General features: G+C 44.2%; 120 protein-coding genes, 4 tRNA genes and 3 pseudogenes (1 of these 127 running past the window's edge). 46 read left to right on the top strand and 81 right to left on the bottom strand.

The genetic code is table 11. The features are described from left to right. Window positions 1-348: 348 nt before the first annotated feature. The 3 genes from VXP95_RS02870 to VXP95_RS02880 are packed head-to-tail and all read right to left on the bottom strand — an operon-like array spanning window position 349 to window position 3,168. The gene (locus VXP95_RS02870) at window positions 349-1,428 is read right to left on the bottom strand and encodes a DUF6670 family protein (RefSeq protein WP_416706375.1); all 1,080 of its coding nucleotides are present in this window, start codon (window positions 1,426-1,428) and stop codon (window positions 349-351) included. 23 nt (window positions 1,429-1,451) lie between these two features. After that, a complete protein-coding gene (gene pssA, locus VXP95_RS02875) occupies window positions 1,452-2,273 on the bottom strand; it encodes a CDP-diacylglycerol--serine O-phosphatidyltransferase (RefSeq protein WP_416711367.1) in 822 nt (273 codons plus the stop codon). Window positions 2,274-2,310: 37 nt separating this feature from the next. Further along, window positions 2,311-3,168 (bottom strand): 23S rRNA (adenine(2030)-N(6))-methyltransferase RlmJ, encoded by an 858-nt coding sequence (locus VXP95_RS02880; protein WP_416680863.1) that lies wholly within the window; start codon window positions 3,166-3,168, stop codon window positions 2,311-2,313. 116 nt (window positions 3,169-3,284) lie between these two features. Between VXP95_RS02880 and VXP95_RS02885 the strand changes: the two genes are divergently transcribed. Continuing rightward, complete coding sequence (locus tag VXP95_RS02885) at window positions 3,285-3,887, top strand: 2OG-Fe(II) oxygenase (protein WP_416706374.1); 603 nt, start codon at window positions 3,285-3,287, stop codon at window positions 3,885-3,887. A gap of 70 nt (window positions 3,888-3,957) precedes the next feature. Next, a complete protein-coding gene (locus VXP95_RS02890; RefSeq protein ID WP_416680866.1) occupies window positions 3,958-4,485 on the top strand; it encodes a hypothetical protein in 528 nt (175 codons plus the stop codon). Window positions 4,486-4,576: 91 nt separating this feature from the next. On the opposite strand, the gene VXP95_RS02895 is transcribed toward VXP95_RS02890, so the two are convergent. The 6 genes from VXP95_RS02895 to VXP95_RS02920 form a co-directional block, all read right to left on the bottom strand. Beyond that, window positions 4,577-4,834 carry a DUF2789 family protein gene (locus tag VXP95_RS02895; protein ID WP_416680868.1) on the bottom strand — a complete coding sequence of 86 codons (258 nt, stop codon included), beginning with the start codon at window positions 4,832-4,834 and terminating at the stop codon, window positions 4,577-4,579. A 115-nt stretch (window positions 4,835-4,949) separates the two neighbouring features. Beyond that, window positions 4,950-5,204: a DUF2789 family protein gene (locus VXP95_RS02900; protein ID WP_064094487.1), complete on the bottom strand. Its 255-nt coding sequence runs from the start codon at window positions 5,202-5,204 to the stop codon at window positions 4,950-4,952. A 48-nt stretch (window positions 5,205-5,252) separates the two neighbouring features. Beyond that, complete coding sequence (locus VXP95_RS02905; protein WP_416680869.1) at window positions 5,253-5,531, bottom strand: DUF2789 family protein; 279 nt, start codon at window positions 5,529-5,531, stop codon at window positions 5,253-5,255. A 173-nt stretch (window positions 5,532-5,704) separates the two neighbouring features. Then, the gene (locus VXP95_RS02910; RefSeq protein WP_416711369.1) at window positions 5,705-6,691 is read right to left on the bottom strand and encodes a malate dehydrogenase; all 987 of its coding nucleotides are present in this window, start codon (window positions 6,689-6,691) and stop codon (window positions 5,705-5,707) included. A gap of 173 nt (window positions 6,692-6,864) precedes the next feature. Further along, entirely contained in the window at window positions 6,865-7,503 is a 639-nt protein-coding gene (locus VXP95_RS02915) for a ribonuclease I (RefSeq protein ID WP_416680870.1), read from the bottom strand. 32 nt (window positions 7,504-7,535) lie between these two features. Then, window positions 7,536-9,470 (bottom strand): transglycosylase SLT domain-containing protein, encoded by a 1,935-nt coding sequence (locus tag VXP95_RS02920; RefSeq protein WP_416711435.1) that lies wholly within the window; start codon window positions 9,468-9,470, stop codon window positions 7,536-7,538. A gap of 338 nt (window positions 9,471-9,808) precedes the next feature. Here VXP95_RS02920 and miaB point away from each other — a divergent pair, with 338 nt between their 5' ends. From miaB to ybeY, 3 genes are read left to right on the top strand one after another with little or no spacing between them, the layout of a single operon-like run. Continuing rightward, on the top strand, window positions 9,809-11,266 hold the full coding sequence (gene miaB, locus VXP95_RS02925; protein WP_416711371.1) for a tRNA (N6-isopentenyl adenosine(37)-C2)-methylthiotransferase MiaB: 1,458 nt from the start codon (window positions 9,809-9,811) through the stop codon (window positions 11,264-11,266). Between the two features lie 37 nt (window positions 11,267-11,303). Continuing rightward, the gene (locus VXP95_RS02930; RefSeq protein WP_064094493.1) at window positions 11,304-12,380 is read left to right on the top strand and encodes a PhoH family protein; all 1,077 of its coding nucleotides are present in this window, start codon (window positions 11,304-11,306) and stop codon (window positions 12,378-12,380) included. A gap of 22 nt (window positions 12,381-12,402) precedes the next feature. Further along, window positions 12,403-12,885, top strand: coding sequence for an rRNA maturation RNase YbeY (gene ybeY, locus VXP95_RS02935; protein WP_005108631.1), 483 nt, complete (start codon window positions 12,403-12,405; stop codon window positions 12,883-12,885). A 183-nt stretch (window positions 12,886-13,068) separates the two neighbouring features. Here ybeY and VXP95_RS02940 read toward each other — a convergent pair whose 3' ends face one another. After that, the gene (locus VXP95_RS02940; protein ID WP_416711373.1) at window positions 13,069-13,926 is read right to left on the bottom strand and encodes an energy transducer TonB; all 858 of its coding nucleotides are present in this window, start codon (window positions 13,924-13,926) and stop codon (window positions 13,069-13,071) included. A gap of 264 nt (window positions 13,927-14,190) precedes the next feature. Here VXP95_RS02940 and VXP95_RS02945 point away from each other — a divergent pair, with 264 nt between their 5' ends. The 3 genes from VXP95_RS02945 (at window position 14,191) to VXP95_RS02955 (ending at window position 16,415) form a co-directional block, all read left to right on the top strand. Further along, window positions 14,191-14,877 (top strand): hypothetical protein, encoded by a 687-nt coding sequence (locus VXP95_RS02945; protein ID WP_416680878.1) that lies wholly within the window; start codon window positions 14,191-14,193, stop codon window positions 14,875-14,877. Between the two features lie 158 nt (window positions 14,878-15,035). Beyond that, entirely contained in the window at window positions 15,036-15,749 is a 714-nt protein-coding gene (locus tag VXP95_RS02950; protein WP_064094496.1) for a DUF3108 domain-containing protein, read from the top strand. Between the two features lie 90 nt (window positions 15,750-15,839). After that, window positions 15,840-16,415, top strand: coding sequence for a xanthine phosphoribosyltransferase (locus VXP95_RS02955; RefSeq protein WP_064094497.1), 576 nt, complete (start codon window positions 15,840-15,842; stop codon window positions 16,413-16,415). Window positions 16,416-16,727: 312 nt separating this feature from the next. On the opposite strand, the gene VXP95_RS02960 is transcribed toward VXP95_RS02955, so the two are convergent. The 3 genes from VXP95_RS02960 to VXP95_RS02970 all read right to left on the bottom strand — a co-directional run bounded on the left by VXP95_RS02960 (window position 16,728) and on the right by VXP95_RS02970 (window position 19,074). Continuing rightward, window positions 16,728-17,396 carry a hypothetical protein gene (locus tag VXP95_RS02960; RefSeq protein WP_416711374.1) on the bottom strand — a complete coding sequence of 223 codons (669 nt, stop codon included), beginning with the start codon at window positions 17,394-17,396 and terminating at the stop codon, window positions 16,728-16,730. A gap of 86 nt (window positions 17,397-17,482) precedes the next feature. Further along, on the bottom strand, window positions 17,483-18,661 hold the full coding sequence (locus tag VXP95_RS02965) for a CsgG/HfaB family protein (protein ID WP_416680950.1): 1,179 nt from the start codon (window positions 18,659-18,661) through the stop codon (window positions 17,483-17,485). Between the two features lie 20 nt (window positions 18,662-18,681). Further along, a complete protein-coding gene (locus VXP95_RS02970; RefSeq protein WP_416680951.1) occupies window positions 18,682-19,074 on the bottom strand; it encodes a hypothetical protein in 393 nt (130 codons plus the stop codon). A gap of 899 nt (window positions 19,075-19,973) precedes the next feature. Here VXP95_RS02970 and VXP95_RS02975 point away from each other — a divergent pair. After that, window positions 19,974-20,396: a hypothetical protein gene (locus VXP95_RS02975; protein WP_416711376.1), complete on the top strand. Its 423-nt coding sequence runs from the start codon at window positions 19,974-19,976 to the stop codon at window positions 20,394-20,396. A gap of 48 nt (window positions 20,397-20,444) precedes the next feature. Here the strand turns inward: VXP95_RS02975 and wrbA are convergent, their stop codons facing one another. Then, window positions 20,445-21,044 carry an NAD(P)H:quinone oxidoreductase gene (wrbA, locus tag VXP95_RS02980; protein WP_416711377.1) on the bottom strand — a complete coding sequence of 200 codons (600 nt, stop codon included), beginning with the start codon at window positions 21,042-21,044 and terminating at the stop codon, window positions 20,445-20,447. 110 nt (window positions 21,045-21,154) lie between these two features. Here wrbA and VXP95_RS02985 point away from each other — a divergent pair, with 110 nt between their 5' ends. Then, window positions 21,155-22,402: a YihY family inner membrane protein gene (locus VXP95_RS02985; RefSeq protein ID WP_064095160.1), complete on the top strand. Its 1,248-nt coding sequence runs from the start codon at window positions 21,155-21,157 to the stop codon at window positions 22,400-22,402. Between the two features lie 163 nt (window positions 22,403-22,565). Here VXP95_RS02985 and VXP95_RS02990 read toward each other — a convergent pair whose 3' ends face one another. Continuing rightward, complete coding sequence (locus tag VXP95_RS02990) at window positions 22,566-23,207, bottom strand: fumarylacetoacetate hydrolase family protein (RefSeq protein ID WP_064094501.1); 642 nt, start codon at window positions 23,205-23,207, stop codon at window positions 22,566-22,568. A 31-nt stretch (window positions 23,208-23,238) separates the two neighbouring features. Next, complete coding sequence (locus VXP95_RS02995; protein ID WP_064094502.1) at window positions 23,239-23,736, bottom strand: YcxB family protein; 498 nt, start codon at window positions 23,734-23,736, stop codon at window positions 23,239-23,241. 159 nt (window positions 23,737-23,895) lie between these two features. On the opposite strand from VXP95_RS02995, the gene VXP95_RS03000 reads away from it, so the two are divergent. Further along, the gene (locus VXP95_RS03000; protein ID WP_064094503.1) at window positions 23,896-25,194 is read left to right on the top strand and encodes a hypothetical protein; all 1,299 of its coding nucleotides are present in this window, start codon (window positions 23,896-23,898) and stop codon (window positions 25,192-25,194) included. 104 nt (window positions 25,195-25,298) lie between these two features. On the opposite strand, the gene VXP95_RS03005 is transcribed toward VXP95_RS03000, so the two are convergent. From VXP95_RS03005 to VXP95_RS03025, 5 genes are all read right to left on the bottom strand, one after another. After that, window positions 25,299-25,375: transfer RNA gene (locus VXP95_RS03005), tRNA-Arg, on the bottom strand. Window positions 25,376-25,662: 287 nt separating this feature from the next. After that, a complete protein-coding gene (locus VXP95_RS03010) occupies window positions 25,663-26,268 on the bottom strand; it encodes a dihydrofolate reductase family protein (protein WP_416711379.1) in 606 nt (201 codons plus the stop codon). Window positions 26,269-26,386: 118 nt separating this feature from the next. Further along, window positions 26,387-26,463: transfer RNA gene (locus tag VXP95_RS03015), tRNA-Arg, on the bottom strand. 48 nt (window positions 26,464-26,511) lie between these two features. Further along, window positions 26,512-26,588: transfer RNA gene (locus VXP95_RS03020), tRNA-Arg, on the bottom strand. A gap of 16 nt (window positions 26,589-26,604) precedes the next feature. Next, window positions 26,605-26,694, bottom strand: a tRNA-Ser gene (locus VXP95_RS03025). 263 nt (window positions 26,695-26,957) lie between these two features. On the opposite strand from VXP95_RS03025, the gene rnr reads away from it, so the two are divergent. From rnr to VXP95_RS03050, 5 genes are all read left to right on the top strand, one after another. Then, a complete protein-coding gene (rnr, locus tag VXP95_RS03030) occupies window positions 26,958-29,405 on the top strand; it encodes a ribonuclease R (protein WP_064094505.1) in 2,448 nt (815 codons plus the stop codon). 410 nt (window positions 29,406-29,815) lie between these two features. Further along, a complete protein-coding gene (locus VXP95_RS03035) occupies window positions 29,816-31,855 on the top strand; it encodes a M3 family metallopeptidase (RefSeq protein WP_416711381.1) in 2,040 nt (679 codons plus the stop codon). A 40-nt stretch (window positions 31,856-31,895) separates the two neighbouring features. Continuing rightward, window positions 31,896-32,105: a YheV family putative zinc ribbon protein gene (locus tag VXP95_RS03040; protein WP_171054337.1), complete on the top strand. Its 210-nt coding sequence runs from the start codon at window positions 31,896-31,898 to the stop codon at window positions 32,103-32,105. A gap of 17 nt (window positions 32,106-32,122) precedes the next feature. Then, complete coding sequence (locus VXP95_RS03045) at window positions 32,123-32,557, top strand: hypothetical protein (RefSeq protein ID WP_416711382.1); 435 nt, start codon at window positions 32,123-32,125, stop codon at window positions 32,555-32,557. Between the two features lie 55 nt (window positions 32,558-32,612). Next, a complete protein-coding gene (locus VXP95_RS03050) occupies window positions 32,613-33,494 on the top strand; it encodes a DMT family transporter (RefSeq protein ID WP_416711383.1) in 882 nt (293 codons plus the stop codon). A gap of 62 nt (window positions 33,495-33,556) precedes the next feature. Here the strand turns inward: VXP95_RS03050 and VXP95_RS03055 are convergent, their stop codons facing one another. From VXP95_RS03055 to VXP95_RS03075, 5 genes are all read right to left on the bottom strand, one after another. Then, window positions 33,557-35,839 carry a TRAP transporter large permease subunit gene (locus VXP95_RS03055; protein WP_416711384.1) on the bottom strand — a complete coding sequence of 761 codons (2,283 nt, stop codon included), beginning with the start codon at window positions 35,837-35,839 and terminating at the stop codon, window positions 33,557-33,559. A 197-nt stretch (window positions 35,840-36,036) separates the two neighbouring features. Next, window positions 36,037-36,609 (bottom strand): rhombosortase, encoded by a 573-nt coding sequence (gene rrtA / locus VXP95_RS03060; RefSeq protein ID WP_064094511.1) that lies wholly within the window; start codon window positions 36,607-36,609, stop codon window positions 36,037-36,039. Window positions 36,610-36,672: 63 nt separating this feature from the next. Further along, window positions 36,673-37,713 (bottom strand): hypothetical protein, encoded by a 1,041-nt coding sequence (locus VXP95_RS03065; RefSeq protein ID WP_416680887.1) that lies wholly within the window; start codon window positions 37,711-37,713, stop codon window positions 36,673-36,675. A 536-nt stretch (window positions 37,714-38,249) separates the two neighbouring features. Next, window positions 38,250-38,636, bottom strand: a complete 387-nt coding sequence (locus tag VXP95_RS03070) for a hypothetical protein (RefSeq protein WP_416680888.1) — start codon at window positions 38,634-38,636, stop codon at window positions 38,250-38,252. Continuing rightward, window positions 38,629-38,886 carry a succinate dehydrogenase assembly factor 2 gene (locus VXP95_RS03075; protein WP_004645065.1) on the bottom strand — a complete coding sequence of 86 codons (258 nt, stop codon included), beginning with the start codon at window positions 38,884-38,886 and terminating at the stop codon, window positions 38,629-38,631. The genes VXP95_RS03070 and VXP95_RS03075 overlap by 8 nt, the downstream gene beginning before the upstream one ends. Before the next feature lie 183 nt (window positions 38,887-39,069). Here VXP95_RS03075 and VXP95_RS03080 point away from each other — a divergent pair, with 183 nt between their 5' ends. Continuing rightward, a complete protein-coding gene (locus VXP95_RS03080; protein WP_416680889.1) occupies window positions 39,070-40,242 on the top strand; it encodes an acyl-CoA dehydrogenase family protein in 1,173 nt (390 codons plus the stop codon). A 61-nt stretch (window positions 40,243-40,303) separates the two neighbouring features. On the opposite strand, the gene VXP95_RS03085 is transcribed toward VXP95_RS03080, so the two are convergent. From VXP95_RS03085 to VXP95_RS03230, 30 genes and pseudogenes are all read right to left on the bottom strand, one after another. After that, window positions 40,304-41,794: a flavin-containing monooxygenase gene (locus tag VXP95_RS03085; RefSeq protein WP_416680890.1), complete on the bottom strand. Its 1,491-nt coding sequence runs from the start codon at window positions 41,792-41,794 to the stop codon at window positions 40,304-40,306. A gap of 234 nt (window positions 41,795-42,028) precedes the next feature. After that, window positions 42,029-42,394, bottom strand: a complete 366-nt coding sequence (gene rplQ, locus VXP95_RS03090; RefSeq protein WP_004281488.1) for a 50S ribosomal protein L17 — start codon at window positions 42,392-42,394, stop codon at window positions 42,029-42,031. 18 nt (window positions 42,395-42,412) lie between these two features. Next, window positions 42,413-43,420, bottom strand: coding sequence for a DNA-directed RNA polymerase subunit alpha (locus tag VXP95_RS03095; protein WP_004281489.1), 1,008 nt, complete (start codon window positions 43,418-43,420; stop codon window positions 42,413-42,415). 16 nt (window positions 43,421-43,436) lie between these two features. Further along, a complete protein-coding gene (gene rpsD / locus VXP95_RS03100; protein WP_064094516.1) occupies window positions 43,437-44,063 on the bottom strand; it encodes a 30S ribosomal protein S4 in 627 nt (208 codons plus the stop codon). A gap of 12 nt (window positions 44,064-44,075) precedes the next feature. Beyond that, window positions 44,076-44,462, bottom strand: coding sequence for a 30S ribosomal protein S11 (gene rpsK / locus VXP95_RS03105; protein WP_004281491.1), 387 nt, complete (start codon window positions 44,460-44,462; stop codon window positions 44,076-44,078). A 19-nt stretch (window positions 44,463-44,481) separates the two neighbouring features. Further along, on the bottom strand, window positions 44,482-44,838 hold the full coding sequence (gene rpsM / locus VXP95_RS03110; RefSeq protein WP_004281492.1) for a 30S ribosomal protein S13: 357 nt from the start codon (window positions 44,836-44,838) through the stop codon (window positions 44,482-44,484). Window positions 44,839-44,943: 105 nt separating this feature from the next. Next, window positions 44,944-45,060, bottom strand: a complete 117-nt coding sequence (gene rpmJ / locus VXP95_RS03115; RefSeq protein ID WP_000867907.1) for a 50S ribosomal protein L36 — start codon at window positions 45,058-45,060, stop codon at window positions 44,944-44,946. A gap of 19 nt (window positions 45,061-45,079) precedes the next feature. Continuing rightward, window positions 45,080-46,399 carry a preprotein translocase subunit SecY gene (gene secY, locus VXP95_RS03120; RefSeq protein ID WP_416680952.1) on the bottom strand — a complete coding sequence of 440 codons (1,320 nt, stop codon included), beginning with the start codon at window positions 46,397-46,399 and terminating at the stop codon, window positions 45,080-45,082. A 45-nt stretch (window positions 46,400-46,444) separates the two neighbouring features. After that, the gene (gene rplO, locus VXP95_RS03125) at window positions 46,445-46,885 is read right to left on the bottom strand and encodes a 50S ribosomal protein L15 (RefSeq protein WP_064094518.1); all 441 of its coding nucleotides are present in this window, start codon (window positions 46,883-46,885) and stop codon (window positions 46,445-46,447) included. A 3-nt stretch (window positions 46,886-46,888) separates the two neighbouring features. Further along, window positions 46,889-47,065 (bottom strand): 50S ribosomal protein L30, encoded by a 177-nt coding sequence (gene rpmD, locus VXP95_RS03130; protein WP_004281495.1) that lies wholly within the window; start codon window positions 47,063-47,065, stop codon window positions 46,889-46,891. A 6-nt stretch (window positions 47,066-47,071) separates the two neighbouring features. Continuing rightward, entirely contained in the window at window positions 47,072-47,569 is a 498-nt protein-coding gene (gene rpsE, locus VXP95_RS03135) for a 30S ribosomal protein S5 (RefSeq protein ID WP_004281496.1), read from the bottom strand. A gap of 2 nt (window positions 47,570-47,571) precedes the next feature. Further along, window positions 47,572-47,922: a 50S ribosomal protein L18 gene (gene rplR, locus VXP95_RS03140; RefSeq protein ID WP_004281497.1), complete on the bottom strand. Its 351-nt coding sequence runs from the start codon at window positions 47,920-47,922 to the stop codon at window positions 47,572-47,574. A gap of 14 nt (window positions 47,923-47,936) precedes the next feature. Next, a complete protein-coding gene (gene rplF / locus VXP95_RS03145; protein ID WP_064094519.1) occupies window positions 47,937-48,470 on the bottom strand; it encodes a 50S ribosomal protein L6 in 534 nt (177 codons plus the stop codon). 13 nt (window positions 48,471-48,483) lie between these two features. After that, on the bottom strand, window positions 48,484-48,879 hold the full coding sequence (gene rpsH, locus VXP95_RS03150) for a 30S ribosomal protein S8 (RefSeq protein ID WP_064094520.1): 396 nt from the start codon (window positions 48,877-48,879) through the stop codon (window positions 48,484-48,486). A gap of 12 nt (window positions 48,880-48,891) precedes the next feature. Next, window positions 48,892-49,197 carry a 30S ribosomal protein S14 gene (rpsN, locus tag VXP95_RS03155; RefSeq protein WP_004732275.1) on the bottom strand — a complete coding sequence of 102 codons (306 nt, stop codon included), beginning with the start codon at window positions 49,195-49,197 and terminating at the stop codon, window positions 48,892-48,894. Between the two features lie 9 nt (window positions 49,198-49,206). Then, entirely contained in the window at window positions 49,207-49,743 is a 537-nt protein-coding gene (gene rplE, locus VXP95_RS03160; protein ID WP_004645057.1) for a 50S ribosomal protein L5, read from the bottom strand. A gap of 16 nt (window positions 49,744-49,759) precedes the next feature. Beyond that, on the bottom strand, window positions 49,760-50,077 hold the full coding sequence (gene rplX / locus VXP95_RS03165; protein WP_004281502.1) for a 50S ribosomal protein L24: 318 nt from the start codon (window positions 50,075-50,077) through the stop codon (window positions 49,760-49,762). Between the two features lie 9 nt (window positions 50,078-50,086). Beyond that, window positions 50,087-50,455, bottom strand: coding sequence for a 50S ribosomal protein L14 (gene rplN / locus VXP95_RS03170; protein WP_004281503.1), 369 nt, complete (start codon window positions 50,453-50,455; stop codon window positions 50,087-50,089). A gap of 91 nt (window positions 50,456-50,546) precedes the next feature. Further along, the gene (rpsQ, locus tag VXP95_RS03175; RefSeq protein WP_004281504.1) at window positions 50,547-50,804 is read right to left on the bottom strand and encodes a 30S ribosomal protein S17; all 258 of its coding nucleotides are present in this window, start codon (window positions 50,802-50,804) and stop codon (window positions 50,547-50,549) included. Further along, a complete protein-coding gene (rpmC, locus tag VXP95_RS03180) occupies window positions 50,801-50,998 on the bottom strand; it encodes a 50S ribosomal protein L29 (protein WP_004281505.1) in 198 nt (65 codons plus the stop codon). The genes rpsQ and rpmC overlap by 4 nt, the downstream gene beginning before the upstream one ends. Continuing rightward, a complete protein-coding gene (gene rplP, locus VXP95_RS03185) occupies window positions 50,998-51,411 on the bottom strand; it encodes a 50S ribosomal protein L16 (protein WP_004281506.1) in 414 nt (137 codons plus the stop codon). Before rplP ends, rpmC begins: the two co-directional genes overlap by 1 nt. After that, a pseudogene (gene rpsC, locus VXP95_RS03190) lies at window positions 51,351-52,167 on the bottom strand (30S ribosomal protein S3). The gene rplP and the pseudogene rpsC overlap by 61 nt, the downstream one beginning before the upstream one ends. Window position 52,168: 1 nt before the next feature. Further along, entirely contained in the window at window positions 52,169-52,498 is a 330-nt protein-coding gene (gene rplV, locus VXP95_RS03195; protein WP_001982638.1) for a 50S ribosomal protein L22, read from the bottom strand. An 11-nt stretch (window positions 52,499-52,509) separates the two neighbouring features. Continuing rightward, window positions 52,510-52,785 carry a 30S ribosomal protein S19 gene (gene rpsS, locus VXP95_RS03200; protein WP_004673001.1) on the bottom strand — a complete coding sequence of 92 codons (276 nt, stop codon included), beginning with the start codon at window positions 52,783-52,785 and terminating at the stop codon, window positions 52,510-52,512. A gap of 19 nt (window positions 52,786-52,804) precedes the next feature. Then, entirely contained in the window at window positions 52,805-53,629 is an 825-nt protein-coding gene (gene rplB, locus VXP95_RS03205; RefSeq protein ID WP_064094522.1) for a 50S ribosomal protein L2, read from the bottom strand. 11 nt (window positions 53,630-53,640) lie between these two features. After that, window positions 53,641-53,961, bottom strand: coding sequence for a 50S ribosomal protein L23 (gene rplW / locus VXP95_RS03210; RefSeq protein ID WP_004281510.1), 321 nt, complete (start codon window positions 53,959-53,961; stop codon window positions 53,641-53,643). Then, the gene (gene rplD, locus VXP95_RS03215; protein WP_035265093.1) at window positions 53,958-54,560 is read right to left on the bottom strand and encodes a 50S ribosomal protein L4; all 603 of its coding nucleotides are present in this window, start codon (window positions 54,558-54,560) and stop codon (window positions 53,958-53,960) included. The genes rplW and rplD overlap by 4 nt, the downstream gene beginning before the upstream one ends. 11 nt (window positions 54,561-54,571) lie before the next feature. After that, the gene (gene rplC / locus VXP95_RS03220; protein WP_064094523.1) at window positions 54,572-55,210 is read right to left on the bottom strand and encodes a 50S ribosomal protein L3; all 639 of its coding nucleotides are present in this window, start codon (window positions 55,208-55,210) and stop codon (window positions 54,572-54,574) included. A 60-nt stretch (window positions 55,211-55,270) separates the two neighbouring features. Beyond that, the gene (gene rpsJ, locus VXP95_RS03225; RefSeq protein WP_000070912.1) at window positions 55,271-55,582 is read right to left on the bottom strand and encodes a 30S ribosomal protein S10; all 312 of its coding nucleotides are present in this window, start codon (window positions 55,580-55,582) and stop codon (window positions 55,271-55,273) included. Between the two features lie 272 nt (window positions 55,583-55,854). Continuing rightward, window positions 55,855-56,589 (bottom strand): type 1 glutamine amidotransferase, encoded by a 735-nt coding sequence (locus VXP95_RS03230; protein ID WP_416680892.1) that lies wholly within the window; start codon window positions 56,587-56,589, stop codon window positions 55,855-55,857. A 163-nt stretch (window positions 56,590-56,752) separates the two neighbouring features. Here VXP95_RS03230 and VXP95_RS03235 point away from each other — a divergent pair, with 163 nt between their 5' ends. From VXP95_RS03235 to yihA, 5 genes and pseudogenes are all read left to right on the top strand, one after another. Next, on the top strand, window positions 56,753-57,955 hold the full coding sequence (locus VXP95_RS03235) for a PLP-dependent transferase (protein ID WP_416680893.1): 1,203 nt from the start codon (window positions 56,753-56,755) through the stop codon (window positions 57,953-57,955). Between the two features lie 18 nt (window positions 57,956-57,973). Beyond that, a complete protein-coding gene (locus VXP95_RS03240; protein ID WP_416711385.1) occupies window positions 57,974-59,524 on the top strand; it encodes a helicase HerA-like domain-containing protein in 1,551 nt (516 codons plus the stop codon). Window positions 59,525-59,676: 152 nt separating this feature from the next. Continuing rightward, on the top strand, window positions 59,677-60,438 hold the full coding sequence (locus VXP95_RS03245; protein ID WP_416705927.1) for a globin domain-containing protein: 762 nt from the start codon (window positions 59,677-59,679) through the stop codon (window positions 60,436-60,438). 97 nt (window positions 60,439-60,535) lie between these two features. Beyond that, window positions 60,536-60,976 carry an RrF2 family transcriptional regulator gene (locus VXP95_RS03250; RefSeq protein ID WP_416711386.1) on the top strand — a complete coding sequence of 147 codons (441 nt, stop codon included), beginning with the start codon at window positions 60,536-60,538 and terminating at the stop codon, window positions 60,974-60,976. Between the two features lie 105 nt (window positions 60,977-61,081). Continuing rightward, window positions 61,082-61,858: pseudogene (gene yihA / locus VXP95_RS03255) on the top strand (ribosome biogenesis GTP-binding protein YihA/YsxC); the annotation flags it as partial. A gap of 277 nt (window positions 61,859-62,135) precedes the next feature. On the opposite strand, the gene VXP95_RS03260 reads toward yihA, so the two are convergent. Both VXP95_RS03260 and VXP95_RS03265 read right to left on the bottom strand, forming a co-directional pair. Continuing rightward, entirely contained in the window at window positions 62,136-63,383 is a 1,248-nt protein-coding gene (locus tag VXP95_RS03260; RefSeq protein ID WP_416711387.1) for a dicarboxylate/amino acid:cation symporter, read from the bottom strand. A gap of 177 nt (window positions 63,384-63,560) precedes the next feature. Continuing rightward, window positions 63,561-64,433 carry an acyl-CoA thioesterase gene (locus VXP95_RS03265; protein ID WP_416705924.1) on the bottom strand — a complete coding sequence of 291 codons (873 nt, stop codon included), beginning with the start codon at window positions 64,431-64,433 and terminating at the stop codon, window positions 63,561-63,563. A gap of 282 nt (window positions 64,434-64,715) precedes the next feature. Here VXP95_RS03265 and plsB point away from each other — a divergent pair, with 282 nt between their 5' ends. Further along, window positions 64,716-67,283, top strand: coding sequence for a glycerol-3-phosphate 1-O-acyltransferase PlsB (gene plsB, locus VXP95_RS03270; RefSeq protein WP_416711388.1), 2,568 nt, complete (start codon window positions 64,716-64,718; stop codon window positions 67,281-67,283). 236 nt (window positions 67,284-67,519) lie between these two features. On the opposite strand, the gene VXP95_RS03275 is transcribed toward plsB, so the two are convergent. Next, window positions 67,520-68,335 carry an NAD(P)H-binding protein gene (locus tag VXP95_RS03275; protein WP_416711390.1) on the bottom strand — a complete coding sequence of 272 codons (816 nt, stop codon included), beginning with the start codon at window positions 68,333-68,335 and terminating at the stop codon, window positions 67,520-67,522. 33 nt (window positions 68,336-68,368) lie between these two features. Here VXP95_RS03275 and recG point away from each other — a divergent pair, with 33 nt between their 5' ends. After that, complete coding sequence (gene recG, locus VXP95_RS03280) at window positions 68,369-70,414, top strand: ATP-dependent DNA helicase RecG (protein ID WP_416711391.1); 2,046 nt, start codon at window positions 68,369-68,371, stop codon at window positions 70,412-70,414. Next, window positions 70,401-71,036, top strand: a pseudogene (locus tag VXP95_RS03285) (ComF family protein). The gene recG and the pseudogene VXP95_RS03285 overlap by 14 nt, the downstream one beginning before the upstream one ends. A 4-nt stretch (window positions 71,037-71,040) precedes the next feature. On the opposite strand, the gene VXP95_RS03290 reads toward VXP95_RS03285, so the two are convergent. Further along, complete coding sequence (locus VXP95_RS03290; protein WP_064094535.1) at window positions 71,041-71,442, bottom strand: NUDIX hydrolase; 402 nt, start codon at window positions 71,440-71,442, stop codon at window positions 71,041-71,043. A gap of 32 nt (window positions 71,443-71,474) precedes the next feature. Then, window positions 71,475-72,065, bottom strand: a complete 591-nt coding sequence (locus VXP95_RS03295) for a TIGR00730 family Rossman fold protein (protein WP_416711437.1) — start codon at window positions 72,063-72,065, stop codon at window positions 71,475-71,477. A gap of 152 nt (window positions 72,066-72,217) precedes the next feature. Here VXP95_RS03295 and VXP95_RS03300 point away from each other — a divergent pair, with 152 nt between their 5' ends. After that, window positions 72,218-73,231, top strand: coding sequence for a magnesium and cobalt transport protein CorA (locus VXP95_RS03300; RefSeq protein WP_064094537.1), 1,014 nt, complete (start codon window positions 72,218-72,220; stop codon window positions 73,229-73,231). 111 nt (window positions 73,232-73,342) lie between these two features. Here the strand turns inward: VXP95_RS03300 and VXP95_RS03305 are convergent, their stop codons facing one another. From VXP95_RS03305 to dxs, 8 genes are all read right to left on the bottom strand, one after another. Next, window positions 73,343-73,633: an STAS domain-containing protein gene (locus tag VXP95_RS03305; RefSeq protein WP_416680899.1), complete on the bottom strand. Its 291-nt coding sequence runs from the start codon at window positions 73,631-73,633 to the stop codon at window positions 73,343-73,345. Between the two features lie 15 nt (window positions 73,634-73,648). Continuing rightward, window positions 73,649-74,275 carry an MlaC/ttg2D family ABC transporter substrate-binding protein gene (locus VXP95_RS03310; RefSeq protein ID WP_416680900.1) on the bottom strand — a complete coding sequence of 209 codons (627 nt, stop codon included), beginning with the start codon at window positions 74,273-74,275 and terminating at the stop codon, window positions 73,649-73,651. 18 nt (window positions 74,276-74,293) lie between these two features. Beyond that, window positions 74,294-74,971, bottom strand: a complete 678-nt coding sequence (locus VXP95_RS03315) for an outer membrane lipid asymmetry maintenance protein MlaD (RefSeq protein ID WP_064094540.1) — start codon at window positions 74,969-74,971, stop codon at window positions 74,294-74,296. Next, window positions 74,971-75,750: a lipid asymmetry maintenance ABC transporter permease subunit MlaE gene (mlaE, locus tag VXP95_RS03320; RefSeq protein ID WP_005248230.1), complete on the bottom strand. Its 780-nt coding sequence runs from the start codon at window positions 75,748-75,750 to the stop codon at window positions 74,971-74,973. Before mlaE ends, VXP95_RS03315 begins: the two co-directional genes overlap by 1 nt. After that, on the bottom strand, window positions 75,747-76,565 hold the full coding sequence (locus VXP95_RS03325; RefSeq protein WP_416680901.1) for an ABC transporter ATP-binding protein: 819 nt from the start codon (window positions 76,563-76,565) through the stop codon (window positions 75,747-75,749). Before VXP95_RS03325 ends, mlaE begins: the two co-directional genes overlap by 4 nt. A 406-nt stretch (window positions 76,566-76,971) precedes the next feature. Further along, on the bottom strand, window positions 76,972-78,849 hold the full coding sequence (locus tag VXP95_RS03330) for a DEAD/DEAH box helicase (protein ID WP_416705919.1): 1,878 nt from the start codon (window positions 78,847-78,849) through the stop codon (window positions 76,972-76,974). Window positions 78,850-79,399: 550 nt separating this feature from the next. Beyond that, window positions 79,400-80,230, bottom strand: coding sequence for an inositol monophosphatase family protein (locus tag VXP95_RS03335; RefSeq protein ID WP_034608351.1), 831 nt, complete (start codon window positions 80,228-80,230; stop codon window positions 79,400-79,402). Between the two features lie 114 nt (window positions 80,231-80,344). Continuing rightward, a complete protein-coding gene (gene dxs / locus VXP95_RS03340) occupies window positions 80,345-82,255 on the bottom strand; it encodes a 1-deoxy-D-xylulose-5-phosphate synthase (protein WP_416680903.1) in 1,911 nt (636 codons plus the stop codon). Between the two features lie 309 nt (window positions 82,256-82,564). On the opposite strand from dxs, the gene ribA reads away from it, so the two are divergent. Continuing rightward, window positions 82,565-83,167 (top strand): GTP cyclohydrolase II, encoded by a 603-nt coding sequence (gene ribA / locus VXP95_RS03345; RefSeq protein ID WP_064094544.1) that lies wholly within the window; start codon window positions 82,565-82,567, stop codon window positions 83,165-83,167. Window positions 83,168-83,306: 139 nt separating this feature from the next. Here the strand turns inward: ribA and hemN are convergent, their stop codons facing one another. Next, window positions 83,307-84,680 carry an oxygen-independent coproporphyrinogen III oxidase gene (gene hemN, locus VXP95_RS03350; RefSeq protein WP_064095162.1) on the bottom strand — a complete coding sequence of 458 codons (1,374 nt, stop codon included), beginning with the start codon at window positions 84,678-84,680 and terminating at the stop codon, window positions 83,307-83,309. 236 nt (window positions 84,681-84,916) lie between these two features. Between hemN and hemF the strand changes: the two genes are divergently transcribed. The 5 genes from hemF (at window position 84,917) to VXP95_RS03375 (ending at window position 89,883) form a co-directional block, all read left to right on the top strand. After that, window positions 84,917-85,873: an oxygen-dependent coproporphyrinogen oxidase gene (gene hemF, locus VXP95_RS03355; protein ID WP_416711392.1), complete on the top strand. Its 957-nt coding sequence runs from the start codon at window positions 84,917-84,919 to the stop codon at window positions 85,871-85,873. Window positions 85,874-86,008: 135 nt separating this feature from the next. Continuing rightward, a complete protein-coding gene (locus VXP95_RS03360; protein WP_064094546.1) occupies window positions 86,009-86,215 on the top strand; it encodes a hypothetical protein in 207 nt (68 codons plus the stop codon). Between the two features lie 99 nt (window positions 86,216-86,314). Further along, entirely contained in the window at window positions 86,315-87,103 is a 789-nt protein-coding gene (aroE, locus tag VXP95_RS03365; RefSeq protein ID WP_064095163.1) for a shikimate dehydrogenase, read from the top strand. Window positions 87,104-87,501: 398 nt separating this feature from the next. Beyond that, window positions 87,502-89,325, top strand: a complete 1,824-nt coding sequence (locus tag VXP95_RS03370) for an acyl-CoA dehydrogenase C-terminal domain-containing protein (RefSeq protein ID WP_064094547.1) — start codon at window positions 87,502-87,504, stop codon at window positions 89,323-89,325. 348 nt (window positions 89,326-89,673) lie between these two features. After that, window positions 89,674-89,883 (top strand): cold-shock protein, encoded by a 210-nt coding sequence (locus VXP95_RS03375; protein ID WP_004281542.1) that lies wholly within the window; start codon window positions 89,674-89,676, stop codon window positions 89,881-89,883. Window positions 89,884-89,944: 61 nt separating this feature from the next. Here the strand turns inward: VXP95_RS03375 and VXP95_RS03380 are convergent, their stop codons facing one another. Then, entirely contained in the window at window positions 89,945-90,889 is a 945-nt protein-coding gene (locus tag VXP95_RS03380) for an HNH endonuclease (RefSeq protein ID WP_416705917.1), read from the bottom strand. A gap of 171 nt (window positions 90,890-91,060) precedes the next feature. After that, window positions 91,061-92,215, bottom strand: a complete 1,155-nt coding sequence (gene hemW / locus VXP95_RS03385) for a radical SAM family heme chaperone HemW (RefSeq protein WP_416711394.1) — start codon at window positions 92,213-92,215, stop codon at window positions 91,061-91,063. A gap of 126 nt (window positions 92,216-92,341) precedes the next feature. Between hemW and VXP95_RS03390 the strand changes: the two genes are divergently transcribed. Together VXP95_RS03390 and VXP95_RS03395 are read left to right on the top strand one after the other, a co-directional pair. After that, on the top strand, window positions 92,342-92,800 hold the full coding sequence (locus VXP95_RS03390; protein ID WP_416711396.1) for a DMT family transporter: 459 nt from the start codon (window positions 92,342-92,344) through the stop codon (window positions 92,798-92,800). A gap of 39 nt (window positions 92,801-92,839) precedes the next feature. Beyond that, complete coding sequence (locus VXP95_RS03395; protein WP_416711397.1) at window positions 92,840-94,198, top strand: MATE family efflux transporter; 1,359 nt, start codon at window positions 92,840-92,842, stop codon at window positions 94,196-94,198. 204 nt (window positions 94,199-94,402) lie between these two features. On the opposite strand, the gene VXP95_RS03400 is transcribed toward VXP95_RS03395, so the two are convergent. Next, the gene (locus VXP95_RS03400) at window positions 94,403-94,615 is read right to left on the bottom strand and encodes a DUF1737 domain-containing protein (protein ID WP_005101250.1); all 213 of its coding nucleotides are present in this window, start codon (window positions 94,613-94,615) and stop codon (window positions 94,403-94,405) included. A gap of 285 nt (window positions 94,616-94,900) precedes the next feature. On the opposite strand from VXP95_RS03400, the gene VXP95_RS03405 reads away from it, so the two are divergent. Continuing rightward, window positions 94,901-96,199: an ABC1 kinase family protein gene (locus VXP95_RS03405; RefSeq protein WP_416711398.1), complete on the top strand. Its 1,299-nt coding sequence runs from the start codon at window positions 94,901-94,903 to the stop codon at window positions 96,197-96,199. A gap of 96 nt (window positions 96,200-96,295) precedes the next feature. Next, the gene (locus VXP95_RS03410; protein ID WP_004732342.1) at window positions 96,296-96,547 is read left to right on the top strand and encodes a type B 50S ribosomal protein L31; all 252 of its coding nucleotides are present in this window, start codon (window positions 96,296-96,298) and stop codon (window positions 96,545-96,547) included. An 87-nt stretch (window positions 96,548-96,634) separates the two neighbouring features. On the opposite strand, the gene crcB is transcribed toward VXP95_RS03410, so the two are convergent. After that, window positions 96,635-97,015 carry a fluoride efflux transporter CrcB gene (gene crcB / locus VXP95_RS03415; protein ID WP_416680909.1) on the bottom strand — a complete coding sequence of 127 codons (381 nt, stop codon included), beginning with the start codon at window positions 97,013-97,015 and terminating at the stop codon, window positions 96,635-96,637. A 173-nt stretch (window positions 97,016-97,188) separates the two neighbouring features. Here crcB and VXP95_RS03420 point away from each other — a divergent pair, with 173 nt between their 5' ends. After that, the gene (locus VXP95_RS03420; RefSeq protein ID WP_064094553.1) at window positions 97,189-97,521 is read left to right on the top strand and encodes a HopJ type III effector protein; all 333 of its coding nucleotides are present in this window, start codon (window positions 97,189-97,191) and stop codon (window positions 97,519-97,521) included. A 73-nt stretch (window positions 97,522-97,594) separates the two neighbouring features. On the opposite strand, the gene VXP95_RS03425 is transcribed toward VXP95_RS03420, so the two are convergent. Further along, window positions 97,595-98,158 carry a hypothetical protein gene (locus VXP95_RS03425; RefSeq protein ID WP_191730970.1) on the bottom strand — a complete coding sequence of 188 codons (564 nt, stop codon included), beginning with the start codon at window positions 98,156-98,158 and terminating at the stop codon, window positions 97,595-97,597. Between the two features lie 190 nt (window positions 98,159-98,348). Here VXP95_RS03425 and VXP95_RS03430 point away from each other — a divergent pair, with 190 nt between their 5' ends. Beyond that, the gene (locus VXP95_RS03430; protein ID WP_416711400.1) at window positions 98,349-98,978 is read left to right on the top strand and encodes a class I SAM-dependent methyltransferase; all 630 of its coding nucleotides are present in this window, start codon (window positions 98,349-98,351) and stop codon (window positions 98,976-98,978) included. 15 nt (window positions 98,979-98,993) lie between these two features. Here the strand turns inward: VXP95_RS03430 and VXP95_RS03435 are convergent, their stop codons facing one another. Continuing rightward, window positions 98,994-99,572 (bottom strand): hypothetical protein, encoded by a 579-nt coding sequence (locus tag VXP95_RS03435; RefSeq protein WP_416711401.1) that lies wholly within the window; start codon window positions 99,570-99,572, stop codon window positions 98,994-98,996. 27 nt (window positions 99,573-99,599) lie between these two features. Continuing rightward, the gene (locus VXP95_RS03440) at window positions 99,600-100,067 is read right to left on the bottom strand and encodes a Holliday junction resolvase-like protein (RefSeq protein WP_416680912.1); all 468 of its coding nucleotides are present in this window, start codon (window positions 100,065-100,067) and stop codon (window positions 99,600-99,602) included. A gap of 124 nt (window positions 100,068-100,191) precedes the next feature. Between VXP95_RS03440 and VXP95_RS03445 the strand changes: the two genes are divergently transcribed. The 5 genes from VXP95_RS03445 to VXP95_RS03465 all read left to right on the top strand — a co-directional run bounded on the left by VXP95_RS03445 (window position 100,192) and on the right by VXP95_RS03465 (window position 105,494). Next, window positions 100,192-100,836, top strand: a complete 645-nt coding sequence (locus tag VXP95_RS03445; RefSeq protein ID WP_064094557.1) for a ParA family protein — start codon at window positions 100,192-100,194, stop codon at window positions 100,834-100,836. Window positions 100,837-100,963: 127 nt separating this feature from the next. After that, window positions 100,964-102,094, top strand: coding sequence for an AI-2E family transporter (locus VXP95_RS03450; protein ID WP_064094558.1), 1,131 nt, complete (start codon window positions 100,964-100,966; stop codon window positions 102,092-102,094). A 122-nt stretch (window positions 102,095-102,216) separates the two neighbouring features. Then, on the top strand, window positions 102,217-102,759 hold the full coding sequence (gene sodC / locus VXP95_RS03455; RefSeq protein WP_064094559.1) for a superoxide dismutase family protein: 543 nt from the start codon (window positions 102,217-102,219) through the stop codon (window positions 102,757-102,759). Between the two features lie 167 nt (window positions 102,760-102,926). Then, complete coding sequence (yccS, locus tag VXP95_RS03460) at window positions 102,927-105,071, top strand: YccS family putative transporter (protein ID WP_064095165.1); 2,145 nt, start codon at window positions 102,927-102,929, stop codon at window positions 105,069-105,071. Between the two features lie 120 nt (window positions 105,072-105,191). Further along, window positions 105,192-105,494, top strand: coding sequence for a DUF3817 domain-containing protein (locus VXP95_RS03465; RefSeq protein ID WP_064094560.1), 303 nt, complete (start codon window positions 105,192-105,194; stop codon window positions 105,492-105,494). A 215-nt stretch (window positions 105,495-105,709) separates the two neighbouring features. Here the strand turns inward: VXP95_RS03465 and VXP95_RS03470 are convergent, their stop codons facing one another. The 3 genes from VXP95_RS03470 to VXP95_RS03480 all read right to left on the bottom strand — a co-directional run bounded on the left by VXP95_RS03470 (window position 105,710) and on the right by VXP95_RS03480 (window position 109,061). Beyond that, window positions 105,710-106,939, bottom strand: coding sequence for an MFS transporter (locus VXP95_RS03470; RefSeq protein ID WP_064094561.1), 1,230 nt, complete (start codon window positions 106,937-106,939; stop codon window positions 105,710-105,712). 193 nt (window positions 106,940-107,132) lie between these two features. Next, window positions 107,133-107,510: a hypothetical protein gene (locus VXP95_RS03475; protein ID WP_064094562.1), complete on the bottom strand. Its 378-nt coding sequence runs from the start codon at window positions 107,508-107,510 to the stop codon at window positions 107,133-107,135. Between the two features lie 141 nt (window positions 107,511-107,651). Then, window positions 107,652-109,061 carry an FAD-binding oxidoreductase gene (locus VXP95_RS03480; RefSeq protein ID WP_064102426.1) on the bottom strand — a complete coding sequence of 470 codons (1,410 nt, stop codon included), beginning with the start codon at window positions 109,059-109,061 and terminating at the stop codon, window positions 107,652-107,654. A 354-nt stretch (window positions 109,062-109,415) separates the two neighbouring features. On the opposite strand from VXP95_RS03480, the gene serA reads away from it, so the two are divergent. Together serA and VXP95_RS03490 are read left to right on the top strand one after the other, a co-directional pair. Then, complete coding sequence (serA, locus tag VXP95_RS03485; RefSeq protein ID WP_064094563.1) at window positions 109,416-110,648, top strand: phosphoglycerate dehydrogenase; 1,233 nt, start codon at window positions 109,416-109,418, stop codon at window positions 110,646-110,648. A gap of 127 nt (window positions 110,649-110,775) precedes the next feature. After that, window positions 110,776-111,642: an EamA family transporter gene (locus VXP95_RS03490; protein ID WP_416711402.1), complete on the top strand. Its 867-nt coding sequence runs from the start codon at window positions 110,776-110,778 to the stop codon at window positions 111,640-111,642. Between the two features lie 55 nt (window positions 111,643-111,697). Here the strand turns inward: VXP95_RS03490 and VXP95_RS03495 are convergent, their stop codons facing one another. Beyond that, on the bottom strand, window positions 111,698-112,855 hold the full coding sequence (locus tag VXP95_RS03495) for a hypothetical protein (protein WP_416680915.1): 1,158 nt from the start codon (window positions 112,853-112,855) through the stop codon (window positions 111,698-111,700). A gap of 311 nt (window positions 112,856-113,166) precedes the next feature. Here VXP95_RS03495 and VXP95_RS03500 point away from each other — a divergent pair, with 311 nt between their 5' ends. Continuing rightward, window positions 113,167-114,026: the 5' portion of an EamA family transporter gene (locus VXP95_RS03500; protein WP_416711404.1), read on the top strand. 19 nt of this gene lie beyond the right edge of the window; 860 of the gene's 879 nt are visible here — the first part of the coding sequence; its start codon is at window positions 113,167-113,169; its stop codon lies beyond the right edge, outside the window.

The raw sequence follows: 114,026 nt of genomic DNA on the forward strand, positions 1-114,026 counted from the left end.
AATCAATGAAAATAATTTCGATCAATCAACCAGTAAAAATCCACACAAGTTGTTCTTCATAATCTCTTAATGATCTTCTTGCTGATTCGTCACCAGCAAGCTAGGTCGGCTATATTACTCTCTATCTCTAGAAAGTCAACCAGTCATGAACATTATTTTTAAACTTTCTTTCTAAAACCCAACTCAATCATTCTTAACTAAGTCACTGTTTTATCAGAAGTTTTAATCTTCATCACCGCCGATGGATGTGCATTCTACAGTATTTCAGGAGGCTTGCAACCCCATTTTTTAAATAATTCAGAAAAAACCTAACGACTGTTTATTATTTCCGCAAAAACCACGCTTTTTTCATTTTTTTAGCATTATGGGGACAGAATTGGACAAATTACCTAGCAGTTTTTCAGTTTTATTCTGTTCTTGAAAACGTAAAGACCGGCAATCTATATATTCACAGTAGCCCCCTTCCCCATGCTCAGTTTCTCCATTAATGCTGACTTGGTAATTAAAGCTTCCTACATAACCAGCAGCGAGACCAAACTTAAAGTCTCCCCGACTTTGTCCTTGTAGCCAAATTTTCATGCCCTTATCATCTTCGTAACACCATTCAAATTCACGTGGCAGATACATTTTCTGCCCATTTGGTGTCATGACACTTGGATAAACCCGATGCACCTTAAAGTAGACTTTCTGGTCGAACATTTGGTTGGTCATTTTTTTCAGGTCACGCAGATATATCCTGGATTGAACAATACTGTTCAGACTATCCCGAATTTGGACCAGCAATAATTGCCGCCCCTCTTTGAGATTAATAATTTGATAAGTTAAAAAAGCTAAAGGTAGATAGGGAAAATTGAAACTACGCGCAAACTCAAAGCTCCCCAAACTTTCGATGAGATATTTCTGATCTTTATAATGTAAAGTGCCCTGACAATAACAAAGCAAAGACCAATGATCAGCCAAAGCAAAGCGCATTTGGGTAAAGTGCGAAATCAGATTGGTCGTATGAATACTGAGATCAAAGCTCAATTCCGAGTCAAAACGCTGTAAGCGAAAATGCGGAAAATCACCAGTCAGTTTTTCACGGTCTAAAAACTGAAAAAGACTATATTGAAATTTGCAATCCTTTTTGACTGAATAACGGTTCAAGTGCCCCGCCATATGCGGACTGGTACTACAGATTACCGTCACTGTGTCTAGTGCATTGGTTTGAATAGCACTCGGATTCGCCAGCATTGGTGCATTAGGTTGTCCGATAATACTCAGAAAATTCAGATAATGGAGCGGTGCCGGCAGATCCGGAAGTATCAAACCCTGATGAATAATTTTATATTTCTGGTTTGGCCCATGATAGGCAAGATTGTGCTGTGAAACAGCAGGAGTCTGATTTAGCTGTTTCGAACGATCTAAAAAATCTTGAAGAAACCGCATCTCAAACTCCTTATTTTATATTTTTATAAGGCGCTCTGTCTTTTTGCCATAAAGGTGGTGATAAACCCAGACAGGGCATAGATGATGGAAATCACTAAAATCCCCACAGGAATATTATAAGTGATCGCTGCAAAGATAAACACCGCAAGCGGTAACACAAAAAATGGTACCCGTTTACGCTCTACAGTTTTAAATGAATAGTATTTGATATTGGAAATCATCAACAGCCCCACCGCAATAATGACCACGGCATTGATAACCTGAAGAGAGGGTTCACGAATATCAAAAATTTCTGGAAAATCCAGACCAACCCAGACCAGTGACACAATCATGAGGGCAGCCAGAGGACTTGCGACACCAATAAAATAACGTTTATCAACCACACCAATCTGCACATTAAAACGTGCCAGACGGAACGCAGCACAGGCAGTATAAACAAAACAGGCTGCCAGACCGATCCGGCCCAAATCGCTTAAGCCCCAGCTGTACATCAAGATGGCAGGCGCTACACCAAAAGCCAACATATCTGAAAGCGAGTCAAACTGCTCACCGAATGGACTTTGTGCACCAATAGCACGTGCTACGCGTCCATCTAGACCATCCAGTAATGCTGCAATAAAGATTGCATAAATAGCTTGCTGAAAATTACCATTCATACTGGCAATAATCGAGTAAAAACCTGCCAACAACGCGGCGGTTGTAATCAGGTTCGGCCATAGATAGATGCCTCGACGCTTAATTTTTTGCCCTTCCTGAGTATGTTCCTCTTCTTCCACCTCAAAGGTAATGCCATCAAAAGGCGCTTCAGTTGAAGAATCACGTTCCGGTTTGCTTATATTTGTCATTCTTGTCGATCCTAGCTATGACCTGATCTTTAAAAAATTATTCGCCTACTAACCAGCGAACTGCAGCATGACCGCCATTTTCACTCATGCGCAGATGCGGGAATAACCATTGTAGTGCTTCATCAGCATCTTCAGAAAATTTCCAAGGTGGGTTAATCACCAGTAAACCACAACCATTCAAGCCTACAGGCGTATCATCCGGCCATACACAGACTTCACAAATCAATTGACGACGGATACCGGTCTTGAACATCTTTTTCTCGAAACGTTCAATCATGGCACGGTCTTTAATTGGATACCAAACCGCGAATACACCTGTCGGCCATTTCTTATAAGCAGCAACCAGCAATTCCACCAACTGCGGAAAATCTTTACGCTCCAGCTCATACGGTGGATCGATCATCACTAGGCCACGTTTTTCTTTCGGTGGAATGACCGCTAACAGGCCTTCGTATGCATCACGTTCATGTAAACCTGCGCGCTTGTCAAAAATATTATGACGAAGCTGCTGAAACACATCACGCTGCATTTCGAAAATCGTTGCCTTATCTATCTCACGCATGCCTTCCAAGGCAAACCACGGCGAACCAGGATAAGCACCCTTACCAAAGTTTTCACGCATGTTTTCAACAATCTTCAAGTATTGTTGTACACCTTCAGGCGCATTACGCTTGATCGAATCATCGAGTTTAACCAGACGATGAATACCGTTCAAAAACTCACCTGATTTTTGCGCTTCGGCAGTCGATAAATCATATTTACCTGCACCACCATGTGTATCTACATAGCGATAAGGTTTGTCTTTTGCATTCAGTCGAGTCAACAACTGAAGCAATAAAACGTGCTTCATGACATCGGCAAAGTTGCCTGCGTGGTAAGAGTGACGGTAATTCATGTTTCATTAATTCCTAATATCAACATCTATTTTAACATGAAAAATAGTTTCGTTCAGGCACGATTCTTACCCTAAAATAACGAACCTTTTTTACCCTATTGTCGAGAATTGAAAAGATGGAAGCTGTTATCATCCCAGGGGATTGGAATGTTGATCAAATCTTAGACGATTTAGATCAACATGGCTTTAGTATTGTTGACGATGCTTACTCTAGCGCATATCAACATGCAGTGAGTCAAGAATGCTTAAGCCACTTAAACGAATTTCGTAATGCAGCCATTCAAAATGGCGTCGTTAACAATATCCGTAGTGATCATATTCTTTGGTTACAACCTGAATTTCAAATTTCCCACCTGCACATCCAGACTCTTCAACAATTTTCTCAAGTTTTAAACCGCGCGTTTTATTTAGGCATCAAAGATGTCGAAGCACATTTCGCTTGCTATAACGCGGGTGAGTTCTATGCCCTGCACCGTGACAATCCGCAAGGAAAAAATGGCCGGATGATTTCCAGTGTGTATTATCTGCATGAACATTGGCAGGCCGACTGGGGAGGTGAACTGCGCCTGCAGGATAAAAACAGCCAGTGGCATGTTATCCAGCCCCAGCCGAACCGGATGGCGTTGTTCCAGAGCGACCTATTACATGAAGTCTTGATCTCTAAACAGCAACGTCTGTCAATTACCGCCTGGCTCAGAAGTGATATGGCATTGCTCTAATACGGCCTGACGCTTTAAATTTTAATTTTGAGCCTCATATAGCCATTATTGAGAAATGAGGATTGCGTTGATGGGATTAACGACCAAACAGATTATTCAACGTCTGGGTGAAACTGACCAATTGTATTTAAAAGGCAATACGCCAGAATTAACGCTTGAACGTGCTGATCTTCGTTTACAACTGGTGACTTTGAGTGAATTGCGTCAGGAACAGCGACATTTCCTGCAAGAAGCCGTAGTGTTGCTGGAACAGGGCCGGATCGAATTTGAAGAAATGCCGCTGAGCATGTATATCAATCTATCTTTACATCTGGCCAAGGCTTATATGATGTTCTTTGAATTGACCAAAGAGCCGCATTTTGCCCTGATTACCCAGCAAATTCTAAAACCGATGGCCCGTTATGAACATGGCGATATTTATTTCTTTCTGGCCTATGCCAGCGCCAGTAAAAATGAGCCGGCCCTGACCCGCCACTGGTTAGGTAAGTACACCACCACTGCCGAGTTTGAACTGGAATTATTACAGCAGCATCCTGCTTTTAACGATTATCGTCAGCATGAATGGTTTAGCAAAATATTAAAAAGCAAAATGCATTAAGTAGTATTGCAAAAAACGCCTCTCATGAGGCGTTTTTTTATGGAAACAATATGATCTGATTGTAAAAAACAAGAAATCAAGAGAATAGTCATCATGCAGGCTGACGTCTATAAGCGTCCATGTGTAATTGCTGATTCAGCTCATCTACCCAGATTGCCCAGTCATCATCTTGTATCAGATGGCTAATCAATAAGGAGCGTTGGGCTTTGTTCCAAAACGGCGCATCGTGTAAAGAGAGACTCGCCGGCAGTTGATGAGTGCGTATATACAATTCAATAGCAGCAGGACTATTGGCAAGACCAAGCTGAGAAAACAGAAGTTCTAAGGATGGTGGGTTCTTTGTGAGCATCGCGCCCTCCTTATATCAGATAAATTGTAATTATTTATAGATCTAACTTATAAGATAGGGCAAAAAAAACCTAGTCATTTGACTAGGTTTGTTGTGTCTTTTTGTATAACAATGCTCAAGCACTCTGCTTGTCACTTTCCACGTGTAATAACTGATTTAGTTTATCAATAACAACAATCCACTCATCATCTTGATGCCAATGTTCACGCAGGAAGGCACTTTGCCCTTCACTCCAAAACTCTGCATCTGGTAATGCGACCTCAGAAGGCAATTGGTGAGTTTGGGTAAATTCGGTAATTGAGGCATCATCAGAAGGCAGGCCCAACTGTTCAAATAGCAATTCCAAAGTTAATTGTTGTTCCATAAGCATGAGTTGACTCCACTGTGGTGTTAAATTATGATCGCGTTCAAATTAAAATCAGGTTGATTTATGAGCAGGAATATCACAGGATCCTGAACCTTCTGCTTCAACGTGTAATTGTTCATTCAACACATCCACAAAAATGGCCCAGTCATCATCTTTCTTCCAGTGACCGATCAAGAAGTCATGCTGTGATTTACTCCAGAAAGGAGCTTTATGCAGTGGTACATCCATGCCAATTTGATGCGTACGAATGAATTCATCCATAGCCTCCGGGCTTGAATCCAGTCCTAGCTGCTCAAAAAAAAGTTCGAAGGTGGGGCGTTGCTCTAACATCGGACTAACCTCCGTTTTCTCTTTAATTTTGAATCTTGTTTCTACATTAGATTGCCTATGGCGAAAACTCAGTTGTCTCTCTTTCACAGCTTGTTATTTTTTGTTCATTAACGTAAGAGCAAAAAAAAGCACCCCGGATGGAGTGCTTTTTTCTAACTTAGTTAAAAACTAAATTATTTAACCATGTCAGCAATTGCTGCACGTTCTTCTTCAAGCTCATTTAGCGTGAAGTTGATACGCTCACGGCTGAACTCGTCGATTTCAAGACCCTGAACGATCTTGTACTCGCCATTTTCACAAGTTACAGGGAAACCGAACATTACGCCTTCAGGGATACCATAAGAACCGTCAGAAGGAATACCCATAGTTACCCATTCGCCGTTTGTGCCAAGAGCCCAATCGCGCATATGATCGATTGCAGCGTTTGCAGCAGAAGCAGCAGAAGACAGACCACGTGCTTCGATGATCGCAGCACCACGTTTACCAACGGTTGGAAGGAATACATCTTTGTTCCATTCCGCATCGTTGATTTTGTCTTTCAAGCTTTCGCCGTTTACGTTAGCAAAACGGTAGTCAGCATACATAGTTGGAGAATGGTTACCCCAAACAGTCATGTTTTGGATGTCAGAAACTGCAACACCAGCTTTCTGAGCAAGTTGAGTCAACGCACGGTTGTGGTCAAGACGTAACATTGCTGTAAAGTTTTTCGCTGGAAGATCTGGAGCAGATTTCATTGCGATGTAAGCATTCGTGTTTGCAGGGTTACCTACAACAAGAACCTTAACGTCACGGCTAGCAACTTCATTCAGTGCCTGGCCTTGACCGATGAAGATTTCACCGTTTACTTTAAGAAGATCAGCACGTTCCATGCCTGGACCACGTGGACGTGAACCCACTAGAAGCGCGTAATCAGCATATTTGAATGCAACTTTAGGATCATCAGTACCGATCATGCCTGCCAATAGCGGGAAAGCACAGTCGTCAAGTTCCATCATTACGCCTTTAAGCGCTTGTTGAGCTTTCTCAACAGGAATTTCTAATAATTGAAGAATAACTGGTTGGTCTTTACCAAGCATTTCACCGCTAGCGATACGGAATAATAGGCTGTAACCAATTTGACCAGCAGCGCCAGTAACGGCAACGCGAACAGGTTGCTTCATGTAATTATCTCCAATTGAGAGGATCGTCATAATAGATTAAATAGCTGTTCTATCTAATCTTAATAATCATAAACGGCAAAGATTGTACTCCAATCCTTTAGCAGATGCATATAAAAGAGGGAGGATTTCATCTAAAGTCTGATAGGAAATATAAATCAAATCGGCAAAAAAGCTCAGTATGTTCCTTTTATTGTGACAATTTTTGGACATGTATTAATAATGTTCGCTGGACAGGACTTGTAATTGCTGTTGGAACGGTAACAGACCTTGAGCGAAGTGAGTACGCTGGCTGACTGTACCTGCTGGCAGTTAAATCTCAAAGCATTGCTTGGTAATTGCGGGTTAATTTTCAGGAATTTAGCACGCAACGTATCCACAGAAATCGTAATATTTTCCTGTTCAGTCAGTTCCTCTGGCACTTTTAGCCGGTCTGCATAATTAATGATTGTCCGGAAATACTGACTGGCATTCATCGGCACACAGCCACCGACATTGCGCCATAAAATGGCACGGGTATTGTCATCCGGCATAATTCTGGCTACCACTTTGGCCTGAAGTGGTGAAAGTTTCGCAGAACTGTGGGTTGTGCAGTTTTGCGAGGTGGTCTGAGGATACAAGCCGGAGATACTCAGCGAATAACCTTCCAGACATTTTCGTTTCTTAGCATATTCCGGATACAGACCACAGAAAGCCGGAACCATTTGTACATCCATGACATATTCTGTCGGTGCAGCAAATGCTGCCGAGCTGCCAGCCAAAACCACAAGCGCAGCCGATCCCGTCCAGACTTGACGATCCTTCATTATTTTCATGAATAAATCACTATCCCCCAATAATTTTAATCTTATTGTGTGTTGCGCAATGGAATCAGCTGCATGCGCTTGCTCACCGACTGCGCTCCTTGTCCTAACAAAATACCGTAATGCGTGGCATTGGTCATAACATGTTTCACATAATCTCGGGTTTCGAGTAAAGGAATACTTTCCGTATATTGATCTGCGGGCATTCCCTGAAACTCGGGCTGCCAACGGCGAGCACGGTTTGGACCGGCATTATAGCCTGCAGTTGCCAGAACCGGATTGTCACTGAGCTGACGCTGGATCGTAGATAAATAGAAAGTACCGTAACGAACATTGGTATTCATATCGGTAAGTGCTGCCGGATTATAGGCTTCACCCATTTGACGCGCTACGAGCTTGGCCGTATCTGGCATAATCTGCATCAGACCACCCGCGCCCACATGCGAACGTGCTGTCGTATTAAAACGGCTTTCCTGACGCATCAAGCCATAGGCCCAAGCTGGATCTATACCGGCATTGCGGCTATGACTGACCACGTAGTTCTGGTGCGGCATGGGATAACGATAATTGTAGTTATGTTTGCTCAGGGTGCGGTCGGCAGCATAAATGGCCCGATCATACCAGCCCATATCCATGGCAGTTTTTGCCGCGGCCAGCAACAGATCATCGTCTTTTTTCAGATAAGCCTGGCGCACTGCCCAGTTCCATTCACGGTTAATGTAGTTATCCGGTGCACTGATATTACGTAAGGTGAAAGCACGGCGGAAATGAATATCCTGATTCAAGCGCTGCATAGCCTGATTGGAAGGCTGTACCGGATTTGGTGTACTTGCAGTCACCTGCCCCAGCCTGTCGCGTGCCAGAAGGTTATGATAGTCATCCCCCGTTGCCAGTTTGCGATAAATACTTTCTGCTGCCTGTTTTGATGCACGATCCGAGCGCTGTTCGCTGGCTCGTGCCAACCAGTATTGCCAGCGGTCCTCCTGCTTCTGGTTGACGCTCATACTGTCTATGGCACGAATCAGGCTTTCCCAGGCACCAAAACGAATTGCCTGACGTGCATAAATTTCGGCCTCCTCCGGACTAAATGGCAGACCATAGCTGGCATCAAAGGCATTCAACACTTCACGATTGAAGTTGTTTTTCATGACTGTGGTGCCACCGATGTAACCTACAGTTCGGTATAAGGCACGTTGTACCTGTATGGGGGTACCTTCCGCAGTCCGCTTTACAATCGACAAGGCCGAGTCCAAATCACTGTCTGCCAGACGTCCCAGCGCATAAATCAGATAGGCATGCTCTGCTGCAGTACTTTTAGGCGCAGACCATAAATAATTGGTGGGATTGGCCTGAATCGAATTCAGTTGAGCCAGTGACAGATTCAAACCAATGCCTTGTGCAGTTGCAATCGCCTGCCCTGACTGTCCGGCACGCAGTTGAACCCATAGTCGCTGCTGGCGGTCCTCTGTGGTCATCAGTGGGCTGAAAAGCATCATCCGGCCCAAACCGGTACAAGACTCTGGCTGACTGTTGGTGGTTAGCCAGACATCTTTAAACTCGGCATAAACCAGCTGATCGCCACTTTTGGCACGTACTTGTGCCACTGCACAGGCTTCGGCAGGGTCCGCATTGGTCACATAAGGCAATACCGGCTGAGCATTGCCAAAGTCTGCCATTTTTACTTTTTCTTCGACATAATCCGCTGCCAGCTTTTCGGCCATGGCAGATTGAGGATAACGTTGTACAAAACTGATGATCTGGCTAACAGGCTGCATGGCAAGATTCTGGTTTAAAATCCAGTATTCCGGATAATAGCCCAAGACGTCATTCTGCATGGATAGACGGTATTGCTGTAACAGTTCAGTATTGCCTGCATTGGCTGCACGCAAAGCATCATTAAATTGTTCTTCTGCTGCCTGTGTACTTGCTGAACAGATACACGCCACACTTAAAGTAATTAATTTATAGTATTTATTCATAGTTTTAGTGTGTTTCAACATCCCTTTGCCTTCTATCTATCATCGATTTTGTGCCTAGCCTGTGTTGCATATCATAAGAGGTAGTTGGAATATTATAACCAACTCTATTGTTCAGTTATGTAACCTTATGATTCAGCAATATTAATGTACAGACAATTTTTGTCCATAAATCAATATTTTTCCCCAGTTAATTTAGTCTATAAGTTTAAGCGACTTTCCTGCTAAAATATGCGCCTTTCCAAGATTTTAGTCCGTGAATTGAATTTTTATTCACCTGTTTGATGCTTCACTCAGGCTGTTCGTTCACTCTTTCAACGTATTACCTTGTAGGAGCCTACATGACGGTTCAAACCTTCATTCCGAATGGTGCCCAAGCTGCCTCAGAAAACACTGTTACCCAGCCAGCGCACACCCCAGCCAATGATGCTTCAGTCAAGAAACTGTACATCGAAACGCAAGGGTGTCAGATGAATGAGTACGACAGTCACCGTATGGCAGACCTGTTAGGCGATTCTCATGGCTATGTGCTGACCACTGATCCTAAAGAAGCAGATATTCTGCTGATGAATACCTGTTCGATCCGTGAAAAGGCACAGGAAAAAGTCTTCTCCGAGCTGGGCCGCTGGCGCAAACTAAAGGATAAAAATCCTGACCTGATTATTGGTGTCGGTGGCTGTGTGGCATCTCAGGAAGGCGACAACATCCAGAAACGTGCCAATTATGTAGATATGATTTTTGGTCCACAAACGCTGCACCGTTTACCACAAATGCTGGACCAGCATTTTGAGCAGATTGAAAAGCCTAAAAAAGAAAAAATCAAACTGGTGGATATTTCCTTCCCCGATATCGAGAAATTCGACTTTCTGCCAGAACCGCGTGTTGAAGGCTATAAAGCTTTTGTCTCGATCATGGAAGGCTGTTCCAAATACTGTTCTTTCTGCGTGGTGCCGTATACGCGTGGTGAAGAAGTTTCTCGTCCACTGGATGATGTCCTGGCTGAAATTGCAGGTCTGGCAGAAAAAGGCGTGCGTGAAATTTCGCTTTTGGGTCAGAACGTAAATGGCTACCGGGGTGAAACCTTCGAAGGCAATATCTGTACTTTTGCCGATTTGCTGCGTTTGGTTGCAGACATTCCGGGTATTGGCCGGATCCGTTATACCACCTCGCATCCCCTCGAATTTAATGACGACCTGATCCAGTGCTATCGTGACCTGCCACAAATGGTTTCACACCTGCATCTGCCGGTACAAAGCGGTTCCAATGATGTCCTTCAGGCGATGAAGCGCAACCATACGATTGATGTCTATATCGAGAAGATTAAAAAGTTACGTGCAGTTCGCCCAGATATGCATTTATCTTCAGACTTTATCATTGGTTTTCCGGGTGAAACTGATGAAAACTTTGAAGAGACTTATCAGTTTATTCAGGATCTGGATTTCGACCATTCTTATAGTTTTATCTATTCAAAACGTCCAGGCACACCGGCTGCAGAACTGGAAGATACAATACCTGAAAATGTCAAAAAAGAACGTCTGGCCAAGGTTCAGCAATGGATTAAGCGTTCAAGCATTGACAAGACGGATGCCATGCTCGGGACCATTCAGCGGGTCCTCATCGAAAAAGTTTCTGATAAAGATCCGAATATTCTGGTCGGTACGGCAGACAATACCCGTTATGTTAACTTTATTGGTGATGCTACGTGGGTCGGCCGCTTTGCCGAGATCGAAATTACCGAAATTAAAACTTTGAATTTAGTTTATGGTGAACTCTTGAATCTTGAGCCTGACGTGGCGTAATGTAGAGCATATAACGCACACTTCATAAGGAACACTCTTGACTGCAGCGATCCGACGTACAGTAGCTTTTCCGGGTATTTCAATGGACCGTATACAAGCCATGTTAGGCGCCTATAACGGTCACTTGAAGCAAATTGAACAACGTTTAGACGTTAAAATCTCCCATCGTGGAGAGAGTTTTATTGTTGATGGTGAAATCGATGCCGTTGAGAGAGCCGAAATGCTCTTGCAGCGTCTTCATGAGGAATCTGAACATATTCAGCCAATTAGTGCAGATACTTTACATTTGATGATTCAGGGCAGTCAGACTGATCGCGAGCTTCAGCAAGATCTGGATGACCAGGAACATACGGGACTGGACAATGTCTGGCTGCAAACCCGTAAAGGCCGGATTAATCCGCGTGGTGCCAACCAGAAACGTTATGTACAACGCATTCTGCAAAGTGATATTTCTTTTGGTATTGGTCCTGCCGGTACAGGTAAAACCTATCTCGCCGTTGCGGCTGCCGTGGACATGCTGGAGCGCAATGAAATCCAGCGTATCTTGCTGGTTCGTCCTGCAGTTGAAGCTGGTGAAAAACTTGGTTTCTTGCCGGGAGATTTAACCCAGAAAATCGATCCTTATTTACGTCCATTGTATGACGCGCTGTATGAAATGCTCGGCTTTGAAAAAGTGGCCAAGCTGATCGAACGTCAGGTGATTGAAGTCGCTCCGCTTGCTTATATGCGTGGCCGTACCCTGAATCATTCTTTCGTGATTCTGGATGAAGCGCAGAACACCACCCCAGAACAGATGAAGATGTTCCTGACCCGTTTAGGTTTTGGCTCACGTGCCGTGATTACCGGCGACGTAACTCAGGTGGATTTACCACGTGGTCAGCAATCGGGACTTTCACATGCCTTGCGTGTGATTGATAAAATTCCTGAAATTCATATCACCCGCTTCCATTCGCGTGATGTGGTACGTCATCAGCTGGTACAGAAAATTGTCGAAGCCTACGAAGGCTGGGACAGTGAACAGCAGCGCTTAAGTGCTGAAGCACGTGCCGAACGAAAAGCACGTCAGGATGCCTTGATCGCTGAAAATGATGCTGCGGCAGACGCACAGCATTAAGCTTTAAAATTAAGGATTTGTGTTGAAACTTAGTCTTTCCTTGCAACAGGACTTTCAGTCGCCTGAACTGGTACTGAAGCGGGCCTATATTAAAAAAGTTGTAGAAACCACTTTACGTCATATCGGCACTCAGAGTAATTGCGAAATCGGAATTGCCTGTGTTGATAATGACGAAAGTCATAAACTAAATCTGGAATATCGAGGCAAGGACAAACCGACCAATGTCCTGTCTTTCCCGAGTGAACTTCCAGATGAAATGGCGCAGTTTCTGGATGCATTTCCAATCGGCGATCTGGTGATCTGTATTCCTGTAGTACTGGCGGAAGCGCTGGAACAGCAAAAAGTACCCTTGACGCATTTCACCCATATGCTGGTTCATGGCACCTTGCATTTAATGGGATATGACCATGAAACCTCGGATGAAGATGCCGAAGAAATGGAAGGCATTGAAATCGAGATTTTGGCCAAGCTGGGTTTTGAAAATCCTTATCTGGAACAAAACTAAAATTTCTTCATAAAAAAAGCGGGCCAAGGCTCGCTTTTTTTTATTTAAAGTTGCCCTCCCTCTAACTCCCTCCCACATGGAGGGAGAATATTCATCAGAATCCTATGATTGTTGAACATTATAGATATAGCTCCCTCTCCTTATTAGGAGTGGGTTAGGGAGAGGTCTTGGTAAATATCAACTTTAACGCACTTCAAACTCCGCTTCTGCCGGGTCAAAACGCCAGGTACGAATCACCCGCAGTTCGGAAATTTCTTTCATTTTACTGTCGAAAGTACCAAATGGTGCTGCCTTACGCACGGAAGCTTTGGCTGCTTCATCCAGCATGGCATGTCCTGAACTGTCAATCAGCCGAATAGCACGAATTCCGCCATTCTGGTTCAAGATCACCATCAGCCGCACTTCCCCTGCCAGATTCTGTTGTTTGGCGGCTTCCGGATAATAACGGTTCCCATAGAACTCCACTTTCTCGCGGAACTTTTCCAGATAAGCGGCCGAAACATCCTGCTTGGCCTGAATCCCATCTACAGTTTTAATTTTTTGCTGACGACTGAAATTTTGTTGACGCTGTAAATATTGCGCTTCCAGACTGGCGACCATGGCCGCTTTGGCCTGAAACTGGCTTTGTAATTGCTCCTGCATTTTTTTACGCTGATTTTCCTCCGCCTGCTTTTGCCAGCTCAAAGTAGTCATCAGGACTTTTTCTTCAAAACTGAGCTGTTGTTGCTGTTGCAGCATATCCAGACTTTTTTGCAGCTCTTCCCCGGCCTGCTGTTCCATTAATGGCGATGGCATATCACTCGACATGCGATGCGCCTCTCTAAACTGACCGGAACCCTGCTGATCTGTCTGGGCCAGAAAATCGGCATGTTCAATTTTTTGATCAGTCTGGCGCAAGCTGACCGCGATTTCCTTGGTGCTGGTATCCAGATCTTGTGGCATACCAAATTCCAGTGTCAGCACGATCAAATGCAGAATGGCTGCGGCAAGCACCGCACTGCTGAACACTCGATCTTTCCACCAAGTTCTGACCAGAGGCATGAGTATCATCGTTTTTTCACATTTATCCAAACTCAGTGCTGAGTTCAGTTCCCCAAAAAAAGTATTTTAAAGACCAAAAAGAAACAGATTGGACATTTATCTTTTTAAAATGCCAAATCCATCAAATCTTCAACGTTACATAACTAAAACTATAAAAATGGTGCTATTTATTTTGCTAAACTTCAAGCATGAATACTTGTATTTTTCATACAATTCGACAAGATACATTCCGTGTTAAAAATAAAGTTGCCAGGACGCTTCAATATGCAAACGCTAATTGCGAATATTTCCAACCGAATCCGCCAAGTGTACCAGAGGGCGGAAGGATTTATTGAAGATGAGCGTGAATTTCCCTTATCTCAAGTCTTCCTGAATGCAACTTTTCAGCGTTTTGTGACAGATAATGTCGATGCCTTGAAAGACTTACATGCGGATTTGCATGATGACTGGCTACGTTTGTATGCAACACTGGATTATAAAGGCCTGATTGTTACTTTATCGGTTGATTTGAAACTGGTACAGATGGAGCTGAATAAAACCACGCAGTTAATCGTGTTCGAGCAGATTAGTGATACCCAGCTGATCGAAGCTAAATATCCAAATGTACTGTATAAACTGGGCGTGCGTTTTGGCCTGTTCTTTTATCAACGTGTCCTAAATAAAGACCCCTTAGGCATGATCCTAGAAAAACTGGGCGTGATCAAAGTTATCGATGACCTGCTTTATCTAGATTTGAATCGCTGGTTAGGCAAAAGCCGCTCTGTCATTGATACCTTGGGCAAAGTCCACGTCAATCACGCTGTGCTTCGCGAAGCTGAACTGGTGGTGATTGGCAATGTCAATCTTGCAGCCCTGTTTAGAAAACTCTCTCAAGACCAGCAAGAGCAATGGGATGAAAATGAAATGGACGACAACCGGATCACCCCCATCAAACAGAAAGATTCCTCTTAAATCGTGCCATCTCTAGTTTTTGAACAAAAGTTCCATAAAACTACATGAAATATACATTTTTGGCAGATACATCCATCCAATTTCCATCTTTTAGCGAAATAATAAGGATGCAAGAAGTAATATGTTTTGCCCGTTGAACCAATATAGGAAAATAACTGATGGCGAAGACTGTATTCAAAACTTTAGTGATGACCACGGGTCTGGGCAGTGCAATACTGTTCACTGGTATTTCTAGCCAGGCTTTTGCCATGACTCCTTTCCAGGCCAGTTATCAATTCAGCTATAACGGCAAGAATATGGGTTCTGCAACACGGACTTTAAGTAAATCTGGCAATAACTGGACTTATGTTTTTGCAGCAAAAGCAGGTGGTGTAGCCTCGGCAACCGAAACCAGCCGTTTTACCTTCAATAATGGCAAGATCGGTTCTAGCAGTTTCAGTCGCAGCAGTAAGATTCTGGTGCATAACAACACCATGAGTATTAATTTTAATCCTTCCAGCAAAACTATCAGTACCAGAAAAGATGACGAAAAGCGCTCTTTTGCCTGGAGACCAGATGTTCTGGATGAACTGAATGCAGAACTGCAGATTCGTGAAGATCTGAAAAACTCAGGCCTGAAAGCCAATTACTATATTGCCGATGCCAAAGAAGTTGAAGGCCGTAAGTTCGTAAAACAGGGTTCAGAGACGGTGAATACCAAATATGGTTCTTTCAATACCATTAAAGTGGTGATGAAACATAGCAAACCAGGTCGTGAAACCATTTTCTGGCTGGCACCAAAACTTGATTATCTTCCAGTCAAAGTTTCGCATGTAGACAAGAAAACCTCTTATGGTTTGCTGTTAACTGATTATAAAGGTGCAAGCAACTAAGATTTTTTGGTGAATTTCGCTTGATTTTTTCCGGGTGCTTTTTACAATACGCTTTTGCTTTAAAAAGCACCTGCTCTTGAGGATTCTCCCGTGCATGCACTAGAACAGAAAATCTTGGCCGAAGGCATCGTTCTTTCTGAAGAAGTTTTGAAAGTAGATTCTTTCTTAAACCATCAGATCGACCCAGTCATGATGCAGCAGATTGGTCAGGAATTTGCCCGTCTGTTTAAGGATGCTGGTATCACCAAAATTATTACGATTGAAGCATCAGGTATTGCACCTGCAGTAATGGCAGGTTTAGAACTTGGTGTACCTGTAATCTTTGCACGTAAATACCAGTCTCTTACCCTGAAAGATGATTTATACCGCTCGAAAGTCTTTTCATTTACCAAACAGACTGAAAGTACCATTGCGATTTCAAATAAACACATCAGCTCTACTGATAAAGTTTTAGTAATCGATGACTTCTTGGCCAATGGCCAGGCAGCACTTGGGTTGGCTGATCTGATTCATCAGGCAAATGCAGAAGTGGTCGGTATTGGTATCGTGATTGAAAAATCATTCCAGCCAGGTCGTGAGCTGCTGCTTGAAAAAGGCTACCGTGTCGAATCACTCGCACGCGTGAAATCTTTAGCCAATGGTACAGTTGAATTTGTTCGTGACTAAGTTTTGCCAGTAAATTTCTGAAAGGGCGCTGAGGCGCTCTTTTTTTATATACGGTCTTTGCACGTGTTTGCTACTTTATAAATTTGGGTCATCATTTTCACTATATCCAGCTTGAACAAGCCAGCTCCAGTTTTCTGATCCAAGAACCGGATCATGCTTAACTTAGCCTAGTGATTAAGCTGTCCTGGAACAGATTAATTTTCCCATCCGACGAATAAACAACAATTTATTTTAGTGTTATTATAGAATAAGAATAAAGAGGCCTAACTATCTGCCAATAGTTAGACCCCCGTGTTCTAGGTGAAATTAGAATTATTTCACGGTCACAGTGATACTGCCGGTGTTCACAGCACCCATAGCAGTCGTTTTGATGCTATTGTTGATAGAAGATTCTGTCCCGCCTGTAAGCACATCTACAGAGGCGTTAACAGCGCCTGCATTATAGGCAATGTTCGCTACACTATAATTGCTTAAAGTCTGGTTAATTTCTTCACTATAGTTAGTGCTTAGTGAAGAACTTACAGTTTCTGAGACGTCTGAACTATCCGCAACTTCAGTTAGCTCCTCTAGAGTTTCAGAATTATTCATTGCACTGGTTGCTTCGCTAAAGTCATAGTTAGACGTTTCGTCTGATACGTTTGATACAACCTTGTTGAAGTTACCCTGTTCGATACTGATACTACCAGTATTGGCAGCACCCATCGCAGTAGTTTCAATACTACCCTCAATTGAACCAACCGCGTCTGCAACCTCTCTTGTAGCAGTCGCTGTTGCATCTAAAGTGACACTGGCATCAACATCAGCAGTATTCACTGCCAGGTTCAGCGCAGAGCCATTTTCTACTTGTTGGGAAATAGAGTCCAAAGTAGCCTGTAAACCACTATTTACCTCTACATTTGTATCACCGTCAGCTGCATAGGCCATACCTGCGCCAGATAGTAACGTGACGGATAAAGCTAGTGTTTTGATCGTGTTATTCATCGTTATTCTTCCTACTTTTGTTTTAAAGTACCTCTCGCCCGGTACTTTTTTTTAATCAAGGGAGCGAGCCCGTCGTTACTGACCAGTTAATCCCGTTGAGAGCTGGACCAGTAATTTTCTACAACTTCTGGATTGACATCCCATAAGCTGGATGACTTCTCCTCGTCTTTTTCTTTGTCAGCTTTTTCTTGACTATCTTTTTTGTCATTCACTTTGCCTGTTGAAGATGACCGCTTGCTCTTGCCGATATATTTAATCAGCTCCTCTTTGCTCATTTCCGGCTCCGCTTCAGGATTCTGAATCACTTCAGACTCTTTGTTTTTGGGTGCCTTGGTATCTTTACTCGGTGTATTGGTGGATTTATTTTTTTGATTTGAGGATTCCGTTTGAGACGGAACTGATGTTTGAGCCGTACTATTCAAATCCGGATTTTTTTGTTGCTGGTTTTTCTTGTATTTATGCAAAGCGACAGAACTGCGGGTTAAGTTCAACTGGCCGAATTCAGGCGGTATCTGTGCACGACAGCTTTCAAATACTGCTGGTGGTACCACCTGGCTAAGCAGCTCAAAAGTTGCCAGATTCAGCATTTGGCGCAAGGCAAAATTGGTAGCCTCCCGCTCTCCCTTTCCGATCTGAATATTTAATAGCGTACGTCCGGCAAATCTACCTGCACCGATTCCATAATCCTGTGCAGCAATCTGTTTCTGTAGCGAGACATTGCCCACGACCCTACTGCTGCGTGTATCGGTAAGAGATAAATCCAGACCAACCATAATCCGGGTTTGACTATAGTTCGGGCCAACGCCTGCGATCTGCATGTCAAAACCACCTCCTGGAATAAAATCCAGACTGTTAATACTGCCGGTAACATAATAATCAGATGCCTGAATCTGCTTGGGGTCACGAATCCCCCATTTGGCCTCACTTTCAATAATCCGGGGATCTCGCCGGTTCATCAAACTGACGCCCGCCTGAAACAGAGCGGACTGCACCATGTCTCCCGCGCCCTGGGTCACCATTTTTCCGCTACCGCCATTGGTAACTACATCTTTACCGGTCTGGTCGAGAATTGCACCCACAGAAAAACTGACATCACTACGTAATTGCCCTTTCAGGCAGGACAAGGCCATATCAAAAGGGGTGAAAATATCGGTGATCGGTGGACCTTGTACCAGTTTGACAGGCTTTTTATTGGAAGGCGCCAAGCCCGTACAGCCTGTAAGCAAAGAGCTGAAAAGAACTGTAACACTCACCCCGCATATCATTTTCCTGCTTAAGGGAGAACTTAGCATGATGACTCCCCCTTCTGATTACTTAAATTAGGACATTTCGGCTGATTTTGACTGGGCTGATTTTGACTGGTATTTGAACTGACCGGGGCTTCATTCAACAGTTCACTTTTGATGTCTACGGTGTTGCCGGAACCATCGACATTAATGTTGTTGGTTGGGGTATTGACCGTACCGATAGAACTTGTAGAGGTGCTGTAGATCGTGGTTTTGCCTAATCCGGAATAATAATCTGACTCCTTAAGCTCAATCAGGTTTGCTTGGACCAGGTTTTCAGCGGAACGGTTACTTGAGGGTTTCCAACGCTGACTCCACTCATCAGAGGTTGCATATGCATTGTTTATAAAACATAAACAAATTAAACCCATATTGATCAATAGTATTCGCACCATATTAATATCCTCTGACCCAAGATGCTTATTCATTTTTTAATTTAGTAATATCTAATTTATCTGACAAAATATTAAATCACATAAAAATTTAAAATATACCCTTTATCTATCTCTATCTTTTTTTTACTTATTATTACGATTTATCTTTTTGTTTTTATTTAATAAATTACGATTTATCTTTTTGTTTTTATTTAATAAATATAGTTTTGTATCCAGTTTGTGATTTGTAAGAAAACATTATAAAAACAATTTTCACATATCGAATTTATTTAAAAAACTTTATTTAAATAATATTTTTTTAATCTTAAAAATAATAAAAAAATCCTCTTATAAATTCCGAAATTAATATTTTAAAATTACTTTAAATACCATAAATTTTGATTTTATTAGAGATTCTAAACAATTGTGACATATTTCATCTATTATTTAATATACGATTAATAGATCACACTTTGGATTATTTATAAGGAAAGCTCTCAATAACTGCACCTTTTAGAGGCAATCCCTTAAACCGAAGATCTCTGCTTTCTTCTCTCGAATTTCCTTCCCCTCAACAGGCTTCAAAGCCACCCGTCTTTGGCAATAACTCAGCTAATCTTGTCTATAGAATAGAAAGTAATAAAGAGCAGCTGATCCGACCATCTGGTAGTTTTTATAGCTTCAAATAAACATAGCGTGTGTGTCCAAAAAGGATTAGAGCGAAATTATTTACAGCTGAAATACAATGTTTTAGCTTTAATTCAACTAGAATCAGTCAGGTAGAAGCTTTTCCCATAATAGATGTCAAAAAACCATACTAAACATCGTATGACCCGAATAACTGTTTGGGAGAAGACAATCTCAGATCATCTATGAGCTTAAGCAAAGCAAATATCAATTGTTGATGGAACAAACCTATGCAATGTCCTAAATGTGGCTCAACAAACATTGAACAACGCAATCATGAACAGAATTTAAAGAAAATTGGCGGCATTCTCATGAGTTCAGCCGGCGCAACTGCGGGAACAGTAGGTGGCGCTGCTTCGGGTGCTTCCATTGGTGCTGCAATTGGTACTGTAGCCGGACCTTTAGGCGTGATTGTGGGTGGAACAGTGGGTACTTTCGTAGGTGCGATCAGTGTGGGCATTACCGGAGGAGTGGTGGGTAATTTTCTGGGGAAAAAAGCCGGGATTTCCGTTGACCGCAATGTGTTTCAGGATTATCAATGTCTGAAATGCAAATACAGATTTAGCCAAAAAGATCAAAAAGATCAAAAAGATCAAAAAGATCAAAAAGATCAAAAAGATCAAAAAGATCAAAAAGATCAAAAAGAAGCTTAATATAATTGAGGAAATGAAGTGAGTACTTCATTTCCTGCGAGAGCTTGATCAGCCTTGATTGAGCTTCAGTACAACCTCACCCAGACGCTTGCCCTGTACTTCACACAGAATTTTTTCATCCTGACTTAAGCCCTGATCATGCCTGGGGCCGCTGACATGACTGGCACCATAAGGTGTACCGCCAGTTTTGGTATTCGATAGTGCCGATGTTGCATTGCTAAGCCCCATGATCATCATGCCATGATGAAACAACGGCGGCAGCATGCTTAGCAAAGTACTTTCCTGTCCGCCATGCATGGAACCTGACGCCGTAAACACGCAAGCAGGCTTACCATGCAAAGCGCCATTCAGCCATAGACTTGTGGTCTGATCCCAAAAATACTTCATTTCAGAAGCCATGTTGCCAAAACGAGTCGGTGAACCCAGTGCCAGACCGGCACATTGCGCAAGATCATCCAGAGTGCAGTAAATATCTCCTTCTTCCGGAATGCTTGGTTCCGCGACTTTTACCATGCTGGATATATTGGGAACCGTCCTGATTTTTACTTCCACGCCTGCCGCTTCAATTCCATTGGCAATCAAATGCGCCATTTCTTTGGTTGAGCCATATTTGCTGTAATATAAAACAAGGACATAAGGTTGCATCATGGTTCTTATTCATTACTAAAAAAAATAAAACTATACGATACTTTGCAAGTTTTTTGGTTAAGCTGATGATGAAAATTCATGATGATTAAAAAAATTGAGATTGGATGCAGATGATTGATAAGTATTTAAAGAAATTACCTTTCTATGAAAAACACTGGTTTCAATTTGTTTTATTTGTATTACGACGTTTTGAAGCAGACCGCTGTCGCGAACAGGCAGGTTCATTGACTTATACCACCCTGTTTGCGGTGGTGCCGATGCTGACAGTTTTTCTGGTAATTATTTCTTCAATTAAAGCACTAGAACCTGCGCGGCAGCAATTGCAACAGCTGATTTACAGTAACTTTTTACCTAAAACCACCATTGCATTTGATAAAGCCCTAAATGCCTTTACCGACAAATCCAGCAATCTCACCATCATTGGTATTCTGTTCCTGTTTGTGACGACAGTATTGATGCTGAGCAGTATCGAAACGGCATTTAACCGGATTTGGCGTGTGACTGAAACGCGAGGCGGGATTATAGGATTTATGCGTTACTGGACCATCATTTCGCTGGGACCAATTTTACTGGGCAGTGCATTTGTGATTTCCTCGACTGTAGCGTCCCTGAGCATTCTCAGCAACAATTTTTCCGGTTATGAACTAGATGGCGCTTTTGTTCTCTGGGCAATTTCCTTTTCGTTGACAGTACTCGGTTTTTTCATTCTGAACTGGACCATTCCGAATCGCAGCGTACCGATTAAATCTGCCTTTATTGCAGGCCTGTTTAGTGCAGTAGTATTTGAACTGCTGAAAAACCTGTTTGGCTGGATCATGACAAACTTTACCAGTTATGAAATTGTCTATGGTGCCTTCGCCGCTGTGCCAATTTTCCTGCTCTGGATTTATCTGTCATGGATTATTGTATTATTGGGAGTTGAGATCAGTTATGCCCTGACCGCTTTTGAATCTGGTCAGGACAACAAACGCCATCCGATCGTCATGCTGCTGGATTTATTAGAGCTCTTTTATAAAAAGCAAAAAACGGGTGAAAGCATCAGTGAAGCGCAAGCGCTGGAAGTGCTGGGCCGAGATGAAATTGGTCGCTGGCCGAGCTATGTCGAAATGTTCGAAAAGCAGAATCTGATCAAACGTACCGATGAGAATGAATATGTGCTGGTCCGCGACCTGGATCAGGTGAGCTTCTGGAATTTTTATTCGCAACTGCCCTATCCACTGCCACGCAAAAACCATCTTATCAATACCCAGCCTGATGATATCTGGATGCAAAATTTCTCACCCAAGTTACAGGAAGCAGATCAGTATCTGGAAGAAAAACTCAGTTTCCCGCTATCCGAATTGTTCCGACGTAAATAGAAAAAATCCTCTCGCTCGAGAGGATTTTTTCTATTTACGTCGATGGATTTATAAGCAGGCTTCCCCACCAACCACCACAATTCTCAGCCACCGCCTGAATGACGAGGCGATAAAAAGGACTGCATTTGCAGCCCTACAGCTTGAACAATATAAAATACCAGGATTATTTAACAAAAGTCGTCCAGATATAATCCTGAGACTTACCTTTAAGAGTCATTTTGAGCTGGTCACCGGAATGTAATGCCGCAACGCCTGCCGGTGTACCGGTCATTACCACATCGCCCTCTTCTAAAGTAAAGACCTGACTAATCTCAGCCAGCAGAGTCGCAATATCAAAAATCAGTAAAGCGGTATCGCCTTTTTGACGCAGCTCATTATTAATTTCAAGTGTGTAGTGCACATCTTTCCAGTCAGTAACCACATCCGCTACAGGTACCCAGTCCGACAACAGGCAGGAACCATCAAAGGCTTTGGCACGTTCCCAAGGCTGACCTTTTTTCTTATGATCATCTTGTAAATCACGCAACGTTAAGTCCAGACCTAAAGTCACAGCACCTACTGCCTGCAGGGCTTTTTCAGGATCATTTTCCTTGCTCAAGGTCCGGTCAATACGCAAACTCAACTCGCATTCATAATGGCAGTTACCCCATTCAGGATTCCATTCAATGCCTGCTTCAAGCGAAGTTAAGGCACTCGGTGGTTTGATGAATAATACCGGCCGATCAGGGATCGCATTACCGAGTTCCTTGGCATGATCGGCATAACTGCGACCCACACAAACAATTTTGGACGGACGTGTGCTCATGATCAAAACTTCCCTTTGGTAGATATCTGAATTATTTTTTAAATGTATGCTCAAACATGCTCTGTTCAGTGCCATCCTTAAATGCACGCTTCGGCACAATAACCACGGTACGGTTTTTTAATTCCAGCATATAAGTGAGTTTACCGACAGCAAAATTCTGCACTTCGCTATATGGCACCAGCTTGCTACGATCATTGGTAAAAATTTCCGCATAGTCCTGATACAGATCAATACCCTGTTCGCTTTTACCAAACTGATATTTAATAAACTGGCGCTTAAACATCATCGGCAGGAACCAGTAACGCATGATGCCTTGCAGGATCAGGAAGAATGCTCCCAAAGCCACGTAATAACGTCCGACGCCATCAAAGCCCATCGAAAAACCCCAGATGATAATCCCGATACTGACCAGAGGTGTCAGAAAACGTGAAATCTGTTTTTTACCAAACGTTGCCAGGGCAAAACCATCCTGAGATTCTTCTAAAGTCAGAAAATAACGGGTCGATAAAGTCGGTGCTGACTCAGTCATAGCATCACATCAAAAAATAAAATCTTGCCCAATACTATACCAAAATATACACAGCGCTTATGGCCTGTCACATCAATTACATAACTTTGCTTTGGAATTTCGTGCTTTTGGTTTTAAATAAATAGCAATTAAAACAAAAAATATGTAACAGGTTGCTGAATGAACGGATTAAAGCAATGCATAGTCATCAGTGTTCTTTTAGGAACCTCTACCACAGCACTGGCCAAGATTATTCCCTGGAATGCCGAACTGCCGAGCAGTCTGAGTGCCTATCAGGGAAATGCTCACCAGCTGGCAGAGTTAACCGGCGAGCGGATTCTGATTTATGCGCATCCCTCATCTAAAACCCAGCTTCCGACCTTAAACAGCAATGCACCCAGCAAGGCACAGTTTTATAGTGCGGCTGTGGTATTGCCGGTAGCTGAAGCTCAGGTCGAAAAATTGCTGCAACATTATCCAAATTATGTGGGTCTGTTTCCGACATTAAAGTCAGCCAAAGTGCTGGAGCAGCAGGGTTCGATTCAGCAGGTTAAATATCAGGTTCATATCCCAACCCCGATTCCGGTGTTAAACTTTAAAGAAACCGTAGTGATGCAGCATCATCTGGGTGATAACAGCATCAGCACCTTAATTATCGATGCGCCAATTCCCTATGGTGCAGGAAAACTGGAATGGTTTGCACTGGGTTCGCATAGAACGCTGGTGACTGTCACCCAATGGGGCGACCTGAACCAGCCCAAAGGCTTTTTATTCAGTAAAATCCTGAATGCGCTACCTGAAGCCAAACTCGGCATTCCGCCGAGTACCAATGCATTTCTGCTGGAAGCACTACAACAACGCTTTAAAACCGAGCATACAGCAGCACTAGCAACTCCGATTCCGCAACTGAGATTCAACCCTCAACAGCTACAAAAAATTGCCCAGATCAGCCAGAAGTCTGGGCAACCGGTCAGTTTCATTTTGCCGAACTATCTGGTCAAAGAAGGAAAAGTCTCAGAAAATTTAAGATTTAGTAGCACCTATCAATATTTTGCGCATCCGGTCGAAAAATTGCGGCCGTGGTTAGCAGCTGAAGCAACCCAGCAGCTTTTTCCCCGGCAGATCAAGAAGGTCGAACTTAAGCCGGTCAATCCTCAGAATATAGATGCCAACTATAAGGTGTCGGTCGGTTTAGGAGTGATTCAGATTCCATTTAACTTCAAGATGCGTTTTTACCAGCCTGATTCCCTGCAAAACCAGTTCAATGCCAATGGCGGCGACTTGAAGTTTGTGAAAGGTGGCATGCGCTTATTACCGCAGTCACAAGGTACCTTATTTCAAATTACCAGCAGTATGAAGATTCACGATCAGGCACCGTTCTTATTAAGAGCCATGCGCAGTATGCCCTATCATGATGTTTTACCTGCAGTGGGTGGCAATACCGTTTATGCACTGAAAGTGCAGCAGAAATTAAGATAAGAAGGAGGCAGAGAGTTATTGGTTTTTTATATGAAAAATTAAAAAACTACAGATGTAAAAAAACCGCATCACTGTGCGGTTTTTTCATAATTCTTTATCAAGATTGGTGCGCTCAGAGAGATTCGAACTCCCGACCCCTTAGTTCGTAGCCAAGTGCTCTATCCAGCTGAGCTATGAGCGCGACGTCTTGATGGGGTGCATTATACGAGTTTTTTCAGTCTTGTTAAGTGTTTTTTAATAAAATCTCAACCGAACGTACAGTAATTAAACGATGCAGCAATATTCACAACTTTCTGCCGAAAACTTCTGCAAATTTAGAGCTAAAAGCACTTAATTAATTCGACCAAGAAGCCGGATTTTCCAAAAAATTCCAGCACTACGCAATGGGTCAACCTTAAGTATTCTCAACCAGGTATCCAACCAGAATAGAATTCAAATATCAGATAACCATCATCCTTGTACGCTTTATCACTCGCCTATTGTTCCGGTCTTTACTGCGCCTGCCCTTTGATAATACGCAAACACAACACCATTTGAGCTAGCCAAGTGGTCTATCAACTGAAAAGCGGCGGGTATTGATTCATGATTAAACAGGCGTTTGCCAACACCCAGTATAATTGGAAAAGTCAGCAGACGAAGTTCGTCCACAAGCTCATATTTGAAAAGCGCCTGTACCACTGCAGCACTACCATATACACGAATATTCCCCTCCCCTGAAGCCTTCAGGTTAATGATCTCATCCATACTTTTTAGAAAGATCGTATTTTGCCAGTCCGAGTGCTCCAGACTGGTAGAAAGAACATATTTATTGACATCATTAATTCCCGGCCAGTCTTCAGCATGTGTGGGCCAGTAAGATTCAAAAATCTGAAAAGTATTTTTTCCTAAAAGAATATCGGAGGGCTGCATCCAGTTTTGCATGATGGCATCAAATGCCGGATCAGGTTCCGCATTAAAATACGGCGCCACCCAGCCACCATATTGAAAACCACCAGATAGATCTTCTTTCGGGCCTCCGGGCCCCTGCATCACGCCATCTAGGGTCAAAAATTCCTGGACAATGATTTTTCTCATCACGACTGCCTTTATTTTTATTAAATCGCCTGAGACTTATTTTTAGCACGTGATGTCTGGTGTTTCTGTAAATTTTAGGCACAAAAAAACCGCAACATGTGCGGTTGATTGTTCAAGTTGGTGCGCTCAGAGAGATTCGAACTCCCGACCCCTTAGTTCGTAGCCAAGTGCTCTATCCAGCTGAGCTATGAGCGCGTAACTTGTGTGCCTAGGTTGGCGATACATTTTTCTGCTTAACTTACTTGGTGCGCTCAGAGAGATTCGAACTCCCGACCCCTTAGTTCGTAGCCAAGTGCTCTATCCAGCTGAGCTATGAGCGCGCGATGTAAGTAAGCGTGGCGGTGAGAGAGGGATTCGAACCCTCGATACAGTTACCCGTATGCGTCCTTAGCAGGGACGTGGTTTCAGCCACTCACCCATCTCACCGTAACGTGCGGCCATAATACAAATTTCGGCATGGCACTGCAAGCGCAGCATCAAAAAAAAGTGCATATTTTTGCTCGTTTAAATACTTTTTAAGCAATTCCTCGATTTTTCGTGCATTTTGATAGCGAAAAAACTGCATAAATTTCCAGTTATCGAAAATTAACAGAAAATTGAAAACTTAAATGGATTATTGCAATCATTTACGTGCAGTCTGCGCATACATGTTTTATGCTAAACCAATCTCCTAAGATAAATTTAAAGACATGATGAAAAACTGGGTCGATCCTGAAGCAAAAGCTGAAGCCGAACGTTATGACAACCCTATCCCTAGCCGCACGCTGATTTTAGAAACTATCGAAAAGAACAATGCCCAGTCCCATGCAGACCTGGTCGAACATTTTGAAATTGCTGATCAAAAAAGTATTGATGCCCTGAGCCATCGTCTGATTGCGATGGTACGTGACGGCCAACTGATGAAAGACGGTTATAAGTTCCAGATTGCGGCAGAACAGCCTGAGCATGAAGCAACGGTCTATATCAACTCAAAGGGAAGCGGTACCGCCAATATTTCAGGTGAAGATGATTTGCTGCTCCCTGAGCGTGAACTGCGTCAGGTCTTTAATGGTGACCGGGTTAAAGTACGTCAGACTTCAGTGGATCGTAAAGGTAAGTCTTGGGGCTTTATTACCGAAGTTTTGCAGCATCGTGTCAAAGAGATCATTGGTAAAGTATCAGAGTATGAAGGTGAATACTTTGTTCAGCCGGCTGCTCCAAATGCACATCAGCCGATTACCCTGGAAAAAGAGCTGATTGAACATGCCAAGGTCAAAGTCGGTGATTCTATTCGCGTTGCGATTGATCGCTACCCGACCAAAGAAGAATTTGCAACCGGCCATATTGTGCAGTCCATGGCAGACAAGGCCGATACCGAGATCATCATTCCACAAACCATTCTGGAATATGGCCTGCCTTATGAATTTCCGGAAGAAGTCGTTAAAGAAGCTGAAAGCTTCAAGGAACCGACAGAGAAAGATCGCGAAGGCCGTGTGGATCTTCGAGATTTGGCACTAGTGACCATTGATGGTGAAGATGCGCGTGACTTTGATGATGCCGTTTATGCCGAAAAACGTCCAGGTGGTGGTTATCGTGTAGTCGTGGCGATTGCCGATGTCAGCCATTATGTACGTCCTGGCAAGCCGCTGGATGATGAAGCCCAGGAACGCGGTACATCTGTCTACTTCCCGCACTTCGTTTTACCGATGTTACCTGAAGCTCTATCCAATGGCTTGTGTTCTTTAAATCCGAACGTTGACCGTTTATGTATGGTCTGTGATTTAAAACTGTCACGTGCTGGCCGTGTGACCGGTTTTGAGTTCTATCCGTCTGTCATGCATTCCAAGGCACGTTTGACCTATGATCAAGTCGCACAGTATCTGGAAGGCGACAGCCAGGCCATTACCGAAGACCGTGAAGTTCGCAAGTCGATCAATACCCTGTTCCAGCTTTATCAGGTTCTCAAAGGCTTACGTTCTGAACGGCATGCCATGGAATTTGAAACTGTAGAAACTTACATGACCTTCGACGAAATGGGTGGAATTAAAGAAATTCTTCCACGCACCCGTAATGATGCACATAAGCTGATTGAAGAATGTATGTTGCTGGCCAACGTGGCAGCCGCAGAATATGCATTAAAAAATGAAATGCCAATGTTGTACCGCGTGCATGAGCCACCTGAGTTTTCGCGTATCCAGAAAGTCCGTGATTTCGTCAAGCTGTTGGGTCTGCAATTCCCGGAACAGCCAACGCAAGCCGATTATCAGGCCGTGATTGAGGCGACTAAAGACCGGATCGATGCACCAAGTATTCATTCCGTGTTACTGCGTTCCATGATGCAGGCTTATTATGGTGCCAACAATGCCGGCCATTACGGTCTGGCATATGAAGCCTATACACATTTCACCTCGCCAATCCGCCGTTATCCGGATCTGTTATTGCATCGTGCCATCAAAGCACATTTAAATCACAAGCCATCTCCACTTTCAGGCGGGGCTTTAGAGGCTGCCGGTGAACATTTCTCTGCAACAGAACGCCGTGCTGATGAAGCTTCCCGCTCTGTAACCACCTGGCTTAAATGTCACTATATGCAGCAGCATCTGGGTGAAGAGTTTGTGGGCATTGTCAGTGCGACGGCAGAATTCGGCCTGTTTGTCACGCTAAAAGACCTTTATGTCGATGGTATGGTACATGTCAGCCAGTTGGGCGATGACTTCTTTGTCTATGACCAAAGCAGCCAGAATCTGGTCGGCCAGAACCGCGGTCAGATTTTTGGTTTAGGGGATGAAGTCAAGATCAAGGTTGCCGGTGTAAATCTGGAAGAGCGCAAGATTGATTTTGAACTGATCCAACAGCTCAGTCATGCCGGCCGTGCAGTCCGTGCCCGTGCACCGCGAGTAAGCGAGAAAAAACCGCTACCACGTCCTACTGCGACAGAAGAAGTGTTTGGCAGCAATGAGCGTGAGTCTAAATCCAACCTGAACGCTGATGGAGAACAACCCAGACGACGCAAAAAAGGCAAAGGAAAACCCAGCTCTTACAGCAACAAGCCTGCTAAATCATCTGCAGGAAAGTCTGAAGCAAAGGATAAAGGTAAAGTAAAGAAAAAGGCCAAGGTTAAAAAGAAAAAGTCCAATGCAAAAGCCAAGACTGAATAATCTGTGACAGTTTAAAAAGAGCGCTACGGCGCTCTTTTTTATTTATAATCAAAATATTACGAAATGAAAATTATAAAAATGGATACCATCACTACTTTTACTCTGAACATTTCTTTAATGGCTTTGCTTATGACTGAGGCCTTAAAGAGGCTTTAAATAATAATCCTATCACCATGAGAGTCACCTACTGGTATCAACACCCTTTAAACCTATGGAAAACTAAAATCACCAATATTTCCATCATCGATATAAATGAACTAGAAGGCTTACCCTCATCTGATAGTGAATTTATTGAATAACTTCAAAATATTAAATACAAAGCTAGAGAAAAAACTTTAACTGCCTTGATTTCTCTCACTAGAAGCCCTACATCTAAATTTAATACTGAAAATTAATTTGGCAGAAACGACATGATTTTAGAAAAGGCAACTTTGCCTATTCCGCAATTTGATCAGATTACCCTAGAAGAACTTAAACAAAAGATTGAAAGCTGTATTGCTGAAGGTCAAAAATTCCTGAATGAACTTACCGAAACACCTGAATCAGCTCAGGAACAGCTTGCCATTTTGGAACATGTCGACACACTCGAAAATAATATGAGTGAGGCTTGGGGCATTCTTTCACATCTCAACGCCGTGAAAAACAATGCGGAAACACGTGATGTCTATCAGGCCTTATTACCCGGTCTAAGCGAATACTATACGCAACTCGGTCAACATACAGCGCTGTATCAGACTTATCAGCATATTCATGATGCACCCATCTTTAATGAACTCCCGGCCGCACAGCAAAGTGCCATCAAACTGGCCTTACGTGATTTCAAACTGTCTGGTGTGGCATTGGAAGGAGAAGCGAAAAAGCGCTTTGCGGAAATTTCTGCGCGCCTGTCCCAATTGTCTTCAGATTTTTCGAATCATGTATTGGATGCCACTCAAGCCTACTTCAGACCATTAAATGAAGATGAACTAGCGGGCTTATCGGCAAACAATATTGAACTGCTCAAACAGTATGGCAAGCAGCATGAACTGGATCAACCGGTGGCTACCCTGGATTTTCCATCCTATCTGGCAATCATGACCCATGCAGAAAATCGTCCTCTGCGTGAAGAGCTCTATAAGGCGTATGTGACGCGAGCATCAGATCAGTCTGGGCAGACCGAGTTTGACAATACTGCCTTGATCGAAGAAATTCTCAGTTTACGTCTGGAAATGGCGAAGCTGCTTGGTTTTAATAATTATGCGAAATTGTCCTTAGCCAGCAAAATGGCACCGAGTGTAGAGGCGGTAGATGAATTCCTGCGTGATCTGGCAGAACATGCCCGTGTACCGGCAGAGAAAGAAGTTAGTGAACTGAAAGCAATTGCTGCTGAAGATGGCATTAGTGACCTGCAACCCTGGGACAGCAGCTATTATTCTGAAAAGCTGAAAATGCAGCAATTTAACCTGTCACAGGAAGCACTTAAACCTTATTTCCCTGCGCCAAAAATCCTGCAAGGCCTGTTCAGTATTGTCAATCGCCTGTATGGGATACAGGTAATTGAACGTGATGCACCGGTTTGGCATCCGGATGCACATTATTTTGAACTGGAAGATCAAGGTCAGGTGATTGGCGGCTTCTATCTCGATCTGTATGCACGCCAGGGCAAACGTGGCGGTGCCTGGATGAGTGGCTTCCGTTCCCGTATGCAGACCAGTGACGGCCTGCAAAAGCCGATTTGCTATATGGTCGGTAACTTCACTCCTCCTGTCGGTAGTCGTCCTGCACTACTGAGCCATGATGAAGTGATTACCCTGTTCCATGAATTTGGTCATGGCCTGCATCATATGCTGACAGAGGTAGACAATATTGCTGTAGCTGGTACCCATGGCGTGGCCTGGGATGCGGTTGAGCTGCCAAGCCAGTTTATGGAGTTCTGGGCCTGGGATCAGGAAAGTCTGGATGTGCTCAGCGAGCATATAGAAACCCAGGAATCCCTACCGGCTGAATTGCTCAAAGCCCTACTCGATGCACGTTTTTTCCAGTCTGGCATGCAAACCCTGCGTCAGCTTGAATTTGCCCTGTTTGACCTGAGTATCCACCGTGCCAATCCAGCCTTAAATGCAGCGCAGGTTCAGGATACTTTGAATGAAATTCGCGAAAAGTATGCAGTTTTGCCGACCACTGACTATAACCGTTTCCAAAACAGCTTCAGTCATATTTTCGCCGGCGGTTATGCAGCGGGATATTATTCCTATAAATGGGCTGAAGTTTTGGCCAGTGATGCCTTCGACCGCTTTGAAGAAGAAGGGATTTTTAATACTGAAACTGGAAAGCAGTTTAGACAAAAAATTCTAGCAGTTGGCGGAAAAGATACAGCACTTGACGCATTTATCAATTTCCGCGGACGCGAGCCAAAAATAGATGCGTTGCTGCGTCATCAAGGTTGGACGAACCCCTCTAAAAACGCTTAAACTAGCTTTTTAAGTTGATCACAAGGTGAGTATGATGACCATTAAACGTCGTTTCATTGCAGGCGCAAAATGTCCAAAATGTCAGGCGTTAGATCGCGTCGTCATGCTGACCTCTGGTGAAGATGAATGGATCGAATGTATTGAATGTGGTTATGAAGAAAATCGTCCCACACATGTTGATCAACCAGAAACACCAGCTGTTCCAGATGAAGTTGGCGTGATTCAGTTTAAACCTCGTTCAGTAAAATAAAAATCAAGGTTCAAGCTATGTCAGTAGAACAAAGAAATAACCCCAAACTTTTAATGGGGATTATGGGGGCTTTAGTTACTGTCGTTGCATTGGTATTGCTATATCAGTGGTTGAATGCCTCTTCCGGTGAAGCGGAACGCATACATCAGGAAGATATCGCGGCTGTTCCGGCAGCAAAACCTGCGGCGAAAACTGAAGAAGATACGGCGGCAGCGAAAGCACCTGAGACGATCGAAGCTAAAGCACTGGTATCAGATGAGCTGTTAGATGCACCAGTGCCGGAGAATGCCAGTTTGGCCAAAGAAGAAGTGGCTAAATTAGATGACATCCAAGTTCAGCTCAATGAACAAAAAGCCACACTGGATGCGCAGCATAGCGATGCCGACCAGTTAATCCAACTGAAAGAGGAACAGATTAAGTTACTTGAAGCACAACTTGCTCAAAGCCAGTAAATCTCGACAGCATTTCAGCTAGAATATCGTCAGATCTTCTAGCTCAGTTGTTTCCATGTCTGCCCCAGCCGCTCCGCATCTGCTTAAAGCCATTCTGTTACTGACCTGCTCTGCTTTTCTCTTTTCAGTTATGGGCGTGTGTATCCGTTATGCCTCGGCAACGGTTGATAATGCCACAGTGGTCTTCTTTCGCAATTTTGTTGGGCTGTTTATTTTCTTGCCTTTCATTTTTAACAAGGGAATTGATTTTTTTAAGACTGAAAAACTGTGGATGCACACCTGGCGTGCAGTGGTCGGTCTGACTGCCATGTACGGCTTTTTTTATGCCATCGCGCACTTAAAACTCTCCAATGCCATGGTCTTCACCTACTCTTCCCCGATTTTTATTCCACTGATTGCCTGGCTATTTCTCAAGGAAAAAATTACCTTAAGCATGTTAGCCGCAGCTCTGATTGGTTTTATCGGGGTACTCTGTGTCGCCAAACCGGATTCTGGTTTATTCAACCTGATGTCAGCCATTGGTTTGGGTGCCAGCTTTCTGGCCGCGATGGCGTTTGTCACGGTTCGGGCACTGACCAAAACCGAGTCACCAGAAAAAATCGTGTTTTATTTCTGTTTTATTGGCACATTGATTTCCGTGATTCCGATGTTCTGGCTGTGGCGACCTTATACCCTGACAGAACTCAGCTTTCTTGTCGCTGCCGGCCTTTTGGCCAATTTCAGTCAGCTCTTCATGTCCAATGCTTATAAACTGGCTCCGGCAGGACAGATTGGACCAGTCAACTATGTGGCAATTTTCTTTGCTGGCATGTGGGGCTTTCTGTTCTGGCATGAAGTTCCGGACCTATATAGTCTGATCGGGCTAGGTCTGATTTTCTGTGCCATTTTGCTGTGTAGTTCGATCCTGCAAAAGCGCCTGAATTCATCCAAAGTTTGATTAAAGAATTTAAATCAAATAAATAAAAAAGCACCCGTAGGTGCTTTTTTATTGCTTTTCTTTTATTGATACCAGCCGAACAACTTAAAGATATAAGGTACATAAGCAATGATCAGCATCGCAGGCAGCAACACAATCACCGGCAAAATCCAGCGTTCATAACGGTAATAGAAAGACAGGTGTCGTACTTCTGCATCGGCTTCAGCCACTTCGGCATCGCCAATCGACTGCCTGGCCAGTAAATGATTCAGTGCCACTGGCGGCGTCACATAACCCAGCTCGAAACCAATCAGAGTAATCATCCAGAAATGAACCGGGTGAATGCCGTATTGATAAGCCACTGGAGCAACCGTTGCAGAGATCAGAATGACCGCTCCGAATGGATCCATGATCATCCCAACAAAAATCATCAAGCCGACAATCAGTGAAATCACCAGAATGGTACTGCTGATATCGGTCGGGAAGGCTTCCATAATTTCCATACGTTCCAGCAAGCCACCGACACTCACTGAAAGTGCCATCAGGATCACTAGCGCACCAATATGTCCTACAGTTTCACTGGTAGAAATATGCATAGATTTCCAGAAACCGACATGACGTAAAATTTCAGTCGCTTTTGAACGCTGCACACCATGATCAACCACCAGTTCTTTGCCTGCTTGTTCGCTATGTTCAGCTTCACGATATTCTGCATTGGTCACCGCACCGGCTGTTGCAAGCTCAGGAGCCGATCTGGAATTTAAAGTTGCGGTCAAGGTGTCATCCCAGTGCCCCACTGCCGGTAGTGGCGCAGGTTCGTGGCGCAGCTTGTCAAACAGGACAATCATCAGCAGAATCACAGGCATCATCACAGGCGCAGTAAATTCATTCAGATCAGTCGACAAGGCATATTTATAGAATAACCAGATCAGAATGAAAATCACGATATAAGGAATAACTGCAACGAAGGCACGCCCGGATTGAGGTGCAGCTACAGTAGGTGCAGCAATCCGGAATTTATTTTCTGCAACAAACAAGGAAATGACCAGAAACAAAGTCGAGCTGAGCAGGAAGACATAAATCCCATAGTGATACAGCAAATCGGTGGTGACTTCTTTATTCAGTGAGGCCACGACGACGATCAGCAAACACGGACGTAAGACTACGCCCAGTGAACCGGACATGGCAGTGGCCGCCAGTGCAAACTGACGGCGTCCACCCGCATTCCAGACTTCCTTGTAAATAATCGCACCTGCGGCAATGACGAAAATCCCCGATGCTCCGGTATAGGCGGTTGGTAATGCAGCGGCCAGCAAGATTAACCAGGTCAGGGTTTCAGGGGCCAGATTCCATGGACGCAGAATATTCAGGAACATGTCTACAACACGGGTCTGTTTCAGCAACATACCGGCCCAGATAAACAAGGCCAGATTCAGGAAGATACTGGAAAACTCCACCAATTGACCCAGATAAATCCCCTGTCCCATTGGATAGTCCATCAAGAATGTGAAGTTTATTCCGGTGATAATAGCCATATAGGCATACAGCGGTACACTTAGAAAGGCCAGACCAAAACTGCCGCCCTCACGCGTCGGTTTCGGTGGTTTGATGACCTGATAAAGGCTAATTAGAGTGAGTGTGCTAAACAGAATCATCCACAGCCAGTAGATGTATTTCATTTCGCCCATCGGCACACCCGAATTCAACACAGACTGGTATTGGCTATAAGATGAGAATGCCAGAAAAGCATTAGCAACCAGCATGGCCACCGAATAGACTTTAAAGTCCATTCGGGTACTTGGACTGCGTAGGCCAATATGATGGGTTTTTAGGGTGGCACTGATTGCAGCGAAAACCACCATGATGACCAGAAGCAAAGCCCGGTTTTCAGTACCAAACTTGAATATGCCAAAGAAAGAGGTTTCAAATGTCCGATAAGCCCGAATACTTGGATGCGCTTCTACATGCTGAATGGCTTTGTCATAAAACAGGTAAGATTCTTCACAGACCTGCTGTGCCTGTAATACCGCAGCACGGACATCCGCTTCCGAGCGCACGCCAAAGAAATCGGCATATTCATCGGCCGCATCGGCTTTCATCTGTTGCTGAACACGCTGATCGACATTGATATTACGTTCACATTGTGGGCGTGTCGGTTCAGCACGTAAAAATGAATATTGCATTCCGGTTGCCGGATCGCCGTAAATACGCTCGCCCATACGCAGCAACTGGCCGTGAATCATTTCCCCGGTGCCGATAATCAAAGTGAGCAAAAGTAAAACCAGCACGACAAAGGTCGAGATCCACTCTGTCCATATATAACGCAACAGACCTAGTCCTGATCTGTTTTGATCATCATTTTGCATATGTTTTCCTATTATTGTTTTAGCGGCCTGTCGCTTGATCCAGATCGCTGATCTTGCCTTCTGCTCCCGAAAATTCCTTTTCAAAAGTCAGGATATTTATTCTATGTTTTGAATCTGCATGAAAACCGGCATAATAAAAATGACAATTTATATTTTCTTTTAGTTTTTTCTGCCAAGTAGCTGTCTATTCCTACACTTTAGCTATCCCTAAAATAATTGGTCACAATATAAATGACTGCCAGAATCACCCCCCAGATCACCCCCAGTAAATGTGCTTCTACCAGCACTGGACTACCAATGAGTTGGGCTGTTCCGGAATTACCAATGGTATTTTCCCAGACCAGTTTGGCCAAGATGAGAAACAGCACCAGCGCCGCAAATCCACGTTCCCGCTTATACTGCAAATGCACACAGGCTACTGCTACATAAGCCCCGTGTAATACTCCTGACAACCCTGCATATGCTTCAATATTCGGCAAGAAAAAATAAAAACTCAGACTGATCAAAGGTGACAAGATCAGTAAAATGGCGGAAAAATGCCAGATATTAACGCGTGGAAAAATAAAAGGAAGACAGATAAACGCAAGAATATTAAGGAAATAATGGGTCCAACCTACATGAACCCAGTGTGCCGTCCAGAGTCGCCAGAATTCACCAAGCAGACTCTCTCGCCAATAAATGAAATCGTCCTTGAAAATTTGCAGACAAGCACAAAGAGAGACAAAAGCCGCTAGAAAAATAATTTTTTGTCGAAAATGTTGCTCTAGCATCGGCCTATTGCCCTCCTTGCTTCTCTAGTTTTGACTTCACTCCTGAAGCTTATATGGTACTGCTTACAAATCCGCGCTGAACAGCTCATCGAGTTCGGAAGAGCTGTCTGACTCATCCCAGAAACGTTGCATGCCATCATCGCCACTGCGTACACCGGTATGTTCTGTCCAATAGCGATCAGATATACCGCTGACCATAATTGCAGCCATACTGTCAATCAGCTTGAATTGTGGATTGACCGGCTTGTCTTCAGTACGGGCCTGAGCAAAAGTTTTAAGGGCATCGCGGACTTTGGCATCATCACCACTGGCCTGTGCGGCTACGGCATATAAGGCATGAGATAAACGTACACCTTTTTGCTCACCAATTTGTGTAGATTGTTTTAAGGTTTGGTAAGGGTCAGGTTTACCGTCCCCGGCGCCTGGCAACAAGGTCCAGATCACAGCGCGAGTGGCATTCGGTGCACCCCAGAATTTCGCGTTATCCAAACAAACCATGCCTCGCTCGACCACGGCAGCAATATCTTTCGGTACATGCACTGCACCACCCGAGTTAATATCATTGGTCATGGCCTGCAAGCCACTGAGCATGCCCAGCAGATAAACAGTTTGCTCGATGTCACTGTTCATGCGCGGGCATTCTTCGCCCAAGGCTTTTTGATATTTCTTTTCATAACGGCTTTGAAACAGCTGATAACCGGTATACTGACGCTGTGCTGCCAGTGCCGCCCAGCGCTTCTGCTCGATCCGGGCATCCTGGGCTTCTGCTACCTGATTGGTTTTTGAAGCACGTAAATAGCGCAACTCGGCTTCAAGTGCTTTTTGTTCAGCACAAATACCGGCAGCTGAATACATCAGTACAGCCACCCGGGTTGGATCTGCTCCCATTTCTTTGGTTGCCATAATGGCCGGCGTTAAAGAATTTCCTGAATTGCACACCATTTCAGCATCATCCATCGCTAAAATCGGTGGGACGATATGATTTTCGGTGAAACCCAGTGCCACATTGGCACCAGTTTTAATAACCTGAGAACATCCCGTCAAAACTGTTGTTGTTATTGCAATAGTCGCCATACCTTGGCATATTTTACGGACGCCTGACATTTTCCTGTCCTCTATAATTGTGATTATGTCCATCTTTCTGCTAAAGATATCAGAAGCATTTTGTGAATAAAAGAGTATTTACTCTAATTTAGACCAGACACTTTGCCATTAAATGACCACACTGCAATTGACTGTATTTAGGAGAATCCCAAATTTTGGGCAAAAAAAAGTAGCATTGCGACGGTTCAGCACATGCTACTTATTAACTGTACAAACAGAGAAGTGGTTTAAACCCTGCTTGATTAAGATGAAAATTTATCCTTCAGCACTGTCCCGATTCGTCCAATTACCAGGGCCAAAACAATCGCTACAATCAGAAACATCCACACTGGAAATTCCATCAGGGTCTCCCGTATTTGCTGTTGGTAGGCTCAATGTACAGGCTAAAAATAAAACACAGGGGATAAATTGTCAGACAATTCATCTAAGTCATGAATTAACCTTGATTTTTGTCTGACAACAAAAAGACCATAACAATCTAAGTATTTGTTTATTTTAAATTTTAATAAAATAATTAAAAAACATTTGTCTTACAATTAAATTAATTTAGTCAATACTTTTAAAGCTTTCCATTGCTTGAGTGGCAATTGATCACACCAGATCAGTAAAGGCCGAGCCTTGGCATGCTGGAAATACACCACAATATATGCCTGATGATCAATGACATGACTAATAGATACCCGATGGGTTGGCATTGCTTTAGCGGTCAATGACCATTCACGGCCATCCAGATATTCAAACTGCTCAATTTGTGGCGTCTTCCGGTAAAACAGATGGTACACCAGCAGTCCTGTGAGTGCAGACAGCAACCAGAGTGCAAATGGTAGTAACTGATAGAGCAAATACATTAACAGTGCAAAAATAAAAAGCTGAAACGCCAATGCACACAGACTGCGTTTCAGCTTGAAGCAGCGATTATCCATGAACGTAAAATTTAAGCTTCTTGATAAAATCTTTCAGTTCAGGACGCGGCGGCTCGGATACTTCCATAAACCAGTCCAGCAAATCTGGGTCTTCCTGCTCCACCAGCTCTGCAAACATCTGCTTTTCAAAAGGTTCAGCATTCAGATAGTAATTTTTGACGTAGGGATCAAAATAGACATCCAGTTCTTTTAAACCACGACGCGCACGGTAAATCACTTTGCGCTCTTCCAAGCTAATGTCATCAGTCATCGAATTTCCCCAATTCGTTATAAACCCGAATAGTTTACCTGAAGCATCAACTGAATTTCGAGGGATTTCATAGAAATGACCAAAAGCATCAGCAGATTTAGCTGATTTGAACATTCCGCTCATTGCCGCTGTTCCCGGCTTGACCTAAGTTAAAGTAAACCGATCAAAATAAGGAATAACAAGATGCAATCTGCAGCCATTCGCCCGCTTACTCCCATGCTGCCCCGCCAACTTTTTACTGCCGAGCATGAAGCTTTTCGCGAAACGGTACGCAAGTTTTATGAAAAGGAAGTTATTCCACATACCGAACGTTTTGAAGACCAGCAACATGTAGATCGAGAGCTATGGAATAAAGCTGGTGAGCTTGGTTTACTCTGTGCGACCATGCCTGAACAATATGGCGGCTCTGGCGTAGATCGGCTGTATAGCATGATCTTAATTGAAGAACAGGCCTATGCCGGAGACTCAGCTACCGGGTTTTCCCTGCATTCGGATATCGTCGCCAATTATCTGCTGAACTTTGGCAATGAAGCTCAAAAACAGCAATGGCTACCCCAAATGGCTTCCGGGGAAGTCGTCACCGCAATTGCCATGACCGAACCAGGCACTGGCTCTGACCTGCAAGCAGTGCGAACCTCGGCAGTACTCGATGACGACTACTATATCATTAATGGTTCCAAGATCTTTATTACCAATGGCTATCTTTGCGATATGGTCATTGTGGTCTGTAAAACAGGTAATAGTGACAAAGGCTCGGCCAATCTCTCCTTGATTATGGTCGAAGCCGATCGAGCTGGTTTTAGTAAAGGCAAGCCCTTAAATAAAATCGGCATGAAAGGCCAGGATACCTGCGAACTGTTTTTTGACAATGTTCGGGTACCCAAAGAAAACCTGCTCGGTCTGGAAGGCATGGGCTTTATGATGCTGATGAAAGAGCTGGCCTGGGAACGCCTGATTGTAGCGATTATCTGTCAGGCAGGTGCTGAAGCCGCTTTTGCCCACACAGTAAAATATACCAAGGAACGTCAGGCATTCGGCAAGAGCATCAGCCATTTTCAAAATACCCGCTTTAAACTGGCAGAACTGCGTACCGAGATCGATGTCTGCCGCGCTTATCTGGATCGCTGTATGCAACAACAGTTACAACAAGAGTTAGGCGTGGATGCAGCGGCTGCAGCAAAATATAAAATTTCAGAAATGTTCAGTAAAGTCGTAGATGAATGTCTGCAATTGCATGGCGGCTATGGTTATATGCTGGAATATCCAATTGCCCGGGCTTATATCGATAACCGTGCCAACCGGATTTATGCGGGTACCAATGAAATTATGAAAGAACTCATCGCGCGCTCACTGTAAAACCGACGCATAAAAAAGGAGTCTCTCAGGACTCCTTTTTCTGTACGCTAAAAATTCAAATTCAAGAAACTAGACGCGGCTTATGATTAAGTGCATTGCTCTTTTTCCTGAATTTCAGCACGCCATCTTCAAACGAAGCCTGTTTCAATTCCTTACGGTCTGCAAGATAATTATTGCTGACTTTCCACGGAGCATGTTTACCCTGCTTTGGCATCACATTTGCTGCACGGGCAATATATCCCGATGTCAGACTGCCCATCACTGTATCATCCATCAGTTCTGTGGCATCGCCTGTTGCAATGACTTCATCAAAATGTTGTTGGTCCATATGGTTAAGCAAACGGCAAATATATTCTGCTGCAATGTCCACTTTAAGCGTCCAGGAAGCATTAATATAGCCAATAATCAGCGCCATATTCGGAAGGTCACTCACCATAACGCCTCTATACAGCATATGCTGCGAGGTATCGACAGGCTGACCATCCATCGTCGCCTGAATCCCACCAAGAATTTGTATGTTCAGGCCAGTGGCAGAGACAATAATATCAGCATCCAGATGTTGACCCGATTTCAGCTGAATCCCGGTTTCGGTAAAAGTTTCTATCTGATCGGTTGTAACTGATGCCTGCCCTTCACGTAAGATTTTAAACAGATCACCATCTGGCACCACACACAGACGCTGATCCCAAGGCTCATAATTCGGGGTAAAGTGTTTCATGTCCACTTTACCTTTCAGTTGAAATTTTACTGATTTAAGCAACAGCGTTTTTAACAATTTGGGTTGCTTTTGTGCCAGCGCATAAATTCCACGCTGCATACCAATGTTACGCGCCCGCGTCAGCTTATAAGCCAGATCTTCAGGCAGATATTTACGCATTTTTGAATATATAAAATCGACAGAAGGCACAGAGGCAATATAAGTCGGTGAACGCTGCAACATGGTCACATGGCCTGCTCCACCTTTAGCCATGGCAGGCACCAAAGTAATCGCAGTGGCACCACTGCCAATGATAACCACTTTTTTGCCCTTATAGTTTAAATTTTCCGGCCAGTGCTGCGGATGAATGAATTCCCCCTTGAATGCCTGCTGATTTAGAAACTCCGGCTGGAAACCTTGGTCATAATTATAATAACCAGTACAACCCAGTACAAAATTAGCACTCCACGTCTGCTTCTTGCCCTGTGCGTCCACAATCTCTACTGACCATTTGCAGGTGGCAGAATCATAATTGGCACTTAAGACACGATGCTGAAAATGGATTTTCGGCTGAAGCTTGAATTCCTCTACCACTTCAGAGAGATAGCCTTTTATGGATGCTCCATCGGCAAGCACACTTTCCTTCTGCCAAGGCTTGAAATTAAAACCAAAAGTTGACATATCAGAATCAGAACGGATACCCGGATATTTAAACAGATCCCAGGTTCCGCCAATACTTTCACGACGTTCAATAATATCAAAAGAGCGTTGTGGACAATGTTTAGAAAGATGCGCTGCCAGACCAATCCCCGAGATCCCCGCACCCACAATTAAAATATCTACCTGCTTTTCCATATTGTTCTTTTACCTAAGCGATGCTATCAGTTTTAATTAAATCACAAAACTGACAATACACAATGTCAAGTTGATTAAAAAAGCCACTATTTTTTATCTTTTGAGGCCAAATCAATTATGCAGGATGTATAGGTAAACCAAATTCAGATTTATTCAAATAAAGTTTTCAGGCATTAAAAAAGGCCGGTTTATTCAACCGACCTTTTTGAACAACTTACGTTATTCTTCACGAAATTAGTTAACTTCGCGATCTACTAGCTCAACGTAAGCCATCGGTGCAGCATCACCTGCACGGAAGCCCGCTTTAAGAACACGTAGATAACCGCCGTTACGCTCTTTGTAACGAGGGCCAAGAACGGTAAATAATTTACCAACAGTTGCTGCTGAACGAGTACGAGCAAACGCCAAACGACGGTTTGCTACTGTATCGTTTTTAGCTAAAGTGATTAAAGGCTCAGCTACACGACGTAACTCTTTTGCTTTAGGCACAGTTGTTTTGATCAACTCGTGCTCGAACAAAGAGTTAGCCATATTTTGGAACATCGCTTTACGATGACTGCTTGTACGGCCTAATTTCACACCACTATTACGATGACGCATGGTGATAGTCCTACTTAATTAACGGCTACGATAGGCGAAACGATCGTCCATACGGAGACTAGCCGGTGGCCAGTTCTCTAAACGCATGCCGAGTTGTAAGCCTTTAGAAGCCAGAACATCTTTGATCTCAGTAAGCGATTTTTTACCCAAGTTAGGAGTTTTAAGCAACTCAACTTCGGTACGCTGTACAAGATCACCAATGTAGTAAATGTTTTCTGCTTTCAAACAGTTAGCAGAACGAACAGTTAGCTCTAGATCATCTACTGGGCGAAGCAAGATTGGGTCAACTTCTTCACGAGGTTCTTGAGCCACAGGTGCTTGATCTTTCTGAAGGTCAACAAAGATTGCAATTTGTTGTTGCAAGATTGTTGCCGCTTTGCGGATTGCTTCTTCAGGATCAACAGTACCATTGGTTTCAAGATCAATGATCAGTTTATCAAGGTCAGTACGTTGTTCCACACGCGCGTTTTCCACGGTATATGAAACACGTTTGATTGGGCTGTAAGAAGCATCTAACTGCAAGCGACCCACTGGGCGAGTTTCGCCTTCTGGGAAGCGTGAATCAGAAGTTTCGTAGCCACGGCCTTGAGCCACTTTCAGGCGCATTTTTAATGAGCCTGAGGCACTTAAAGTACCGATCAAATGTTCAGGGTTAACCACTTCAACATTATGAGGTAAACGAAGGTCAGCCGCAGTTACGTCGCCTGCACCTTGTTTCTCTAATGTTAAATAAGCTTCATTTTGATCGAACAGCTTAATCGACAATCCTTTTAGGTTCAGCAAGAGCTCGACGATGTCCTGCTGCAAGCCTTCCAAAGTACTGTACTCGTGCTCGACCCCTTCAATCTCAACTTCTACCACAGCTGCGCCAGGTAGAGAAGAAAGAAGAATGCGACGTAAAGCATTACCAAGAGTATGACCAAAGCCACGCTCTAATGGTTCTAGAATAACTTTTGCCGAGGTCCCGCTTGCCGCTTCGACCTTGATCGCTTGCGGAGTTAGAAACTCATTTGCAGTACGCGTCATATTGCTTCCTCAAGGATTATTTAGAATACAATTCTACAATCAAGCTTTCGTTGATTTCAGCAGGTAAATCAGAACGATCCGGTGCAGATTTGAACGTACCTTCTAATTTAGAATGGTCAATTTCCATCCAAGAAGGCAAGCCACGTTGAGTCGCCAATTCAATTGCGTTTTTAATACGTAATTGTTGTTTAGCGCCTTCGTGAACTGCGATCACATCACCCGCTTTAACTTGGATAGACGCAATGTTAACACGACGGCCATTCAAAGTGATGCTACGGTGAGATACTAACTGACGAGCTTCTGCACGAGTAGAACCGAAACCCATACGATAAACGACGTTATCAAGACGGCTTTCAAGTAGCTTCAACAGGTTTTCACCAGTTGCGCCTTTAACACGAGCAGCTTCTTTATAGTAGTTACTAAATTGACGCTCTAAAACACCGTACATGCGACGTACTTTTTGTTTTTCGCGTAATTGTAGTGAGTACTCAGATTGTTTACCACCACGAGCCCCGCCGTGCTGGCCAGGAGCTTTCGCATGTTTTTTAGTCTTAACATCAAACGGTTTAACGCCTGATTTAAGTTGCAGGTCTGTCCCTTCGCGACGAGAGAGTTTGCATTTTGGACCAATATAACGAGCCATGAATGTTTCTCCTTACACGCGACGTTTTTTAGGTGGACGGCAACCGTTGTGAGGAATTGGAGTCACATCGGTAATGCTATTAATTTTATAACCCACTGCACCTAAAGCACGAACCGCAGATTCACGACCAGGACCAGGACCTTTTACAAGGACGTCCAAGTTTTTCAAACCGTAATCTAAAGCAGCTTTACCAGCAACTTCAGCAGCTACCTGAGCAGCAAACGGAGTTGATTTACGTGATCCACGGAAGCCTTGTCCACCTGAAGTGGCCCAAGCCAGTGCATTACCTTGACGATCGGTAATAGTCACAATGGTGTTATTAAAAGAAGCGTGAATGTGTGCGACACCTTCAGAGACGGTACGAGTGACCTTCTTGCGTGCGCGAGTATCTTTAGCCATCTTTTAGCTTCCAGAAATCTTATTTCTTAATAGGTTTGCGCGGACCTTTACGGGTACGTGCGTTAGTTTTGGTACGTTGACCGCGGACAGGCAAGCTGCGACGATGACGAAGACCGCGGTAGCAGCCTAAATCCATTAAACGTTTAATGTTCATGGAAATTTCGCGACGTAAATCACCTTCGGTCGGAACCTTAGCAACTTCTGCACGAATCGCATCAAGCTGAGCGTCATCTAATTCACGGATCTTAGTAGTTGGAGCAATACCAGCAGCAGCTAAGATAGCTTTTGAAGTATGGCGGCCAATACCAAAGATATACGTTAGAGAGATAACAGCATGCTTGTTATCCGGAATGTTTACACCGGCAATACGAGCCATTCAATTTTCTCCAAAAAGGCAGTAGATAATCAACCGCCCCACAAAAATCTTGAGGGGCGGATAATAACCTAATTCGCCTACAGAAATCAACAGGTCTTAATCAGATTAACCTTGACGCTGCTTATGACGAGGTTCTGCGCTACAAATTACGCGGATAACCCCATTACGACGGATAACTTTACAGCTACCACAAATTTTTTTAACAGAAGCTTGTACTTTCATGATGAAACCTCAAGTGCGCTTATCCCTTAGGATGAGCAGTCGTTTTTCTCATTAACGTTTGATTATCGTATTGGTGCGAAGTGAGATGTGATTGCAGCTGAGCCATAAAGTCCATCACCACTACCACAACAATCAGCAAAGAAGTACCACCCAAATAGAATGGAATACCAAATGAACTTTGCAATATCATCGGCATCAAACAAATGACGGTGATATAAATCGCGCCAATAAACGTCAAACGATTGAGAATATGATCTAAGTAACGAGCAGTTTGCTCACCTGGACGTATACCAGGCACGTAAGCTCCGCTGCGTTTCAAGTTCTCTGACACTTCTTTAGGACTAAATACCAGTGCTGTATAGAAGTAACAGAAAAAGATAATTAACGCACCAAAGAGCACCAAATACAACGGCTGACCAGGCGACAACACCAATGCCAAATCTTGCAGGCTACGTTTAATAAATCCAGCATTTGGATCTGCACTGCCCACCCATTGACCTAAGCTCGCAGGGAACAAAAGCAATGAACTGGCAAAAATTGCCGGAATCACACCCGCCATATTAATTTTTAATGGCAAATGTGTCTGCTGTGCAGTAAATACACGACGACCCTGTTGTTTTTGAGCATAGTTCACCGGAATGCGACGCTGCGCTTTCTCGATAAACACGATCGCTGCCAAGACACCTAAAGACAGTAAACCAAAAATTACCAAGCCGATTAGGCTGGTCTGGCCATTATCTACAGATGACAATGATTGCATAATCAGATTAGGCAATCCGGCAACAATACCCGCAAAGATGATCATGGAAATACCATTTCCCACCCCACGTTCGGTAATCTGCTCACCCAACCACATCAAGAACATGGTCCCGGCAACCAGTGAGGTTACTGCAGGAACATAAAAAGCCAAACCAGTATTCAGGGTAATTCCCTGACTGATGAGGCCCGCACACATACCTATCGCCTGTACCAGCGCCAAGAATAAGGTGCCTTGTCGTGTGTATTGATTAATTTTACGTTTGCCTTGCTCGCCTTCTTTCTTTAAAGCTTCCAGCGAAGGAACCACCGTTGACATCAGCTGCACAATAATCGATGCAGAAATGTAAGGCATGATCCCCAGAGCAAGAATCGACATTCGTTCTAATGCCCCTCCAGAAAACATGTTAAACAAACCCAGGATCGTACCTGAGTTTGCATTAAACAAGTTTTCCAACGCAGCATTATTGATGCCTGGTACTGGAATATGCGCTCCTAGTCGAAACACCAACAACGCACCAATGAGAAACATCATTCGACGAATAATTTCACGGTATTTCACATGAAATGGTTGGCCTTTCATCATGTTGACATGACCTGAAGAACTAGGAGTCATAGACACTGGGGATTACTCCTCGACTTTGCCGCCAGCAGCTTCAACAGCAGCTTTAGCGCCTTTAGTCAATGCAACACCTTGAATAGTGAATGCACGAGTAATTTCACCAGAAAGTACGATACGAGCACGAGTCATGTCTTTACGTACAACGTTCGCAGCTTTTAAAGTTTCTAGAGAGACGATGTCGCCTTCAACTTTAGCAAGCTCAGATAAACGTACTTCAGCAGTTTTCAAAGCCAATTGGCTAGTGAAGCCGAATTTAGGCAAACGACGATAAAGTGCTGTTTGACCGCCTTCGAAACCTGGACGAGTACCACCGCTCTTACGTGAGTTTTGACCCTTGACACCACGGCCACCGGTCTTACCAACGCCAGAACCGATACCACGGCCTAGACGAAGGTTATCACGTTTAGCACCTTCTGCAGGTGCAATTGTATTTAAACGCAGAGTCATGGCTTATTCCTCTACACTAACCATATAGTAGACTTGGTTGATCATACCACGGTTAGAAGGTGTGTCTAACACTTCTACAGTATGACCAATACGACGCAGACCTAAACCTTGCAGGCTAAGCTTGTGATTTTTCAAGCGGTGCGATGCAGATTTAGTCTGGGTAACTTTAATCGTTTTCATGATTGATTACCCTTGAATTTGTTCTACTGAAAGACCACGTTTCGCAGCAACCTTTTCAGGAGTAGTCATATCACGCAAACCATTGAAAGTTGCGTTTACTACGTTAGCAGCGTTAGTAGAACCACGGCATTTAGTCAACACGTTACGTACGCCTACAGCTTCTAGAACTGCACGCATAGCGCCACCAGCAATTACACCTGTACCTTCAGAGGCAGGTTGCATGAATACGCGGCTAGCGCCGTGACGTGCATGAATTGGGTGCTGTAACGTACCATCAACAAGGTCAACAGTAATCATATTGCGACGAGCAGCTTCAAGTGCTTTAGAGATAGCAGCTGGAACTTCACGTGCTTTACCACGACCAAAACCTACGCGACCATTACCATCACCCACAACAGTTAATGCTGTGAAAGAGAAGATACGACCACCCTTAACAACTTTGGCTACACGATCAACGGCAACCAGCTTTTCAACAAGACCTTCGTTTTGTTCAACTTTAGCCATGATTAGAACTCCAAGCCGTTTTCACGAGCAGCATCAGCCAAGGCTTTGATACGACCATGATATTTAAAACCAGAACGGTCAAATGCAACTTTAGTAACACCAGCTGCTTTAGCGCGTTCTGCGATTAAAGCACCTACTTTTTGAGCTGCTTCAACGTTACCAGTTGTACCCGCACGTAGAGTAGCGTCTAAAGTAGAAGCTTGCGCTAATACTTTGCCACCATCTGCAGAGATAACTTGAGCATAGATGTGACGCGGAGTGCGGTTTACACACAAACGAGTCGCACCCAATGCACGGATGTGCAAGCGTGTGCTTTTCGCACGACGCAAACGGGATTGTTTCTTTTCGTTCATAAGAACCTCGCGCCTTATTTCTTCTTAGCTTCTTTACGAAGTACAACTTCGTCAGAATAACGAACACCTTTGCCTTTATACGGCTCTGGTGGACGGTAACCACGGATATCTGCAGCAACCTGTCCTAAAGCTGCTTTATCAGCAGATTTAAGAATGATTTCAGTTGCAGTTGGAGTTTCAGCAGTTACACCTGCAGGAAGTGCATAATCGATCGGGTGAGAGAAACCAAGGTTAAGATGAACAACGTCACCTTTAACCGCAGCTTTATAACCAACACCGATAAGCTGTAACTTACGTTCGAAACCTTCGCTCACACCTTTTACAAGGTTGTTAAGCACAGCGCGAGCAGTACCAGCTTGCATCCAAGCGTCTTTCGACTCTTCTACTGGAGCAATAGCTAATGTACCGTCTTCCTGTTTAAGCTCGACCAGCGCATGCAGGTTGAAAGACAATGTACCTTTAGTGCCTTTCACTTCGACCTGCCGGCCGTTCTGAGTAACTGTTACACCGTTAGGTACAGTTACTGGGGCTTTAGCCACACGAGACATGAGGAATCACCTATTAAGAAACAAAAGCAATAACTTCACCACCAACGCCTGCAGCACGTGCAGCGCGATCAGTCATGATGCCTTTGCTTGTAGAAACAATTGCAATACCTAAACCTTGCTTAACGCTTGGAAGTGCATCTTTACCGCGATACTGACGTAGACCTGGACGGCTTACGCGTTTCACAGTTTCAATAACTGGTTTGCCTTCGAAATACTTTAAAGTCAAAGTAAGAGTTGGTTTACCTTCAGCATCCGCAACTTCTACGTTTGAAATATAACCTTCTTGTTGAAGTAAGTTAGCAATTGCTACTTTCAACTTAGAATTAGGCATAGAAACAGATTGTTTCTTCGCCATTTGTGCGTTACGAACACGTGTTAGCATGTCGGCAACGGTATCTTGCATACTCATCTATAGTGCTCCTTACCAGCTTGCCTTAACAACGCCAGGTACATCACCTTGCATTACAGTTTCACGTAATTTGTTACGGCTTAAACCGAACTTACGGAAGTAACCATGAGGACGACCAGTTAAACCACAACGGTTACGTAGACGTACTGGAGATGCATTACGTGGTAATGCTTGTAATTTCATCATCGCTTCGAAACGTTCTTCGTCTGATGCATTTACGTTTGCAATAACAGCTTTTAATTCAGCACGTTTTGCAGCGTATTTAGCAACAGTAGCTTCACGTTTCAATTCGCGATTAATCATACCTTTCTTAGCCATATCGACCTCTTATTTGAACGGGAAGCCGAATGCACGCATAAGCGCACGGCCTTCGTCATCGGTGCGAGCAGTCGTAGTAATGGTAATATCCATACCACGAATACGATCAATCTTGTCAAAATCGATTTCAGGGAACATGATTTGTTCCTTAAGACCCATTGAGTAGTTTCCACGACCGTCGAATGATTTCGCAGAGAAACCACGGAAGTCACGAATACGAGGGATCGCAATCGAGATCAAACGGTCTAAGAATTCGTACATACGTTCGCCGCGTAAAGTAACTTTACAACCGATCGGCCAACCATCACGGATTTTAAAACCAGCGATTGATTTACGAGCTAACGTAAGTACTGGTTTTTGACCAGCGATAGCTTGCATATCTGAAAGAGCACCATCAAGGAGTTTTTTGTCAGCAGCAGCTGCGCCAACACCCATGTTGATCGTGATTTTAGTGATGCGAGGAATCTCCATCACATTCTTAACGCCCAATACTTCTTGTAACTGAGCTTTAAGTTCGTCATTGTAACGTGTTTTAAGTCTGGCCATGGCCTATATCAACCTATTACTTCGCTACCGCCACTGATTCACCATTTGATTTGAATACGCGAGTTTTCACGCCATCAATCACTTGGTAACCAACACGGTCAGCCTTTTGGGTTGTAGCATTAAAAACTGCCACGTTTGAAATATGAAGCGAAGCTTCCTGAGTTACAACGCTACCTTCAGCGCCTGTAGCACGGTTCGGCTTCTGATGCTTCTTCACCAAGTTAAGGCCTTCAACCTTAACACGGTCATTAGAAACAGACAGAACAGTACCCTGTTTGCCTTTTTCTTTACCTGCGATCACAATTACTTGATCGCCTTTTTTAATCTTAGCCATGATCGCCTCTTATAGAACTTCAGGAGCCAATGAAATAATTTTCATGAACTGTTCAGTACGAAGTTCACGAGTCACTGGTCCGAAAATACGAGTTGCAATCGGCGCTTTGTTGTTGTTCAAAATAACAGCAGCGTTATCGTCGAAACGAATCACTGAACCGTCTGCACGACGGATACCGAATTTTGTACGAACCACAACCGCATTCATCACGTCACCTTTTTTAACACGTGCGCGTGGAATTGCTTCTTTTACAGTAACTTTAATAATGTCGCCAACAGAAGCATAACGACGATGCGAGCCACCAAGTACTTTAATACATTGTACGCGGCGTGCACCACTGTTGTCTGCTACGTCGAGCATAGTTTCGGTCTGAATCATTGCCCTACTCCAAAACCGAGCAACACCGGTCGAAATTTCGAAAGGCTCAAAGAGTACTCGAAATTGACCGATGATGCAACAAGAACGTTAATTACTCAGCAGCTGCTTCAACAACTTCAACTAGAGTCCAAGACTTAGTTTTAGAAATTGGGCGGCTTTCTTTAATGGTTACAACATCACCAGCTTTCGCTGTGTTGTTCTCATCATGAGCATGTAATTTTGTTGAACGGCGGATTAATTTGCCATACAACGGGTGTTGAACTTGGCGTTCAATAAGCACAACGATAGATTTATCCATCTTGTCGCTTACAACTTTGCCAGTTAACGTGCGGACTGTTTTATCACTCATTGTCCGTTCCCCTGTTTTTCGGTAAGGAGGGTCTTAATACGAGCAATAGTCTGACGAGTAAGTGCAACTTCATGCGATTTACCCAATTGACCAGTTGCTTTCGCCATACGAAGACGGAATTGGTTAAGCTGTTGCTCATCAAGCAAAGCTGTCAACTCTTCTACCGACTTTTCACGTAGATCTTTAGTTTTCATTACATTACCGTCCGAGTCACGATAGCGGTTTTAAACGGAAGCTTAGCTGCTGCAAGCGTAAACGCTTCGCGAGCCAGTTCTTCGTTAACACCATCAATTTCGTACAAGACTTTACCTGGTTTGATTTGGCAAACCCAATATTCCACAGAACCTTTACCTTTACCCATACGCACTTCAAGAGGCTTAGAAGTAATCGGCTTGTCCGGGAATACACGGATAAAGATCTTACCACCACGCTTAATACGACGGCTAATTGTACGACGCGCTGCTTCAATTTGACGCGCAGTCATTTGACCACGTTCAACTGATTTAAGTGCAATAGTACCGAAAGATACTGTGCTACCGCGGTGTGCTAGACCAGTGTTACGGCCTTTCTGCACTTTACGGAATTTAGTACGCTTAGGTTGCAACATGGATTATTCTCCTTTTTCAGCAGAACGATCATTGCGACGACCACGACGCTCTTGACCTTCACCACGACCACGACCGCGTTTAGCTGGACGTTCTTCTGCTGGAGCTGGGTTCATGACTTGTTTCATGCCGCCCAAGATCTCACCACGGAAGATCCAAACTTTAACACCGATCGTACCGTAAGTAGTCTCAGCACGCATAGTCGCATAGTCGATATCTGCACGAAGCGTATGTAGAGGTACACGACCTTCACGATACCACTCAGTACGAGCAATCTCAGCACCACCTAAACGGCCTGAAACTTCTACTTTGATACCTTTAGCACCAGCACGCATGGTGTTTTGTACCGCACGCTTCATAGCACGACGGAACATTACACGTTTTTCTAATTGAGAAGCAATCGCTTCAGCAACTAGACGCGCGTCTAAGTCTGGACGATCAATTTCATTGATACTTACTTGCGCAGGGACACCCATGATAGCTGTCAATTCGCGTTGTAGTTTCTCAATATCTTCGCCTTTTTTACCGATCACGATACCAGGACGCGCAGTGCTAATAGTTACTTTAGCAGCACCTGTCGGGCGTTCGATAAGAATATTGCTGATCATCGCGTTTTTAAGTTTTTTAGTTAAAAACTCACGAACTTGAAGATCTTTAAGCAAGTATTCAGCGTATTGTTTCGGATTCGCATACCAGTTAGCGTTATGACGTTTCACAACACCTAGGCGGATACCGATTGGATGAACCTTCTGACCCATATCAAACCCCTACCTTAACGGTGATGTGACAAGTACGCTTAGTAATACGATCTGCACGGCCTTTAGCACGTGGCATAATACGTTTCAGGCTCATGCCTTCATCAACGTAGATCGTAGAAACTTTAAGATCGTCTACATCTAAACTGTTATTGTGTTCAGCGTTTGCAATTGCAGATTCCAACGCTTTCTTAACTAGAACTGCAGCTTTTTTGTTGCTGAAGTTAAGAATGTTAAGAGCGTGCGCAACAGATTTGCCGCGGATAAGATCTGCAACCAAACGAGCTTTTTGTGCCGAGATAGCGGCACCGCGTAATTTAGCAGTTACTTCCATCATAGCACCCATTAACGTTTAGATTTCTTGTCAACACCGTGACCGCGATAGGTACGAGTTGGTGCAAATTCACCAAGCTTGTGACCAACCATGTGTTCAGAAATGATCACAGGAACGTGGTTACGGCCATTGTGTACAGAAATTGTTAAACCAACAAAATCCGGTAGGATCATCGAACGACGCGACCAAGTTTTGATCGGCTTACGGTTATTAGCCGCGATAGCCGCTTCAACCTTAGCGAACAAGTGCGCATCGACGAATGGGCCTTTTTTCAGAGAACGAGGCATTGTCAGATTCCTTTACTTGTTACTTAACGCGACGGTCGCGAATAATCATCTTAGTCGTACGCTTATTGGTACGTGTTTTGTACCCTTTAGCTTTTTGACCCCATGGGCTTACAGGTTGAATACCTTTATTACGCCCTTCACCACCACCATGTGGATGGTCAACTGGGTTCATCGCCATACCACGAACGGTAGGACGAACACCACGCCAGCGTGATGCACCAGCTTTACCTAGTGAACGAAGGTTGCTTTCTGAGTTAGATACTTCACCTAACACAGCACGGCATTCAACGTGAATTTTACGCATCTCGCCTGAACGTAGACGAACGATAGCGTAAGAACCGTCACGACCCAACAGCTGAACTGAAGTACCAGCTGAACGAGCTAACTGCGCGCCTTTACCGATTTTAAGTTCGATGTTGTGAAGAGTAGAACCGATTGGCATGTTGCGAAGCGGCAAGCAGTTACCTGGACGAATTGGAGCATCGTTACCAGACTGTACTTTATCGCCAGCGCGAAGGCCTTTAGGAGCGATGATATAGCGACGCTCACCGTCAGCATACAATACAAGTGCAATGTGTGCAGTACGGTTAGGATCGTATTCGATACGCTCTACAGTTGCAGGAATACCATCTTTGTTACGTTTAAAGTCAACTAGACGGTAGTGCTGCTTGTGACCGCCACCAACGTGACGAGTCGTGATGTGACCGTTGTTGTTACGGCCGCCAGTACGTTTTTTAGCTTCTACCAACGGAGCGTATGGTGCGCCTTTGTGAAGGTGATTATGAACCACTTTCTCTACAAAGCGACGTCCTGGAGACGTTGGCTTACATTTTTGAATAGGCATAATTCTCGTCCTTATTCCGCTGTGCTTTCAGCGGTATCGCCCAAGTCAGCCATTTCTACATCTTGGCCAGCTTTCAGGGTGACGTATGCTTTTTTAACATCAGAACGACGTCCTAATGTTTTACCAAAGCGTTTAGACTTACCTTTAGTGATAGTCGTGTTAACTTTAACAACTTCCACACCAAAGAGTTGTTCCACTGCTTTTTTGATTTCAAGCTTGTTTGCATTTAATGCAACTTTAAACACTTGAACACCAGCAGTTTCACCTAAAACTTGTGCTTTTTCTGAGAATACAGGTCCTTGCAGGACTTGATAGATACGTTCGTTGTTCATCCGAGTTCTACCTCAATTTTCTTAGCAGCAGCTACAGACATAACAACTTTGTCGAACGCAATCAAGCTAACCGGATCGATTGCAGCAGCATCAACCACATCAACGTGTGGAAGGTTACGTGCAGCAAGATACAGGTTCTCATCAACAGCATCAGTAACGATCAATGCGCGAGTCGCATTCAAGTCGTTAAGTTTTGCAAGCAATTCTTTAGTTTTTGGAGCTGCAACAGCAAACTCTTCAACTAAAACTAGGCGATCTTGACGAACAAGCTCAGCCAGGATGCATTGCATAGCACCGCGGTACATTTTACGGTTTACTTTTTGAGACCAGTCTTGTGGACGAGCAGCAAAAGTTTTACCACCGCCAACCCAGATTGGGCTGCGAATAGAACCAGCACGAGCGCGGCCAGTACCTTTTTGACGGAATGGTTTTTTACCACCGCCAGAAACGTCTGCACGTGATTTTTGAGCTTTAGAACCTTGACGACCACCAGCTAAGTAAGCTGTAACAACTTGGTGTACAAGAGCTTCATTAAATTCACGACCGAACGCAACTTCTGATAATTCAACAGCAGAGCCGGAAACAGTATTTAAATTCACGTTATTTCCCCTCAGGCCTTGATAGTAGGACGAACAGTTACGTCGCCACCAGTAGCACCAGGAACCGCGCCTTTAACAACAAGAACTGAACGCTCAGTGTCGATAGCAACGATTTCAAGACCCTGTGTAGTTACGCGTTCAGCACCTAAATGGCCAGCCATTTTTTTGCCTTTGAACACGCGACCAGGAGTCTGGTTTTGACCAGTAGAACCTAGAACACGGTGAGAAAGTGAGTTACCGTGAGTAGCGTCTTGAGTACGGAAGTTCCAACGCTTAACACCACCTTGGAAACCCTTACCTTTAGAAGTACCAGTTACGTCAACAACTTGACCAACCTGGAACATTTCAACGGTAAGCGTACCACCAACTTCACGACCTTCAAGCTCAGCTTCTGAAACACGGAATTCTTGAACCAGACGACCAGCAGCAACACCCGCTTTCGCGAAGTGACCTTTCTGAGCGTTAGTTACGCGAGATTCGCGACGTTCACCAGTAGTGATTTGAATCGCTTGATAACCATCAGTTTCAAGCGTTTTGATTTGAGTGATGCGGTTAGGATCAACCTCAATCACTGTAACAGGCACAGAAACACCAGCATCTGTAAAGATACGTGTCATACCGCACTTGCGACCGACTAAACCAATAGCCATGTGCATAAACCTCTAAAAAAGCGGCCTAATTAACTTAGAGTGTTAATTAACCCGAAAGCCTTAACCCAATGCGATCTGAACATCAACACCAGCTGCAAGATCTAACTTCATCAATGCATCTACAGTTTTGTCTGTAGGTTGAACGATGTCGATCAAACGCTTGTAAGTACGAATTTCGTACTGGTCACGCGCGTCTTTGTTTACGTGTGGTGATGTTAAAACGTTAAAACGTTCAATACGTGTAGGCATTGGAATTGGACCACACACTTGTGCGCCAGTACGTTTTGCGGTTTCTACGATTTCTTGAGCTGATTGATCGATCAGACGATGATCAAAAGACTTAAGACGGATACGAATTCTCTGGTTAGACATACCAGTAAACTCCAAGCCAAATATATAAAGAATCACTCTTGACGCATCTCACCCCACTTTAATGTGGGCAAGTGTCAAGAGCAGTGAATTATCACTAAGGTCATGATCGATGCCACGACTGTAACGATAGTTAACTACTTTATTCGCAGTTAACCCCCTTCCTATTGAAGGGTCGCTTATTATAGCCATTGTTTATTGCATAAGCAAATCTCTTTTATGGTTTTATCCAAGTTTTAAATTGATGACTTAAATAATGGCTTATTGATTGAATATCAGGCAGTTTTTGCCAGAACATATTCTATCGCACGGTTTAATATATGATTTCCTTCAATAAATTTCTGTTTTGGGGTTTTTTTTAGCTCAACCAAGTTTTGTACATATCTTCCTGAAAATTGCCCCAGCTCTTCCTCATTTTCCAAAAACAATTCGAGTGTTTCGGGTGTAATTTCTGGATGAAACTGGAAACCTAATACATTTCTGCCCAGTTGATACATCTGATTACGACAGGCTTCATTTTCTGCCAGATGGATTGCACCTTTGGGCAGTTCAAAAGTTTCATTATGCCACTGTAGAATATTGAACTGCTCCGGCAAGCTAAAACACGATTCCGGCAGATTGACTACCCTCTGCACCGTGGTCCACCCTAATTCCTGCTCCGGATTGCGGCTAACGCCTGCACCCAGGGCATTTGCAATCAACTGCCCACCCAGGCACAGGCCAATTGCCGGTTTACCGTGTGAAAGATAGCGACGCAACCAGCGTTTTTCTATTTTTAACCAAGGGAAATTTGCTTCATCATTCACACTCATGGTTCCACCCATAATGATCAGCAAATCCACCTCTTCTACTGCAGGCAATGCCTCGATCTCCAGAGGTGGGTCTATAGGTAAAGCAAAAAATTCAGTCGCGGTAATTTGCGCCTGATGCTGCTTCAAAAACTCATAACAACTACCGAAACCTTCACCAGCAATATGCTGAAAATAATGCACTTTTAAATGCGACTTCATGCTCCTCAACCTATTTTTTTAGCTATATGGCTTTAGCTTTTGCAAAAATGAAGCCAAGTTTTTTCTACCCCTGCTGTTTTTAAACAATTCATAACGTAACTGGCAGTGAGTCACAGATTCTCTTAAGCTAGAGTAATATTTGATTACATTTGAGCGCATTCACGTGAAACAAGACTCTCAAACTCGCCTGATTCATGCACCACGAAAGGCCCCTCAATTAATTTCGAGCATTCAGCCTCCCCTCTATCGTGCATCGACCATAATTTTTAACAATACCGATGCCCTGTTTAATCGCCATTGGAGCGATGAGTATGATTATAGTTATGGCACGCATGGCACACCCACTACGTTTACTCTTGGCGACAATATCGCCCAACTCGAAGGTGGCTTGTATCATCTGCTCGCACCGAGCGGTTTATCTGCGATTAATCTGGTGAATTCCTGTTTTTTAAGCCAGGGGGATGAGGTTTGGGTAGCTGACAACATCTATGGCCCAAACATGGAACATTTACGCAATCTGGAGAAGCGTTATGGAATTACGGTTAAAGTCTATAATCCGATAGAGATTGAAACTTTTCAGCCTACAGATAACGCCAAACTGATCTGGCTCGAGGCTGCCGGCTCAGTGACCCTGGAATTCCCAGATTTGACCGGTTTGGTGAAAAAGGCGCAGGCGCATAATATGGTGACTGTACTGGATAATACCTGGGGTGCAGGTCTGGCTTTTAATGCCTTTGATTTTGGTCATGAACATTTAAGTGTAGATATTACGGTACATGCACTGACCAAATATCCAAGCGGTGGTGGCGACATCCTGATGGGCTCAGTGGTCACACGAGATAAAGTCTTGCATCACCAACTGTTCCGTGCGCATGCCCTTCAAGGCATTAGTGTTTCTGGGGATGATGTGGCTCAGGTACAACGCAGTCTGGCGTCTATGCAACTGCGCTATGAACATCAGTCACAAAGTTGTCTCACTATTTTGGACTGGCTTAAACAGCAAACTGAGCTTATACAGGTATTGCATCCTGCTGATTCTGACAGCGCAGGCCATCCATACTGGAAAGAAATTTGCAGGCAAGCGCATAGTGCCGGTCTGGTCAGTGTAATCTTTGACAGCAAATACACAATACAGGATATCCGGAATTTCTGTGACAGTTTAAGCCTGTTCAAGCTTGGCTTTAGCTGGGGTGGTCCTGTCAGTCTGGTCATGTTATATAACTTAAATGACATGCGCGTGCTGCAACATTCCCACCTAAAAGACGGCTTACTGGTGCGATTCTGTATTGGTCTGGAACACCCGAAAGACTTGATTCAGGATATCCAGCACGCCTTGGAACAAATGAAAAAACTTAAACATGAATAATAAATAACAGGAAAAGCTATGGGTAGACCAATTGTTATTGCTAAAAAAACTGCGGATACCACACAGGATATTGTGCTGCATTCCCAACTTGCCAATCGACATGGCTTGATTGCAGGTGCCACTGGTACCGGAAAGACTGTGACTTTAAAAGTATTGGCGGAGAGCTTTTCTCGAATTGGTGTACCTGTATTCCTCGCCGATGCCAAAGGCAATGTGTCCAGCCTGGCCAAAGCAGGTGAAAGCAGCCCCAAGTTTGATGAACGGATTAAAAGTCTCAATATCGAGTCCATTCCTTTTGCAGCCTCACCAGTGGTGTTTTGGGATTTATTTGGCGAACAGGGTCATCCGATTCGCACTACCATTTCTGAAATTGGCCCGCTGCTGCTGGCGCAAATACTGAATCTGAATGACACCCAGGAAGGCGTTTTATCTGCCGTGTTTCGGATTGCCGATGATCAGGGTTTATTGCTGATCGACTTTAAAGATCTGAAAGCGATGCTGAGTTATGTCTCTGAGCATGCGGCTGACTTTAAAGCTGAATATGGCAATCTTTCACCCGCCAGTCTCGGTGCGATTCAACGTAATTTGTTAGCACTGGCTGACCAAGGCGGTGACCAGTTTTTTGGCGAGCCGGCGCTGGATCTGATGGACTTTTTGCAGACGGATAGTCAAGGACGTGGCAATATCAATTTGTTGGCGGCTGACAAGCTGATGAATACGCCTAAGCTATATGCCACGTTCTTACTCTGGATGCTCTCCGAGCTGTTTGAACAGCTTCCCGAAGTCGGCGATCTAGACAAACCTAAACTGGTGTTTTTCTTTGATGAAGCCCATCTCTTATTTGATAATGCCAGCCCTGCCCTACAAGAAAAAATTGAGCAGGTGGTGCGTCTAATTCGCTCGAAAGGTGTAGGGATTTATTTTGTCACGCAAAATCCGTTGGACTTACCTGAAAGTGTCTTAGGCCAGCTCGGCAATCGGGTTCAACATGCTTTGCGGGCTTTCACTCCCAAAGATCAAAAAGCAGTGAAAACCGCAGCAGAGACTTTCCGAGCCAATCCTGAATTTAAAGTCGATCAGGTGATTACCGAACTTGCTGTCGGTGAAGCCCTAATTAGCTGCCTGGATGAAAAAGGCATTCCGCAAATAGTAGAGCGTGGCTGGGTCATGCCGCCGCATTCATCCTTTACACCGATCTCGCTTGAAGAACGCAAGGCTCTCATGCAGCAAAGTATTGTCGCCGGTATTTATGAGCAGCCAGTCGATCGGGATAGCGCCCATGAAATGCTGCAAAACAAGGTCGCAGAACGCCAGCAACAGGCTCAGGCCGCCGAACTTGCCAAACAGCAAAGCAAGGAACAGGAAGCTCTTGCCAAGCAGCAAATTAAAGAACAGGAACGTCTGGCACGAGAACAGCAAAAAGAATCTGAACGCGCAGCCAAGCAACGAGAAAAACTGACTCAGGATATTGTCGGCACCTTTGCCAAAAGTGCTGCCCGTAGCCTGGGCGGGAGTACTGGGCAGAAAATTGTGCGCGGCTTACTGGGTTCGCTGTTTGGCCGAAAATAATCCCCCTCCTTTTCCGATCATCATCACACTTTTTATGGGATATTTTTATATTCCATAATTTTTATAGGGTTTTATGGAGTGACACTATTGTAAAGCTTTTTTAAAAGATTTAATTTAAATACATCTTTTAAAAACAACTGCAGACAGCTCCCATGAATCCACAACATATTGAACTTGTACAAGCGACTGTTCCTGTTTTACGTGAAAACGGCGTAGCACTTACTACATATTTCTATAACCGCATGCTGAACAACCATCCTGAGTTGAAAAACACCTTCAACATGGATCATCAAAGTACCGGTCGTCAACCACGTGCCCTGGCTGCGGCAGTCTTGGCCTATGCCGAGAACATCACCAACCCGGGTGTTTTGGCCAAAGCCATCGAACGTATTACCACCAAACATGTCAGTCTGGATATTCAGCCAGATCAATATGCGATTGTCGGTGAAAATCTGTTACATTCGATCAGCGAAGTTTTAGATGTACCCATGGACTCCGAGCTGATTGCAGCCTGGAAAGAAGCATATATGCAACTGGCAGATATCCTGATTGGTGTAGAAAAATCCAAATATGCCACTCTAGCTTCTGAAAATGGTGGCTGGGCCGGCTGGCGCGAATTTGAAGTGGCAGCAGTCAATGATACTGAGGCAGGTAAAATCTTTACACTCAAAGCTAAAGACGGTGCAGCGATTGCAAGTGCGGAGGCAGGTGAACATATTTCAGTACGAGTACAGGTGCCTGAACAGAACATTCGCCAGCCACAGCAGTTCAGCTTTGATCAGGCTCAAAGTGGACAATATCAGATTACTGTGAAAGCTGAAGAAAACCCAACCGCGTTTTCAGTGGCACAAACACTGATCGACCATTATCAGGTGGGTGATATCGTCGAAGTGTCTGCCCCGCTCAAGCTTTAATTGCAAAAACGGTTTAGACTAGCTTCAGATTCTGATTAAAAGCTCCATTCGTGGAGCTTTTCACATTCAACTTTTTCATTTTCTAGCTGTTGACCTTATGCAACTCAATAAATTCACTGACTATGCGCTTCGGATTCTGATGTATGCCGCACAGCCACGTGATCTCCCCTATACCATTGCAGAACTTGCCGAACGCTTGCAGGTTTCACAAAATCATGCCATGAAAATCGTGCATTTTATGGCAAAACAGGACTGGCTGATTACTACCCGTGGTAAAGGGGGTGGCATACGTTTAAATCCAGCCAGCCTGAACCTTCAACTGGGACAGATTGTGCGGATTCTGCAACACGACAGCAATGTGGTGGAATGCAATAATCCCCCCTGCGTATTACGTCCAACTTGCGGTTTGAAAGGTATTTTAGATACTGCAGTCGATCAGTTTTATCACAGTCTGGATCAATATACGCTTCAAGATGTTGTTCTACCCAAAGATGCACGCTTTAGTTCAAAGTCCCCGATCGGCCTGATTAATCTTTAAAGTCTTTCAGTTCACATCTTATGAGTTATTCTTGCGGCAATGTTCGCTTGCCTGTGCGACTTCCTTTATAATGCTTCTTTGTAGATCATTTATTGAAGTTGAGTTATGCACCACAGCAGAGGAAAATCCAAAAACAGTAAGACAGCTCATGCGCCTAAGCAAAAGATCAGCTACGAGAAAAAAGTTGATTCTGCCATTACTGAATATGCTGTGCGCTCACTCAACTGGCTACGTAAAGCCGAATTTTTAATGAGTGCGCCCAAACTTAGTCTTTGTGTAGAAGATACTGGCTATGAAATTGCTTTTGCTGGTCGCTCGAATGCAGGGAAATCCAGTGCGATTAATGCCCTGACCAACCAGAAACAGTTGGCACGCGCATCCAAAAAACCTGGCCGCACCCAGATGATCAATTTTTTTAGCCTGGGCAATCCAGATCAGCGTCTGGTCGACTTACCCGGTTATGGTTATGCCGCTGTACCTGAAAAAATGAAACTGGTCTGGCAAAAAGAACTGGAAAATTACCTGATTCATCGCCAGAGCTTGCAAGGCCTGGTGCTACTGATGGACATTCGCCATCCACTGCAACACTTTGATGTGATGATGCTGGAATGGGCCTATTCCCGCCAGTTGTTCGTACATGTCTTGTTAACCAAGTCAGATAAACTGAATCGTGGTCCTGCATCCAAAGCCTTGCAGGAAGTCAAAGCGGCATTGAAAAAGATGAAGCTGGATTTCTCGATTCAACTGTTCTCATCAATGAATAAACAGGGTCTGGAAGAACTGGCCAGCGTCATGGGTGGCCGTTTGAACTTTACCTTAGATCAAGCCTCTGAATATGATCTGGACAGCATTCCGGAAGCATCGATTCATGATTTCAATGAATCGGATGAACCCCTCGAAGAACTCGAGCTTAGTGAATCTGATTTGGAGCATATTGCTGAAGTATCAATGCATGCTTTAAATGAAGCTGAAGAACCACTTGAATTGCTTGATCAGGATCAATCCGAGCTTAAAGCGGCAGATGAATTGAATCAGAATAAGCATTCAGCGGATTAAGACCATATCACTGGAATGGTCTGAGATTGTTCTTGATTTATTTAAAATCACCTTATAAAAAAGCAGGTCAAATACCTGCTTTTTTATTTGTCTTTTGACTGTTTTAACTGTCCGCAACTTGTAAATCTGGTTCACGCGTATACCTGTCCACCACCACACTGATCATCATATCTCCCTGAACATTCACTACTGTACGTACGGTATCCAGTAAACGGTCGATCGGTAAAAGAATGGCAATCGCCTCGGCAGGCAAACCGACCGACTGCAAGACCATGATCATGGTCACCATACCGGCACTCGGAATTCCCGGCGCACCCAAGGATGCAATCATCGCTGTGGCACATACCACCAGTTGCTGTCCCAGACTGAGATCCAGCCCCATTAAGTTGGCGATAAACAAGGCTGCTGCCGCTTCATAGAGTGCCGTGCCATCCATATTTAACTGGGTACCCAGCGGAATCACAAAACCTGCAGTCTGGGGCCGTACCCCTAAATTTTCCTGAGCACATTTCATCGACAAGGGCATGGTAGCCGAACTGGAACTGGTGGCAAATGCAGTAATCAGGGCAGCTCTAGTACCCTTAAAGAACGTGATGGGATCCATCTTGCCAAAAACCCACAGCAATAAAGGCAAGACCACAAGACCATGAAAAACTGTGGTACCTGTGACCACTGCAGCAAATTCAGCCAGACGACTCAGTACAGAAATATCTTCAGTAGCGATCAGCTTGGCAAGTAGCGCAAAAATTCCAAGCGGTGCCAATTTCATGATCCAGCCAATCATCAACATCATGATGTCAAAAAACTGGAGACTCAGTTTACGTACGGTACGGAAGCTGTCTCCACCTGCCACTAGCGCCACACCGATAAACAAGGCGAAAATCACCACTGCCAAAACGTTACCATCAGCAAAAGCTTTGAACGGATTAATCAGGGTATTCTGAATAAAATTGGTAAAGAAAGATGAAGGGGTCAGGGTATCTGGTGTTTGATGTTGTGCCATGGCATCCTGGAACATCAGTACATCAACCCCCTTACCGACATCAAACAGATGGGCACAGGTCAGGCCTAAAATGAGCGCCAATGAAGTGGTTGTCACACAGCACATCAGGGTGATTTTCCAGGTTCGACTCAACTGTCCACCGGCCTGCAGATTAGACACCCCGACCACGATTGAAGTAAAAATAAGAGGGATCAAAATCATTTTAAGCAGTCCAATGAAAAGACTGCTGGCAATTCCAACCCCGTACAGGCCGATATCAAAAAACGTGCTTTGTGGAAATGTCGTCAGCAGGAATCCAAACAGCACCCCCAGTACGGCGGCAATTAAAATTTGCGTATTTAAGCTCATCTTTTCATGCATTTTTAATATTGATCTTAAGCCGCACTATGCCATGCGTGTTCTATAGAATCGAGTAGTATTTTATAAACAGGTCATGAAAACATGACATTAAATAGCCATTTATATGCTACTTAAAAAAACAAAAAACCGAATCTGAACATTCGGTTTGTTGAACAAGAATAACCATTATTGTGTTTCGATTTCACGCAAACGGATCAGGCCTTCCTGAGTCGTACTGCAGACCAGTTCGCCATTTTGCCACATCCGGCCAAAGTTCAGGCCACGTGAACTGGCACTTTGCGTCGCATCCATGTCATACAGCATCCATTCATCCACCCGAAACGGTCTATGGAAGTACATGGCATGGTCAATACTGGCACATTGCAAACTTGGTGAAAGATAACTCAGACCATGTGGGCGCAGTGCAGTCGTCATCAAAGTAAAGTCAGAATAGAAAGCGGCGATGGCCTGATGCAGAGAAATCTCGTCCACCTCTGTAGCAATCTGGCCGTGGGTACGGATATAGTGCGCATAAGAAGGTGCTTCAGGTTGCGGCTGGAACGGATTCTGCGGATTGACCGGACGAATCTCGACATGACGGTCACGTGTAAAGGTGGCCCGTACATTTTCCGGAATAAACTCGATAATCTGCCGGGTAAGTTCTGCTTCATTTTTCAGGCTTTCTGCCGGTGGATACTCGGGCTCTGAAATCTGATAGTTCAAACCTTCTTCCTGTGGAGCGAAAGATACCATACACATAAAAATGGTACGGCCATGCTGAATGGCACGCACTTGACGGCTGACAAAGCTCTTGCCGTCACGGATACGGTCTACTTCATAAATAATCGGTGCGTTGACATCTCCGCCAAACAGAAAATAGGCATGCAATGAGTGTGCCGGACGGTCTGTGGTATAAGATGCGGCGCGTAATGCCTGCCCTAAAACCTGTCCACCGAACACACGCTTGCCCACCAGATTCCGGCTGATTCCACGGAAAATGTTTTCTTCTAACTTTTCTAAGCTGAGCAGCTCGACCAGTTCCTGTGTTAAGGCATTCATAAGTAACCTACGTAATATTGGAGATATCCTAAAATGGAAAAACAGATTTAAACAATTGATCTGGAATATTCTGCCACAAAATCAGACTGAAACTCTAAAGATTGCATGACTGTTCTGTCATACTCATGTCATAAGTGACTAGGAAAAGCATCTACTTTCACGCTAAAATTGAACTACTTCTGTTGAAGTTGTTAAAAAAGATATATTGTTTCATCTTAAAAACCCGCAAAATAAATCCCCTCAGAAGCCCTGTGGTTTTGGTCAGTAAAATTAGGAGCAGCTATGTCCAAGAATGGCTTTGGTCAAATGTATCGCAAGCTTTCAAGTAAACTACTTGATCTTGTGGTTACCCCTCATGTTCTTGGGGAAGTACCAAGTGAAGTGACAGCACCTGAATCTGATCAGACTACAGCAGAATCGCAAAAGCTGGTCTGCTACGTTTTACAGAACCATTCACGTAGTAATGCGCTCGTGGTCGATGCAGAAACGCGCCGTTTAAAATTACCGGCTGCACTTGATCCAATGCAACTGGGTAACCACAAGGAAAAAGCATCGTTGCTGTTTTTACAGCATCATGATGAAAATAACCTGTTGAGTTCTCCTCCGCATGCTTTTCCGCCACGTCTATTACGCCTGATTGAGGTTCTGGAACAGCATCCTGAGCTGGATGTCGAACTGGTTCCGGTAACAGTACTTTGGGGACGTGAGCCTGAAAAAGAAGATTCCTGGTTTAAGCTGCTGTTTACCGATACCTGGTCTACACCGAGCCGGGTCAAGCAACTGGTCAATATCGGCCTGCATGGTCGCCAGTCTTATTTAGAATTCCATGAACCGCAGTCTTTACGCGCATTGATTAACTTTGCCAAAGAGACGCATCCAAATTCCGCACCGGCAACCTATATTGTCAGCACTTTAAATGATTATCTGGATGGTCAGCGTGAAGTCATTCTCGGGCCGGATCTGTCCGACCGCCGTAATGTGATGCATGGTCTGATCAAGTCGCCAGATGTACAGGCGGCGATTCGCAATGACAGTATTCGCAGTAAAACCTCGATGCTGGAATCCGAACGTCGTGCCATCGGTTATCTGAACGAAATCGTTTCCGATTATTCTCATTCTACCGTACGTTTTGCCGACAAAGCCCTGACCCGCTTATGGACCCAGCTTTATGACGGCGTGGAAGTCCATAATTTCAGTACTGTGCGTGAACTGGCCAAGGATTATGAAATTGTCTATACCCCCTGTCACCGCAGTCATATTGACTATCTGTTATTGTCTTATGTGATCTATCGCCGTGGTTTGATGGTGCCGTACATCGCAGCGGGCGACAACCTGAATATGCCTTTTGTGGGCCAGATTTTACGCGGTGGCGGTGCCTTCTTTATCCGTCGTACCTTCCGCGGCAACGCGCTCTATACCACGGTCTTTAAAGAATATCTGTATAGCGTCCTGTCACGTAATACCCCGCTGGAATACTTTATTGAAGGTGGCCGTTCACGTACCGGTCGTTTGCTACCGCCAAAAACCGGGATGCTGGCAATGACCGTGCATGGTCATTTACGTGGCAAGTCCAAACCGATTGTATTTGTACCGACCTATATCGGCTATGAACGCCTAATGGAAGGTGGTACCTATGTCGGTGAAATGAGTGGCAAGCCAAAAGAAGCCGAGTCTATTTTTGGTATTTTGAAAACCCTGCGCAAGATTGAACGCATTTTTGGCAAGGTGCACCTGAACTTCGGTAAACCGGTATTTCTGGATGATATCCTGAAACAGCATGGTGCAGAAAATATCAAGATCGAAAAGAACGATGATCCGGTTCCACAAGCGGTTTCTGACGCGGTGAATAGCTCTGCACAGGCCATTCTGGAAAATATTAACAGTGCAGTCGTGATCAATCCGGTATCGTTATTATCTTTAATCTTGCTGGCCACGCCAAAACATACGCTGGATGAAGAAATCTGTATCAAACAGCTGGATACTTATCGCACCTTGCTCACCGCCCTGCCTTATGATGAACGCATGCAGGTTACACCGCTGTCAGGCAAAGAAATAATTGCCTATGCAATGAAGCTGAAACTGATCAAACGGGTCAAGCATGTACTGGGCGATATTATTGCGATTGAAGATAATCAGGCGGTTCTGCTGACCTATTTCCGTAATAATATTGTGCATACTTTTATACTGCCATCCCTGATTGCAGCCCTGACTGAACATAACGGCACCATCCGCCGTCATGATGTGGTCAATATCAGCAGCACCCTGTATCCGTTCCTCAAAGCTGAGCTATTTTTAAAATGGCATGAAGATGAGATTCAAAATCAGGTCAATGCCCATATTGATAACCTGATTTCTTCAAAACTGATCACGCAAGATGGCGAAAACCTGATTGCACCTGCACCGAATACTGAAGCGCATCATCAGCTCGAAGTTCTGGCTGCCCCAGTGACCCAAAGTCTGGAGCGTTATTACATGACTTTGGCACTGATTACCCAGCGTGATTCAGGCAATATTTCAACCCGTCAGGTGGAAGAGCTGAGCTATTTAGTTGGTCAGCGTCTGTCTGTACTATACGAGTTCAATTCGCCTGAATTCTTCGATAAAGCCCTGTTCCAGAGCTTCATTAAAGTATTAACCCAGAAAGGTTATCTGTGTACCAATGAAGACAATGCGATTGTCTTTGATGAACAGCTGACCAATGTAGCGAAATATGCCGATCTGGTATTGGACGAAGTGAAATTGCAGATGCTGCATCACATTACCGCCTTTACCGATGAAGAACTTAAAGAAGCCCTGGATGCAGTTGCGGCTGAACAAGCCAAGAAACGTGCGAAGCGGAAAAAGAAGTAAGATTAAATAAAAAAGAGAGGCTAAGGCCTCTCTTTTTTATTTAAGAATTTATAAGAAGTGAAAACTGAGAAGCTAATGCCATTATTTAAATATAGCATTCCCTCTCCTGAGCGAGTTTTAAAGCACGGCTTTTAAAACGAAGCGCAAGTGAGGATTAGGGAGAGGTGGTTCTAGATAAAATCCTCCCCTAACCCTCCTTTGAAAAGGAGGGGGATTCTTCCCTTTTTAAAGGGAGGTTAGAAGGGATTATTTTTCCTCATCAACTCCAAATAATCCTCATAACAGTCCAGATGTTTTAATTCAAATCCCATTTTTTGCATTCGGGTCGCATAAAGCTTTTTACCCGTGACCTGCTCACTTTCCACCTTAAGCAAAGGAAGCCCTATCTGCTGTTGGAACCATTGCAATATTTCATGCAATAATTTTGGATCGTTGTTGGTCACAATATAAGAAGTTTCAGGATGTTCCACGTGAATCATCTGTGATAAGAAACGTGATAAATCTTCAATATGAATCCGATTGGACCAGTGCAGATTCGGATAACTCGTCATCGAGGCAGCCATTTTTTGTAAGCGTTCTACCGATGCTCCATAAATCCCACTTGGACGAATGATCGTACATTGCTCAGGATAAGCAGCGAAATAAGCCTGCTCCATCTGCTGTAAGATTGTGCCCTGAGCATCAATTGGGTAAATTTCAGTTTCGTCATCTACGATTTCACCGGCATCTTGCCCATACACTCGTGTCGATGACACCACCACAATCCGTTTCACCGGATGCTGTTTCAAGGCAGCCACAATAGGTTGAACCGAATCCAGATAAGTCTGCTGATAGCCTTCAACCGTACTTTGTTTTGGACTAAGTAATACATAGACCCAGTCAATTGGAGTAACTGCAGTTAAATCCAGTTGATGCACATCCTGAATCAGATGAGTTGCGAATGAATCTGTTTTGGGACTCTGGCTAATTGTGCTAATTTGATGACTTTGCTCAAATAGTTGTTTAGCCACACGTCGGGATGTTTTACCATAACCGATAAATAAAATATGCATTGAGCACCGAATCACAAATCTGGTTGAGGGGACATGGCTGCAGTCCATCAGTTACAAGGCGTTGGCAATGCCGCCGCTGCATTACTCGAAAAACTAAATATCTTCAATACTGATGATTTGCTTTTTCATCTACCACGTGACTATGAAGACCGTAGCACGATCATTCCTATGAATCAATTGAGCGTGGGACGCAGCTATCTGCTGGAAGGCATCGTCAAAGGCGTGGATTTCCCCCCTGGCAAACGCAAATCCATGGCTGTGCTGCTGGATGATGATTTTGGCAAAGTCACTTTACGTTTTTATCATATTTATAAAGGCATTACCGACCGCTGCAAACTGGGTAACCGTTTAAGAATTTTTGGTGAAGTGCGGGTTGGTGCGCGCGGTCTGGAAATGTATCATCCCGAACTGCAAGTCATTACTGAGGACACACCTTTACCTCAAACCCAGCTCACGGCAATTTATCCGGCGACTGAAGGCCTGACCCAACCAAAAATACGGGACTATATTCAGCAGGCCTTGGCTCAATACAGCGATCATCTGCCTGAATTGCTGCCAGCAAAATTTAGTAACGGTTATGCACTGAAACAGGCACTGGAATATATCCATCACCCGCCAGTCAATGCCAATATGCTGCAGCTGGCACAAGGCTCACATCCTGCACAGCAACGCTTGATCTTTGAAGAACTGGTAGCGCATCAGATCAGTTTATTGACCCGACGCGCCTTCATCCAGCAGGTCGAAGCACCTTCATTTGCGCCAAGTCAGACCTATGCCAAACGGTTACTGGCCAGTCTGGCTTTTGAAATGACCGGTGCGCAAAAACGTGTATCCAGAGAAATTGCGCAGGACTTAAAAACAAATAAGCCGATGTTACGTCTGGTTCAGGGCGATGTCGGCGCGGGTAAAACACTGGTGGCCGGTATAGCTGCCTGCCATGCACTGGAAGAAGGCTGGCAAGTGGCATTGATGGCACCGACCGAGATTCTGGCCGAGCAGCATTATCTGAACTTTAAACGCTGGTTTGAACCTTTAGGCTTAAATGTAGCCTGGCTTTCCGGCAAGCAGAAAGGTAAAGCGCGCGCAGCAGCAGAGCAGCTGATTCGGGATGGCAGCGCTCATCTGGTCATCGGGACTCATGCCCTGTTTCAGGAAAATGTCGAGTTTGCCAAACTGGGTCTGGTGATTATTGATGAACAGCATCGCTTTGGTGTAGATCAGCGCCTTGCTCTCAGAAATAAAGGGCTAGATGGTATGTCACCGCATCAACTGGTGATGACAGCGACTCCGATTCCACGCACACTGGCCATGTCTGCCTATGGTGATCTGGATACCTCTGTGATTGATGAGCTGCCGCCGGGCCGTACCCCGATTCAGACCGTGACCATTCCATTAGACCGGCGCGAAGAAGTCTTGCAACGGATTGCCAGCAACTGTGCTGAAGGCAAGCAGGCCTACTGGGTGTGTACACTGGTAGAACAGTCCGAAACTTTAGATGCCCAAGCTGCAGAAGCCACTTTCGCTGAAATTCGCGAGCGCTTTCCTGCGCTGAATATCGGACTGGTACATGGCAAGATGAAAGCCGATGAAAAACAGGCGGTAATGCAGCAGTTTAAAAATAATGAATTACAGCTGCTGATTGCTACCACCGTGATCGAAGTCGGCGTCGATGTACCAAATGCCTCCATTATGGTGATTGAAAATGCCGAGCGTCTGGGCCTATCTCAATTGCATCAGTTACGGGGTCGAGTCGGACGTGGCGCCAAAGCCAGTTTCTGTGCCCTACTGTATAAACATCCGCTGTCGCAAAATGGTCAGGAACGCTTAAGAATCATGCGCGAAACCAATGATGGCTTCATGATTGCCGAGAAAGACCTGGAATTGCGTGGCCCGGGAGAACTGCTTGGAACCAAACAGACTGGCGACATGAATTTCCGTGTGGCCAAACTGGAACGTGATGATCACCTGCTCAATCAGGCACATTATGTGGCCCAGCAAATGCTCAAGGATTATCCTGATCAGGCCGAAGCATTATTGCAACGCTGGCTACCGGAAGCACCGCGCTATGCCTATGTTTAAATTACTGCAACACGGAAAATCCTGGCTCACCCGCTTACAGCCCTGTCAGCTCTGCCTGACCGATTATCAGTCCATTCATTCAGTCTGTGAAGATTGCTGGCGACAATTACCCTGGGCACATCAAACCATTCAACGGCAGGAAATGCAGTTCCAGATTGCCTGCGACTATGCCTATCCGATGGATCGTTTGATTCAACTGTTTAAATATGAACAGAAACTGCATTTGCAAAATTTACTGGCAGGTGCGCTGTTAAGTTTAGACCTGCCTAAAGTCAGTGCGATAGTACCGATGCCGATCTCGAATGAGCGTCTGGCCGAGCGCGGTTATAATCAATCCCTGGTACTGGCCAAACATGTGGCAAAACAGTTGAATGCACCCATCTGGCAACCTGTTTGACGACTAAAACAACACTCGCAAAAGGGCCTAAGCCGGCTGGAGCGAATTGAAGATATCCAGTCACAATTCCAGATCAGCACCATTTCCAAGCTGCGGTATCGTCGGGTGCTGATTATCGATGATGTCGTCACGACTGGCAGCTCGATCCGGGCACTCAGCCAAACACTTGAACAACTGGGTTGTCAAAAAATTTATGCGGCCTGTCTGGCCGGTGCGGGAATCTGAACATTTACGCCTGAGCAAGTAACTGTGACTTCACCCATGGAATGACAATTTCAGTGGTCAAGGGTGCCAGCAAGACCTGCTTTTCGTCCAGATCTATCCATTTCATTTCAGCAATTTCCGCTTCAATTTTTGGTGCCTGATCCAGTCTTACCCAATAGACATAACTCACCAGTTGATGATCAGGCTCATTGGCTGTTGCCGTTTCAAAACGTCCAATGAATTGCTGAATGTGTGCTTGGGCGCCAATTTCTTCCTGAATTTCACGTAACATCGTTGCTTCTGGTGCTTCATTTGGCTCCAGCTTGCCACCAACCTGCATAAAGCAGGACGTTCCTTTCTTGCGAACCACAAGCAGTTGCTGCGCTTCATTTAAAATAATGGCTGCAGCCACTGTAATTATCTTCATCTCTGGTTTATAACTTTATGCTAGGGGACAGCTTATTTTACAAGATCGGTCTGATCGCTCCTACCCCATTTAGGCTCAGGTGGCTGATAAGTTTCGAATCGACGTAAAATTTCTTCCAGATCATCGCTGACAATTAAAGCATCACTAAAACGTGCCTTGGTAAATCCTTTCTCGGTGGTCATGTAAATAAATTTAAGCAAGTCATCGTAGAAACCATCAACATTTAGAAAAGCACAAGGCTTTTTATGAATTCCCAGTTGCGCCCAGGTCCACTGTTCAAAAATTTCTTCCAGCGTTCCCGCACCACCCGGAATGGCAATAAACCCTTGAGCCAGTTCTGACATTCGGGTTTTACGCTCATGCATATTCTCCACCACGAATAACTTGGTAATATGCGGATGTGCCAGTTCACGATTCACCAGTTGCCTCGGAATTACCCCAATCACCTTGCCACCGGCGGCCAAAACACTATCAGCGATAATTCCCATCAAGCCAGAACGACCACCACCATATACCAGCGTCTGATGCCTGGCGGCCAAGGTTTGACCCACCTTTTTAGCAATCTGGGCATAAAGAGGATCCGAGCCTAGGGCTGAACCACAAAAAATTGCGATAGAATTCATCATTTCATCCTCTAATTGACGGTATATTGTACGTAATCGCTTCCAGCGCGTTTTTTCCAAAAATAACCACTTAATATCAGTGTTTTTATTCAATTCCTTGTCTAAAATACACCCATTCCAATTCACATACTGCGCCAGGGAGAAAAGACAGCATGCTTGAAGCCTTTTACGCCACAGAGCGCGGTAGCTTAGAAGATATCACGATTAATGGTGATTTCGACTTACATCCAGATTTAGTGTGGCTTGACCTGATTGCACCTTCACAAGAAGAGCAGCAATGGATTCTAGATGCCTATGGACAAAACTTACCGACTTTAAAATCGCTAGAAGATATTTCCTCCAGTGCCCGATTTTACCGTGATGATGACGGAATTTTGCACATCAGCACATATTTCTTAACCAAAAATAAAAACTATCAGGTCGAGAACGAAAATGAAGATGAGTCCAGCATGCTGGCGACGGTACAGACTGTGGCATTCATTCTGCATAAGGATCGTCTGTTTACCTTGCGCGGTGAAAAGCTGGTGGCTTTTCGTGCCTTTCGTGCCCGGGCACGCCGCAATGATTATGACATCGATTATAAAGATCCGACCTGGATTCTATTGGGTCTGCTTGAAGCCAAGCTGGATGAACTGGCCGACATCCTGGAAGATGTCCATAAAGATTTAGAAAAATATTCAACCGAAGTGTTGAATAACCGTCATCGTGAGCAAATTCTCGATCTGGATGACATGATTACCCGGCTGGCGCAACTGGAAGATATGCTGGGTAAAGCGCAACTCTGTCTGATCGATTTACGGCGTGTTCTGACCTTCCTGGCGCGTCCACGCGCTTTAGGGAGTCATATTTATGATGCAGATATCCGGGAGCTCAGTGAAGATGTCCGCTCATTGGTGGAGCATGATGCCTTCCTGTTCCAGAAAGTGCGCTTCCTGCTCGATACTACGTCAGGATTCATTAACACCGAACAGAATGATACCATTCGCCGCTTCTCTATTCTGCCAAGTATGCTTGCGCCACCGATGCTGATTGCCAGTATTTATGGGATGAATACCGATGTATTGCCCTTTGCTAAAGGCTCCATGAGTTTCATTATGGTCAGTATTATTTTGATCGGCTTTCTGATCGGACCATTAATTTACTTTAGATGGAAGAAATGGATTTGAGCGGGCTTTAAAGCCCTGCTTTTAAGTCGAAGCTCAAGGAGTACCCCTCATCTGATCCATGCCTATTTGAAGAGCAATAAAAAAGCACCGAAAGGTGCTTTTTTATTGCTTCTACTGAATGATTTTTAGATCATCCTGGAGATGGCTGGCCTGAATGATATTCATCATCTTCGGTGGAACAGCTTTAAACTGCAGGCCTTGTGCTTGAGGCGTCTGACGCAACCAACGCACCAATACTGCCAGAGCCAAGGTACTGCCACTTTCAAGCCCGGCCAGATTAACCACTAGCGGAAACTTGTTCTGTGACTGAATCACACGCAGGCCCTGTAGGTAATAGTCCTGCGCATTGGCATAGTCAATCTTGCCTGACACCTGCAATTCCTGATCCTTGAATACAATCACGGCTCACCTATCTGATTATTTCTTTTCAATTGCGGCTTCTGCATCTGGTTTAAAGTTGGCAATCGCTGTATCTATATTACCGCCATTACGTTTGACTGTCGCAGCAAACTGGTTACGGAACTGCAAACCAAGATCAATACCAGATACGTTGATGTTACGGATTTTCCACTGTGAACCTTTATCCACCAACTGGAACGCTACCGGTATTTTCTCGCCCTTGTTATTGAAATCAATGGTCACCACAGGGTTTTTGCTGTTGCTGGCTTTGTATGGACGCATGCTGTAAGTCTGATTGCTATATTTCGCAAATGCCGAACCATAGTTTTCAATCAGGGTTTCACGGAAATTCTTTTCAAACTGGGCACGCTGTGCTGGAGTACTTTGTTGCACATAAGTGCCCATGACTGTACGCACAAAAGCTTGTGAATCAATATATGGATCCAGATTTTGACGTACAATGGTTTTGACCAAGGCTGGATTACTCTGTAATTTGCTATGATCAGCCTGTAAACGTTTAACCAAATTATCCGCCACTTGTTTAATAAACTCAGGAGGCGTTTGGCTTGGAGCTGCAAACACTGTACCAGCAACCACGGTGGAAAGAATGCTTGCTGCAAGCGTTTGTTTTACTAAAGTCTTCACTGATATCTCCTCAATCTATTATTCAACGAATGCAGGTTCTGCATCGGTCGATCCTGAAACTGTCGCCTGTTCTGGGGCAGCTTCTTGACTATCCGAAGACTTACCGGCACCGCCAGTAATAAACTTCGTGACTAAATCTTCAATTTCCATGGTGCCTTGGGTATTAGCAATCTGATCACCGCGTTGCAAATAGTTCAGACCCCCACCTGGAATAATTTTCAGGTATTTTTCACCCAGCAACCCATTGGTTGCTACCATAATATAAGCATCTTCATCAATATTAGTGATGGATTTCATGTTAGCTAAGAGTTGTTTTTCCATGTCTTTTTGTTGTGCCGGAGTAGCCGCTGTATAGTCTGAACTATAACGCAACTCTTCCAGCGCATTTTGCTGAACCTGCTTTAGCTGTTCGGCATTAAACGAGGTCAACGAGCCATCCAGCGTCATATGTACGGTCGCCAGACGAGTGACAGGATCCAAGGTAATCTGGTCCACCTGTCCTACTTTTACACCACTTAATGCCACTTTGGCGCGCGGCTTGATCCCATTCACGTTTTCAAAAGTTGCCGTCATTTCATAGCTGTCGGAAATATTGTTCCCAACCAGACCACTGACTCGCATTGCCAGGAAAAATAAGGCAATACCAAACAAAATAACAAAAACACCAACGGCCAGCTCACTAGTACGTGATTTCATTAAACACCTCCGAACATGACCGCAGTCAACACAAAGTCAAAGCCTAAAACGCACAGTGAAGAATATACGACTGTACGGGTTGTAGAAGTTGCAATACCTTCCGAGGTCGGGACACAAGCATAACCTTGGTATACCGCAATCCAGGTACAAATTAATGCAAATACAAAACTTTTAATGATGGTGCCATTCAAGACATCTTTGTAGAATTGCACGCTGCTTTCCATGCCGCTCCAATACGCGCCTTCGTCGGCTCCCAGAAAGTCCACACCGACCATCTTACCGCCCATAATGCCGACTGCAGCAAAGATAACCGAAAGCATGGGCAAGCTGAAAATCCCTGCCCAAAGACGCGGCGAAATTACACGCTTTAATGGATCCACCCCGATCATTTCCATACTGGACAGCTGTTCGGTGGCTTTCATCAGACCAATTTCTGCGGTCAAGGCTGAACCGGCACGTCCAGCAAACAGCAAAGCTGCAACCACTGGCGCCAGCTCACGCAGCAAAGTCAGGGCAACTGCTGTTCCCAGCATCGACTCACTGCCAAAGGTCGACAAGATGCTAAACATCTGCAAACCAAGAACGGCTCCAATAAACAGGCCAGACACCACAATAATCAGCAGGGACAACACCCCGACCCGGTACATCTGATAAACAAACAGTTTCACTCCAAGCCATGTCGGCATTGAAAATAAAATCTGCAACAGCATCAGGGTCGCGACCCCAATTCCCTGTACACGTTCAATAACGCGTCTACCTAATGCGGCAATTGCATTCATGAACGTACCTCATCACTTAAATAAGCCCGATGACTAAACTGATAATCCACTGGGCCTTCTACCGAACCGGTCAGGAATTGCTGTACAAAAGCAGACGGATGCGCCTTGAGTTCTGCCGGCGTACCTTCGCCCTGGATTTTACCTTCTGCCACTACATAGATGTAGTCAGCAATGGATAGGGTTTCTGCGACATCATGCGAAACAATAATCGTGGTCAAGTCCAGTGCTTCACGCAAAGAGCGGATTAAACGGGTCAATACCCCCATCACAATCGGATCCTGTCCGGCAAAGGGTTCATCGTACATGATCAGCTCAGGATCCAGCGCGATCGCCCGGGCCAAAGCTACGCGTCGGTTCATACCGCCAGACAGTTCAGACGGCATCATCTGCTCTGCACCACGCAAACCAACTGATTCCAGTTTTAGTGCCACGATTTCTTTAATCAAATGTTCTGGCAGTTTGGTATGGGCACGAATTGGAAACGCGACATTTTCATACACACTCATATCGGTAAACAAAGCACCGCTCTGAAATAACATGCCCATGCGTGCACGTGCTGAAAAAAGCTCGGAACGCGACATCGAGGCAATATCTTTGCCATCCAACAAGACTTGGCCATGTTCCGGTGTCAGCTGTCCACCAATTAACCTTAATAAAGTGGTTTTACCGGTTCCGGATGGTCCCATGATGGCAGTAATCTGCCCACGACGAATATTCAAACTCACGTCGTCATAAATCACGCGCTCGCCTCGTTTGAAGCTCAAATTCTTGACTTCAATCAAAGACAGAGTATCTCGCGCTGTTTGATTTTTCATAGCTGAGTTTATTCCTACATTTTTTCAGCATGCATACTATAAAGGAACGAAGTTCAAAATGTTAGCAGTTGAAAAAGGTGGGTGAATATCATAAAAAGATGACAACAATTGATTATTTCGTGTTTTTTATAATAAAAATATGTACTTAGGCTTGAAATGACTAGATTGATTAATTAAAAACACTGTATAAATAATAGATAATATTACATAAAATCAAAGTCAATGCGATATATGGCATATACACCTCTATCAATTGAGATCGAACAGTTAAGCTTTTCATATCAATAATTATCATAACCCTGACTAAACATGAATTAGTAGACATTTTACGTTAAAAAGTAAAAAACTCAATGCATAAAAAAAACCGGTATTTCTACCGGTTTTTTATCTTCATCTAGCGACTGAATTAGTCGTTAAATTTGCGACGTGGACGATCTTCACCACCGAACGAACGTTCACCACGTGGTTTGTCATCAAAGTTGCGACGTACTGGACGATCACCGAAATCACGTTTTGGACGGTCATCACCGAATGAACGCGCTGGACGATCACCGAAACCACCTTCACGACGTGGAGCAGGACGATCACCAAAATCACGTTTTGGACGATCACCATAACCGCCTTCACGAGCTGGCTTGTAATCTACACGGTTGCCACGGTTGTCATCATTAGAGCGAGGACGGTCACCAAAACCACCTTCACGACGTGGCGCTGGACGATCACCGAAGTCACGCTTTGGACGGTCATCAAACGAACGTTGTGGACGGTCGCCAAAACCACCTTCACGACGTGGCGCTGGACGGTCACCAAAGTCACGCTTTGGACGGTCATCAAACGAACGTTGTGGACGATCACCGAAACCGCCTTCACGACGTGGCGCTGGACGATCACCGAAGTCACGACGTGGACGATCTTCGCCAAATGCCGGACGTTCGCCACGTGGTTTGTCATCGAAGCTACGACGTGGACGATCATCACCGCCTTCACGACGTTTGAAGTTGCTTTCGCCTTCAAAACGACGACCACCGCCAAAACCACCACGACCGCCATCACGACGACCGCCGCCATCACGACCACGACCACGGCCAGCGCCATCACGGCTACCACGTGCAGGAGGTGGAGATGGCTCAAGACCTTCGATTTCAGATACGTTTAGACGCGCATCAAGGAAGTCTTCCAAAGCACGGATTTTGCCACGCTCACGGTAAGTTGCAAGTGTAATGGCTTTACCAGTACGACCGGCACGACCTGTACGACCAATACGGTGTACATAGTCTTCGTTCTTCATTGGAAGACCGAAGTTAATTACGTGTGAAATGGTTGGTACGTCAAGACCACGAGCAGCAACGTCAGTTGCAACAAGGATTTTTGCACGACCTTCACGGATGCTGCGTAAACGACGGTTACGAACCGTTTGTGGCATAGCACCGTGAAGTGCTACAACTGATAGACCTGCTTCAGCAAGTTCTTCAGCCAACATATCTGTGTCTTCTTGAGTTGACGCAAATACTACTGCTTGATCAACGTCTTCTTCGTTCAACCAGTGCGTAAGCAATTTTTTCTTGTGCTCGAAACCGTCAGTCCAATGCAAAGTCTGAGTAATATCAGTATTTGTAGAGTGACCAGTTTCGATCGAAATACGCATTGGATCATTCATCATGCGTTCTGCAAGTGTAATGATACGTGGTGCAAACGTCGCAGAGAACATTAGCGTTTGTTTACGGTTTGCAGCCAACTCACCAATTGCTTCCAAGTCTTCAGAGAAACCCAGGTCAAGCATACGGTCAGCTTCATCGACGATTAACGCGTCAACTTTATCAAGCTTGATTTGACGACGATTCACCAAGTCAAGTAAACGACCTGGAGTTGCAACAACAACTTGCGCGCCTTTTAACTGTTGAATTTGCTTACCGAAAGGCATACCGCCCATGATTGCCGCAATACGAACACCTTTCATGTGACGTACAAATGCAATCGCGTCTTGACATACCTGTTGTGCCAATTCACGAGTCGGTGAAATCACCAAAATATTCGGTTGAGTAACCGCTTTCATACGGTCTTTAAACGGTACTAATGTATCTTGGTTTGCCAACGCATTTAACGTAGGCAGTAAGAATGCAGCAGTTTTACCAGAACCTGTTTGGCTTGACACAAGAAGGTCTTTGCCTTCAAGCGCAGCTGGAATCGCTTGTTCTTGTACAGGAGTAGGAGTAGTAAAGCCTAAAGCGTCGAGAGCCTGGGTTAGAGATTCATCGAGGGAAAAATCAGCAAAAGTTTTGCTCATAGAGAGTATTCACCCTGAAATGGGTGCTCCATTTAATAAATAACAATTATGGACATCGGCAAAAAGCGGCACAGCAAATAATGCTGAAAATATTAGGATTCAGCAGCGATCCGAGTAACGACGATGTGGATATAACGCACGCATGATTACGGCCGCAAACCTGAAGGAATCGCTTAAGCGATTGGGGCGCGAAGGATATGTCCTCTCTATGGACAGCACGCGCATACAATGATTAGAAGATAGTGTTCAGGTAAAGAACAGAAATTAAGTGCGTGGCGAAATTATAGCAGAATAATCAACAATGTCATTAAGTTTTAAAACTAATTTGCTCTGTCTATAATTTATATATTAATTTCATACACTTAAATATGAATAAAAAATGTAACAACCGGTATAAAAAGGCAGTTTTCGCCAATTCACTTGATATTTCCAATATTCATATCATGTTAGAAATATACTCTACCTCCCTTCTTAACTATTTTACTGCTCTAAAAAAGGCATCCCGAAGGATGCCTTTTCTGAAAATTAGATATATTTCATCTAAACCCGATTATTTTGCTGCTTCACCCCAAGCAGGAACAACTGCTTGCATTAAAGGTTTAAGCATTTTCATTGAACAAGCCAAAACTTGACCATTTTCCATAGAGTCGCTACCACCACGTGCATCAACTACAGTACCGCCTGCTTCTTTCACGATCAATTCGCCCGCTGCGATATCCCAAGGTTTTAAACCAAGTTCGAAGTAAGCATCAAAACGGCCTGCAGCAACATAGGCTAAATCCAATGCCGCAGAACCTGAACGACGATATTGCGCGCCAGCTTCAGTCACGTTTAACAAACTTTGAAAATGGTTCTTGGCATAAGATACAACTTCGCCATTACGTTTAGCACGGTAAGCGTGACCAACAGCCATAAAGGTATTTTCCAGGCTGTCTTTGACATTCACACGAATACGACGCTGGTTCATCATGGCACCACGACCACGACTGGCAGAGAATAGCTCATCTTTCACCGGGTCATAAATCACCCCGTGTTGAGTAATGCCTTTGTGCTGAACTGCGATAGAGATACAGAAATGCGGGAAACCGTTAATGAAGTTTAAAGTACCATCCAGTGGATCGATCACCCAACACCAATCGGCGTCGTGACCATTACCTTCCTGATAGCCAAACTCTTCACCAAGGAAACTGTGATTTTTATAGCTTTTACGTAGGGTATCGATGGTCAACTGCTCCAAATAACGATCTACACGCGTTACTGGACCATCAATTCCTTTTTCTTCGACTTGTAGATCGAGTTTATGACGATTCTGATGCGCTTTTAAAAGCTCTTGACCAACTAACTGAGCCGCACGCGCAGCCATCACCACCATAGGTTCCATTGAACACCCACTACAAATTTGAAGACACTGATAAAGAATAATGCATAAAAGCCCCGATATCTTAGCAAATATCAGGGCTTTTTTGGGAAAAATGTGTCTAAAATTTTTAAGAACTTATGACAAAACACTTTGCCCTAAGCTGGACCAAGCCTGATTGATCGATTTTTCAATGCCTTGCGCATCTAGGCCAGCCTGTTGCAACATCTGGGTATGGGTCGCTTGCGCCATGAATGTATCATCCAGACCCAGATTCAGGAGTGGTTTAACAATCTGTGCTTCTGCCAGATATTCATTCACTGCACTGCCGGCGCCGCCCATCACTGCATGTTCTTCCACCGTAACAAACAGACTGGTCGTCAATGCCAGATCGTCCAGCATTTGGGTATCTAGCGGTTTGACAAAACGCATGTTGATTACCCGCACACCAATTTCATGTTTCATGGCAAATGCTTCAGCAGCGTCGACTGCAGCCTGTACCCGGCTACCAAATGCCAGCACAGAAATATATTCATCATACTGCCCGTTAAAACTAGCTACGATTTCTGACTGACCGATCGGAATCTCCATCATTTTTTGCTGGATCTCGACGCCCAGTCCATTGCCACGCGGATAACGTACGGCTGCAGGTCCTGGATACAAATACGCAGTATGCAGCATTTGACGGCATTCATTTTCGTCTTTCGGCGCCATAATCACGATATTCGGGATAGTACGCATATAGGCATAATCATATGCACCGGCATGCGTCGGCCCATCTTCACCGACCAGACCGGCACGATCAATACCAAAAGTGACATCCAGATTCTGCAAGGCTACGTCGTGTACCAGCTGGTCATAACCGCGTTGCAGGAAAGTCGAGTAAATTGCAACCACCGGCTTCAAGCCTTCACAAGCCATACCGGCAGCCAAGGTAACTGCATGCTGTTCGGCAATCGCGACATCAAAGAAACGTTCCGGATATTCTTTGGCAAATTTGACCATGCCTGAGCCTTCGCACATCGCAGGTGTGATTGCGAGCAAACGTGCATCTTGTGCCGCTTCATCGCAAAGCCATTGTCCAAATACATCCGAATATTTCGGTGCAGTATTGCTGGCGGCAACAGCATTGAGTTTACTAATCGCGTGATATTTGATTTGATCTGATTCTGCCGGAGCAAAGCCTTTGCCTTTCTTGGTATAGATATGAATCAGGCGGGGGCCTTTACGTTTTTTCAGCGCATTAAAGACATGCACCAGCTGTTTGACATCGTGACCGTCATAAGGACCAAAATAATCAAAGCCAATGGCTTTAAACAGGTTGTCTGCTGCATCGGTTGCTGCACTGTGTAATCGCGAGTTATACAGCCACTCCGGATGCGGCTGTACATAAGCCTCTCCCTCTTCAGTCACGTTGATAAATTCACCACGCTCCCAAATTGCGGCTAAATGCTTGGCAAAACCACCAGTACTGCAAGAAATCGACATATCATTATCGTTCAGCACCACCATCAGATCCGCCTGATGTGCTACCGCATCATTCATGGCTTCAAAAGCCATACCTGCCGTCATGGCACCATCACCAATGATCGACACCACCTCACATGGCTTGTTTTGATAACGGCGCGCTAGAGCCATGCCAAGACCGGCAGAAATCGCAGTAGACGAGTGGCCTACCCCAAAAGTATCAAATTCAGATTCTTCACGTGCCGGAAAGGCTGCCAGACCATCTTTAGCACGAATGGTGGTGAGCTGTTCACGACGACCTGTCAATGCTTTATGCGGATAGGCTTGATGACCGACATCCCAGATCAGGCGGTCATGCGGCGTATTAAAGCAATAATGTAAGGCCACGGTGAGTTCAATTACACCAAGGTTGGCACCAAAATGTCCGCCACTTTGCCCGGCAGCATACAAAATGAATTGACGTAACTCATCTGCCACTTGTTCTAGCTGGCTTTGCTCGAGTGCACGCAGTTGCTCAGGATGATTGATCGCATCAAGCAACGGTGTTACAGGGCGTTGAGTTGGGATTTCTGTATACAGCATATTATGGCAAAGCCTTCTAAAGCCTGGCAAATCTAAAGCTAGGTCAATGGGGAGTACCCGATCATATAGCTGAATTGTAGCAGCTTCAATTCAGCTACGCTTCTAGCGATGCAATATTAAACAATGATCTCGTCGGGGTGAAAAAATCGCAGCCTACGATTATCCTGAATAATCTTACTATTTATCAACTATTATCGTTCGCTTTCTACAAAAAAGAAAATCTAATGCAGAATTTCGACTTTGCAATTCTACCAATGTTCAATCATTACGCTATACTTTAGCTAATTTCAGGATTTAACGGGTTCAGCTGTGCCAATCGAGTTTGTCGCAACGTCAAGATTACCTACCGCTCACGGTGAATTTAAAATTACTGTATTTCAAGACCCTAAGACCGGTGAAGAGCATGTCGCACTGTCTAAAGGACTTGAGGAAGTATCAGATGAACCTGTGGTGGTCCGTGTACATTCTGAATGTTTAACCGGTGATGCCTTTGCTTCACTCAAATGCGACTGTGGCCCGCAATTACAAGCAACTTTAAAACTGATCAATGAATTGGGCCGCGGAGCTATTCTGTATTTGCGTCAGGAAGGGCGTGGTATTGGCCTGACCAATAAAATTCGTGCTTACGCCCTGCAGGATCAAGGCCATGACACCGTAGATGCCAACCTGATGCTGAACCTGCCGGCGGATGCACGCCAATATGATATGTGTAGCATTATGCTGGATCATTTACAGATAAAATCGGTACGTCTCGTGACCAACAACCCTTCAAAAATAGAAGCCTTAAAAGCACAAGGCATTAATGTAGTCGATCGTGTCCCGCTAACAGTAGGCTTAAACCCGTTTAATGAACAATACCTTAAGACCAAGCACGAACGCATGGCACATCTTTATAAAAAGGATGATTTTTAATATTTTTAAACCCTGTCCTACCTTATTTTAACTGAATCCTTCCAAACCTCCCTTTCTTGCGCTTCGACTTAAAGCCATGTTTAAGTCTGGCTCAGGGAGGCTTTCTCTCTCTTTCTTAAAAATGGGGTTTAGGAGGAGATTAAATCGTCATCGAGAAAATCCGACTTTCTGGCATCCGTCGCTTTAAACGTAAATCAAAAGCCATACAAATATTGCGTACAAATGGTTTCCCTTTCTCCAGAATTGTGACTGACGAGTCTGAAAATTCAATTAAACCATCCTGTGCCATTTCCTCAAGCTGTTCCAAAACCTCATCAATTTCAGGAAAAAGCATCTCGGAATTTTCCCATGAGGTGCTAAAGCTGCACATCAAATTTAGAATATGTTGCCGGATGATCAGATCTTCCTGGTTTAAGACATGTCCTTTAAATACCGGAATTTCATTGCGCGCCAGGCATTCATAATATTCTTCAATGGTTTTCACATTCTGCGCAAAGCTGTACCAGCTATCGCTGATTGAAGAAATCCCGAGTCCAATCATCACCTGGGTTTTAGAGGCTGTGTATCCCATAAAGTTGCGATGCAATGTTCCAGCTTGAAAGGACTGGTACATCGCATCTTTTTCTAAGGCAAAATGATCCATGCCGATTTCATGATAACCATGTGCCAGAAGTTTCTTTTTACCCGCTTCATAGCATTCCCGTTTGATCGCATCTTTGGGTACATCGGCATCTTTAAAACCGCGCTGACCATTGCCTTTAATCCAGGGCACATGTGCATAGCTATATAAAGCCAGACGGTCCGGCAAAAGCGAATTGGTTTGCTCAATAGTATTTAAGACATCATCCAGACTCTGAAATGGCAGACCAAACACCAGATCATGAGAAATCGATTCATAGCCAATTTCTCTTGCCCATTCGGTTACCTGTTTAACATTTTCATACGGCTGAATCCGGTGAATCGCCTTTTGCACGGTTTCATTATAATCTTGCACCCCATAACTGACCCGACGAAAACCAAGGTCATACAATCCTTGCAAATGCTCACGCGTGGTATTATTAGGATGGCCTTCAAAACTGAATTCATGTACAGGCGCTACGTCGGCTTTGGCCAGAATGCCTTGAATCAGTTGAGCCAGATGCGCCATTGAAAAAAATGTCGGTGTTCCCCCACCCAAATGAATCTCTTTAATTATGGGCTTTTCTTGTAATAGCTCACAATATAAATCCCATTCTTTCAGCACTGCCTGAATATAAGGCTGTTCAACTTCATGGCGTTTGGTCACACGCTTATGACACCCGCAGAAGGTACACAGACTTTCACAAAATGGCAGGTGGATATACAAGCTAATGCCTTCACTTTGATTGGATTCCGCAAAAGACTTTTTTAGCGTTTGCTTCCATTGTTCCAGCGAGAAATTCTGCTCTTCCCAATACGGAACCGTGGGATAACTGGTATAGCGCGGACCGGGAACATTATATTTTTGAATCAGGGAATTGACCTGTACCGACATGACACCCACCTTTACCATCGAAAAATGCTCAAGCCAATGAGCGCTTGCAAGTTATTGTGCTGAGCTTGAAAAAAGAATTCAACCTAGCCCTTTGGTCGGATTTAATGGTGCATTCTGTTTATGAATAGTGGAATGTAAGGTCTGGGCTGATGAATTGCATCACCAAATAGACCTTAATCTTTGACTGATTTTATGCTTTGATGTAATTAGTTTTTTATTTCCCTACGAGGGTTCTGATGCAGCATCCTACATCTACGGATATTCAACGCGTTCGTGAATTTCTCCTCGACTTGCAGGCACGGATTTGTGCGGCACTGGAGCAACAGGAACGTGCTGGCGGCGGTACGGCCGAATTTATTATTGATGACTGGGAGCGCCCGGAAGGTGGTGGCGGCCGTTCACGTGTTCTGCAAAACGGCACGGTCATTGAAAAAGGTGGGGTAATGTTCTCCCACATCAACATTTCCAAACTGCCCGCTTCTGCGACTGAACGCCATCCCAATATTGCCGGTGCCAAAGCGCAAGCAATGGGAGTATCACTAGTCATCCATCCCAAAAACCCGAATGTGCCCACCTCACATGCCAACGTGCGTTTATTTGTCGCAGAAAAAGAAGGTCAGGATCCGATCTGGTGGTTTGGTGGCGGTTTTGATCTGACCCCATTTTATCCAAATGATGAAGATGTACTGTCCTGGCATCAAACAGCGCATGATCTGTGTGCTCCATTTGGTGCAGAAGTTTATTCTGAACATAAACAATGGTGTGATCACTATTTTTACCTGAAACATCGTGACGAGCAGCGCGGTGTGGGCGGCTTGTTTTTTGATGACCTGAATCAATGGGATTTTGAAACCTGTTTCCAGTATATGCAGGCTGTAGGCAATGGGTATCTGCAAGCCATTCTGCCGATTTTCCAGCGCAATCAGGATAAACCCTATACCGAAGCACAACGCGAATTTCAGTTATACCGTCGTGGTCGTTATGTAGAGTACAATCTGGTTTATGACCGCGGCACCCTGTTTGGTTTACAGACTGGCGGCCGGATTGAATCGATTCTGGTCAGCCTACCCCCGCTTACCGGATGGTCATATCGCCCGGAATGGGATGAAGGCTCACCCGAAAAACGCTTAACAGATTATTACCTAAAACCACACGACTGGTTAACAGAATTAAGATCCCAAGCAATGAAATGATACAAACAGCCCTCAAATGGAGGGCTTTTTTAATGGAAAGTTCCTCTATACTGTCGAATAGAAATATCTGATTTGATCGCAGCACCCTATCGCTACATCGATCAACTTCTATTTGATGTTTAGTGAGAAATAAAAATGCATAATCTTCAATTAAATCTACCTATATTGGCCTTTTGGCTTTTCCTTGCTCTCGCCATCAGTGCGATGAGTACCGCACTTTTGAGTCACAACCTGATTCTGGATGGCGCAGCTATTCTGGTGAGTATTCTGACTGGGGTTGGAGTCGTTTTTAGTATGGCGCTGATATTTGCGGAACATATTATTGATATTTGCAGTTCCTAACATGCTGACAACCTAGCAGTAATTAAAGATTGCGCAGGCTTTAGTCCCTGCGCTTTTTCACGTATATTGATGGCCATTTCCGCACATGGACATTGTGAAATGAGCAAACAATTTGCCGTGATTGGTAACCCGATTGAACAGTCACGTTCTCCAGAATTGCATCACGCCTTTGCTGCTAAAACTGGAGTCGACCTGAGTTATACCAAGCGTCTGGCTCCACTGGATGGCTTTGAAGCCAATATTCAGGACTTCTTTAGTCAGGGTGGTAGTGGCCTGAATGTTACTGTCCCCTTCAAAGAGCAGGCTTTTATCCAATGTCAGGTGTTGAGTGAACGGGCCAAAATTGCCAAAGCCGTGAATACCCTATGGATGGAAAATGGGGTCCTGCATGGCGACAATACTGATGGTCAGGGCCTAGTCGAGGCTATCCGTGCTTTAGACTGGCCACTGGACAATACAGCTATCTTAATTATTGGTGCAGGCGGTGCCACGCGTGGCGTGATTTATCCCCTGGCGCAGGCGGGTGCGAAAAAAATCGTGATTGCCAATCGCACCTTGGCACGCGCGAAACAGCTGGTTGCTGATATTCAGAATGCCGTACCGCAAATCGAATTACAGGCAATTTCTCTGGATAATCTTAGCGGTGAATTTGATCTGGTGATTAACGCCACTTCTGCAAGCCTCAGCGGTGATACCCTTATTCTACCGGAAACGTTACAGTTTAAGAGGGCCTATGAAATGGCCTATGGTAAACCCTCTTCCTTTCTGGATCAGGCCAAGGCGCGCGGTGTTCCCACGTCAGAAGGCTTTGGAATGCTGGTCGGTCAGGCGATTGAATCTTTTTACATCTGGAATGGCATCAAGCCGGACTTAAAAGAGTTTCTTTAAAAGCCCTATCTATCCAATGAGTTCAGTTCGGGTTGTAACTATAGCCCGCAACTGAATTTCCTCTAACCGTCCAGAAGCTGAGACACCATGGATTGGTTCTAGTGACATTTTAGAAGCCGGCCTGTTTTAACTTAAATTTGAGCACAATTCATACAAAAGTATACTGGACATATCACCTTTTAATTTATTAAAGTCCAATGTGATAACAAGTTTTCAATCTTCCTGCAATATCTATACTAGTCAATAAAATTAACCGAGTTAATTGACTGGAATTAAAAATCGATTCGCTTTTCTGACATTTTTATTCACTGAATTCATCAATGTTTTTTTATCCCCAATGTGAATAATCAAAGAATCGATACAGATAATCCAAAACTATTTCAATCAGGATTAAACGCATGCCAGCATATAAAGCCCCTTTACACGACATTCGCTTCCTTATGAATGAAGTGCTTGACTACCCTGCGCACTACCAGAATTTGTCGAATGGTGAATATGCCGATGCCGACACGGTAGATATGATCTTAGAAGGTGCGGCAGATTTTTGTGAAAATGTACTGTCACCTTTGAACCAAAGCGGTGATGAAGAAGGCTGTCATTTTGAAAATGGCGAAGTAAAAACCCCGAAAGGCTTTAAGGAAGCTTACGAACAGTTCGTACAAGGTGGCTGGCAAGGTCTGTCTTATCCTGAAGAGTTTGGTGGCCAAAACCTGCCCATGTCTTTAAACCTGATCAAATCAGAAATGATGGGTACTGCGAACTGGTCATTCCAGATGTATCCGGGTTTAAGTGTGGGCTGTATCAATACTATTATCCAGTATGGTACCGATGAGCAGAAAAACACGTATCTGCCTCACCTGGTTGCAGGAACTTGGGCGGGCACCATGTGTCTGACTGAACCACAATGTGGTACGGATCTGGGTCAGGTAAAAACCAAGGCAGAGCCGAAAGAAGATGGCACTTATGCGATTTCAGGAACTAAGATTTTTATTTCCGCAGGTGAGCACGACCTCACTGAAAATATCGTACATATTGTACTGGCACGCCTTCCGGATGCACCGCAAGGCACCAAAGGGATTTCCCTGTTTATCGTACCGAAATTTATTGCTGCTGCAGATGGTGGGATCGGTGAACGCAATCCAGTAAACTGTGGCTCGATAGAACACAAAATGGGGATTCGCGCTTCAGCAACGGCTGTACTGAATTTCGACAATGCGACTGGCTACCTGATTGGTGAACCAAACAAAGGCCTGCATGCCATGTTTACCTTTATGAACACGGCGCGTATTGGTACTGCAATTCAGGGCATCTGCCATGCTGAATTGTCATTCCAGGGTGCTTTGCCTTATGCCAAAGAGCGTATGTCAATGCGTGCCCTGTCTGGCAAAAAAGATCCAGAAAAAGTAGCGGATGCAATCATTCATCATGCCGATGTACGCCGCATGCTGTTGACGCAAAAAGCCATTGCTGAAGGTGGCCGTGCCATGATTTATCATGCAGCACAAATTGCCGATAATATGAATGATGCTTTGCTGCGTGGCGATACCGCTGCTTTTGAACAGCATGATGATCATCTTGGTTTCTACACCCCTATCCTGAAAGGCTTCTTGACCGAAATGGGCTATGAAGCATCAAATCATGGTATGCAAGTCTTTGGTGGACATGGCTATATCAAAGAATGGGGCATGGAACAGATCGTACGTGACTCACGTATTTCTACCCTGTACGAAGGTACTACAGGTGTTCAGGCACTGGATCTGATCGGCCGTAAAGTGCTGTTGACGTCGAAAGGCAAAGTGATTCGTGATTACACTGCTGAAATTCTGAAATTCTGCGGTCAGCATGCGCGCAATAAATACATGCGCCGTTTCGCCTGGGATTTAACCAAGCTCTGTGCACAGTGGAATGCCTTAACCGTGCGTATTATGCTGGCTGCACGTAAGGACCGCGACATCGTGTCTTCTGCGTCAGTCGATTTCCTGATGTTCTCCGGTTATGTGATGATGGCCTACTTCTGGGCACAGCAAGCTGCAGTTGCTTCAGCCAAACTGGCATCTGGTGATGGTGCGGAAGTTCCAGAATTCTATAAAGCAAAAATCAAAACTGCTGATTTCTACTTTGAACGTATTCTGCCACGTACCCAAGGTCATGCAGAAGCGATGGTGAATCCCTCTAAAACCATGACGGCACTCGCGCCAGAACACTTTAGCTTCGATTACTAAGCTGTAAATTGTCTCAAAAAGAGCGTTTCGGCGCTCTTTTTATTGACTCAAATATCTTTCTTTCAACTTAAAAAACCTTTCTGGATATAAAATATACAAATTTAATTTTATATTTTTCAACATCCTAATAAATTAGCCAAATAAAACGCTTGTATATCTCAAAATAAGCGGTATGATAACCCCAACTAGAAAAATTCTTGTTTTGGTTAGTCTTCTTTTAAGTATCGCAGTTTTAGTCATAAACCTTCGTATTACAGATCAAAAAGCTCCATCCTTTTTATTTTTCAAAGTTACAGTTAGTCATCTGAAATTTTGGCTATAAATTCATACGATTCAATAGGTTATATTATGTCTAATACAGTTAACGGTACAGTAAAATGGTTCAACGAAACTAAAGGTTTCGGTTTCATTCAACAAGAATCAGGTCCAGACGTTTTTGCTCATTTCAGCGAAATCACTGGTTCAGGTTTCAAAACTTTAGTTGAAGGCCAAAAGGTTTCTTTCAGCGTAGCTCAAGGTCAAAAAGGCCCTACAGCTGTAAATATCGTTGCTCTATAATTTAGACGCAAGATATTGAAAAAAAGCACTCTTAGAGTGCTTTTTTTGTGCCTATCATTTTTTAAAGATTATTTGGTTGTTCTAAAAACCGGTGTGCTCTATGCCAGGCTAAAAATACCGGATCAGGAGCAAAACGTTTTGGTACGTCGATTCGTTTACCGTGATAGGGCTTTAAATAGGCGTATAAACTCACATCTTGCTTGGCTTGATTCGCAATACACACTTTAAGCCCTTTATCTAGTGTGATAAATCCCTGATCAAAAGCTTGATCCAATAAAGAAGATAAACAAATTCCATTACGCGGATTTTTTCGGTGTGCCTGATTTTCAGACCAAGGTACAATATGAGAAGCCACTAAAAAGGCTTTGGTCTTAATGCCGGAGATCGCACATTGATATTGATAATTGAGTTTAACTTGTAAGGCAAATTCTTGATGTGCCGAGCCGCGAACCTTTACTTTGGCATATTGATCTTCAACACTATAATCAAGGATTTCTTGACGCAAATGCGTATCCCGCAAAGTGTCCTGTTTTTCCCCTCTTCCCGCTAATTTAAGTAATCGCCAAAAATCATCTGCCGTGATCTCATTCATGCCATATTGTTGAAAAAAATGTTCCCAAGTATTTCCGCGTGGTTTAAAAGTCCATTGAAAATTTTCCAAATCGGACTGCAGAATGGGATCTATAAAACGTATACCATCGATCACTTCCGCAAAGACCGGTTTGGTTTGGCGTTTTTGATGATTTTGAGGAATAGCATTAGGTGCAATAATCTTGGCTATACGACCTGCACCATAAAGATAGAATTGATTTTTAATTTCAGAAGCTTTTTGCGGTCGTCGATATAAAAAGAAATCTCCTTCTCTGACCCGATTATATTTACTTTGATCCCAATGATATTCTTTAAAGTCCCGATCTTCATAAACCAGATGATCACTTTTACTATCAAAAATAAAGAATCGGGTGTCAGTTAAATCCAGCTGTTGAAAAGCCCATAATGTATCCACCTGCCCACCCTCTAGAAATTATAATATTCAATTAATTTAATCTTTGAATATTCTCAGAAAACTTCTCTCTAAGAAAGCTTCAATCAGACTTTAGGTATTTATTTAAGGCAATAAAAAACCCCAATAAAATCCTATTAGGGTTTCTTTTAGAACAATGGGGAAATTAAATAATTAAAGAAATTCTTCTAATACCGAATTTAAAAAGATATGCCCCTGCTCGGTACATGAAAGCCGGTCTTGATCATCGACCATTAATTTTCTTTCACGTAAAGAGCTCAGTAACTCATGTAAAGTATCTAGACTCAAACCGGTACGTTCGGCATAGAGTTTGGCTTCCACGCCCTGATTTAAACGTAATGCATTCATCATAAATTCAAAAGGCAGGTCGGCATCTTCAATGCGCTTAAACTGCACATGTTCGGCAGGTACTTTGGCTAAGTAGTCCTTAGGTAAACGGGTTTTCTGGAACCGATACACGCCATGCGGCTGAGTGACTTTGCCATGTGCTCCGGCACCAATCGCCAGATAGTCACCAAACTGCCAATAATTCAGATTATGCGCTGAAGGCAATTCTTTACGCCAGGCCGAAACTTCATAGTTGATAAAACCCTGAGATTTTAGGTAGAGCTCACCCTGCTCCTGAATATCTTCCAAGACTTCATCGACAGGCAAAATCGGTTGAGTCCGGAAAAATACCGTATTGGGTTCAATCGTCAACTGATACCAGGAAATATGGGTAGCACCCTGCTCCACTGCCAGTTTTAAATCATGTAAAGCCTGTTCTAAAGTCTGTTCCGGCAAACCATGCATCAAGTCGACATTAATGCGCTGAAAACCTGCTTCACGTGCCAACCCAATGGCAGAAATCGCATCTTCATTACTATGGATCCGTCCCAAATGCTTGAGATGATCGGTATTAAAACTCTGCACCCCAATCGACAGGCGGTTAATACCGGCCTGCAAATAGCCGGCAAACGGATCATGTTCGACCGTGCCGGGATTGGCTTCCAGGGTAATTTCACAGCCTTCGGCAAAGGGAATAATGGCTTTGAGCTGACCAAATAACCATTGATAACCTGGGGCAGAAATCAGTGACGGCGTCCCCCCACCAATAAAGACACTGTGAATCTGCCGGCCTTGGGCAAAATTGACCTGAGTTTTAAAGTCTTCCACCAGTGCTCGTAAATATTCCTGTTCCAATTCCAGTGATAGCTGACCATCCGGAACCGCATGCGAATTGAAGTCACAATAAGGACATTTGCGCACACACCAAGGCATATGAATATATAAGGACAAAGGGACAGCAGCAGGATTCAATTCAGCCAAAGAACTACTCAAAAACGATTACAAGATATAGCGGAATTTTAACATGACTCGGCGGCAACACTGCTAAAATTAAATTTGATCGTGTGATATGTCTAAAAATTTAAATAGAATTAGTCAGTTAAAATTATGAAAATATCTTCTCAACTTATTATTTTACTTCCTTTGGTTTTTGCAATCGGTGTTTTATTGACACTCCAGACTGCAATTAATACACAACTAAAAGAATATTTATATTCTCCTATTCAAGCTGCATTTTTTTCCTTTTTGATTGGTACAATAGTGCTCGCCGTAATCGTACTTTTTCAGTCTAATCCCAAACCCGGTTTACAGGAACTGATGAGTGTTCCCTGGTATTTATGGCTAGGGGGAATCGTGGGTGTATACGCGATTAGTATGAGCATTTATGCAGCGCCCAAACTTGGCTTTCTGGTTCTTAGCGGTCTCATTATTTTTGGTCAGATGATGATGTCGATGCTGGTCGATCATCTGGGATTGTTGGGTAATGAAAAAATGCCGGTTAACTGGCAACGTCTTTTAGGCGGCGTGGTAATTTTTATTGGTGTGCTTCTCACTTTACAACGCTAAACCTTCTATTTAAGCACATGATCACGATGAGTAATTTTTGTGTCGAATGTTTCACCAGTCACAACCTTTGGTTTTGAATTAAAAAAACTTTTTCATCTGATGCTGCCTATTCTGGTGACCCAATTTTCTCAGGCTGGTCTGGGCCTGATTGATACCATTATGGCCGGTCACCTGTCTGCTACCGATCTTGCCGCGATTGCCGTCGGAGTAGGACTCTGGATTCCGGTGATGCTGCTATTTAGTGGCATTATGATTGCCACGACGCCTTTGGTTGCCGAAGCTAACGGCGCACGTACACCTGAAAAAATTGCCACCATTGCACGTCAATCGCTTTGGGTTGCCCTGATTCTTGGGGTAATTGCCGGCCTGATTTTACAAGTTTTGCCAGCCCTTTTACCTCTCTTGGGTGTACCGGAAAGCTTGCAGCCTAAAGCCAGTTTATTCCTGCATGCGATTGGTTTTGGTATGCCTGCGGTAACCATGTATGCAGCCTTACGCGGCTACTCAGAAGCGATTGGAAATCCTCGCCCGGTCACCGTGATTAGTTTATTGGCCCTGGTTTTGCTGGTTCCGCTGAACTATATCTTTATGTATGGTATTGGTCCTGTTCCGGCCCTAGGCAGTGCAGGCTGTGGGTTTGCCACAGCGATTTTGCAGTGGTTAATGCTCATGACTCTGGCACTGTATATCTTTAAAAACAGAGCCTATCAGCGTACTCAGCCTTTTACTCACTGGGAAAAAATAAACCCGGAATGGGTGAAGCGTATTCTGCAACTGGGTTTTCCAATTGGATTGGCGATCTTCTTTGAGGTCAGTATTTTCAGTACAGCAGCAATTGTGCTGAGTCCTTTGGGAGAGACCATTGTCGCTGCCCATCAGATTGCTATTTCCGTCACTTCACAACTGTTCATGATTCCCATGTCACTGGCGATTGCCCTGACCATTCGGGTTGGCACCTACTATGGTGAACAGAACTGGCAAGCCATGCGAAAAGTGCAATATCTTGGCCTGATCACTGCCACTATTCTGGCGATCCTGACCATGATTCTGCTTTGGGTTTTCCGCAATGAAATTGTGGCACTCTACACTTCAGATCTGATCGTAAGCCAAATTGCGGTGTATCTGATTCTGTTTGCTATTGCCTATCAGCTGATGGATGCCTGGCAGATCAGTGCGGCAGGTTGTCTGCGCGGCATGCAGGATACCAAGGGGCCGATGTGGATTACCATGCTGGCTTACTGGGTCATCGCCTTCCCGGTTGGAGTATATTTATCCCGCTTTACCGAGATGGGCGCCGCCGGTGTTTGGGTTGGCCTGATCGTGGGTTTAAGTGTTGCCTGTGTTTTATTGCTGGCACGACTCTATAGCAATAACAGACGTTTAAGCTTAAAGGTATAAAAACTTAGCGACTTTCAAGCAATCTTAAATATTGGGTAGGTGACATGGATGTCACCGTTGAACTGTGATACAGGGAAGTAGCATCAGATCAACGAGATGGTTTTGTTACTTTTGCCATGACAAAAGTAGGAGCTACACCTATGTGACAGCATAAAAATAAAAGATGAGAGCATCGCCTTGAGCATTGTAATTTCGATGTAGAAGTTAAGAATTAGCTCCCAAAGCCTCCTTCAATCCTTCTGGAATCTCTGATTCATCCGCTACATCTTTGGTCACCACCTGCCCCACAATCACATCCGTACCATTAAAAGTCATGGTGGGTGACCCATATAACTCATAACCTTCATTTAAGGCACGGGTCACCCGCGCACAAAAATGCACATCATCCTTCCCAGTAAAATATCGATAGACTTTCATTGAATTTTCTTCATTACAGCAATCTGTTTATTCTAAGCTTTTAGCCATAAAACAACATTCAGAATTAATACTCAGCCTTATCTAAAACGATGATGGATTCCGGCATATTCTTTTAGTTTAGCCAAGGAGATAAAGATAAATCTTTATCAAATCAAAGATGATGCATTAAACATGGAGAAGCTGAAGGAAATCACAACACAACCTCTACAATTAGATCTAGGCAATTCAACCTTTGTCACCTATGATCAAATACATCCGTTCATTTTTGGTTTCAAGGAATCTCGCATGGCAAAAACGGCTAGCACACCCGGTCGTCGCTTTATGAAACTTGCCGGAATGACCGCAAGTATTGCAGGTAAAACCCTCTCCAATTCCATTAAAAATCTAACTGCCGATGAAGAGCAGAAAAATACTGCGCGCAGCAAACTGTTTCAGGATATTGGGGTACAGATTGCAGATACCTTGGGAGAGATGAAAGGCGCAGTCATGAAAGTCGGCCAGATTGCCTCGCAATATAAAGACGTTTTCCCGCCCGAAGTCGCCAAAGCCATTGCCAAGTTACAACGTCAGGCACCCCCCATGCCATTTAAGGAAATTCAGGCACAGGTAGAAAAAGAACTGGGTAAACCCTTAGCACAGCTTTTTCAGCACTTTGATGAACAGTCATTTGCTGCAGCCTCGATTGGCCAAGTACATAAAGCGATCCTGCCAGATGGCCAGCAAGTTGTGGTCAAAGTACAGTATCCTGGGGTAGATGAAGCCTGCGAAAGCGACCTGAAACAAGTTCGTCTGGCACTGCGCATGATGGGCGTGTTAAAGATTGACCGTAAACTTCAGGATCAGCTGTTTAAGGAAATTCAGCAGAGTCTGGACAATGAGCTGAACTATGAAATCGAAGCGCAGAATCTGGAAATCGCCCGGACTTTCCATGAATCTCTGGACAGTAAAATTATAATTCCGAAAGTGTTTCATGAATACTCTTCACGGCATATTCTGACTTTGAGCCAAGAGCTTGGTGAAAGTATTGAAATCGCTAGCACTTGGCCACTCGAGACCCGAAATGCTTTGGGACGCCGTTTATTCCGTGCCATTGGTCAGGAAATTTTCTATCTAAAACGCTTTCATTGTGACCCGCATCCTGGCAATTTCGCCTTCCGTGAGGATGGTTCTGTGATTGTTTATGATTATGGCGGCGTCAAGACCTTGTCGACAGAAGTTATTGAACATTTCAGGGAACTGATTCAAGCTGCGCGCGAAAAGAATATTCCCGTAATCGAACAACAACTGGATGCACTGCATTCTTTGACTGAGACCGGAAAATTCCCGACAGAATTGTATGAACAATGGCTGGAAGTACTCATGCGTCCTTTAGTCACCCACTATGATTTCGCCGAAAACTCAGCGCATCATGATGGTATGGAATTGCTGAAACCTTCCTTAAAATACTGGGATGTGTTTAAACCTTCTCCAGATACCTTAATGGTGAACCGGACGATTTCAGGGCAGTACTGGAACCTGATTCATCTTAAAGTAAATGATGATTTAAGTGATGTATTTGAAGAGCTCGTACCCAGTCGCAGCTAAATAGAGGCGACTGGCTTACGCGTTGTAACCCTAAATTACTTGAAAGCGTAAATGTTACATTATAACATTTGATCAATAATCAAGAGGAATTTAGATATGCGTTCAGATATCCACCCTGAGTATCGTGAAGTGTTATTCCATGATACCAATGCCGATGCCTATTTTGTGATTGGCAGTACCATGAACTCCAGTCAGACTAAAGAATATCAAGGTAAAACATACCCTTATGTAACACTAGATATTTCAAGCGCTTCTCATCCTTTCTATACGGGTGAGCAACGTCAGACCAGTAATGAAGGTCGTGTGGCAAGCTTCAACAAACGTTTTGGCCGCTTTAAACGTGGTTAAAAATGAAAACCGTCGATTATCTCAATCTTCGAATCGTGGTTTATGTCAGGAAATAACCTCCAGTTTCCTGACTTTTTTATGTCCGTTTTAACTGTGCGATAGCATCCATGACGTTAAATAAAAGCCCAGCGCCAGAACTATAATGCCGATGATTAAGCTGGATAATGCATATAATACCACTAGACCCATAGCCCCTTGCTTGAACAACAAAAAACTTTCCAGACCGAAACTGGAAAATGTGGTAAAACCACCGAGAATTCCCACCATTAAAAACAGACGAGCTTCCTGTTGAAGGATTGGATATTTTTGGCTACAGGCAAAAAAAATCCCCGCACATAAACAGCCTAGAATATTGATCCACCAGGTGGGCCAAGGAAACTGCATTTGTGGTTTAAACAGCCAAAGTCCTGCTGCATAACGCAGACTGGCACCGACTGCCCCACCCATTGCCACCCAAAGCCAGCCCATATTTTTTCCTATCTATTTATTGATCAAGTTTATCTTATCCAAATTTTTAAACTCAACATGGATAATTTTCACTATTATCTTGAACGGAAAATCAATTAAATACCATGGAACTTCGCAAGAAAATTGCTATATTTATCGCATCGAATTTTCATGAATGGCACAGGAAAAACAGCATGGCACAGGATTTATTGGCCCAGTTAGCGGCAGGCGAAGCAAAATTTGCAGATGTGATTGCATATATTGACTCGCGCTATACGCATACACCAACTGCATTTAAAAATGGCCAGCAAAATAATACGGCTACAGAAAACCAGGGCAGCGCCAAAGTCTTTTCTTTTGCACAACTCAATGGTCTGGATCAGGCACAGACCTTAAGCCTGTTTGCTGAGCATTATGCTGCTGTACTGGCGACGCCAGAGTCGACCGATCATCAGAATATCCGCCAGTTTATGCTTAATGGGTGGGATGGAATTACCTTTGAAGGTCAGGCCCTAATTGCAAAATAAGTCTTCAACAGATAAAAAAACCGTTCATAGGAACGGTTTTTTTAGGCATCTCAGCAGTATGCTGGATGTCTGTTTAGCTCTTACCAACTTTTTCTATCCACTGAATGGAACTGACGCGGAAAACTTCACAAGCACCATCACCCGTATCGGTCGGGGTTAAAGAAGATGTCCAGACCAGATCTTTGTCACGCACTTCAACCAGCTCCCCTTGCATACGCACCAGATCGCCACGCTTCACCTTTTTGATTGCCTTGGCAATTTCAGGATTGGCGGGAATGATATGCATATTGGACACCATCTGCTTGGCTTGTTCTACCGGTACCGGTACCCGATCCATTTTCCAGTTTAAATAACGATCATATTGATTCACGGTGATATGCCGGGCAATTTCAGGCTCAGCAAATAACCCCCAACTGACTGCATAATCAATCGGAGAGAATTTGGCTTGCGGATCAGAACTATAAACCTTAGAACCCAAAATACGGAAATCACCTTTAAAAGGCTGCAAGACCGAAATTGACTGACCTTTGACCACAGGAGGCAAACCTTTGGCAATATTATGCTCAACAGAACTGTAGCCAGAAATAGGCAGTAACAGGCTGGCGAGCAAAGCATAATGTTTAAAGTGTTTGAACATAATTTTTAATCTAATCCTAATCAAGTTGCTTAAACGTTTTAAGGATATCTTCCTTGATCTTACGTATTTTTTAATGAATAAACAGTTGAACTTGGTAACAAACTGAACGAATTTAGTCAGCTCGGGATATGCCTATTATTTTATTTTCAGTTAAGCTAGAACAAATTCCCATCTCATTAAAATGGCCTGGATGCTGTATAAAATTTATCAACAACATATCTTTCCACATCTTTTAAATCAGGTCATGCAAACCCCGGCTTTGATGGACTTACGCCGTGAATTGCTCTTGGGGGTGTCAAATGAAGTGCTGGAAATTGGTTTCGGTACCGGGCTGAATCTGCCTTTTTATCAACTGGTTGACAAGCTCTATGCGCTGGAACCGAATGCTGATATTTTCAAACTGGCAGAAACGCGGATTCAGCAGGCTGCGTTTCCGGTTGAGCATATTCAGGCCAGCGCAGAAAATTTGCCTTTTGCAGCGAATAGCCTGCAACATGTGGTTTCAACCTGGACACTTTGCAGTATTCCAGATCTCGAACAGAGCTTAAAGGAAATTTATCGGGTGCTACAGCCGGGTGGTACTTTACATGTGGTCGAACATGTGCTGAATCGGCAAAATTTAAATATCCAGCGACTGCAACATTTACTTACTCCTATTCAAAAGAAAGTCGCAGATGGCTGTCATCTGAACCGCGATATTGAAAATGCCTTGCTGGAAACCGGTTTTGAAATAGAAAGCTTGAATTATATTGATGCGGCAGGTCTACCCAAGGTTGGTCAGCATATGCTGTTGGCTCGACTGCGTAAGTCAAGAGGCTAACTCCCTCTGATCTTTTTAGTGATGTTGAATCTGAGTCACTCGCAGTAACTGACAATCGCCACGATATTTAGAACCTGTACCCACCGTGAATTCTTGTCCAGTCGTACCTGAATGAACGGTAACCAGATCACCACTAAGAGTAATTTTCTGTCTTGGTTTTAACCGGCGAATCTGATCGGCAATTTTTTCAGTGGCAGCAATCAGACTGAAATGCTGCACATGCGTATTGATGAAGTTACGATCCACCTCGCTGATTTGTCCTTCAACCTGATAACAGCGTTTTGCTTCATCAAACTCCAATATTGCCTGCATGGCTGGCAGCGGCTGAGTCAGCAACAGCACATCAATATTGCTGAGATAGGCCAGATCATTAAAACTCCCCACCACAGGACTCGCCTGATGCAGAACCCGACGCTTGGGTTTTACAAAGCGCTGATCATGCACAATATAGGTTTCTGAAATATGCTTGACCGGTTCTACTTTAAAATTTTTAAGTACGCCTTTTTCTTGTAGATGTGGAATAGCGCGGAAAAACTCATTCCAGACCCAAAGTCCAAGCATAAACAGCAGCGCAGTAATCAGTAGTTTTTGCATAATTTTTTATTCTGCATGAGGTTTAGATTAATCCTCAAAATCAATCCGAACAGTTTCAAAACGTACCCGTCCTTCCTGAATCGCTCGGGCAATGGCTTGCTGGCCTTTGGTCAGACGTGCGCCCCCACTTTTAATATCAATCAAGACGACTTCAATATCTTCGGCTGCACCTTCCCCGTCACGAAAATCGGTATAGCCATCAAAGACCACATAATCTACCGGGTCGCCCAGAAACTTAGCATCACTCGGCAGATATTGAAATTCCGGCATGATCGGTGCGAGCTGTTCCGCCATTTTGCCTTTGAGAACGGCACGGCTAGTATTTACACTGCGCTTTTGCGCGGCAATCAGGGATTGCTGATGCTCCAGTTCCAGCTCGGCGATATACTGCTCATATTCGGCCTTGATCCGTCCGTTGCGTGTCTGACTTAAAATAATAGTGGTCAATACCACCCCGATACATGCGCCAATCAGCATGGCCATCCATATGGACATTCAATCTTCCTAATTTACTTGATTTTTATAACATCGCATTCGACTGAAGTTGAGGATATCGGCCATTTGCATACTTGAAAAGAATGATATGCTAGGCTGGAACAGAATAAAATCACCTTGAGTCATGAAAACAATTTTAGTTGCGAATCAGAAAGGCGGTTGTGGTAAAACCATGACAGCCATTAGTTTGGCGTCAGCACTCGCACAAAAGGGTTATACAGTGGCATTGGCCGATGCCGACAACCAGAAATCCACATTGCAATGGCTTAAGCACCGCCCGGCACAGGCGGCACCTATTCAAAGTCTGGACTGGCGCAATAGCAAATCCATTGGTGATGCTCCCAAGCAGATTGAATACCTGATTATTGATGCACCAGGTGCGTTAAGTGACGATCATGCGGAACAGCTGGTCAGTGAAGCACATGCGATTATCATCCCGATCCAGCCTTCTTTTTTTGATATCGATTCAACCCGCCGTTTTCTCAAACATTTACAGGACATTAAACGTATCCGCAAAGGCAAGGTCGAAATTTTGCTTCTGGCCAATCGCACCAAAGCAAATGCAGCCAGCAATCAGGATATACAACAATTTTTTGACAAAATCGACCAACAGCCGGTGGCCTGGATTTCGGAACGCGCCCCTTATAGCCGTTTAGCGATGGAAGGTCTTTCAGTCTTTGATAAACAACAAAAAATTTACCGGGAACTGCAGGATCAATGGCAACCGGTACTAAATGCGATTATTGATGATCCAAGTCAATGGTTTTGAGTCAATAGACTGAATCAGGCTGCAGCTCTTGGAAAATAATCACGCTACTTGGCAATGCAGCATTTTCGATCGCTTTTTTTTCAGTTAATATGCCTGAACACGACCTAAAAATGAGTCATTAAATTCAGTGCAACAATACGCGCCTATATTACAAAAAGTCTTATTATTTGGATTGTTCTTTATCCTGATTTTTTTGAGTTTTCATATACTCAAGTATTTCATCATTCCTGTAGTTTGGGCGGCAATTATTGCCTATATGACTTGGCCCCTGTATCAATCAGTGTTACGTATGTGTGGCAATCGCCCGACACTGAGTGCGACCCTGATGATTCTGGCCGTGATTCTGGTATTCGGTCTTCCGTTTATTTTTGCTATTTTCATGTTGCAGCATGAAGGCCGTAACCTGTATATGGAATTGCAGCGACAGGTCTTTTCCGGTCATCTGAATGTACCTGATTTTATTCGTGGACTTCCGATTGTCGGCAAGGAGATCAGCCGGACCTTAAATGAAATCAATACCGATCCGCAGAGTATCGCGCTGTCGGTATCGACCTGGATTCAAGGTCATCTGAATTATGGCAAAGTGGTACTGAACGAAGTCAGCAAAAATATATTTAAATTATGTTTTGCCATACTTTCGCTGTTTTTCTTCTACCGTGATGGTCAGACCATTTTAAATCAGGTGCGTAAAGCCTTTGAAATGGTGGTCGGACCACGTGTGCATCATTATTTTTCTACTATCTCTGCCACTACCCGAGCGGTGGTCTATGGGGTCGGTTTAACTGCAATTGCCCAGGCTCTGCTGGCAGGTATGAGTTATTTTGTTGCAGGTGTTCCAAATCCGATGGTTTTAACCATTGTGACCTTTATTTTTGCCCTGATTCCTTTCGGTCCACCTCTTGCCTATAGTTCGGTCGCACTGTGGCTGTTTTCGCAAGGACAAACCATTGAAGCTATTGGAGTCATGGTTTGGGGTGTCTGTGTGGTCAGTACCGCCGATAACGTCATTCGTCCCCTGGTAATTTCTGGTGCAACGCAGATTCCTTTCCTGCTGATCATGTTTGGAGTGCTGGGCGGTATTGCCAGCTTCGGTCTGGTGGGGGTATTTATTGGCCCGGTGATTCTGGCTGTACTCCTGGCTATCTGGCGTGAATGGTTACATGAAAGTAATATAAATGAACCATTAATGATGCCTAAAGCGACCCTGGCACATGAGATTGATCCGGAAACAAAAGAGACACCACCCAAAGCACCTTGAAGCATATATTTAATCGACTTAAACAAAACAAAACATTTAAGTACTGATTTTATATAGAGCTTCTGGTCTTGCTCTGTTTAAATGATTTCACCAAACAGAATAAAGATCAGGATGCCAGAATCATGTCTTCATTGTTTAAAATTACGACACTTTGCGCATTAAGCGCAGCACTTTTTACCGGTTGTGCCTCAACCTCTCCATCAAACGAAGTGGTCAGAGCAGTGACTTTAAATGCAGTAACTGCTCAAGGTGTAGGCCAAGAGATTGGTACCGTATTACTCAGTGACAGCCCAGCTGGTCTGGTCATTCGCACCAACTTGAAACAGCTTCCTGCAGGTGAGCGCGGTTTCCATATTCATGAAAATGGATCATGTGCACCTGCAATGAAAGATGGCAAGATGGGTGCAGCACTGGCAGCAGGTAGCCATTACAATCCGAATCAGGCACCACATCACGGTACGCCAACAACCGGTCACTTAGGCGATTTACCAGCGTTGAAAGTTAAGACTGATGGAACTGCGCGTGTCACCCTGCTTGCACCACGCCTGAAACTGGCTGATGTTCAGGGTCGTGCCATTATGGTTCATGCTGGTGGGGACAACTATTCCGACACCCCATTACCATTAGGCGGCGGCGGTGAACGTATTGCCTGTGGTGTGATCTAAATACCCTCATGCCAATGACCAAATAGAGAAAACGGGCAATATGCTCGTTTTTTCATGGATTTTTCTTTTATTTTGGCGTCTAAATTGCATTCAGAACTTTGCGTTTTTACTTTCCGGATCCTGTCCCTGTGAATGCTGCCCGACCTGCGACTGCTACTTTTGTTAAAATTATAAAACCTGTCCTGCTGCCCTTTCAGTCCAGTGCGCTGATAACTTATTGCCTGCAGATCCTGCTGGTGTTTTTAGGTACTACTTTCGGTCTGAAATTTCTGGGTTATGAGTTTTTGATCGTTCCAGTAACTTTAGGAGCAATTGCCACGGCACTGACTGATTTTGATGACCGGCTAAGCCTGCGTTTGCGCAACCTGTTACTGGTCATCATTCTGTTTTTTAGTGTTAGCAGCATTCTGGAATTTCTTGCTCCACATAAATTCTGGTTTGCACTGTGGCTATCGCTATCGAGTGCGCTGTTTATTCTAATGGGTGCCTTAGGCCAACGTTATGCCACAATTTCATTTGGCACCATTTTACTGTCAATCTATACCATGTTCGGCTTGGGCGAATATCAGCACTGGTATGAACAGCCGCTTTATTTTGTCATTGGAGCACTATGGTACGGCCTGACGTCTATTCTATTTTTTCTGCTGCGTCCTACCTTGCAGGTTCAGGAAAATCTCGCACAAAGCTTGCAGCACATGTCGGATTTACTGCTGAGTAAAGCCAAACTGTTTGATCCGGACCAGCATCCGAATGTTGAAAACCTGCTCTATGAGTTGTCCCTTAAAAATACTTTAGTCATTCAGAGTTTTAACCGCAGCAAAGATTCGCTATTGACCCGACTCAAAGCATCGCGTGCCAATCGCAATACCATTTACTGGCTGAATCTGTATTTTCTGATGCAGGATATTCATGAACAGGCCACAGCCAATTATCTGCATTATGAACAGATCGAACAGCATTTTAGCCGCACTGACCTGATTTTCCGGATTCAAAAAAATATCCGCTTGCAAGCCCTTGCCTGTCAGCATCTGGCAGGCTGTGTGCTGCGCAATGAAAAATTTTATCTGTCTGCAGATGATGAACTGGCATTAAAACATTTACAGGAATCGATGCAGGACTGGATTGCCCAACACCCACAGAATATTGAAGTTAAAAATTTACAGCTTATTCTGGCCAATCTGCTGAGTGTACATGAGCAGTTACAACACCTGCATGATCAACAGGCACTGTATAAGCCACGCTATCAGCAGCATTTTGATGACCTGAGCCTGTTTGATGATGATATTCGCGATAGCACAGATCTCTGGCTGAAACTCAAACCACACTTGAGTCCGCAATCGGCACTCTTTCGGCATGCGGTGCGGATTGCCATTGTGTTTCTAGTCGGCTATGCCATTTCATTATTGCCCTTTGCGAAAAATGGCTACTGGATTTTACTGACCAGCCTGTTTGTCTGTCAGATCAGTTATTTTGCCACCAAAAGCCGGCTCAAATTGCGGACCCTAGGAACATTATTGGGGGTCATGCTGGGCGTTCCCATTCTGTATTTTGTGCCAAGTGTCGAAGGTCAGTTACTCCTGACAGTAATTTTTGGTGTCGGTTTTTTCTATCTACGTTCCAAAAAATATGCCATGGCCACTCTCATGGCGACCCTGATGGTACTCCTGATTTTTAACCTGAAAGGTGCCGGTTATGCCATTATTTTACCGCGTATTATTGATACCCTCATAGGCTGTCTGATTGCATGGATGGCAGTAAGCTGGATCTGGCCTGACTGGAATTTTCGTAATATTTCTAGCAATATTAAAAAATCATCGCTTGCTACACTGGACTATTTTGCTGCAGTGGTCGAACAATATCAAAACGGTAAAGATAACAGTATTGCTTACCGGACTGCACGGCGTCTGGCCCACAATGCACAGATTGATTTATCCAGCATGATTTCAAGCCTGAGCACCGAACCGAATCCAGATCCGCAACTGGTTAAAAGTGCCTTTCGCTATCTGGTCTATAGCCATAGCCAGCTCAGTTATATTGCAGCATTGGGGAGTCACCGTGAGCAGGTTACTGATACACAAATTCTGGATTTAATGCGTTGGTGCAAGCAAACCTTAACTGGGGTATTGCTGCAACAACAGCCTTTAGATACCTATGACATTGATCATAAACTGGCAGAAATTCAACGCTTAAGTACACAGGAAAACCTCTCAGCACATCTGCTTTTGGTGCTGAAACAGATCAGTTTATTGCTGGAAACCTTACCGGAATTACTAAAATTACGTCATGAATTACTAGGTGCCGAGATTAAATAACCAACTGCTTTACTTGGTTATAACTTATTAAAAATATTGAATATATCTTTATTATTAAGATTCAATATTCAGGTGATATTCGGTACACTCAAAACTAATTTGGTTAAATCAATATGTATTATGAACATCAAAACTTTGCGTCTGGTCGGTTTGCTTGAAGGGATTTCATTCCTGCTGCTGTTATTTATCGCGATGCCAGTGAAATATATGATGGATAATCCGATTCTGGTCAAATATGTCGGTATGGGGCATGGGGTACTGTTTGTGCTATTTCTGGTGGTTTTATTCGCGGTATGTGAAAAACAGAAATGGTCTCTCAGCATGTTTGTGATGGGTTTAATCGCTTCGATTCTGCCTTTCGGTCCATTCCTATTTGATATGAAACTGAAGAAGCTAGAGCTACCGGTAGCGGAAGAAGCTTAATTGCTCCCTCTCTCTAACTCTCTCCCACAGGGAGAGAGGACCTTCAATATCTATCTATTCTTCATTATTAATTCTAAAAACCATTAAATTTAATGAAAATTCCCTCTCCTAAGCAAGTTTTAAAGTACCGCTTTTAAAACGAAGCGCAAGTGAGGGCTAGGGAGAGGTAAATTTCTTAGAAAATAATCTTTAAGCAAAAAATAAATTTTAAAAAATCAAAACTCTCCACGCTCCTGTCTTTCCAGCATTAACTGTTTGAGTTGCATGCGTGGCAAAGTAAACCAGAGTGCAATCAGAATCAAAGAGGCAGCACAGTAGGCCCAGATATCGTAGGTTTCATATGCCATTCTTACTGCTTCAATGACCACAAAAAAGCTGAGCATCAGGATAATAGAAACCGTCGCGGCCACCGTGCCTTTGGACACTTCTGAAGACATCAGTGCAAAACGGTAAAGTACCGAAAAACTTACCCCCTCACCTAGACTGATACAAGTGGTGCCGATAATCAGACAATGAACAAAATACTCTGGAATCAATAAACCCAGCATCAATAAACCGGCACCCAACAGCATCAGTGGCAGACCCAATAATACGGTTTTACCCAGCGGCATTTTATCGATAATTTTCAGCAGAATCAGATTACCTGCAATCAGGCCGCCCAAGACTGGAAACTGCGCCAGACCATATTGCACACTACTGAATCCAAATTGCTCGACCAGAATCACCGGTGACAAGGCAATCCATAACATCAAAGGCAAACTTACCAAAGGCAAGGCTACAGTCATGATCACAAAGCGTTTATTTTTTAGAACCTGTTTAAAGTCATCCAGAATATAGCTGACCGGCTGTCTGGGAATACTGACGTTCAGGTTTGGCATTTTAGCTTTCAGGCCGAACCAGCTCAGAAATGAAAGAAATGCGATCCCGATAAAACCCCAATGCCAGGAGATGTGATCAATCATAAAGGCACCCAGCACTGGTCCTAGCAAGGGTGCCAGCAAAGACACATTGGCCATCAGTGCCATGACTTTGATGGCATCACGTTCTTCAAAGCTTTCCTGAATGGCGGCATAACCTACAGCGGTAATAAAGGACAGGCCAAAGCCCTGTAAAAAGCGCAGAAATAAGAAACTTTCGATATTGGGTGTTAATAAAATAGCCAGACAGCTGATGGTAAAAAATGCCACACCACCAAGCAGTACCGTTTTACGTCCAAGACGATCGGACAAAGGTCCCAGAATCGCTGCGACAAATGCCCCACCCAACAGGAAAAAGGACATGGAGGATGGTGCCCATGAACTACTCACGCCAAAATCACGGGTAATCGCCAGCATGGCCGGCTGAATCAGGTCATTACAGATATAGACGGAGAATTCAAACAAGACCAGTGCCAGCGGGAACATGAGTGTGGCACGGGTCAGTTTTTGGATCTGGATATTTTGCATGGGAGTTTTTATTGTCAGTCTGCCGGATGAAGCAGAATGAGCTTTATCTAAAATAGAAAGCAGGAATTTTAGCAGATGAGATATTCAAACGCTCTGAATAAATATAATTGATCGTAGAGATAATCTTCCAAAACAAAAAAGCGCATCACTTAGATACGCTTTTAACCAAAATCTGTCTAAAGATCAAACACTATTATGGACAGACCGCTTTCTGGAAAGTTTTGGTATTTGCCCCACGCATGCAACGATAGGACCTGTCAGTATTATCCAGCTTCCAGCTCCCGTTTTTACGGCTAAAATAGTAAATGGTCTGGACTGAACGCACTGAATCGTCCTTTAAACGGGTTTCAGTTACTTTGACCTGCCCAATGGTAGGTGTCTCCGCCTTATTGAAGAACTGGCGCAATTCAACCGTCGCCAGTTCCTTACGCAAATCCGGTCTCATTTTCAAAACCTGTTCCAAGGGCGTATCTGAAGAAGACTGTACTTTTGCAATGACCTGTTGCGTGGTGGTACAACCCGACCCCATCACACCGAAAGCTAAAGTTATGACTGCCAATATTCGTAACATATTGTTTAACCCCAAATTGTCATTATTATTCCAACACATCATGCCGAGCTTTTGAATCGAAGACTATTTAGACTCTGTAACTGTATTTACACAGCAATAAAAAAGCGCACCTTTCGATGCGCTTTTTTTAATTTCGAACAATTAAAGATCGAAAAGTTTACCCGGGTTCATGATGCCCTTTGGATCAAAGACTTTTTTCAGGGCTTTCATATATTCAATCTCTTCCGCAGAACGCGAATATTCAAGATATGGCTTCTTGGTCATACCTACACCATGTTCCGCAGAAATTGAACCGTCATATTTTTTCACGGTATCAAAGACATACTTGTTCACGACCTGACATTTGGCAAAGAATTCATCTTTGCTTAAGTTTTCAGGTTTCAGGATATTCAAGTGCAGGTTACCGTCACCAATATGACCGAACCAGCAGATTTCAAAATCAGGATAGTTCTCGCTTACAATCGCATCGATTTCTTTAATGAATGCAGGAACGTGCGTGATCAGAACTGAAATGTCATTTTTATATGGAATAAATGGCGCAATAGATTCTGAAATGTCTTCGCGTAAACGCCATAAGCTTTCTACCTGATCAAGGCTTTGGCTCATCACGCCGTCCAATACCCAGCCCTGCTCCATACAATGCTCGAAGATTTCCATCGCCTTGTCCATAATCGGTTCAAACGGCGCTTCAAACTCAAGCAACACATAGAATGGACATTCAGTTTCAAATGGACGCTGTACATGACCATTGGCCAAGACTTTTTGCATCGCCAGTTCACCAAAGAACTCGAACGCGGTTAAATCAATTTTCGCCTGGAAGGCATGCAATAACGGCATGATCGCATCAAAGTCAGGTACACCCAGAACCATTACTTGCAGGTCTTGTGGTTGACGCTCAAGCTTGATTTCCGCTTCAGTCACGAGACCCAGCGTACCTTCACCACCGATGAATAGGTGTTGAAGTGCGTAACCGGTTGCATTCTTGATCATGCCCTTGTTCAAGCGAAGGATGTCACCTTTACCGGTTACCACAGTCAGGCCGAGTACCCAGTTACGGGTCATGCCGTATTTAATTACTTTAATGCCGCCAGCATTGGTCCCGATATTTCCGCCGATTTGTGATGAACCTGCTGAAGCAAAGTCAACAGGATAGTACATGCCCTGTTCTTCAGCATAGTTCTGCAACTGTTCAGTCACCACACCTGCCTGCACGCGTACCATACGGTCTGCCGGGAAGAATTCCAGAATCTGGTTCATCTTGTCCATGCTCACCACGATCTCGCCGTTGGCTGCAACTGCACCTGCGGAAAGACCGGTACGGCCACCCGATGGTGTCACTGCAACATTGAACTGGTTGGCCAGTTTTACGATGTCTTGGACCTGTTCCGTTGAGGATGGAAAAACAACGACTGACGGGTTTGGATCAAAGTGCTTGGTATGATCGCGACCCCAATTCTGGAGGCTATCCGTATCGGTTTTAATACGGTTTTCACCCACAATTGCAGTCAATTGGGTCAATAACTCAGGGGTTAAAGCGACTGGAGCATTCATCGTTTGCAGACCTAGCATGATTTAAACAAGAAAGACTTCGCTGGTTCATTTGCACATTTTTTATGCATAAAAACATGGATACAAATCAGGCGAAACATGCTGATTAAAGCACCAAAAATGGGAGCTTAAACAGCATGGCGCAATATTATAAGCTATTTTTTGGCGTTTCCCTGAAAAAATGACAATTTTGATAATATACCTTTGAAAATGATGGTTTAATTCAACCAGTTCTATCATTTTCACTACTATCACTTGCAAAAATAGCTGATATTGTAGCCATCAAGGAAATGTATAACCGCCCCATTCCTGTGCTATCATACCGCGACTAAATTTGGCCTTTGTAGCGGAGCCGTAATGAGCCAACATCTTTCTCTACCTAAAGATAAAATCCGTTTTCTATTGCTAGAAGGCGTTCACCAGAACGCAATCGATACATTGAATGCAGCTGGATATACCAACATCGACTATCGCAAAACAGCGCTCGAAGGCGAAGCACTGAAAGAAGCGATTAAAGATGCACACTTTGTCGGTATTCGTTCCCGTACTCAATTGACTGAAGAAGTATTTGAAGCCGCGAACAAACTGATTGCAGTAGGTTGTTTCTGTATCGGTACCAATCAGGTCAATCTTGATGCTGCAATGCGTCGCGGTATTCCGGTATTTAATGCACCATATTCAAATACACGTTCAGTTGCTGAACTGGTATTGGCAGAAACTATTCTTCTTCTGCGCCGTGTACCTGAAAAATCAACAGATACACATGCAGGTGGCTGGAACAAATCGGCTGTCGGTTCATTCGAAACACGTGGTAAAACTTTAGGTATCGTAGGTTACGGTTCAATCGGTTCACAACTTTCTGTACTGGCTGAAAGTCTGGGCATGAAAGTAATCTATTATGATGCGGTGACCAAATTACCTTTAGGTAATGCACGTCAAGTCGGTTCTATGGGCGAATTACTTGCCAATGCAGACGTGGTTACTCTACACGTTCCGGATCTGCCATCTACCCGTAATTTCTTTGGAAAAGAACAGTTTGCGCAAATGAAAGAAGGTTCAATCTTCCTGAATGCAGCACGTGGTACATGTGTCGTGATTGAAGATCTGGCAGATGCGATCAAGTCTGGACACATTGCGGGTGCGGCCGTAGATGTATTCCCGAAAGAGCCGAAAGCAAATGGTGAAGAATTCGTTTCTCCACTACGTAACCTGCCAAACGTGATTCTGACTCCACACGTGGGGGGGTCTACCATGGAAGCTCAGGCGAACATCGGTCTGGAAGTGGCTGAAAAATTCGTTGCTTACTCTGACAAAGGTATGACCCTTTCTGCGGTGAACTTCCCGGAAATCGCGCTTCCATTGACTGAGGGCAAACACCGTCTTCTTCACATCCACAAAAACATTCCAGGCGTATTGTCCAAGATCAACAACCTGTTTGCCGAACACGGCATCAACATCTCTGGTCAGTCTCTGATGACTAAAGGCGATGTAGGTTACCTGGTCATGGATGTCGATGCGACTGCATCTCAGGAAGCACTGGAAACACTTCACAACGTTGAAGGCACAATTCGCGTACGCGTATTGTTCTAATTCAGATTTAAAAAAAGCCACAGTCTTCGGGCTGTGGCTTTTTTTATTGCTTCAAGGTTTTTAGGTTTAAACCTGATCCAGCGTTTGCTGTGCTCCCGCTCTTCGAGTCATCGAAACAAATTTAGTCATGCCAAATTTTAAAATTGCACCAGTGGTGCAAGCGCCGCTGATCTTGCTAATCGCCATGATCAGTATGCAAAGCAGTGGTTCCTTTGCCAAATATCTGTTCGGTCAGTTTCCCATTCTGACCGTTTCAGCCATGCGCCTGCTCCTCGGCGCATTGATTTTGGCATTGATTTTTAAAATATGGCAAATTAACTTCAAACAGGTGAAATGGTCAGCGATTATCAGCTATGGGCTAGCTCTGGCTGGTATGAATATGCTGTTCTATCTGGCGATTGATCGCCTGCCTCTCGGAATTGCAGTTTCTTTTGAATTTATTGGCCCCTTAAGTGTTGCCCTGTTCCACGCCCGGAAAAAGTTTGACTTTGTCTGGGTTGGAATGGCAATTCTGGGACTGGTGCTGCTGTTTCCTTTTAATCAGGCTACGCAACAGCTTGATCCGATCGGAATTCTATTTGCTTTGGGTGCAGGAGCCTGCTGGGCACTGTATATCGTCGCTGGACAGAAGCCTTCTGGGGTTTCCGGCAATCATACAGTGTGTCTGGGCATGTTTGTCGGCATGCTGGTACTGATGCCAATTGCACTATTTACAGGAATGCCAGCTCATACTTTTGAACCGATGAGCTTGCTGTATTTTGTCGCTTTGGCTGTGCTGGCCAGTGCCCTGCCTTTTACGCTGGAAATGATTGCCCTGCGAAATTTAACTGCCTTGAGTTTTGGGACCTTGATGAGTCTGGAACCTGCAGTTGCAGCACTTTCCGGTTTCGTATTCCTGGGTGAAACTTTATTATGGACCCAATGGCTGGCACTGGCCACCATTATTAGCGCTTCAATTGGCTGCACGGTCACGACTCAAAGACAAAAAACTTGAAGACAAATAAAGGCGCTAGAGCGCCTTTATTTAAGATAGCTGTATTAAAATGATTTTAACGTGGTGTAGCGTCTTTAATTGCCGTATTCAGTGCATTGGCTGCTGCAACATTGTAGCCATCACAAGCAGAAGCAAGCTGATCATAACTGTATTCTGTCCATTTGATCATTAAAGAGCTTGCATCTTCTGCCTTTAATCTGTCCAAGGCAACCTGTCTTGATTGGGCAATATAATCGTCATGATCAATATGTTCCCCATGTTCCGAGAAGGCACTGTCATAAATTCCTCCCTGATATTCGATCGCACCGAAATATTTGTAATATTGCATGGCAGCATCTTTATATTCTGCTTTTTTATATTTCAAACCAGCCATGGTGCCATCTAGAATAGTTTTTGCCATTTCCTGGACAGAGGCTTGTGCCTGCCATTCAGCCAGAGTGGTATAGCGAGTTTTTTCTACCGGATTAAATTCAATATATTCTTCTTCAGGATGTTCCGCCAGAAGACGGAAACATTTAGATCCATTCGGGAACTTGCGGGCCTTCTGCAAATCAATAAAATTGGTCGCAAAGGCATTATAATACTTGCGGTCAGCTGTAGTGGCGCTATCACTGTTAAACAAGGTTCTGGTCTCAGTATCCTCATACATTTTCACCCCAGCAATATTGGTACGCTCAGTTAATGCTTTGCCTGACAGATCGTACCATGCTATGTGACGATGATTGCTGATGTTGTTCTCCGGTATCGTCACAGGACGGCTCTTGAATTGAGTCGTCGTATTTTCCAGTACTTTTTCCAGCTTGTAACCTAAGGCTGTACGGTTCTGATCTGCAGGGAATACACCTTTTTCTGTGACATAAGTCGGAAAGACCATGTCATCTTCAACATCATATTCAGTATCCACGGCGCTGTTATCATCTGCATATAATATGCCGTCAGTAATTTTATTTTTATGACTGGCCAATAGAAGTTTTTTCGACTCCATCTCTGGGGCTTCAGCATTCGGCAGGTTGAACTGGTAGTTATAGAATTCCGAAACCGTGTCTGATGCGCCATCACCCGGAGTTCCAGGATTATTCGGATTATTCGGATTACTAGGATTGGTCGGAGCCGGTGGGCTAGGAGCTGGTGTATTATTATCAGAATTATCAGAGCCTCCACATGCTGCAAGCATACAGCTTAAAATGGCGCAGGAAAGTATTCTTAATTTCATTATTATCTACCTTATTATTTTCATTGTTATTTTAATGCCACCCCGAATCAGGATCTAAGACATTTTAATAAATATAAAAATAAGATCAAATTAAAAATTGATTAATTTGTAATCACACATCAGCTCGCTTTAATTTTGAAAAGTCAATCCTCATGGATTTGATCAAGCCAAAAACCCGGATGGATTGAGTCCAGATATTACTAAACCCTGAGAAAATATTGCTCTGCCCTACTCATCAAAAATTAACCGTTTTGCTATAATCCCGCTTTCTTCCATGTCCTGATTACACCTTTCTGGTGTAAGTAACTCCCATGCCAAACGCTCAACTCCTTGCTGTGTTCTACATGGTTTTATCCATGACGTCGTACCAGATCAGTGCATCCTTCGCCAAGCAACTTTTTCTGGTCCTTGACCCTATCACAGTGACCATTTTAAGACTCTGTTTTGCAGCGATCATTGTCGGCATGATGTTTCGTTCCTGGAAAATCATTCAGCGTTTGCCTTTTTTGAAATGGCGGGATTTACTCTGCTATAGCGCCGCTTTAGGCGTAATGAATATCCTGTTCTACATGTCGCTGGGCAAACTCCCCCAAGGGATTGCGGTAGGGCTGGAATTTATTGGTCCGCTCGGCCTGGCCCTTATTTCGATTCAAAACCGCAAAGATTATGTCTGGGTAATGCTGGCAATTCTGGGTATTGTACTGATGGTGCCCTGGGGACAGGCCAATAGCAGTAATTTCGACCTGCTCGGCGCCGCCTGCGCTTTAGGTGCGGGTTTATGCTGGGCACTGTATATTTTCTTTGGCCAACGTGTGGTGCAGCAAAATATCGGTATGCATGCACTGACTATTGCGATCAGTATTTCAGCCTTATGCCTGTTACCGATCGGACTGTATAGCAATGCTCCTGCCTTGATAGACACCCAATACTGGGGCAAGGCAATTAGCATTGCTGTACTGGCAACAGCCATTCCTTATGCTCTGGATTTAAAGGCACTTCAGCACTTAAATAAAACCAGCTATGGTACCCTGTCCAGCCTGTCTCCGGCTTTGGCTGCACTGGCCGGTTTTGTACTATTAGGCGAAAAAATTACGCTTCTTCAGACCGTGGCACTGATCTGTATCATGCTGGCATCAGTCGGCGTGACGGTACGTGCCGCCCGTCAAGGATC

The sequence above is a fragment of the Acinetobacter sp. 226 genome, from assembly GCF_048147925.1.
Lineage (GTDB): Bacteria > Pseudomonadota > Gammaproteobacteria > Pseudomonadales > Moraxellaceae > Acinetobacter > Acinetobacter pecorum.

What these genes read in the sequence shown, in the direction of transcription:
- VXP95_RS02870 (WP_416706375.1), bottom strand. Translation starts at nt 1,428, where the DNA reads ATGCGGTTTCTTCAAGATTTTTTAGATCGTTCGAAACAGCTAAATCAG.
- pssA (WP_416711367.1), bottom strand. Translation starts at nt 2,273, where the DNA reads ATGACAAATATAAGCAAACCGGAACGTGATTCTTCAACTGAAGCGCCT.
- VXP95_RS02880 (WP_416680863.1), bottom strand. Translation starts at nt 3,168, where the DNA reads ATGAATTACCGTCACTCTTACCACGCAGGCAACTTTGCCGATGTCATG.
- VXP95_RS02885 (WP_416706374.1), top strand. Translation starts at nt 3,285, where the DNA reads ATGGAAGCTGTTATCATCCCAGGGGATTGGAATGTTGATCAAATCTTA.
- VXP95_RS02890 (WP_416680866.1), top strand. Translation starts at nt 3,958, where the DNA reads ATGGGATTAACGACCAAACAGATTATTCAACGTCTGGGTGAAACTGAC.
- VXP95_RS02895 (WP_416680868.1), bottom strand. Translation starts at nt 4,834, where the DNA reads ATGCTCACAAAGAACCCACCATCCTTAGAACTTCTGTTTTCTCAGCTT.
- VXP95_RS02900 (WP_064094487.1), bottom strand. Translation starts at nt 5,204, where the DNA reads ATGCTTATGGAACAACAATTAACTTTGGAATTGCTATTTGAACAGTTG.
- VXP95_RS02905 (WP_416680869.1), bottom strand. Translation starts at nt 5,531, where the DNA reads ATGTTAGAGCAACGCCCCACCTTCGAACTTTTTTTTGAGCAGCTAGGA.
- VXP95_RS02910 (WP_416711369.1), bottom strand. Translation starts at nt 6,691, where the DNA reads ATGAAGCAACCTGTTCGCGTTGCCGTTACTGGCGCTGCTGGTCAAATT.
- VXP95_RS02915 (WP_416680870.1), bottom strand. Translation starts at nt 7,503, where the DNA reads ATGAAAATAATGAAGGATCGTCAAGTCTGGACGGGATCGGCTGCGCTT.
- VXP95_RS02920 (WP_416711435.1), bottom strand. Translation starts at nt 9,470, where the DNA reads ATGAATAAATACTATAAATTAATTACTTTAAGTGTGGCGTGTATCTGT.
- miaB (WP_416711371.1), top strand. Translation starts at nt 9,809, where the DNA reads ATGACGGTTCAAACCTTCATTCCGAATGGTGCCCAAGCTGCCTCAGAA.
- VXP95_RS02940 (WP_416711373.1), bottom strand. Translation starts at nt 13,926, where the DNA reads ATGCCTCTGGTCAGAACTTGGTGGAAAGATCGAGTGTTCAGCAGTGCG.
- VXP95_RS02945 (WP_416680878.1), top strand. Translation starts at nt 14,191, where the DNA reads ATGCAAACGCTAATTGCGAATATTTCCAACCGAATCCGCCAAGTGTAC.
- VXP95_RS02950 (WP_064094496.1), top strand. Translation starts at nt 15,036, where the DNA reads ATGGCGAAGACTGTATTCAAAACTTTAGTGATGACCACGGGTCTGGGC.
- VXP95_RS02960 (WP_416711374.1), bottom strand. Translation starts at nt 17,396, where the DNA reads ATGAATAACACGATCAAAACACTAGCTTTATCCGTCACGTTACTATCT.
- VXP95_RS02965 (WP_416680950.1), bottom strand. Translation starts at nt 18,661, where the DNA reads ATGATATGCGGGGTGAGTGTTACAGTTCTTTTCAGCTCTTTGCTTACA.
- VXP95_RS02975 (WP_416711376.1), top strand. Translation starts at nt 19,974, where the DNA reads ATGCAATGTCCTAAATGTGGCTCAACAAACATTGAACAACGCAATCAT.
- wrbA (WP_416711377.1), bottom strand. Translation starts at nt 21,044, where the DNA reads ATGATGCAACCTTATGTCCTTGTTTTATATTACAGCAAATATGGCTCA.
- VXP95_RS02985 (WP_064095160.1), top strand. Translation starts at nt 21,155, where the DNA reads ATGATTGATAAGTATTTAAAGAAATTACCTTTCTATGAAAAACACTGG.
- VXP95_RS02990 (WP_064094501.1), bottom strand. Translation starts at nt 23,207, where the DNA reads ATGAGCACACGTCCGTCCAAAATTGTTTGTGTGGGTCGCAGTTATGCC.
- VXP95_RS02995 (WP_064094502.1), bottom strand. Translation starts at nt 23,736, where the DNA reads ATGACTGAGTCAGCACCGACTTTATCGACCCGTTATTTTCTGACTTTA.
- VXP95_RS03000 (WP_064094503.1), top strand. Translation starts at nt 23,896, where the DNA reads ATGAACGGATTAAAGCAATGCATAGTCATCAGTGTTCTTTTAGGAACC.
- VXP95_RS03010 (WP_416711379.1), bottom strand. Translation starts at nt 26,268, where the DNA reads ATGAGAAAAATCATTGTCCAGGAATTTTTGACCCTAGATGGCGTGATG.
- rnr (WP_064094505.1), top strand. Translation starts at nt 26,958, where the DNA reads ATGATGAAAAACTGGGTCGATCCTGAAGCAAAAGCTGAAGCCGAACGT.
- VXP95_RS03035 (WP_416711381.1), top strand. Translation starts at nt 29,816, where the DNA reads ATGATTTTAGAAAAGGCAACTTTGCCTATTCCGCAATTTGATCAGATT.
- VXP95_RS03045 (WP_416711382.1), top strand. Translation starts at nt 32,123, where the DNA reads ATGTCAGTAGAACAAAGAAATAACCCCAAACTTTTAATGGGGATTATG.
- VXP95_RS03050 (WP_416711383.1), top strand. Translation starts at nt 32,613, where the DNA reads ATGTCTGCCCCAGCCGCTCCGCATCTGCTTAAAGCCATTCTGTTACTG.
- VXP95_RS03055 (WP_416711384.1), bottom strand. Translation starts at nt 35,839, where the DNA reads ATGCAAAATGATGATCAAAACAGATCAGGACTAGGTCTGTTGCGTTAT.
- rrtA (WP_064094511.1), bottom strand. Translation starts at nt 36,609, where the DNA reads ATGCTAGAGCAACATTTTCGACAAAAAATTATTTTTCTAGCGGCTTTT.
- VXP95_RS03065 (WP_416680887.1), bottom strand. Translation starts at nt 37,713, where the DNA reads ATGTCAGGCGTCCGTAAAATATGCCAAGGTATGGCGACTATTGCAATA.
- VXP95_RS03070 (WP_416680888.1), bottom strand. Translation starts at nt 38,636, where the DNA reads ATGGATAATCGCTGCTTCAAGCTGAAACGCAGTCTGTGTGCATTGGCG.
- VXP95_RS03075 (WP_004645065.1), bottom strand. Translation starts at nt 38,886, where the DNA reads ATGACTGATGACATTAGCTTGGAAGAGCGCAAAGTGATTTACCGTGCG.
- VXP95_RS03080 (WP_416680889.1), top strand. Translation starts at nt 39,070, where the DNA reads ATGCAATCTGCAGCCATTCGCCCGCTTACTCCCATGCTGCCCCGCCAA.
- VXP95_RS03085 (WP_416680890.1), bottom strand. Translation starts at nt 41,794, where the DNA reads ATGGAAAAGCAGGTAGATATTTTAATTGTGGGTGCGGGGATCTCGGGG.
- rplQ (WP_004281488.1), bottom strand. Translation starts at nt 42,394, where the DNA reads ATGCGTCATCGTAATAGTGGTGTGAAATTAGGCCGTACAAGCAGTCAT.
- VXP95_RS03095 (WP_004281489.1), bottom strand. Translation starts at nt 43,420, where the DNA reads ATGACGCGTACTGCAAATGAGTTTCTAACTCCGCAAGCGATCAAGGTC.
- rpsD (WP_064094516.1), bottom strand. Translation starts at nt 44,063, where the DNA reads ATGGCTCGTTATATTGGTCCAAAATGCAAACTCTCTCGTCGCGAAGGG.
- rpsK (WP_004281491.1), bottom strand. Translation starts at nt 44,462, where the DNA reads ATGGCTAAAGATACTCGCGCACGCAAGAAGGTCACTCGTACCGTCTCT.
- rpsM (WP_004281492.1), bottom strand. Translation starts at nt 44,838, where the DNA reads ATGGCTCGTATTGCCGGTGTAAACATTCCGGATAACAAGCATGCTGTT.
- rpmJ (WP_000867907.1), bottom strand. Translation starts at nt 45,060, where the DNA reads ATGAAAGTACAAGCTTCTGTTAAAAAAATTTGTGGTAGCTGTAAAGTT.
- secY (WP_416680952.1), bottom strand. Translation starts at nt 46,399, where the DNA reads ATGAAAGGCCAACCATTTCATGTGAAATACCGTGAAATTATTCGTCGA.
- rplO (WP_064094518.1), bottom strand. Translation starts at nt 46,885, where the DNA reads ATGACTCTGCGTTTAAATACAATTGCACCTGCAGAAGGTGCTAAACGT.
- rpmD (WP_004281495.1), bottom strand. Translation starts at nt 47,065, where the DNA reads ATGAAAACGATTAAAGTTACCCAGACTAAATCTGCATCGCACCGCTTG.
- rpsE (WP_004281496.1), bottom strand. Translation starts at nt 47,569, where the DNA reads ATGGCTAAAGTTGAACAAAACGAAGGTCTTGTTGAAAAGCTGGTTGCC.
- rplR (WP_004281497.1), bottom strand. Translation starts at nt 47,922, where the DNA reads ATGAACGAAAAGAAACAATCCCGTTTGCGTCGTGCGAAAAGCACACGC.
- rplF (WP_064094519.1), bottom strand. Translation starts at nt 48,470, where the DNA reads ATGTCTCGTGTGGCTAAAGCCCCAGTAACTGTACCTAACGGTGTAACA.
- rpsH (WP_064094520.1), bottom strand. Translation starts at nt 48,879, where the DNA reads ATGAGTATGCAAGATACCGTTGCCGACATGCTAACACGTGTTCGTAAC.
- rpsN (WP_004732275.1), bottom strand. Translation starts at nt 49,197, where the DNA reads ATGGCTAAGAAAGGTATGATTAATCGCGAATTGAAACGTGAAGCTACT.
- rplE (WP_004645057.1), bottom strand. Translation starts at nt 49,743, where the DNA reads ATGGCCAGACTTAAAACACGTTACAATGACGAACTTAAAGCTCAGTTA.
- rplX (WP_004281502.1), bottom strand. Translation starts at nt 50,077, where the DNA reads ATGGCTAAGATTAAAAAAGGCGATCAAGTAATTGTGATCGCAGGTAAA.
- rplN (WP_004281503.1), bottom strand. Translation starts at nt 50,455, where the DNA reads ATGATTCAGACCGAAACTATGCTCGACGTAGCAGACAACAGTGGTGCA.
- rpsQ (WP_004281504.1), bottom strand. Translation starts at nt 50,804, where the DNA reads ATGAGTGATAAAACAGTCCGCACGTTAACTGGCAAAGTTGTAAGCGAC.
- rpmC (WP_004281505.1), bottom strand. Translation starts at nt 50,998, where the DNA reads ATGAAAACTAAAGATCTACGTGAAAAGTCGGTAGAAGAGTTGACAGCT.
- rplP (WP_004281506.1), bottom strand. Translation starts at nt 51,411, where the DNA reads ATGTTGCAACCTAAGCGTACTAAATTCCGTAAAGTGCAGAAAGGCCGT.
- rplV (WP_001982638.1), bottom strand. Translation starts at nt 52,498, where the DNA reads ATGGAAGTAACTGCTAAATTACGCGGTGCCGCTATCTCGGCACAAAAA.
- rpsS (WP_004673001.1), bottom strand. Translation starts at nt 52,785, where the DNA reads ATGCCTCGTTCTCTGAAAAAAGGCCCATTCGTCGATGCGCACTTGTTC.
- rplB (WP_064094522.1), bottom strand. Translation starts at nt 53,629, where the DNA reads ATGCCTATTCAAAAATGTAAGCCAACGTCTCCAGGACGTCGCTTTGTA.
- rplW (WP_004281510.1), bottom strand. Translation starts at nt 53,961, where the DNA reads ATGAACAACGAACGTATCTATCAAGTCCTGCAAGGACCTGTATTCTCA.
- rplC (WP_064094523.1), bottom strand. Translation starts at nt 55,210, where the DNA reads ATGGCTATTGGTTTAGTCGGTCGCAAGTGCGGTATGACACGTATCTTT.
- rpsJ (WP_000070912.1), bottom strand. Translation starts at nt 55,582, where the DNA reads ATGTCTAACCAGAGAATTCGTATCCGTCTTAAGTCTTTTGATCATCGT.
- VXP95_RS03230 (WP_416680892.1), bottom strand. Translation starts at nt 56,589, where the DNA reads ATGAAGTCGCATTTAAAAGTGCATTATTTTCAGCATATTGCTGGTGAA.
- VXP95_RS03240 (WP_416711385.1), top strand. Translation starts at nt 57,974, where the DNA reads ATGGGTAGACCAATTGTTATTGCTAAAAAAACTGCGGATACCACACAG.
- VXP95_RS03245 (WP_416705927.1), top strand. Translation starts at nt 59,677, where the DNA reads ATGAATCCACAACATATTGAACTTGTACAAGCGACTGTTCCTGTTTTA.
- VXP95_RS03250 (WP_416711386.1), top strand. Translation starts at nt 60,536, where the DNA reads ATGCAACTCAATAAATTCACTGACTATGCGCTTCGGATTCTGATGTAT.
- VXP95_RS03260 (WP_416711387.1), bottom strand. Translation starts at nt 63,383, where the DNA reads ATGAGCTTAAATACGCAAATTTTAATTGCCGCCGTACTGGGGGTGCTG.
- VXP95_RS03265 (WP_416705924.1), bottom strand. Translation starts at nt 64,433, where the DNA reads ATGAATGCCTTAACACAGGAACTGGTCGAGCTGCTCAGCTTAGAAAAG.
- plsB (WP_416711388.1), top strand. Translation starts at nt 64,716, where the DNA reads ATGTCCAAGAATGGCTTTGGTCAAATGTATCGCAAGCTTTCAAGTAAA.
- VXP95_RS03275 (WP_416711390.1), bottom strand. Translation starts at nt 68,335, where the DNA reads ATGCATATTTTATTTATCGGTTATGGTAAAACATCCCGACGTGTGGCT.
- recG (WP_416711391.1), top strand. Translation starts at nt 68,369, where the DNA reads ATGGCTGCAGTCCATCAGTTACAAGGCGTTGGCAATGCCGCCGCTGCA.
- VXP95_RS03290 (WP_064094535.1), bottom strand. Translation starts at nt 71,442, where the DNA reads ATGAAGATAATTACAGTGGCTGCAGCCATTATTTTAAATGAAGCGCAG.
- VXP95_RS03295 (WP_416711437.1), bottom strand. Translation starts at nt 72,065, where the DNA reads ATGAATTCTATCGCAATTTTTTGTGGTTCAGCCCTAGGCTCGGATCCT.
- VXP95_RS03300 (WP_064094537.1), top strand. Translation starts at nt 72,218, where the DNA reads ATGCTTGAAGCCTTTTACGCCACAGAGCGCGGTAGCTTAGAAGATATC.
- VXP95_RS03315 (WP_064094540.1), bottom strand. Translation starts at nt 74,971, where the DNA reads ATGAAATCACGTACTAGTGAGCTGGCCGTTGGTGTTTTTGTTATTTTG.
- mlaE (WP_005248230.1), bottom strand. Translation starts at nt 75,750, where the DNA reads ATGAATGCAATTGCCGCATTAGGTAGACGCGTTATTGAACGTGTACAG.
- VXP95_RS03325 (WP_416680901.1), bottom strand. Translation starts at nt 76,565, where the DNA reads ATGAAAAATCAAACAGCGCGAGATACTCTGTCTTTGATTGAAGTCAAG.
- VXP95_RS03330 (WP_416705919.1), bottom strand. Translation starts at nt 78,849, where the DNA reads ATGAGCAAAACTTTTGCTGATTTTTCCCTCGATGAATCTCTAACCCAG.
- VXP95_RS03335 (WP_034608351.1), bottom strand. Translation starts at nt 80,230, where the DNA reads ATGGAACCTATGGTGGTGATGGCTGCGCGTGCGGCTCAGTTAGTTGGT.
- dxs (WP_416680903.1), bottom strand. Translation starts at nt 82,255, where the DNA reads ATGCTGTATACAGAAATCCCAACTCAACGCCCTGTAACACCGTTGCTT.
- hemN (WP_064095162.1), bottom strand. Translation starts at nt 84,680, where the DNA reads ATGTCGGTACAGGTCAATTCCCTGATTCAAAAATATAATGTTCCCGGT.
- hemF (WP_416711392.1), top strand. Translation starts at nt 84,917, where the DNA reads ATGCAGCATCCTACATCTACGGATATTCAACGCGTTCGTGAATTTCTC.
- VXP95_RS03360 (WP_064094546.1), top strand. Translation starts at nt 86,009, where the DNA reads ATGCATAATCTTCAATTAAATCTACCTATATTGGCCTTTTGGCTTTTC.
- aroE (WP_064095163.1), top strand. Translation starts at nt 86,315, where the DNA reads ATGAGCAAACAATTTGCCGTGATTGGTAACCCGATTGAACAGTCACGT.
- VXP95_RS03370 (WP_064094547.1), top strand. Translation starts at nt 87,502, where the DNA reads ATGCCAGCATATAAAGCCCCTTTACACGACATTCGCTTCCTTATGAAT.
- VXP95_RS03375 (WP_004281542.1), top strand. Translation starts at nt 89,674, where the DNA reads ATGTCTAATACAGTTAACGGTACAGTAAAATGGTTCAACGAAACTAAA.
- VXP95_RS03390 (WP_416711396.1), top strand. Translation starts at nt 92,342, where the DNA reads ATGAAAATATCTTCTCAACTTATTATTTTACTTCCTTTGGTTTTTGCA.
- VXP95_RS03400 (WP_005101250.1), bottom strand. Translation starts at nt 94,615, where the DNA reads ATGAAAGTCTATCGATATTTTACTGGGAAGGATGATGTGCATTTTTGT.
- VXP95_RS03405 (WP_416711398.1), top strand. Translation starts at nt 94,901, where the DNA reads ATGGCAAAAACGGCTAGCACACCCGGTCGTCGCTTTATGAAACTTGCC.
- VXP95_RS03410 (WP_004732342.1), top strand. Translation starts at nt 96,296, where the DNA reads ATGCGTTCAGATATCCACCCTGAGTATCGTGAAGTGTTATTCCATGAT.
- crcB (WP_416680909.1), bottom strand. Translation starts at nt 97,015, where the DNA reads ATGGGCTGGCTTTGGGTGGCAATGGGTGGGGCAGTCGGTGCCAGTCTG.
- VXP95_RS03420 (WP_064094553.1), top strand. Translation starts at nt 97,189, where the DNA reads ATGGCACAGGATTTATTGGCCCAGTTAGCGGCAGGCGAAGCAAAATTT.
- VXP95_RS03425 (WP_191730970.1), bottom strand. Translation starts at nt 98,158, where the DNA reads ATGTTCAAACACTTTAAACATTATGCTTTGCTCGCCAGCCTGTTACTG.
- VXP95_RS03430 (WP_416711400.1), top strand. Translation starts at nt 98,349, where the DNA reads ATGCTGTATAAAATTTATCAACAACATATCTTTCCACATCTTTTAAAT.
- VXP95_RS03435 (WP_416711401.1), bottom strand. Translation starts at nt 99,572, where the DNA reads ATGCAAAAACTACTGATTACTGCGCTGCTGTTTATGCTTGGACTTTGG.
- VXP95_RS03440 (WP_416680912.1), bottom strand. Translation starts at nt 100,067, where the DNA reads ATGTCCATATGGATGGCCATGCTGATTGGCGCATGTATCGGGGTGGTA.
- VXP95_RS03445 (WP_064094557.1), top strand. Translation starts at nt 100,192, where the DNA reads ATGAAAACAATTTTAGTTGCGAATCAGAAAGGCGGTTGTGGTAAAACC.
- sodC (WP_064094559.1), top strand. Translation starts at nt 102,217, where the DNA reads ATGTCTTCATTGTTTAAAATTACGACACTTTGCGCATTAAGCGCAGCA.
- VXP95_RS03465 (WP_064094560.1), top strand. Translation starts at nt 105,192, where the DNA reads ATGAACATCAAAACTTTGCGTCTGGTCGGTTTGCTTGAAGGGATTTCA.
- VXP95_RS03470 (WP_064094561.1), bottom strand. Translation starts at nt 106,939, where the DNA reads ATGCAAAATATCCAGATCCAAAAACTGACCCGTGCCACACTCATGTTC.
- VXP95_RS03475 (WP_064094562.1), bottom strand. Translation starts at nt 107,510, where the DNA reads ATGTTACGAATATTGGCAGTCATAACTTTAGCTTTCGGTGTGATGGGG.
- VXP95_RS03480 (WP_064102426.1), bottom strand. Translation starts at nt 109,061, where the DNA reads ATGAATGCTCCAGTCGCTTTAACCCCTGAGTTATTGACCCAATTGACT.
- serA (WP_064094563.1), top strand. Translation starts at nt 109,416, where the DNA reads ATGAGCCAACATCTTTCTCTACCTAAAGATAAAATCCGTTTTCTATTG.
- VXP95_RS03490 (WP_416711402.1), top strand. Translation starts at nt 110,776, where the DNA reads ATGCCAAATTTTAAAATTGCACCAGTGGTGCAAGCGCCGCTGATCTTG.
- VXP95_RS03495 (WP_416680915.1), bottom strand. Translation starts at nt 112,855, where the DNA reads ATGAAATTAAGAATACTTTCCTGCGCCATTTTAAGCTGTATGCTTGCA.